This window comes from Paenibacillus pinistramenti (assembly GCF_005869875.1).
Taxonomy (GTDB): Bacteria; Bacillota; Bacilli; order Paenibacillales; family Paenibacillaceae; genus Fontibacillus; species Fontibacillus pinistramenti.
Genome location: NZ_VAWG01000005.1, coordinates 57,672 through 173,014 on the forward strand (window position 1 = coordinate 57,672; position 115,343 = coordinate 173,014).

General features: G+C 55.2%; 95 protein-coding genes and 1 pseudogene (2 of these 96 cut by a window edge). 76 read left to right on the forward strand and 20 right to left on the reverse strand.

Going from position 1 to position 115,343, the window contains the following annotated elements:
- A protein-coding gene (locus FCN15_RS08565; RefSeq protein WP_138494599.1) for an alpha-L-fucosidase crosses the window boundary here: on the reverse strand, window positions 1-1,402 show its 5' portion. It extends 98 nt beyond the left edge of the window; 1,402 of the gene's 1,500 nt are visible here — the first part of the coding sequence; the start codon lies at window positions 1,400-1,402; the stop codon falls past the left edge of the window.
- 42 nt (window positions 1,403-1,444) lie between these two features.
- Window positions 1,445-3,265, reverse strand: coding sequence for a glycoside hydrolase family 35 protein (locus tag FCN15_RS08570; protein WP_138494600.1), 1,821 nt, complete (start codon window positions 3,263-3,265; stop codon window positions 1,445-1,447).
- Window positions 3,266-3,550: 285 nt separating this feature from the next.
- Here FCN15_RS08570 and htpG point away from each other — a divergent pair, with 285 nt between their 5' ends.
- From htpG to FCN15_RS08730, 32 genes are all read left to right on the forward strand, one after another.
- Complete coding sequence (htpG, locus tag FCN15_RS08575) at window positions 3,551-5,431, forward strand: molecular chaperone HtpG (RefSeq protein ID WP_138494601.1); 1,881 nt, start codon at window positions 3,551-3,553, stop codon at window positions 5,429-5,431.
- 155 nt (window positions 5,432-5,586) lie between these two features.
- Window positions 5,587-7,044 (forward strand): MATE family efflux transporter, encoded by a 1,458-nt coding sequence (locus FCN15_RS08580; RefSeq protein ID WP_238996577.1) that lies wholly within the window; start codon window positions 5,587-5,589, stop codon window positions 7,042-7,044.
- Window positions 7,045-7,290: 246 nt separating this feature from the next.
- Window positions 7,291-8,468, forward strand: a protein-coding gene (locus FCN15_RS08585) for an IS3 family transposase (RefSeq protein ID WP_420819558.1) whose coding sequence is annotated in 2 segments (ribosomal slippage) — window positions 7,291-7,567 and window positions 7,567-8,468 — 1,179 coding nt in all. Because the reading frame shifts where the segments join, the coding sequence is not laid out codon by codon here.
- 502 nt (window positions 8,469-8,970) lie between these two features.
- Window positions 8,971-10,440, forward strand: coding sequence for a sensor histidine kinase (locus tag FCN15_RS08590; protein ID WP_238996579.1), 1,470 nt, complete (start codon window positions 8,971-8,973; stop codon window positions 10,438-10,440).
- Window positions 10,441-10,467: 27 nt separating this feature from the next.
- Window positions 10,468-11,103 (forward strand): response regulator, encoded by a 636-nt coding sequence (locus FCN15_RS08595; protein WP_138494604.1) that lies wholly within the window; start codon window positions 10,468-10,470, stop codon window positions 11,101-11,103.
- A 419-nt stretch (window positions 11,104-11,522) separates the two neighbouring features.
- Window positions 11,523-12,263: a YveK family protein gene (locus FCN15_RS08600; protein ID WP_138494605.1), complete on the forward strand. Its 741-nt coding sequence runs from the start codon at window positions 11,523-11,525 to the stop codon at window positions 12,261-12,263.
- Window positions 12,247-12,885 carry a CpsD/CapB family tyrosine-protein kinase gene (locus FCN15_RS08605; protein ID WP_138494606.1) on the forward strand — a complete coding sequence of 213 codons (639 nt, stop codon included), beginning with the start codon at window positions 12,247-12,249 and terminating at the stop codon, window positions 12,883-12,885. The genes FCN15_RS08600 and FCN15_RS08605 overlap by 17 nt, the downstream gene beginning before the upstream one ends.
- Window positions 12,886-12,908: 23 nt before the next feature.
- The gene (gene galU / locus FCN15_RS08610) at window positions 12,909-13,802 is read left to right on the forward strand and encodes a UTP--glucose-1-phosphate uridylyltransferase GalU (protein WP_138494607.1); all 894 of its coding nucleotides are present in this window, start codon (window positions 12,909-12,911) and stop codon (window positions 13,800-13,802) included.
- Between the two features lie 21 nt (window positions 13,803-13,823).
- Entirely contained in the window at window positions 13,824-14,525 is a 702-nt protein-coding gene (locus FCN15_RS08615) for a sugar transferase (protein ID WP_138494722.1), read from the forward strand.
- A gap of 67 nt (window positions 14,526-14,592) precedes the next feature.
- Window positions 14,593-15,525: a glycosyltransferase gene (locus tag FCN15_RS08620; RefSeq protein ID WP_138494608.1), complete on the forward strand. Its 933-nt coding sequence runs from the start codon at window positions 14,593-14,595 to the stop codon at window positions 15,523-15,525.
- Between the two features lie 15 nt (window positions 15,526-15,540).
- On the forward strand, window positions 15,541-16,881 hold the full coding sequence (locus FCN15_RS08625; protein ID WP_238996581.1) for an O-antigen ligase family protein: 1,341 nt from the start codon (window positions 15,541-15,543) through the stop codon (window positions 16,879-16,881).
- Between the two features lie 14 nt (window positions 16,882-16,895).
- Window positions 16,896-17,693 (forward strand): WecB/TagA/CpsF family glycosyltransferase, encoded by a 798-nt coding sequence (locus tag FCN15_RS08630; RefSeq protein WP_138494609.1) that lies wholly within the window; start codon window positions 16,896-16,898, stop codon window positions 17,691-17,693.
- Window positions 17,686-18,207 carry a VanZ family protein gene (locus tag FCN15_RS08635; protein ID WP_138494610.1) on the forward strand — a complete coding sequence of 174 codons (522 nt, stop codon included), beginning with the start codon at window positions 17,686-17,688 and terminating at the stop codon, window positions 18,205-18,207. Before FCN15_RS08630 ends, FCN15_RS08635 begins: the two co-directional genes overlap by 8 nt.
- Complete coding sequence (locus FCN15_RS08640) at window positions 18,207-19,694, forward strand: O-antigen ligase family protein (protein ID WP_138494611.1); 1,488 nt, start codon at window positions 18,207-18,209, stop codon at window positions 19,692-19,694. Before FCN15_RS08635 ends, FCN15_RS08640 begins: the two co-directional genes overlap by 1 nt.
- Window positions 19,660-21,039, forward strand: coding sequence for a lipopolysaccharide biosynthesis protein (locus FCN15_RS08645; RefSeq protein WP_238996582.1), 1,380 nt, complete (start codon window positions 19,660-19,662; stop codon window positions 21,037-21,039). The genes FCN15_RS08640 and FCN15_RS08645 overlap by 35 nt, the downstream gene beginning before the upstream one ends.
- A 19-nt stretch (window positions 21,040-21,058) precedes the next feature.
- Window positions 21,059-21,910 carry a glycosyltransferase family 2 protein gene (locus FCN15_RS08650; RefSeq protein WP_138494612.1) on the forward strand — a complete coding sequence of 284 codons (852 nt, stop codon included), beginning with the start codon at window positions 21,059-21,061 and terminating at the stop codon, window positions 21,908-21,910.
- Entirely contained in the window at window positions 21,897-23,081 is a 1,185-nt protein-coding gene (locus FCN15_RS08655) for a glycosyltransferase family 4 protein (protein WP_138494613.1), read from the forward strand. Before FCN15_RS08650 ends, FCN15_RS08655 begins: the two co-directional genes overlap by 14 nt.
- The gene (locus tag FCN15_RS08660; protein WP_138494614.1) at window positions 23,078-24,220 is read left to right on the forward strand and encodes a glycosyltransferase family 4 protein; all 1,143 of its coding nucleotides are present in this window, start codon (window positions 23,078-23,080) and stop codon (window positions 24,218-24,220) included. The genes FCN15_RS08655 and FCN15_RS08660 overlap by 4 nt, the downstream gene beginning before the upstream one ends.
- A 29-nt stretch (window positions 24,221-24,249) precedes the next feature.
- On the forward strand, window positions 24,250-25,359 hold the full coding sequence (locus FCN15_RS08665) for a glycosyltransferase (protein ID WP_138494615.1): 1,110 nt from the start codon (window positions 24,250-24,252) through the stop codon (window positions 25,357-25,359).
- On the forward strand, window positions 25,356-26,696 hold the full coding sequence (locus FCN15_RS08670; protein WP_138494616.1) for a UDP-glucose dehydrogenase family protein: 1,341 nt from the start codon (window positions 25,356-25,358) through the stop codon (window positions 26,694-26,696). The genes FCN15_RS08665 and FCN15_RS08670 overlap by 4 nt, the downstream gene beginning before the upstream one ends.
- Before the next feature lie 13 nt (window positions 26,697-26,709).
- Window positions 26,710-28,086, forward strand: coding sequence for a sugar phosphate nucleotidyltransferase (locus tag FCN15_RS08675; protein WP_138494617.1), 1,377 nt, complete (start codon window positions 26,710-26,712; stop codon window positions 28,084-28,086).
- Window positions 28,087-28,266: 180 nt separating this feature from the next.
- Window positions 28,267-29,772, forward strand: a complete 1,506-nt coding sequence (locus FCN15_RS08680) for a glycosyl hydrolase (protein ID WP_138494618.1) — start codon at window positions 28,267-28,269, stop codon at window positions 29,770-29,772.
- Window positions 29,773-29,867: 95 nt separating this feature from the next.
- Window positions 29,868-32,498, forward strand: a complete 2,631-nt coding sequence (locus FCN15_RS08685; protein ID WP_138494619.1) for a discoidin domain-containing protein — start codon at window positions 29,868-29,870, stop codon at window positions 32,496-32,498.
- 441 nt (window positions 32,499-32,939) lie between these two features.
- Window positions 32,940-34,121, forward strand: a complete 1,182-nt coding sequence (locus FCN15_RS08690; protein ID WP_138494620.1) for a YecA family protein — start codon at window positions 32,940-32,942, stop codon at window positions 34,119-34,121.
- Between the two features lie 191 nt (window positions 34,122-34,312).
- Window positions 34,313-35,284 (forward strand): aldo/keto reductase, encoded by a 972-nt coding sequence (locus FCN15_RS08695; protein ID WP_138494621.1) that lies wholly within the window; start codon window positions 34,313-34,315, stop codon window positions 35,282-35,284.
- A gap of 154 nt (window positions 35,285-35,438) precedes the next feature.
- Window positions 35,439-36,209 (forward strand): protein-glutamine gamma-glutamyltransferase, encoded by a 771-nt coding sequence (locus FCN15_RS08700; RefSeq protein WP_138494622.1) that lies wholly within the window; start codon window positions 35,439-35,441, stop codon window positions 36,207-36,209.
- Between the two features lie 192 nt (window positions 36,210-36,401).
- The gene (locus FCN15_RS08705) at window positions 36,402-37,616 is read left to right on the forward strand and encodes a threonine synthase (protein ID WP_138494623.1); all 1,215 of its coding nucleotides are present in this window, start codon (window positions 36,402-36,404) and stop codon (window positions 37,614-37,616) included.
- Between the two features lie 60 nt (window positions 37,617-37,676).
- Window positions 37,677-38,153 carry a GNAT family N-acetyltransferase gene (locus FCN15_RS08710; RefSeq protein WP_238996583.1) on the forward strand — a complete coding sequence of 159 codons (477 nt, stop codon included), beginning with the start codon at window positions 37,677-37,679 and terminating at the stop codon, window positions 38,151-38,153.
- 205 nt (window positions 38,154-38,358) lie between these two features.
- Window positions 38,359-38,790: a chemotaxis protein CheW gene (locus FCN15_RS08715; RefSeq protein WP_138494624.1), complete on the forward strand. Its 432-nt coding sequence runs from the start codon at window positions 38,359-38,361 to the stop codon at window positions 38,788-38,790.
- A 6-nt stretch (window positions 38,791-38,796) separates the two neighbouring features.
- Window positions 38,797-40,800: a chemotaxis protein CheA gene (locus tag FCN15_RS08720; protein ID WP_138494625.1), complete on the forward strand. Its 2,004-nt coding sequence runs from the start codon at window positions 38,797-38,799 to the stop codon at window positions 40,798-40,800.
- Window positions 40,801-40,856: 56 nt separating this feature from the next.
- On the forward strand, window positions 40,857-42,449 hold the full coding sequence (locus tag FCN15_RS08725) for a methyl-accepting chemotaxis protein (protein WP_138494626.1): 1,593 nt from the start codon (window positions 40,857-40,859) through the stop codon (window positions 42,447-42,449).
- Window positions 42,450-42,559: 110 nt separating this feature from the next.
- Window positions 42,560-43,258, forward strand: coding sequence for a DsbA family oxidoreductase (locus FCN15_RS08730; RefSeq protein WP_138494627.1), 699 nt, complete (start codon window positions 42,560-42,562; stop codon window positions 43,256-43,258).
- 127 nt (window positions 43,259-43,385) lie between these two features.
- On the opposite strand, the gene FCN15_RS08735 is transcribed toward FCN15_RS08730, so the two are convergent.
- Window positions 43,386-45,002, reverse strand: a complete 1,617-nt coding sequence (locus FCN15_RS08735) for a PucR family transcriptional regulator (RefSeq protein WP_138494628.1) — start codon at window positions 45,000-45,002, stop codon at window positions 43,386-43,388.
- Window positions 45,003-45,269: 267 nt separating this feature from the next.
- Between FCN15_RS08735 and ggt the strand changes: the two genes are divergently transcribed.
- The 9 genes from ggt (at window position 45,270) to FCN15_RS08780 (ending at window position 56,065) form a co-directional block, all read left to right on the forward strand.
- A complete protein-coding gene (ggt, locus tag FCN15_RS08740; protein WP_138494726.1) occupies window positions 45,270-46,829 on the forward strand; it encodes a gamma-glutamyltransferase in 1,560 nt (519 codons plus the stop codon).
- 248 nt (window positions 46,830-47,077) lie between these two features.
- On the forward strand, window positions 47,078-48,346 hold the full coding sequence (locus tag FCN15_RS08745) for an amidase (protein ID WP_138494629.1): 1,269 nt from the start codon (window positions 47,078-47,080) through the stop codon (window positions 48,344-48,346).
- An 11-nt stretch (window positions 48,347-48,357) separates the two neighbouring features.
- A complete protein-coding gene (locus tag FCN15_RS08750; RefSeq protein WP_338044368.1) occupies window positions 48,358-49,215 on the forward strand; it encodes a fumarylacetoacetate hydrolase family protein in 858 nt (285 codons plus the stop codon).
- Between the two features lie 57 nt (window positions 49,216-49,272).
- Complete coding sequence (uraD, locus tag FCN15_RS08755) at window positions 49,273-49,821, forward strand: 2-oxo-4-hydroxy-4-carboxy-5-ureidoimidazoline decarboxylase (protein ID WP_138494630.1); 549 nt, start codon at window positions 49,273-49,275, stop codon at window positions 49,819-49,821.
- Window positions 49,815-50,786, forward strand: coding sequence for a factor-independent urate hydroxylase (gene pucL / locus FCN15_RS08760; RefSeq protein WP_138494631.1), 972 nt, complete (start codon window positions 49,815-49,817; stop codon window positions 50,784-50,786). Before uraD ends, pucL begins: the two co-directional genes overlap by 7 nt.
- A 2-nt stretch (window positions 50,787-50,788) precedes the next feature.
- Complete coding sequence (gene uraH / locus FCN15_RS08765) at window positions 50,789-51,211, forward strand: hydroxyisourate hydrolase (RefSeq protein ID WP_138494632.1); 423 nt, start codon at window positions 50,789-50,791, stop codon at window positions 51,209-51,211.
- Window positions 51,212-51,264: 53 nt separating this feature from the next.
- Window positions 51,265-52,665, forward strand: coding sequence for an allantoinase AllB (gene allB / locus FCN15_RS08770; protein ID WP_138494633.1), 1,401 nt, complete (start codon window positions 51,265-51,267; stop codon window positions 52,663-52,665).
- Entirely contained in the window at window positions 52,662-54,182 is a 1,521-nt protein-coding gene (locus tag FCN15_RS08775; RefSeq protein WP_238996584.1) for a Zn-dependent hydrolase, read from the forward strand. Before allB ends, FCN15_RS08775 begins: the two co-directional genes overlap by 4 nt.
- Before the next feature lie 446 nt (window positions 54,183-54,628).
- Window positions 54,629-56,065 (forward strand): pyridoxal-phosphate-dependent aminotransferase family protein, encoded by a 1,437-nt coding sequence (locus FCN15_RS08780; RefSeq protein ID WP_138494729.1) that lies wholly within the window; start codon window positions 54,629-54,631, stop codon window positions 56,063-56,065.
- A 16-nt stretch (window positions 56,066-56,081) separates the two neighbouring features.
- On the opposite strand, the gene FCN15_RS08785 is transcribed toward FCN15_RS08780, so the two are convergent.
- On the reverse strand, window positions 56,082-56,795 hold the full coding sequence (locus FCN15_RS08785; RefSeq protein ID WP_420819560.1) for a class I SAM-dependent methyltransferase: 714 nt from the start codon (window positions 56,793-56,795) through the stop codon (window positions 56,082-56,084).
- Window positions 56,796-56,931: 136 nt separating this feature from the next.
- Window positions 56,932-57,501 (reverse strand): RrF2 family transcriptional regulator, encoded by a 570-nt coding sequence (locus FCN15_RS08790; protein ID WP_138494635.1) that lies wholly within the window; start codon window positions 57,499-57,501, stop codon window positions 56,932-56,934.
- A gap of 360 nt (window positions 57,502-57,861) precedes the next feature.
- Between FCN15_RS08790 and FCN15_RS08795 the strand changes: the two genes are divergently transcribed.
- The 6 genes from FCN15_RS08795 to FCN15_RS08820 all read left to right on the forward strand — a co-directional run bounded on the left by FCN15_RS08795 (window position 57,862) and on the right by FCN15_RS08820 (window position 66,584).
- The gene (locus FCN15_RS08795; protein WP_138494636.1) at window positions 57,862-60,903 is read left to right on the forward strand and encodes an efflux RND transporter permease subunit; all 3,042 of its coding nucleotides are present in this window, start codon (window positions 57,862-57,864) and stop codon (window positions 60,901-60,903) included.
- Window positions 60,904-61,135: 232 nt separating this feature from the next.
- Window positions 61,136-61,951, forward strand: a complete 816-nt coding sequence (locus tag FCN15_RS08800; RefSeq protein WP_138494637.1) for a methionine ABC transporter ATP-binding protein — start codon at window positions 61,136-61,138, stop codon at window positions 61,949-61,951.
- A gap of 176 nt (window positions 61,952-62,127) precedes the next feature.
- Window positions 62,128-62,790 (forward strand): methionine ABC transporter permease, encoded by a 663-nt coding sequence (locus tag FCN15_RS08805; protein WP_420819561.1) that lies wholly within the window; start codon window positions 62,128-62,130, stop codon window positions 62,788-62,790.
- A gap of 147 nt (window positions 62,791-62,937) precedes the next feature.
- Window positions 62,938-63,789, forward strand: coding sequence for a MetQ/NlpA family ABC transporter substrate-binding protein (locus FCN15_RS08810; protein ID WP_138494638.1), 852 nt, complete (start codon window positions 62,938-62,940; stop codon window positions 63,787-63,789).
- Window positions 63,790-64,003: 214 nt separating this feature from the next.
- A complete protein-coding gene (locus FCN15_RS08815) occupies window positions 64,004-65,788 on the forward strand; it encodes a HAMP domain-containing methyl-accepting chemotaxis protein (protein ID WP_162515325.1) in 1,785 nt (594 codons plus the stop codon).
- Window positions 65,789-65,993: 205 nt separating this feature from the next.
- A complete protein-coding gene (locus FCN15_RS08820) occupies window positions 65,994-66,584 on the forward strand; it encodes an SLOG family protein (protein WP_138494640.1) in 591 nt (196 codons plus the stop codon).
- 126 nt (window positions 66,585-66,710) lie between these two features.
- On the opposite strand, the gene FCN15_RS08825 is transcribed toward FCN15_RS08820, so the two are convergent.
- Complete coding sequence (locus FCN15_RS08825) at window positions 66,711-67,442, reverse strand: SGNH/GDSL hydrolase family protein (protein WP_138494641.1); 732 nt, start codon at window positions 67,440-67,442, stop codon at window positions 66,711-66,713.
- 229 nt (window positions 67,443-67,671) lie between these two features.
- Here FCN15_RS08825 and FCN15_RS08830 point away from each other — a divergent pair, with 229 nt between their 5' ends.
- Together FCN15_RS08830 and FCN15_RS08835 are read left to right on the forward strand one after the other, a co-directional pair.
- Complete coding sequence (locus tag FCN15_RS08830; RefSeq protein ID WP_138494642.1) at window positions 67,672-68,673, forward strand: Gfo/Idh/MocA family protein; 1,002 nt, start codon at window positions 67,672-67,674, stop codon at window positions 68,671-68,673.
- A gap of 16 nt (window positions 68,674-68,689) precedes the next feature.
- Window positions 68,690-69,256 (forward strand): isochorismatase family protein, encoded by a 567-nt coding sequence (locus FCN15_RS08835; protein WP_138494643.1) that lies wholly within the window; start codon window positions 68,690-68,692, stop codon window positions 69,254-69,256.
- A gap of 212 nt (window positions 69,257-69,468) precedes the next feature.
- On the opposite strand, the gene FCN15_RS08840 is transcribed toward FCN15_RS08835, so the two are convergent.
- Both FCN15_RS08840 and FCN15_RS08845 read right to left on the reverse strand, forming a co-directional pair.
- The gene (locus FCN15_RS08840; protein WP_138494644.1) at window positions 69,469-69,990 is read right to left on the reverse strand and encodes a hypothetical protein; all 522 of its coding nucleotides are present in this window, start codon (window positions 69,988-69,990) and stop codon (window positions 69,469-69,471) included.
- A 43-nt stretch (window positions 69,991-70,033) separates the two neighbouring features.
- Complete coding sequence (locus FCN15_RS08845; protein ID WP_138494645.1) at window positions 70,034-70,510, reverse strand: DUF2798 domain-containing protein; 477 nt, start codon at window positions 70,508-70,510, stop codon at window positions 70,034-70,036.
- Between the two features lie 174 nt (window positions 70,511-70,684).
- On the opposite strand from FCN15_RS08845, the gene FCN15_RS08850 reads away from it, so the two are divergent.
- Together FCN15_RS08850 and FCN15_RS08855 are read left to right on the forward strand one after the other, a co-directional pair.
- A complete protein-coding gene (locus tag FCN15_RS08850) occupies window positions 70,685-71,116 on the forward strand; it encodes a MarR family winged helix-turn-helix transcriptional regulator (RefSeq protein WP_138494646.1) in 432 nt (143 codons plus the stop codon).
- Window positions 71,117-71,231: 115 nt separating this feature from the next.
- Window positions 71,232-72,329 (forward strand): YhgE/Pip domain-containing protein, encoded by a 1,098-nt coding sequence (locus FCN15_RS08855; protein WP_138494647.1) that lies wholly within the window; start codon window positions 71,232-71,234, stop codon window positions 72,327-72,329.
- A gap of 128 nt (window positions 72,330-72,457) precedes the next feature.
- Here the strand turns inward: FCN15_RS08855 and FCN15_RS08860 are convergent, their stop codons facing one another.
- Window positions 72,458-73,729 (reverse strand): hypothetical protein, encoded by a 1,272-nt coding sequence (locus FCN15_RS08860; protein ID WP_138494648.1) that lies wholly within the window; start codon window positions 73,727-73,729, stop codon window positions 72,458-72,460.
- A 205-nt stretch (window positions 73,730-73,934) separates the two neighbouring features.
- On the opposite strand from FCN15_RS08860, the gene FCN15_RS08865 reads away from it, so the two are divergent.
- From FCN15_RS08865 to FCN15_RS08890, 6 genes are all read left to right on the forward strand, one after another.
- Window positions 73,935-74,738, forward strand: coding sequence for an HAD family hydrolase (locus tag FCN15_RS08865; RefSeq protein WP_138494649.1), 804 nt, complete (start codon window positions 73,935-73,937; stop codon window positions 74,736-74,738).
- A 17-nt stretch (window positions 74,739-74,755) separates the two neighbouring features.
- Window positions 74,756-76,555, forward strand: coding sequence for an ABC transporter ATP-binding protein (locus FCN15_RS08870; protein ID WP_138494650.1), 1,800 nt, complete (start codon window positions 74,756-74,758; stop codon window positions 76,553-76,555).
- A complete protein-coding gene (locus FCN15_RS08875) occupies window positions 76,536-78,407 on the forward strand; it encodes an ABC transporter ATP-binding protein (protein ID WP_138494651.1) in 1,872 nt (623 codons plus the stop codon). The genes FCN15_RS08870 and FCN15_RS08875 overlap by 20 nt, the downstream gene beginning before the upstream one ends.
- Window positions 78,408-79,047: 640 nt before the next feature.
- The gene (gene hflX / locus FCN15_RS08880; protein ID WP_138494731.1) at window positions 79,048-80,307 is read left to right on the forward strand and encodes a GTPase HflX; all 1,260 of its coding nucleotides are present in this window, start codon (window positions 79,048-79,050) and stop codon (window positions 80,305-80,307) included.
- A gap of 397 nt (window positions 80,308-80,704) precedes the next feature.
- Window positions 80,705-81,160, forward strand: a complete 456-nt coding sequence (locus tag FCN15_RS08885; protein WP_138494652.1) for a cupin domain-containing protein — start codon at window positions 80,705-80,707, stop codon at window positions 81,158-81,160.
- 48 nt (window positions 81,161-81,208) lie between these two features.
- Entirely contained in the window at window positions 81,209-81,508 is a 300-nt protein-coding gene (locus FCN15_RS08890) for a Dabb family protein (RefSeq protein WP_138494653.1), read from the forward strand.
- Window positions 81,509-81,627: 119 nt separating this feature from the next.
- On the opposite strand, the gene FCN15_RS08895 is transcribed toward FCN15_RS08890, so the two are convergent.
- Both FCN15_RS08895 and FCN15_RS08900 read right to left on the reverse strand, forming a co-directional pair.
- Window positions 81,628-82,476: a 1,4-dihydroxy-6-naphtoate synthase gene (locus tag FCN15_RS08895; protein WP_138494732.1), complete on the reverse strand. Its 849-nt coding sequence runs from the start codon at window positions 82,474-82,476 to the stop codon at window positions 81,628-81,630.
- A gap of 46 nt (window positions 82,477-82,522) precedes the next feature.
- Entirely contained in the window at window positions 82,523-83,209 is a 687-nt protein-coding gene (locus FCN15_RS08900; RefSeq protein WP_138494654.1) for a futalosine hydrolase, read from the reverse strand.
- Between the two features lie 257 nt (window positions 83,210-83,466).
- On the opposite strand from FCN15_RS08900, the gene FCN15_RS08905 reads away from it, so the two are divergent.
- The 10 genes from FCN15_RS08905 to FCN15_RS08950 all read left to right on the forward strand — a co-directional run bounded on the left by FCN15_RS08905 (window position 83,467) and on the right by FCN15_RS08950 (window position 97,615).
- Complete coding sequence (locus tag FCN15_RS08905) at window positions 83,467-84,906, forward strand: polysaccharide deacetylase family protein (protein WP_138494655.1); 1,440 nt, start codon at window positions 83,467-83,469, stop codon at window positions 84,904-84,906.
- A gap of 221 nt (window positions 84,907-85,127) precedes the next feature.
- On the forward strand, window positions 85,128-85,595 hold the full coding sequence (locus FCN15_RS08910) for a chromate efflux transcriptional regulator ChrS (protein WP_138494733.1): 468 nt from the start codon (window positions 85,128-85,130) through the stop codon (window positions 85,593-85,595).
- Between the two features lie 55 nt (window positions 85,596-85,650).
- A complete protein-coding gene (locus FCN15_RS08915) occupies window positions 85,651-86,199 on the forward strand; it encodes a mismatch-specific DNA-glycosylase (protein ID WP_138494656.1) in 549 nt (182 codons plus the stop codon).
- 281 nt (window positions 86,200-86,480) lie between these two features.
- Window positions 86,481-86,840, forward strand: coding sequence for a class Ib ribonucleoside-diphosphate reductase assembly flavoprotein NrdI (gene nrdI, locus FCN15_RS08920; RefSeq protein WP_138494657.1), 360 nt, complete (start codon window positions 86,481-86,483; stop codon window positions 86,838-86,840).
- Window positions 86,827-88,911, forward strand: coding sequence for a class 1b ribonucleoside-diphosphate reductase subunit alpha (gene nrdE / locus FCN15_RS08925; protein ID WP_138494658.1), 2,085 nt, complete (start codon window positions 86,827-86,829; stop codon window positions 88,909-88,911). The genes nrdI and nrdE overlap by 14 nt, the downstream gene beginning before the upstream one ends.
- Window positions 88,912-89,006: 95 nt before the next feature.
- Entirely contained in the window at window positions 89,007-89,966 is a 960-nt protein-coding gene (gene nrdF / locus FCN15_RS08930) for a class 1b ribonucleoside-diphosphate reductase subunit beta (RefSeq protein ID WP_138494659.1), read from the forward strand.
- Between the two features lie 322 nt (window positions 89,967-90,288).
- On the forward strand, window positions 90,289-94,707 hold the full coding sequence (locus FCN15_RS08935) for an S-layer homology domain-containing protein (RefSeq protein WP_162515328.1): 4,419 nt from the start codon (window positions 90,289-90,291) through the stop codon (window positions 94,705-94,707).
- 566 nt (window positions 94,708-95,273) lie between these two features.
- Window positions 95,274-96,137, forward strand: coding sequence for a hydroxyethylthiazole kinase (gene thiM / locus FCN15_RS08940; RefSeq protein ID WP_420819559.1), 864 nt, complete (start codon window positions 95,274-95,276; stop codon window positions 96,135-96,137).
- A complete protein-coding gene (thiD, locus tag FCN15_RS08945; protein ID WP_138494661.1) occupies window positions 96,121-96,945 on the forward strand; it encodes a bifunctional hydroxymethylpyrimidine kinase/phosphomethylpyrimidine kinase in 825 nt (274 codons plus the stop codon). Before thiM ends, thiD begins: the two co-directional genes overlap by 17 nt.
- Before the next feature lie 232 nt (window positions 96,946-97,177).
- Window positions 97,178-97,615, forward strand: a complete 438-nt coding sequence (locus tag FCN15_RS08950; protein ID WP_138494662.1) for a putative quinol monooxygenase — start codon at window positions 97,178-97,180, stop codon at window positions 97,613-97,615.
- A 126-nt stretch (window positions 97,616-97,741) separates the two neighbouring features.
- On the opposite strand, the gene FCN15_RS08955 is transcribed toward FCN15_RS08950, so the two are convergent.
- Window positions 97,742-98,860, reverse strand: a complete 1,119-nt coding sequence (locus tag FCN15_RS08955) for an exonuclease domain-containing protein (RefSeq protein ID WP_138494663.1) — start codon at window positions 98,858-98,860, stop codon at window positions 97,742-97,744.
- 221 nt (window positions 98,861-99,081) lie between these two features.
- Here FCN15_RS08955 and FCN15_RS08960 point away from each other — a divergent pair.
- A pseudogene (locus FCN15_RS08960) lies at window positions 99,082-99,782 on the forward strand (pirin family protein).
- Between the two features lie 47 nt (window positions 99,783-99,829).
- Window positions 99,830-100,162 carry a hypothetical protein gene (locus tag FCN15_RS08965; RefSeq protein WP_138494664.1) on the forward strand — a complete coding sequence of 111 codons (333 nt, stop codon included), beginning with the start codon at window positions 99,830-99,832 and terminating at the stop codon, window positions 100,160-100,162.
- 139 nt (window positions 100,163-100,301) lie between these two features.
- Here FCN15_RS08965 and FCN15_RS08970 read toward each other — a convergent pair whose 3' ends face one another.
- Window positions 100,302-101,093 (reverse strand): SDR family oxidoreductase, encoded by a 792-nt coding sequence (locus FCN15_RS08970; protein ID WP_138494665.1) that lies wholly within the window; start codon window positions 101,091-101,093, stop codon window positions 100,302-100,304.
- A 289-nt stretch (window positions 101,094-101,382) separates the two neighbouring features.
- On the opposite strand from FCN15_RS08970, the gene FCN15_RS08975 reads away from it, so the two are divergent.
- Window positions 101,383-102,726: a GH1 family beta-glucosidase gene (locus FCN15_RS08975; protein ID WP_138494666.1), complete on the forward strand. Its 1,344-nt coding sequence runs from the start codon at window positions 101,383-101,385 to the stop codon at window positions 102,724-102,726.
- 104 nt (window positions 102,727-102,830) lie between these two features.
- On the opposite strand, the gene FCN15_RS08980 is transcribed toward FCN15_RS08975, so the two are convergent.
- Entirely contained in the window at window positions 102,831-104,039 is a 1,209-nt protein-coding gene (locus FCN15_RS08980; protein ID WP_138494667.1) for a MalY/PatB family protein, read from the reverse strand.
- 111 nt (window positions 104,040-104,150) lie between these two features.
- A complete protein-coding gene (locus FCN15_RS19615) occupies window positions 104,151-104,282 on the reverse strand; it encodes a hypothetical protein (RefSeq protein WP_275259485.1) in 132 nt (43 codons plus the stop codon).
- Window positions 104,283-104,284: 2 nt separating this feature from the next.
- Between FCN15_RS19615 and FCN15_RS08985 the strand changes: the two genes are divergently transcribed.
- The gene (locus tag FCN15_RS08985) at window positions 104,285-105,907 is read left to right on the forward strand and encodes an S-layer homology domain-containing protein (protein WP_138494668.1); all 1,623 of its coding nucleotides are present in this window, start codon (window positions 104,285-104,287) and stop codon (window positions 105,905-105,907) included.
- Window positions 105,908-106,050: 143 nt separating this feature from the next.
- On the opposite strand, the gene FCN15_RS08990 is transcribed toward FCN15_RS08985, so the two are convergent.
- A complete protein-coding gene (locus FCN15_RS08990; RefSeq protein ID WP_203232109.1) occupies window positions 106,051-106,239 on the reverse strand; it encodes a hypothetical protein in 189 nt (62 codons plus the stop codon).
- A gap of 160 nt (window positions 106,240-106,399) precedes the next feature.
- Entirely contained in the window at window positions 106,400-107,356 is a 957-nt protein-coding gene (locus FCN15_RS08995; protein WP_138494669.1) for a helix-turn-helix transcriptional regulator, read from the reverse strand.
- Between the two features lie 205 nt (window positions 107,357-107,561).
- On the opposite strand from FCN15_RS08995, the gene modA reads away from it, so the two are divergent.
- The gene (gene modA, locus FCN15_RS09000) at window positions 107,562-108,452 is read left to right on the forward strand and encodes a molybdate ABC transporter substrate-binding protein (RefSeq protein WP_138494670.1); all 891 of its coding nucleotides are present in this window, start codon (window positions 107,562-107,564) and stop codon (window positions 108,450-108,452) included.
- Between the two features lie 6 nt (window positions 108,453-108,458).
- Window positions 108,459-109,145, forward strand: coding sequence for a molybdate ABC transporter permease subunit (gene modB, locus FCN15_RS09005; RefSeq protein WP_138494671.1), 687 nt, complete (start codon window positions 108,459-108,461; stop codon window positions 109,143-109,145).
- Between the two features lie 185 nt (window positions 109,146-109,330).
- On the opposite strand, the gene FCN15_RS09010 is transcribed toward modB, so the two are convergent.
- The 3 genes from FCN15_RS09010 to FCN15_RS09020 all read right to left on the reverse strand — a co-directional run bounded on the left by FCN15_RS09010 (window position 109,331) and on the right by FCN15_RS09020 (window position 111,749).
- Entirely contained in the window at window positions 109,331-110,311 is a 981-nt protein-coding gene (locus tag FCN15_RS09010) for a ring-cleaving dioxygenase (protein ID WP_138494672.1), read from the reverse strand.
- A gap of 223 nt (window positions 110,312-110,534) precedes the next feature.
- A complete protein-coding gene (locus FCN15_RS09015) occupies window positions 110,535-110,975 on the reverse strand; it encodes a threonine/serine exporter family protein (RefSeq protein WP_138494673.1) in 441 nt (146 codons plus the stop codon).
- Window positions 110,976-110,990: 15 nt separating this feature from the next.
- Window positions 110,991-111,749, reverse strand: coding sequence for a threonine/serine exporter family protein (locus tag FCN15_RS09020; protein WP_138494674.1), 759 nt, complete (start codon window positions 111,747-111,749; stop codon window positions 110,991-110,993).
- Window positions 111,750-112,123: 374 nt separating this feature from the next.
- Here FCN15_RS09020 and cyoA point away from each other — a divergent pair, with 374 nt between their 5' ends.
- The 3 genes in view from cyoA to cyoC are tightly spaced (at most 22 nt apart) and all read left to right on the forward strand, a layout consistent with a single transcriptional unit that may run on beyond the window.
- Entirely contained in the window at window positions 112,124-113,119 is a 996-nt protein-coding gene (cyoA, locus tag FCN15_RS09025; RefSeq protein WP_138494675.1) for a ubiquinol oxidase subunit II, read from the forward strand.
- 22 nt (window positions 113,120-113,141) lie between these two features.
- Window positions 113,142-115,109 (forward strand): cbb3-type cytochrome c oxidase subunit I, encoded by a 1,968-nt coding sequence (locus tag FCN15_RS09030; RefSeq protein ID WP_138494676.1) that lies wholly within the window; start codon window positions 113,142-113,144, stop codon window positions 115,107-115,109.
- Window positions 115,109-115,343, forward strand: the 5' portion of a protein-coding gene (gene cyoC, locus FCN15_RS09035; RefSeq protein ID WP_138494677.1) for a cytochrome o ubiquinol oxidase subunit III. It continues 383 nt past the right edge of the window; 235 of the gene's 618 nt are visible here — the first part of the coding sequence; its start codon is at window positions 115,109-115,111; its stop codon lies off the right edge, out of view. The genes FCN15_RS09030 and cyoC overlap by 1 nt, the downstream gene beginning before the upstream one ends.

A 115,343-nucleotide genomic window follows, 5' to 3' on the forward strand; every position in this document is an offset into this window, starting at 1 on the left:
CGGTGATGGCAGGGAAACGGCAGATATGCTTGTGGCCGATTACGGTGCCCTCGTAAATGGTCTTCCAATGGGCTGCGGCATCCTCCGGCAATTCGCCTTCCGGCAAGTTGTCCTCCAGCACCTCAATCCGGAAGGCCTCAATCCGCTGCCCCTGCGCGATGGGCTCCTGGAGCACGATGCGGTTGAAGGTCTGCGCGCTGCCGAGGTCAACTTCGAGCTCGGCCTGCTCGGTACCTTCGGGCGCAGACCAGCCGCCGCCGTCCGCGCCCGAACCGTCTGCCGCGAGCCCGCTTACCGCAAGCTGCGGGCCATGCTCCGCATCCAGGCTGGCGGACGCTTTGGCGGCCGCGCCTGCCGCCAGGTTGCGGCTGTACAGCGCGCGGATGCGGGCGCCGAGCCCGGCCAGGCTGCGGACATCCTGCTCGTGAATCCGCCCCCGGCGGTCCGGCGGCAGGTTGAGCAGGAGGGCGGAGTTGCCGCCGACCGTGCGCTCGTACAGCTCCATCAGCTCCTCCGCCGATTTCACCTGATTGTCCTCCGACGCATGGTAGAACCAGCCGGGCCGGATGGAGGTATTCACCTCAGCCGGATACCAGACGAGCACTTCCGCCTGTTCGATGATGCTGCGGCTGCCGAGATCGTCTTCGTCAGAGTTGATGCGGCCAGCGAAGCTCCCGTCGTCTTCAGTCTGTGACTTTGCCTGGATCTTCTCGTTGTCCTGCAGGCTGGTCGGCACAACGCTCCATTCCGAAGCGCGAGTATGTCCGGTCTCGTTGCCGCACCAGCGCACGTCCGGCCCGCAGACCGATATGACGGCGCCGGGCTGCAGCTCCCGGATGACCGCGTAGTAGCGGTCCCAGTCGTACACCTGCCGTTTGCCGTTCGGGCCTTCGCCGCAGGCCCCGTCAAACCAGACGCTGAACAGCTCGCCGTAGCCGGTCAGCAGCTCGGTCAGCTGATGGACGAAGTATTCGTTGTACGCATCCGAATCTCCGTAGCTCGGCTCATGCCGGTCCCAGGGGGAGAGGTAGATGCCGAACTTCAGCCCGGCCTCCCGGCAGGCGTCCGACACCTCACGGACGAGGTCGCCTTGGCCGCCGCGCCACGGGCTGTTTTTGACAGAATGCTCCGTCACGCTGCTGGGCCACAGGCAAAAGCCGTCATGATGCTTGCAGGTCAGGATCAAGCCTTTCATGCCGGCAGCTTTGCAGGCCTCCGCCCACTGGCGGGCATCCAGATCGGAGGGATTGAAGAGGGAGGGAGACTCGTCGCCGAGTCCCCATTCCCGGTCCGTGAAGGTGTTCACCGTAAAATGAATAAACGCATAGAACTCCAGCGACTGCCAGGCCAGCTGGCGCGGAGACGGCTTGATCCGGGCTGCTGCCCGAATAGATAAAGGCATATCCGAAACCTCCTATTATTTTCGAAAAAAAGTAGAGATCAATCAGCCCAAATCCGGCTGGTCCGTCAGCGACACCTCAGGCCGTTCACAGCCGTGTAGCTCAAAGATCACAAGCTCATTGCGGCCCTGCTTCAGCAGCGGGGCGGGAATATAAAGGGTGCGCTGCGGGCCGGCGTTCCAGTACCGCCCGAGATTGAACCCGTTAATATAAGCGACGCCTTTGGTCCAGCCGTCCAGCCGCAGGAAGGTATCGGCCTTCTGCTGAACCTCGAAGGTTCCCCGGTAGAAGGCCGGCTGCTGATCCCGGCTGCCAGCCGGATTACTGCTCGAAGAGGAAGCAGCTCCCTCCTGCGGGGCCGCTGTCCCTTCCTCCTTCTCATTTTCCAATCGGGCGTATTTCAACTGGCTCAAAGACGCGGAATCAAGCGGCAGCGGATGGATCGTCCAGCCGTGCAGAAACTGGTTGCCGTGACGAACCCCTTCGGTAATGCCTTTGGGATCGCGCAGCAGCGGCCCGTAGTTGATGCGGCCCATATTTTCGACTAAAATATCGAGCTTAATGCCCTCAGGCGGAACAGCTAACGGCAGGGAAGAAGGGGCCCAGCGCTCAACGGTGCCCAGGTACCGGCCGTCCGCATACACGAGCGCGCGGTCACTGACCTGCTGCAGCACCAGGTCCATCTCCGAACGCGGCCCTGCTATTGTAGTGGAGTAGAGGATGAAGCCGTAGTTCTGGCCGAGCTTCTCCATCGGCTCCGGCGAAGCGCAGGACACAGGCACAGACAGCCCCTGCAGCGAGCCGAAGAGCGAAGCGGTCTCTGTCAGAGCCACCGTTCCGTAGTCGGCCGCAGGAATCGGTTCCGGGAGCAAAAGAGGCGGCAGCTCCTCGAACTGCGCAATCACTTCCCGCACCGCAAAATATTTGTCCGTCGGCACCCCGCTTTCACTGAGCAGGGCGTTATAATCGTAGCTCCCGACGGTCGGCTCGTAGGCCTTCACATGATTGGCTCCATTATAGAAGCCGAAATGGGTGCCGCCATGAAACATATACAAATTGAACGAAGCGCCGCTCTCCAAAATATCCTTGATCGTCTGCGCCGTATCGTCGGCAGTCCGGACGTGGTGCTCCTCCATCCAGTGGTCGAACCAGCCGTTCCAGAACTCCATGACCATCAGCGGGCCTTCCGGCTGATACTTCCGCAGCTTGGCGAACGCTTCCTTCGGATGGGAGCCGAAGTTCACCGTGGCGAGCACGCCGGGCAGGGTCCCGCCCTGCAGCATGAAATCCTCCGGCCCGTCGGAGGTGAACAGCAGTACGTCAATCCCCCGCGTCTCCATTGCCCGCTTCACGGCCTGCAAATACGCCTGGTCATTGCCGTAGCTGCCGTATTCATTTTCGATCTGCATGGCAATAATAGGGCCGCCATTCGTGCATTGAAGCGGACGCAGCAGCGGGAGCAGGACATCGAAATAGGCTTCTATTTTACTGAGATAAACCGGATCGCTGGTGCGCAGCCTCATATTGGAATCAGCCAGCAGCCAGGCAGGCAGCCCTCCGAATTCCCACTCGGCGCAGATATAGGGGCTTGGCCTGACGATGGCATGAAGACCGATCTCCCCGGCTAAGGTCAGGAAAGAAACAACGTCAGCCATGCCTTCAAAAATAAACCGCCCTTCCTCCGGCTCGTGCAGGTTCCATGGAATATACGTCTCAACCGTATTCAGGCCGCAGGCCTTCAGCTTGAGCAGGCGGTCCCGCCAGTATTCCGGCACAACCCGGAAATAATGAAGCGCCCCGGACCTAATCCGGACAGGTTCTCCGTTCCAAACAAAATCATTGTCCTTTATGCCAAAAGAAGCCACTGTTTTGCCCTCCCGGTGTGTTGGTTTGTACCCATCATAGCAGAGTTGAATATTCTGGCAACACGGATAAAGTCCGGTTTTTGGCTCCATATGCAGCGGATTATTCGGAGAGATCAGCCGAGCCGTGTTTTGCATACCTGCCATAGTTAACAGAAAAGTTGACAGAAAAATCTAATAATGCTATATAAGAAAAAGGATTAGCACTCTTCCTTAAAGAGTGCTAACGACGACCTTGAACCATTACTTTCACCCATTACCTTAACAAGCTTGAAAGGAGAACCACTCATGGCAAAAATGCAGTTCAAAGCCGAGTCCAAGCGGCTGCTGGACATGATGATTCACTCCATTTACACCCAGAAGGAAATCTTTCTCCGCGAACTGATCTCCAACAGCAGCGACGCGATCGACAAAATCTACTATAAGGCGCTGACGGATGAGAACCTGACCTTCAACAAAGAGGATTATTATATTAGGATCTCCGCCGATAAAGACAGCAGAACGCTCAAGCTGTCCGATACCGGCATCGGCATGACCCGCGAGGAGCTGGAGAACAACCTGGGCGTTATCGCCAAAAGCGGCTCCCTGGCGTTCAAGAACGAGAACGAAGCCAAGGACGGCTTCAACATCATCGGCCAGTTCGGGGTCGGCTTCTACTCCGCATTTATGGTAGCCGATAACGTAACCGTCATCTCCAGAGCGCTCGGCAGAGACGAAGCGTTCAAGTGGGAATCCGAAGGCGCGGACGGCTATACGATTGAAACGGCCTCCAAGGAAACCGTCGGCACGGACATCATCCTCAAGATCAAGGAGAATACGGAAGACGAGCAGTACGACGAATTTTTGGAAGAATACCGCTTGAGAGCGATCATCAAGAAATACTCCGATTTCATCCGCTACCCGATCAAGATGGACGTCACCCGGTCAAGAGCGGTGGAAGGTAAAGAGAACGAATATGAGGATTACACCGAAGAGCAGACGGTCAACAGCATGGTGCCGATCTGGCGCCGCAACAAGAATGAGCTGACCGACGAGGATTATCAGAATTTCTATTTTGAAAAAAGATACGGCTTCGACAAGCCCTTGAAGCACGTTCACATCAGTGCGGACGGCGCGGTCGTGTACAACGCGATCCTGTTCATTCCGGAGAATACGCCGTTTGACTACTATACGAAAGAATATGAAAAAGGCCTTGAGCTCTATTCGAACGGCGTGCTTATTATGGAAAAATGCGGCGACCTGCTGCCGGATTACTTCAGCTTTGTCAAAGGGATGGTCGACTCCGAGGACTTGTCGCTCAACATCTCCCGCGAGCTGCTGCAGCATGACCGCCAGCTGAAGCTGATTGCAAAGAATATCAAGAACAAGATCAAGAGCACCCTGCTCAGCCTGCAGAAGGACGAGCGCGACAATTACGAGAAGTTCTACAAATCGTTCGGCCGGCAGCTCAAGTTCGGCGCTTACAGCGACTTTGGCGCGAACAAGGAGGACCTGCAGGATCTGCTGATGTTCTACTCCTCCAAGGAGAAGAAGCTCGTTTCGCTCGCAGAATACGTCTCCCGCATGCCGGAGGATCAGAAATATATCTACTACGCAACCGGAGATTCGGTTGAGCGTATTGAGAAGCTGCCGCAAACCGAGCTGGTCGCCGATAAAGGCTACGAAATGCTCTACTTCACCGACGACATCGACGAGTTTGCCATCAAGACGATCGCTAAATACAAAGACAAGGAATTTAAAAATGTCTCCAGCGGCGATCTCGGCATCGAGTCCGATGAAGCGGCGAAAGTCGCTGAAGCGGAAGAGAACGAAAATAAAGACTTGTTCGAAGCCATGGCCGGCATCCTTGGCGACAAGGTGAAAGCTGTTAAAGCTTCCAAACGCCTGAAGAGCCATCCGGTCTGCCTGTCCTCCGAAGGCGAGCTGACGATCGAGATGGAGAAGGTGCTCCGGTCCATGCCGAACGGCGAAGACGTCAAAGCGGAGAAGGTGCTTGAAATTAACGTGAACCACCCGGTATTCAGCTCCCTGAAGGCTTCACTTGGCAGCGACAAGGAGAAGCTGGGCCTGTACACGAACCTGCTGTACAACCAGGCGCTGCTGATCGAGGGCCTGCCGATCCAGGATCCGGTGGAATTCACCAACGATATCTGCAAAGTGATGGTGTAATCAGGCACCGCGAAAGCGAAATAACTATATCAATTCGCAAGAACGCAGCTTCGCAAGACCGCAGCCGGATTGGCCAAGGCGTATGCCCGGGCCGGTCCGGCTGTCTTTTTTTCTCAAATAATAAGGAGTGCAAATCTGCCGCAGGATGTACTATAGTGGAAGGAACGGGCGGCGGCGCAGGGGCGCAGGCCGCGAGCCGCGGAATTTTTACAGCAAAGAAGGGGTATACATTGAGTTTATGGGTAAGGGAGAAGCCGTTTTACCGGATGTTCTTCTCCTTGACGCTGATTATCGGGCTGCAGAATCTGATCACCTTTGGCGTGAACCTGTCCGATAATTTGATGGTCGGCGGGTACAGCGAAGCTTCGCTGTCCGGAGTTGCACTGGCGAATCAGATCCAGTTTCTGCTGCAGATGCTTGTGATGGGCGTTTGTGAAGGCGTTGTCATTCTATCGGCCCGGGCTTGGGGGGCTAAAAATATCGGGACCGTCAAGCAGGCTGCCGCAATCGGGCTGTGGATTTCGGTGCTGCTGAGCGCGGTGCTGCTGGGTGCTGTGTTCTTCTTCCCGCACGCCTCTTTGGCCATATTCACGGGCGATCAGGCGGTTATTGCCGAAGGGGAGCGCTATTTGCGCATCATTTGCTTCTCGTATTTATTCTTTGCGGTCACCAATATCCTGCTTGCAGCACTGCGGAGCGTGGAGACGGTTAAGGTCGGGTTTATCGTCTCCCTGTCTACGCTGATGATTAACGTATGCCTGAACTATATCCTTATTTATGGAAAATTCGGGTTCCCCGAGCTGGGCATCCGCGGATCGGCCATCGCAACCCTGGCCGCCCGCATCATTGAGACGGTTATCGTCGTGCTCTATCTGAAGCGGTTTGATCTCAAAATCAGCCTGCGCTTTCGGGAGCTGCTGACCATTAACGGGCAGCTGTTCAAGCAGTACTTATCCATAGGCTCCCCGGTGCTCATGTCCAACACGCTCTGGGGTGTGGCGATGGCGGCGCAGACGGTCATTCTGGGTCATATGGGCGCTGAGGCGATTGCGGCGAACAGCATAGCGACCACGATTTTTCAAATTGTAACGGTTATTACTTATGCCTCGGCGAGCGCCACGGCGGTTCTGATCGGCAAGACGATCGGGCAGGGCCGGATAGAGCGGGTGAAGCCCTATGCGAAGACCCTCCAGCTGCTTTATCTTGGTATCGGAATCTGCACGGCGCTGGTCTTGTACGCAGGCAAAGGCTATCTTCTCCAGTTCTACAGCATTTCAGAAGGAAGCCGGGAGCTGGCGCTGCATTTCATGACCGTCTTGTCCGTAACGGTAATCGGCACGGCCTACCAGATGCCTGCATTAACCGGAATTGTGAGAAGCGGCGGGGACACCCGGTTTGTGTTATATAATGATACCTTTTTCATGTGGCTGATTGTTCTGCCGTCGGCGGCGTTATCGGCTTTTGTCTGGAACCTGTCGCCTTATGTCGTATTTATTTGTTTGAAGTCAGATCAGATTTTGAAAAGTTTTGTCGCTTTGGTCAAGGTGAACCGGTTCAGGTGGATACGAAGCTTCGACACTCCGGTTTCGGCACAATCAGCGGACGGAGCGTAATTCGACAGGCTTCTGCCTGTCCCGCGCAAGGCGGGAAAAATGGCGAAAAATGGTGCAGCGGTGCGCTTCTGCCGGATCGGGCGGCACCTGAGCAGCGTGGTTGAACAAACGTGGTTGAACAAATTGGATAAATAAGGTATAACAAAAAAGCCGTCCAGAAATGGTATTATCCCCTTTAAGTAGACACTCAAAAAAACCTTCATGTTATCATGGAGGTTCGAGTGCCACTTGGAGGGGATATTTTTTATGGCTAAAAAAGGTCAAACATTTCAGGCGTATACAGAGGAATTCAAATTAAAGGCGGTCAGAGCGTATGTAGAGGGTTCTTCAAGCTACAAGGTGGTAGCTGAACGAGAAGGGATTCGGAACTGTTCTCAACTGAAGGTGTGGGTGAAGAAATGGCAAAACGGAGAGTCGTTCGATGAGCGTAAAAGTGAGCCAAATCCACTGAAAGGACGTCCACGCACGTCCTTCCATAGCGTCGAGGAAGAACGAGATTATCTGAAAGCGCAGGTGGATTACTTAAAAAAGCGGTATCCAAATCTAGTAAAGGAGAAGCGCCTACCCAACGAATGAATTATGAAATCATGGAGGAGTTACGCCTCCTGCACAGCATTACAGACCTGTTAGCTATTGCGAGGATACCACGGGCCAGCTATTACAAATGGCGAGCCACACAGCCTCAGCGAGCTGCAAGGCAAGAGAAGGATCATGAGATCAAGGAACACATGATGGCCATTCATTTTGCGCACCCCTACTTCGGCTATCCGCGTATGACGACCGCCTTATGGGAGGCAGGCTACAATGTGAATCACAAGAAAGTATGGCGGATCATGAAAGAATTATCGATCCAATCGGTCATACGGAGGAAACGAAAACAGTCCAATTACACACCTTCTGTTGTGTATCCAAATCGCTTAAAACGACAATTCCATGCTACGGCACCGCAGCAAAAAATGGTCACTGATATTACTTATATTTCCGACGGAACGAATTTCCATTACTTGTCCGTTATTCAAGATCTATTCAACAACGAGATTGTCGCTTGGAAGTTGTCTGAACGTAACGATGTCCAACTGGTGCTGGATACGATTACGCAGTGGACAAGAAAAAGAGACGTTTCTGAGGCCGTGCTCCACTCGGACCAGGGCTTCCAATATACGTCTCAGGCGTACAACACACGATTAGAGGCATTCGGCGTTAAAGGCAGCCACTCTCGCAAAGCTACCTGCCTTGATAACGCATGTATCGAATCCTTCTTTTCGCATCTCAAGACAGAGAAGTTGTACCTCAACCAGTTTAATTCAGGGGCGGAAATTCAGCAAGCCGTAGAAGAATATATTTACGAGTACAACTACCACCGCTTTCAAACCAAATTAAAACAACGCGCACCGATTGAGTATCGGTGCGCGTTAGCAGCTTAGCTTTTTTCATCTGTCTACTTGACAGGGGTATGACCAGTATGACCAAAATGGAGCGGCTTTTTTAATAATATGCTGGTTATAGAATGAATGAAGTGGGTAAAGATTACTAGATTGGAGTATGTCATCCTTCGCGCAGCGGTTCTAGGACAAAGGATTTAGAAGTAGGCCTGACTAATGAAAAAAGAATAGGAATTTTGATTCTAAATATCGAATGAAAGCGGTTTCTGAAAACAATCGGGGTTGTTATCGAATTCCTTTTTAGGTATCATGCAAAATAAACCTGATGATCTTCATAAGCCGAACTCCGGTTTCTGAATCAAAAGAATAGGGTGGTGGGATGAAAACCAAATCTGCTTTTGAATCAAAGACATGGAGATTTACGCGCTACGGTTCTTTGTGTCTCATCTCGTTAGTATATTTACTTCATCCGTCAGATGTTCCGTTATGGATCAGGTTAGGGCTGCCTGCGGCGCTCCTGTTAACCGTTCCGGTTGTCGTAATTATGTACCGTCATTATTCCAGCAATCCGGTCGCCCTTCAGCTTGCCGTTATCTGTGAGATGGCGGTTATTGTGTCTCTGCTGTTTCCGACAGGGGGGATGGACAGCCCGTTCAAGTGGTATGCGCTGAATCCCCTGATGGTGGCGTCCGAGCTGCTCAGTGCCTGGTTCGCCTGGAGCCTTCTTGTGAGTTATATCGGCATCATCGGCGCGTTATTTTATATCTTTTTTGATTTAGAGCCTAAAAATTTCCCCTCCTTTGCGTTTAACAACTCCGGATTGCTTGCTGCGCTGGTTGTTGTAGTCGTAGCCATGCAAATGATCGGCCGCCTGCTGCGGGAGCTTGACCGCGCCAACGAGCGGACGAATGAGACACTGGACCATATCAAGTCGATTTATCATATTGTCGAAACCGCCAGCCACCACGAAATTATGAATATTGGGCAGATTATTGCGGATTGCGTCGTCAAGCTGACCAAACTTCCCAGAGCTTTCTTCTGGTTTGCGCCCAGGACCGGTGAAACGGCTCCTGCCAGCCGCCAGACCGGCTGGACCGCAGACGAAGAAACGATGCTGTTCGAGCATATGGAGAGCCACCTCGAGGAATGGAGGAAGAAGGACGAACCGTTCTACCAGGGGATTGAGCCCTTCGGCGATTTTCTGCTGATGCCGGTACGCATGAATACCCGTTTTGTAGGCGTGATTGGCGTAAGGCTTGAATCGTCAGAGAAGACGGAAGTCAACCGCTGGCTTGCGCAGCAGCTGATTTTGCTCCAGGAGCTCAGTTCCATCATCCTGGAACGACATGAGCTGGCCGTTACGGAGAACCGGCTGATGATCATCAACGAACAGAACCGCATTGCCGACGAGATGCATGACAGTGTTTCGCAAAGTCTCTTCGGCATTGTCTATGCCGCCCATTCGCTCAAGCAAACCTGGCGCCAGCTGCCGGAAGAGCAGCTGGAAGAGCAAATCGACCTCATCAAGGACAGCGCCACCATGGTCGCTAAAGAACTCCGCAAAACCATCCATAGTTTGAGCTCCAAGAAAAGCGGGGGTCAGAATTGGCTGGGCACCGTCCGCTCCCATCTCAACACGATCTCCAGACTGAATGACGTAGAAATTGATCTGCGGGTCAGCGGCGACGATTACGGTCTGCCGTATCACTACCAGAAGGCCTTATTCCGCATCATTTCGGAGGCAACGGGCAATGGGATCCGGCACGGCAAAGCCAAGCTGGTCCGTACGGAGCTGTCGCTGCGCCCGGAGCTGATCAAGCTGTCCATAACCGACAACGGCTGCGGCTTTGACACGGAGTGTGAAGCTGCGAAGGATTCCGAAGGGGGCCTGGGCATGCAGAATATGCAGTATTTAACAAAGTCGCTTGGCGGAAATATCAATATTTCCAGCTCTCCTGGTTCGGGTACCCAAGTTGAAGTTACTATCCCTGTCGGCGTTCTTGAATACCAATAAAGTTACCGCTTAGGAGGCTGCTTAACGATGAAAATCGTCATTGTAGATGACCATCCGCTTGTAAGGAAGGGCCTGGCTGCCGTTATATCCATGCAGCCGGATGTTCAGTTCGCAGGCGAAGCGACAAACAAGCGTGAAGCTTTAAGCGTTATTGAGAATACACGCCCGGATCTGGTGCTGCTTGATTTGAAGCTGGCGGAAGAATCCGGTTTAGATGTGGTGGTCGCGGCCCGGGGAATGGGCCTGCGCAGCAAATTTGTCCTGCTGACCTCCTCGGCCAGCCGGGAGGACTTCAAGCGGGCGGAGGAAATTCAGGTAGACGGCTATGTCATGAAAGAGGCGCTGCCTGAGGAGCTGCTCTACGCCATTCATCTGGTTCATAAAGGCCGGAAATATTATGACCCCGGTCTGGTGACCAGCAGGCTGCAGGATAATGAGTTAAGTCCGGCAGACGAGCTGACACCCAAGGAGAAAGAGGTGCTGATCTCGCTCGGTCATGGCTGCAGCAACCGCGAGATTGCCCAGAAGCTGTTCATCAGCGAATATACGGTCAAGAAACACGTCAGTCAGATTTTGGCGAAGCTGCAGGTGGCGGATCGGACTCAGGCGGCCCTGTATGCCAATTCCATCGGATTATGTAAGTACGAAGCGACAAATATATGACAAATCGGGAAACAGTTTTCTGACAAAAAATAGTAGATTCAGACTTGTCTCCCGAGGGGGACAAATGCGGCGCGGATGCTCTTCATCCGCGCCGTTTTTATTTCGGGACGAAGGGCCCGGATATGGGTCTCAAAACAGCTCAAACCCGCGCCGCTCTAAGGGAGCGCTTACATTTACCCCTGTGTTTGGACCCCTGATTTCCATACCACAAAAGTATACTTTTTCCATGTTCACAAGTAGCATTTTCCTTTCTACGAAAGTTAACCCCAAAGTAATCCAAGGAGTCATGTAATTTCACATGCAATTGCTAGAATTAGATACATCAATAACAGGTGGTAAGGAAGAGCAGCTGCAAGGATCCGTTTCGGGCAGACTGATTCGGCAAGAATGAGCGGCTGACAACAGTAAGGGGGATACCGATGGAAAAAACGATTTTGGATTATGTCCAGTTAATCCAAAAAAGGCTGTGGATAATCTTTGTGTTCGTCTTGATCTCCTGTGCAACGACCTATTACGTAAGCCGGACGTTTGTAACCCCGGTTTACACCGCTTCAGGACAGTTGATCGTCAACTACATCCATCCCGCCCAGGGCAATAATCTGAACGATGTCAATACGAGCTTGAATCTGGTCCAAAGCTACAAGGAAATCATTGAATCCCAGAAAATTATGGGCGATGTTGCGGCGAACTATCCTCAGCTGGGAATTACCGAGGACGAGCTGGCGAAGGAGCTGGAAGTGAAGGTTTCGGAGAAGAGCCAGGTCATCAACCTGAAGGTGACTGACGAGAGTTATACGAGAGCTGCGGGAATTGTGAACGCAGTGTCGGCCACTTTCATGAACTCTGTTCCGTCGCTGATGAATCTGGATAACGTCAAGCTGCTGACCGCAGCGGACACCGAGCATAAGCCCGGTCCTTCCAACGGCGGAGTCATGATGAATCTGCTGATCAGCTTCTTTGTTTCTTTAATGGCAGCCATCGGCGTCATCCTGTTCCTCGAGAGCATCAACAGCACGGTGCGTACGGAGAAGGAAGCCGAAGAGTGGTTTGGCGTTCCGGTCATTGCAAGCGTGCCGATGATCACGAGAAAGCAGGCCGCCAAGCCTTCTGCGGCAATCACCGGAAGAGTGGAGGAACCGTCCTATGCTGCGATTAAATGACAGCCTCATTTTGGAACGCAACCCGGCTTCTACAGCCGCTGAATCGGTCAGGGCACTTCGGGTCTTTATCCGCCAGCATTTACGGAGCAGCGGTGAAGGAACGGTGATCATGCTGACCTCGGCGAACGAAGGGGAAGGCAAGACACTGCTTGCGGCCAATCTGGCCGTCTCCTTTGCCCAGGAAGGCAAACGGGTCTGCATCATTGATGCAAATTTAAGAAAGCCGGCGCTTCACAAAGCGTACGGATTGAAGAACGGCAACGGCCTTGCCGATTACCTGATGGGATCGGTTGAAGCGGAAGCGGTCATTCGCCCCGGCTCCACGCCAGGATTGTCGATCATTACAGGCGGTGCGGAGCCGCTGAACCCTTCAGAGCTGCTCAGCAATGAACGGATGGGCCAGCTGCTGTCGAAGCTGAAGCAGCAGTTTGACATCGTGCTGCTGGACTCGGCGGGTGTGCTCAGCTATACCGATGCCCGTGTGCTCGCTTCCTTGACCGACGGGGCCGTGCTGGTCGTCCGCTACGGACGCACCAAGCGCGAAGCTGTCCGCAAGGCGAAACAATATATGGATCAGGCCGGCGTAAATGTACTCGGAATCGCGATGAATCAGGTCAAATAATTGAACCATTTGGGAGGTATACGATGAAAAAGGTTAAGAAGGCAATCATCCCGGCAGCTGGTCTTGGCACCCGTTTTCTTCCGGCAACCAAAGCGATGCCGAAAGAGATGCTCCCGATCATTAACAAGCCGACCATTCAGTACATTGTGGAAGAAGCGATTGAATCCGGAATTGAAGACATTATTATCGTAACGGGCAAAGGGAAGCGCGCCATCGAAGACCATTTCGATAACGCGTTTGAACTGGAATCCCGGCTGCTTGAGGACGGCAAGCTTGAGCTTCTGAAGGAGGTTCAGCGCTCGGCGAAAGTGGATATTCACTATATCCGCCAGAAAGAGCCGAAGGGACTGGGTCATGCTGTATGGTGCGCCCGCCGCTTTATCGGGGATGAGCCGTTTGGCGTGCTGCTCGGAGACGATATCGTTACCGGCCAGAAGCCCTGCCTGCGCCAGCTCATCGAACAGTATGAGGAAACGCAGAATTCGGTGATCGGCGTACAGACTGTGCCGGATGAATTGACGCACCGCTACGGGATCATTGAGCCTGACTTCCAGCAGGATCGTCTGTACCGCGTAAGCAATTTCGTGGAGAAGCCGGCTCCGGGAACGGCGCCTTCCAACCTGGCTATTATGGGCCGTTACGTATTTACACCAAAGATCTTCAAGTATCTTGACCTCCAGGAAAAAGGCGTTGGCGGCGAGATCCAGCTGACCGACGCGATTCAGAAGCTGAACCAGAGCGAACGCGTTTATGCTTATGATTTTGAGGGCACCCGGTTTGATGTCGGCGAACGGCTTGGCTATATTCTGACGACGCTGGAATTTGCGATGCAGAGCGAAGATTTGCGTTACCCGGTACTTGATGCAATGGCGGAATGGATGGAGCGGATGGAACAACGAACAACCATCATCGGTTGAGAGGAGATGCGATAAATGAGCATGCCTAAGCCAAACCTTCCTGAAGAGATGGATTATGCCATGCCTGCGCAGAACGTTTTTTACAAAAGGTACGAAGACGCGGCGGCGGGGCCAAGCCCGGTATATCTGTTTCTCAAAAGGGTTTTGGATATTCTGCTTGCCTGCATCGGTCTGGTGCTGACGGCCCCGGTGTTTCTGATCGCGGCTATCTGCATCAAGGTAGAAGACCCGAAGGGCAGCGTGTTCTTCAAGCAGACGCGGGTTGGCAAAGACGAACGTCCCTTTGAAATGTATAAATTCCGCTCCATGGTATCCAACGCCGAGGAGCTGAAGAAAGATCTGCTGAAGTACAACGAGGTCAGCGGAGCGATGTTTAAAATGAAGAACGACCCCCGCATTACGCGCACCGGAAGATTTCTCCGCAAGACCAGTATTGATGAACTGCCCCAGCTCTGGAATGTTCTGACCGGCAGCATGAGTCTCGTAGGACCACGGCCGCCGCTGCCTGATGAAGTCGCTCAGTATACAGACTACCAGAAGCAGCGCCTTACAGTGACACCGGGCTGCACGGGCTTCTGGCAGGTCAGCGCACGGAACAGCGTAGGCTTTGAAGAGATGGTGCAGATGGATCTGGCTTACATCCGTAAGCGCAGTCTGCTGCTGGATATCAAGATTATTTTTCTGACGGCTTACAGAATGATTCTTTCCAAAGATGCGTATTAAACGTTTTGATCTATGAATGCAGTTTTATGAAAATAACGGAAAATTTTATGAAGGTAGGGTGGATTTCATGCCTCACGGCAACGTGCCTTCGCTGTCGATTGTCATATGCACCTACAACCGGGCTGTGCTGCTCCGCAAAACCTTGGAGTCGCTTAAGCAGCTAAGCGGTCTGGAGCACGCGGAAGTGATCGTCGTGGATAACCGGTCAACGGACAACACGGCTGAGATGGTAGAGGAATTCATCAGCCAAGGCGGGCTGCAGGCGCCCTGCCGCTATGTGTTTGAGCAGACGCAGGGACTCTCGGCCGCGCGGAATGCCGGAATAGCAGCCTCCAAGGGCGAGATCGTCGCGTTCCTGGATGATGATGCTATACCGGCGCCGGACTGGATCGAGGTTATAGGGTCCACATTCTCCAGCAGGCCGGAGGCGGCGGCGATGGGCGGCAAAATCCATCCCCTGTTCGAAAGTGAACGCCCCGGCTGGCTGTCCGGGCCTTTCGAGCTTCCGTACACCATCGTGGATTTAGGGGATTCCATCAAGGAGTACCCGCCGTCCCTGCATCCGTACGGAGCGAATATGGCCATGCGCAAGAGCGTATTTGACCAGGCGATGTTCCCCCTTGAGCTGGGCCGCAGGGGCCAGCTGCTGCTGTCCGGGGAGGAAACCTGGGTCTTTGACCAGATCCGCCGGTCCGGCGGCAAAATTATTTATCATCCCCGTATGGAGGTCGAGCATTTCGTGCCCTCCAGCCGGCTGAATAAAGAATGGATTATGAAGCGGTATTATTTTCAGGGCATCTCAAACGGAATGAAGCGGGAAGGGCTGTGGCCGACCTTTCTTCTGCTGGGCAAGACGGCCGCCAAGGTACTGTATGTCTCGGTCAGCAGGCTGACAGCCAGAGACGAAACGGGAAGACTGCTCAATGAATGCAGAATGGAGAGCATCCGCGGAACCCTGCATACCGTGCTTGGACGCGGACGGGAACCGGGCACAGAGTGAAGGTGGGAAGAGGCAATGATCAACGAATGGTGGACCGGAAGGCGGAATTTATATCTGGTCGGGGCGGGGCTGATGATCCTGCTGTCTGCGCTGCTGCTGGGCGGTGCAGTGATCTATCAGCCGGGGTTATGCGCGATATGCGCACTTCTGGTTCTCCTGCTGGCTTTTACCATCCGGCATCCGCACCGGATCAGTTATATCGTTCTGCTGTCGACGGCGGTGTCCGTCGATTATCTTTACAGCGGCTCGGTATTCGGAATTGAAATCTTATCCCTGTATAAGCTGGGGATTCTGGCGCTGCTGGCACCGTGCATCCTCATCTACGGCATTTCGACGAAATTTGTGTATCCGGTCCTGGCACTGATCGGTCTGCTGGTCATTACCTTCTTCTTCTCGACCTGGCTGCCGCCGCTGACCACTTCGATTGCCGTGAAGTCATTTATCGGACTTTCGCTGCCGTTCTTCTTCCTTCTGATCAAATGGAAAAAGGAAGTAGCCGAGCGGCAGATGAAGATTATCTGCCTGCTGCCGGCCGTAAGCGTTGCTGTCGGCGCCGTACTGCAGGTGCTCCATATGCACAGCCTGCTGGACGTCGAGTTTACCGGCGCTGTCAGACTGCAGGGGGCCAATATTCCGCCGCATCTGGCAATGCTCGCCTTCCTGGGGACAGCGATTCCTTTTGTAGAGCTGAAGCGGAGCGGGGCGAACCCGAAGTTTTTCTATACGGTGATGGTCATTAATTTCGCCATTCTGATCGGGACGGGAACCCGGGGACCGATCCTGGCCATGGTATTTCTGGCTCTTTACTATTTCTACGACCTGGCACGCGAATATTTGAAAGGCAAAGCCCACCTCATCCTTCCGCTGGGCGGGGCAGTGCTGGTCATCGGCGCGGCAGTGCTGCTGCAGTGGAACAACATGAAGAAACGCTCATTTGAGCGGTCGACGGACGATGCGATAGATTTGTCGGGGCGTTCAGAGGCCTGGACCTATTTCCTGAACACGGTGGATGGACATTCACTGGCGGGCAGGGGGCTTGGAGCGGTAACGGTAGCGAATGACGGCAGCCTGTTTGCCGGATTTGTCGTTCCGCATAACGAGTACATCCGGTTCTATGTGGATACCGGGTTTGTCGGCGCCAGCCTGCTGTTCCTGTCGCTGCTGATCGTGTTCTACAAGATCTTCAAGGCGCTGCCGGCCCCTATGAAGCCTTACTACTTCGGGCTGATTCTGGCGTTCCTGATCTATTCTTTCTCTGACAATACCTTGTCGACTGTACAGTCTGTCATCCCGTTCTGCTGGTATTTAAACGGTTTGTACCGGTATACCAGACCTGGGTCAAACGATTCCTCTTAAAGAGAAGTGATACGATGAGCCAAGTAAATTTGTTCGATGTCAATTTCAATAATTATGATTTCTCCGATCTGCTGGAGTATATCGACTATTCCATCCAGAACCGGAAGCATTCCTATATTCTGACCTGCAATGTGGATCACCTCATCAAGCTGCGCAAGGATTCGGAGTTCCGGCATGTTTATTCGAAGGCAGGAGCCATCGTTGCAGACGGCATGCCGATTATCTGGGCTTCCCGGCTGCTCGGCAGCCCGCTGAAGCAGAAGGTGTCGGGCTCGGATCTCTTTCACCGGCTCGGCAGCGACTTCGAGAAACGGAAGTACCGGCTGTTCTTCCTCGGATCGGCCAGCGGGGTGCCGGAGCTGGCAACCCAAAATCTGAAGCAGCAGTATCCTGGCATTAATGTGGTCGGCTGCTATTCACCTTCTTACGGCTTTGAGAAGAACGCCGAGGAGAATGAATACATTGTCCGCATGCTGATTGAAGCCCAGCCGGACATTGTGTTTGTCGGAGTCGGGGCTCCCAAGCAGGAGAAATGGATCTACCGCAATTATTTGGAATACCGGGCTCCGGTCTCCATCGGTGTGGGCGCGACCTTCGACTTTCTGTCGGGCTCGGTCAAGCGCGCTCCTGACTTTATGCAGAAGGCAGGCTTCGAATGGTTCTGGAGGCTGGCCCAGGAGCCGCGCAGGCTTTGGAAGAGGTATCTCATTGACGATTCCCAGTTTGCCGGCATGCTGATGAAGGAGTATTTCAAACACGGGAGACGAAGAAGGGAGGCGGCGGAGATGACGTCCGCGGACGATCATGAATAAACCGGCCCGTATGCTCTGGCTTCCCGCAGCGGTGATGCTGCTGATCTTCATCTTCTCCTCCCAGTCCTACGAGCAGCAGTCCATCAAGCGGCCCTTGACGGAATGGCTCGGGGACGGAAGGATCAGCCGCCGCCTGTCCCAAATGACGATTCATTACGGTTCTTTGACCGTGAACGGGAAGACGGACGGCTCGGCAGCGATCGCGGAATTTCTGCTCCGCAAATGCGCTCATCTGCTGGAGTACAGCATCCTTGGCTTCTGCCTGATCTGGGCGGTTCAGTCTTTCCTGCATGCCGGATTTATGATGGCAGTCCTTGCCACTCTGCTGACAGCAGCAGGCTATGCGTCGATGGATGAGTTCCACCAGATCTTTGTCAAAGACCGGGGACCTCATCCGGAGGATATTTTACTGGATACGGGAGGGGCACTCATCGGTATTTGTCTATATGCCGGCTGGCGGAAGCTGCGGGTTATAAGGCAAAGCCGCCCTGACTCCGGGAAAGGGAGGCCGTAATGAGATCATTTGGACCATTTACCCAATTGTTCCGGGGCAGCGCAGGCTCCCCTTGGATTTCAGCGGCAACTGCATCTGCCTGTGTTCTTCTGGCATTTATCATCGGCTCAGCAAGCGCCAAGCTCAGCCCTTCCATGAGCGAGCAGGGAGCGCTGCTCCTGCTGCTTGTGTTTCCGGCCTTTATGCTCGGGCTTGCCGGTTCCAGACATCTGGTGACCTACAGTTTGTTCGTCTGGGCAATCGGTCCTGAGGTCAGAAGGGTGACCGACTGGATGGGCGGAGAGTATACTTCCGTGTCCGTATTGAGCTTGGCACCGCTCCTGGCCAGTGCGATGACGATCATTCCGGTGCTGCGGGGCATTCACCTGATGGAGAAACCCGGCAGAAGGGTGCTGCTGTATTTCGGGGCAGCGCTTCTGTACGGAAGTGTAATCGGGCTTGCGAGGAACGGAACAAGCTTTGTGTACGATCTGGCCAACTATGCGGTTCCGCTGCTTCTGATTCCGTTCTTTTCAATCAAACGGTTCCGCGCTGAGGATACGGATAAAATATTGTCCGGTTACGCCAATATAGCCGTGTTCGTCGCCATTTACGGGATTGTGCAGTACCTCGTTGTTCCGCCTTGGGACGCCTTCTGGATGACCCATGTAGAGATGAACTCGATCGGTACGCCTGAGCCGCTGGAGGTCAGAGTATTCTCGACGCTGAATTCCCCGGGGCCGGCAGCCGGATTTCTGGCCTGCGCCCTGGTGCCGATGGTGCTGGAGAAACGCTGGAGAGGCAGCTTCAGCTGGATCGGCGTCCTGCTGGTCGCCTTCTGCCTGATGACCACGCTTGTCCGGTCTTCCTGGCTGATGATTATGGTCATGCTTCTGGTCTATATCGCGACATCCCCCTCCAAGCGCAAGTGGAGAACGCTGCTGCAGCTGGCCGTCATCGCGCTGGTCGTGACCTGGGCGCTGCCCAAGGTGCCTGGAGCGGAGGGCTTGACGGCCCGGATGCAGACGCTGGGTTCGATTGAAGAGGATCATTCCTATAATGAACGGCTGGATCTGCTGAATACGATGCTTCCGATGGTGGTACATAACCCGGCGGGGCAGGGGCTGGGCAGCGTCGGAACCGGAACAAAGCTCGGCAATGACGGCGAGCTTGGGGAATACGGGATTATGGACAACGGCTTCCTGGCCCTGCTGCTGACCTTCGGGGCTGCCGGCGGATTGTGCTTCTTCGGAGCCCTTGTATTTTTACTGAAAAATATCATTTCCGCGGTATTGCAGAAAGGCCCGGAACAGCTGTATGCAAGGTTGTCCCTCGCCGTATGGGCGGGGGCGGCAGCGAGCCTGTTCTCGGATAACGGCTTCCCGGGCATGCGCGGCTACCTGATCTGGATGCTGATCGGCATCGGACTGGGAGCCGGAACTGCCGTGCGGCAGCGAAAGGAGGTGAACGGCTTTGGAGCAGTCCAACGTGAAGTCGTTCCCCGGTAGAAGCGTGTTCAGCACGTTCGGCCGGTTTGCGAGAAGCAAAGCCCACAGCTCGGCGGCGCTCAAGACAATGTTCTTCAGCATCTTCATTCTGGTCATCAACATGCTGACCGGAGTGCTGACCGCACGGTTTCTGGGGCCGACCGGACGGGGCGAGCAGACCGCTATGGTCAACTGGTCGCAGTTTCTGGCCTTCTGCATGACCTTCGGTATTCCTTCGGCATTGGTTTATAACGCCAAGAAGAAGGAGGAGCAGGAAGGCGGGCTTTATGCCACAGCTTTGGTCATGGGTATCGGATTCGGGCTGGCGGCTACGGCAATTGGCGTGATCGTGCTCCCTTTCTGGCTGAAGTCGTTCAATCATGACGTCATTTTGTTCGCGCAGTGGTCGATGATTTTATGTCCCATTGTCGTCATCTCGCAGATCAACAACGCAATCCTTCAGGTAAGGGATGACTATAAGCGGTACAACAGGCTCCGTTATATTGTGCCGCTGACCACCATGCTGATCCTGGCTGCGCTCATCCTGACAGGCACCATGAATGCCCATACGTCGGCGGCCGCCTATCTGCTGCCGGCCGTGCCGTTCTACATTGCGATGACGGTGCGCATGCTCCGCATTTACGGCAAACAGCTCAAGGTAAGCCTGGATAACTTCAAGCGGCTGTTCACTTACGGGCTGGGCTCTTACGGCAATGATCTGATGGGCCAGGTGTCGTACTACATTGACCAGATTCTCATCGCGGGGCTGTTGAGTCCGGCGGATCTCGGCCTGTACGCAGTGGCGGTCAGCCTGGCGAAGATGGTCAATGTGTTCTCGAACTCCATCATCGTCGTGCTGTTCCCCAAAGCCAGCGGCCTGGACAAACAGGAAGCGGTCAACATTACGTTCCGCGCCTTCCGGATCAGTACAGCCGTGACGCTTCTGGCGTCGCTGGTCCTGATGCTGATTGCACCTTATGTGCTGACCCTGCTGTACGGGCCTGAATTCAAGGAGGCGCTCACCGTCTTCCGCCTGCTGCTTCTGCAGATCGCGATTGGCGGGGGCACGATGGTTCTGGCGCAGGCCTTTATGGCGCTCGGCAAACCGAAAGTCGTAACGCTGCTGCAGGGTCTCGGGCTGGTACTTGTTGTACCGATGCTGTTCCTGCTGGTTCCCCGTTATGGTCTGGTTGGCGCGGGATATGCGATGCTTGCTTCCGTGCTGATCCGGTTCATATTTATCCTGCTGAATTTCAAGTACTCGCTAAAAATGAAAATTCCGCCGCTGTGGGTGACCCGGGAGGACATCAAGTGGCTGCGGAGCACCATGAATTCCACACTGCGCAAAAAATCAGTGAACGTGTAGAAAGGAGAGAGAACAAGCCATGCATCCTGTGACCGAAGGATCGAAAGACAACCGTATTTCAGTCGTCATCATCGCCCAGAATGACGAGCAGCGAATTCCTGATGCCATAGCTTCATGCCGCGCCTTTGCGGACGAAATCGTGGTTGTTGACGGAGGGAGCACAGACGGCACTATTGCCACCGCAGAAGCGCTTGGGTGCAGGGTTTATGAGAACGCCTGGCCCGGTTATGCCAAACAACGGCAGTTTGGAGAGCATCAGGCCTCTTATGACTGGATCTTTGTCATTGATACGGATGAGGTGGTCGATCCGAAGCTGGCTGCCTCACTGCTTACACTGAAACCCGGGCTGTCTGATCCTTCAGCCGCTTATTCGGTCTACCGGATCGGCGATTTTCTGGGACGCTGGCTTGACAGGGGAGAATATCTGGTCCGGCTCTACAACAGACGCGCCTACAAAATTACGGATTCTCTCGTTCACGAAATGCCCGATGTCAAGGAAGACAAAATCGCGAAGCTGAGCGGTGTGCTGTGGCATTACGGCTTTCGCAGCATTAACGATCATGTGAACCGCTTTAATAAATATACGGATCTGGAGGCCCAGACCGCTTTGAACAAACGCAAGCCGTTCCGGATCTTCAATCTGCTGGTCCGCCCTCCGGCGCGGTTTGTGCAGAAATATTTTGTGCATGGGCTGTACCGCAAAGGGGTTGCCGGTTTTGCAGTCGCCATCTTCTGGATGTTCTATGAATTTCTGTCCTGCTTCAAGCACTATGAACTGACTTCAGCCCGCAAGCGCCTTGATCAGCACCAGCCTGTCAGGGCCGAAGCAGAGGCTGAGAAGAAAGGGGAGACGGGTTATGCCGTACAATAACGACCTGAACGTCATGACAACGGGAATGAGCTGGCCATCGGTTCAGCCCGGCGGTCTGAATACCTACTTCAAATCGGTGTGTGAGCAGCTTGCCCAGCGGAACCGGCTCCAGGCGCTGATCTGCAGCGCAGAGAAGCCAAATGCCCCGGAAGGCATGGATATTCATTTGGCCGCGAACCCCGGAATGACGATCTGGAAGCGGAAGGATGCCTTTCAGAAGCTGGCAGCGGAGAAGATGAACCAGGAGAAGGTGGATGTGCTTTATTCCCACTTTGCTCCTTACGGCGTAGGGCCGGCCATTGAAGCGAAGAAACGGGGCATCCCGGTTGTCATGACCTTTCACGGCCCATGGAATGAAGAAATGAAGATCGAAGGCCGGGGGCTGCAGCACCGGGTCAAGACGACGATCGCCAAAGCGATTGAACGCAAGGCCTATCGTCTGGCCGATCAATTTATCGTCCTCAGCGAAACGTTCCGTGATATTCTGCATGCCCAATACGGCGTGCCGCTGCATAAAATTTCGATCATACCCGGAGCGGCGGACATCAGCCGCTTTACCCCAGCTCCAAACCGGCTGTCCGTCCGCAGACAGCTGAACCTGCCGGAAGGCGCTACAACAGTGCTTACCGTGCGGCGTCTGGTTAACCGGATGGGGCTGCTGCAGCTGCTGGACGCGTGGAAAAAGGTTTCGGCCCAGTTCCCGAACGCGATCCTCCTGATCGGAGGCCGGGGTCCGCTCCGGGCCGAGCTGGAGAGCCGGATCGCCGACTACGGGCTGTCGAATAAAGTCCGCCTGCTCGGCTACGTTCCCGACGAGCAGCTGCCGCTTTATTACCAGGCAGCCGACCTGTTCGTCGTTCCGACCCAGGCGCTGGAGGGCTTCGGCCTCATTACGGTCGAAGCGATGGCAGCAGGGCTGCCGGTGATGGCGACTCCGGTCGGCGGCAACCGCGAAATTCTGAGCGCCTTCCGTCCGGAGCTTCTGTTCAAGAGCACGGACAGCGCAGACATCGCGGACGGCCTGATCCGGATGCTGGATAACCGCCGTCTGCTGCCGGACCGCGAGGCGTGCCGCAGTCATGTGCTGGAGAAATACACCTGGGAGCGCGTTGCTGATCAGGTGCAGGAACTGTTTCTTGAAACGCTGGAGAAGGAGGCGGTGTCCGGATGATCAAAGTCGCTTATATCGACCATACCGCCAAATGGAGCGGCGGCGAAGTTGCCTTGTTCAATCTGTTAACCAATGTTGGAAAAGAGGTTCAGCCCCTTGTCATCCTCGCAGAGGAAGGGGCGCTTGCAGACAAACTGCGGGAGCGCGGCATCGACGTCCGCGTTGTGCCGCTGGATGAACGCGTCAGAACAAGGGGACGGAATGCCTTAAGTCCCGGAATAGCAGGCGCGGCGCTCAAGCTGCTCCGTTATGGAAGGCAGCTTGCACCGCTGCTCAAGGAGGAGAAGGTGGCCTGCGTGCACACCAATTCGCTCAAATCCGCCCTGTACGGCGCGGTAGCCGCCAAAAGCGCGGGCGTGCCGCTCATCTGGCATATCAGAGACCACATCGGCGCGCCTTATCTGAAGCCGGTTGTCGCGAAGGCCATCCGGCTCATGTCTAGGAGCCTGCCAAACGGCGTTATCGCCAACTCGAATTCCACTTTAAACGCCTTGGAGCTGCCAAAGTCCAAGAAGACGCTGGTCGTCTATTCGGCATTCGCCAAAGCGATCAGCGACTGCCCTCCTGCAAGACCTGACGATCAAACCTTTAACGTGCTGCTGGTCGGAAGGCTGGCTCACTGGAAAGGCCAGCATGTGCTGCTGGAAGCCGCCAAGTCGTTCAAGGACGACCCGCGGGTGAAGTTCTGGCTCGCCGGGGATGCGCTGTTTGGAGAAGAAGCCTATAAGGACCAGCTGCTGGACTACATGCAGTTCAACCGGCTGAACAATGTATTTATGCTGGGCCATGTGGAGGACGTTCAGTCGCTGATGGCTTCGGCCGATCTGCTGGTGCATACCTCCATCACCCCGGAGCCTTTCGGGCAGGTCATCGTTGAGGGGATGGCGGCAGGCCTGCCGGTCATCGCATCCAACGAAGGCGGACCTGTAGAAATCGTCGTTCCCGGTCAAACCGGGCTGCTCATTGAGCCGGGCAAACCGGAGGTCCTTGCTGATGCGGTCCGCTGGATGCTTGACCATCCGGAAGAGCGCGAGCTTATGGGCCAGAAGGGCATTCAGCGCGTGAAGGAACGTTTTGTCATCGAGAACACGGTAAAAGACATCGTTGAATATTACCAAGGTCTGCTTTCAACAGTTTAACCGACCTTCGGGCTAAAGGAATGATTGGGATGAAAATCGCTATTGCGCACGATTATCTGATACAGATGGGCGGGGCCGAACGGGTAGTGGAGGTGCTCCACGATATGTACCCCGATGCTCCGATCTTCACAACCGTCTCTCATGGAAACCGGCTGCCGGAATCCTTGAAGAATGCCGACATCCGGACCACCTGGCTGCAGAATTTCCCTGGCGTGAAGACGAATTTTAAGAAGATGCTGCCGCTCTACCCGCTGGCGATCCGGGATTTCGACTTCCGGGGTTATGACATCGTCCTCAGCTCCAGCAGCGCTTTTGTTAAGAGCATCGAGGTTCCCAAAAACACGTTCCATCTCTGCTACTGTCATACTCCGATGCGGTTTGCCTGGGATTATGACACTTATATGGAACGCGAAAGCCAGCCTAGCATGCTGAAGAAGCTGCTCAAGGTTTATATCCGGCAGCTGAAATCATGGGATCAGCGGACCTCTTCCAATGTCAACCAGTTTGTGGCGAATTCCTCGGTCGTGCAGCGGAGAATCCAGAACTATTATCAGCGTGATGCCGAAGTGATTTTTCCGCCGATTAATACTTCCAGGTTCCGCAGCTCGTCCGAGGTCGAAGACTATTACCTTATCGTCTCCCGGCTGGTGTCCTACAAGCGGATTGATCTGGCAGTCGAAGCCTTCAATCAAAGCGGGCTGCCGCTGTACATCGTAGGCGACGGGCCGGACCGCAAACGGCTGGCGGAGATGGCGAAGCCGAACGTCAAGTTTCTTGGCAGGCTGGAGGACGGCCAGGTCAATGAGCTGATGTCGAAGTGCCGGGCGTTTATTTTTCCGGGGGAAGAGGATTTCGGCATTACACCGCTTGAGGCGAATGCGGCCGGACGTCCGGTCATTGCTTATCAGGCTGGCGGAGCTTTGGACACCATCGTTCCTTATGTGAACGGGGTATTCTTCCGGAACCAGAAGGTCGACGATCTGCTGGCCGCGGTAGGAGAGGTGGAGCGGCACGCCTGGAATGTGAGCCAGATTATGGGCCATGCGAAGAAATTCGATGAGGACACGTTCAAACAGCAGTTCAAGCAGTATGTGGAGCAGGCATATGTTAACTTTTTAAAGGGAGGAAGCGGATCATGAAGTTGGCAGTCATTGGAACCGGGTATGTAGGGCTTGTTTCGGGAGTTTGTTTTGCTTCGAAAGGGAACGAGGTCATTTGTGTGGACCAGGATCAGAGCAAAATTGAGAAGCTCAGCCGTTTGCAGTCCCCCATTTACGAGCCGGGCATTGAACAGCTGATGGAACAGAACGTCCGCGAAGGACGCCTCTCCTTCACCTCCGATATCCAGGATGCGGTGCGCCGCTCCGATCTGATTATTCTGGCTGTGGGCACTCCATCGCTGCCGAACGGCGAAGCGAATCTGCAGTATATTGAACAGGCTGCTGCCGATATCGGAATGGCTATGGACGGATACAAAATTATTATGACCAAGAGCACCGTGCCGGTCGGCACCAACGAAAAAATCTTCAAAGTCATCGCTTCCCGCACCCCGTATGCCTTTGACATCGCCTCCGTTCCTGAATTCCTGCGCGAAGGCACGGCGATTCAGGATACGCTGAACCCGGACCGGGTCGTGATCGGGCTCGACAACCGGGAGCTGGAGGAGACGCTGACTGCGCTGCACAAGCCTTTTACCGATCAAATCTTTGTCACCGACATCCGCAGCGCGGAAATGATCAAGTACGCTTCCAACGCGTTTCTGGCGACCAAAATTTCGTTTATCAATGAAATTGCCAATATTTGCGAGAAGGTCGGCGCGGATGTGACGGAAGTAGCCAAGGGGATGGGAAGCGATCAGCGCATCGGTTCCTCGTTTCTGCGGGCCGGCATCGGGTACGGCGGGTCCTGCTTCCCGAAAGACACCAAGGCGCTTATCCAGATCGCGGGAAATGTCGATTATGAGTTCAAGCTGCTCAAATCTGTCGTTGAAGTCAATACGGGCCAGCGATACAATGTGATAGCGAAGCTGAAGGAGTCGCTTGAAACGCTCAAGGGAGCCCAGATCGGGATCTGGGGCTTGTCGTTCAAGCCGGATACAGACGATATCCGGGACGCTCCTGCGCTTGAAATTGTTGAAACGCTCATCCGCGAGGGAGCGCATGTGAAGCTGTATGATCCGATTGCAATGGACAATTTCAGACAGCAGTTTGACCATCCGGGCCTGCACTGGTGCAGCTCGGCGGAAGAGGCGGCAGGAGGCTGCGACGCTGTATGCCTGCTCACGGACTGGAATGAATTCAAGACAATGAACCTCCATAAACTGGCCGGCCTCATGAGGCAGCCGGTACTGATCGACGGCCGGAACGTCTACGGCCGGGAGCAGATTGAAGATACAGGGATTGAATATATATCTGTCGGCAGACCGCAAATGGGCGCTTATTCGGAATATCCCCGCAAAATTGCGGAGGTTCTGTAAAGGGGTGGGAGCAATGAAATTGGTACTTCTCTCGGGAGGTTCAGGCAAAAGATTATGGCCGCTTTCGAATGACTCGCGTTCCAAACAGTTTCTGAAGGTGCTTCAGGATCCTGAAGGACAGCCGGAATCGATGGTACAAAGAGTATGGCGGCAGCTGGGCCAGGCGGAGCTGGAAGATTCAGCTTATCTGGCAACCGGCCGCGCACAGGTGGAAATGATTCAAAGCCAGCTCGGCCAGGAAGTGCCGATCATTGTGGAGCCGGAGCGGCGCGATACCTTCCCGGCAATCGCTTTGACTGCGGCCTATCTCTACTCGGTAGAGGGCGTCTCACCGGACACGGCTGTGGCCATACTGCCGGTGGATCCTTACGTAGAGGATGCTTTCTTCGAAACGGTGGCCGGGCTTGAAGAGACGCTGGAGCGGAGCGGGGCGAATCTGGCGCTGATCGGCGTTGTGCCGAACCATGCTTCCGAGAAATACGGATACATTATTCCGGCAGCCTCAGAGGCGGGGCATGATCAAGGCTTTATGCCGGTCGGACGCTTCCAGGAGAAGCCGTCCGAAGAAGCGGCGGCGGCGCTCATTCAGGAAGGCGCGCTCTGGAACTGCGGGGTATTCGCCTTCCGGCTTGGCTATCTGCTGAATATTTTGCTGGATAAAGGGCTGCCCGTCCAATATGAAGAGCTGCAGAGACAATACAAGCTGATGGCCAAAATCAGCTTTGACTACGAAGTGGTCGAGAAGGAGCAGCAGATTGTCGTCGTTCCTTATGACGGCTACTGGAAAGACCTCGGCACCTGGAACACGCTGACGGAGGAAATGGCGAATCCGCAGCTTGGCAAGGGAATTGTGACTACCGATTCGGAGAGCACCTGCCTTATCAATGAGCTGGATATCCCGGTAGCGGTGGTAGGCGCCCCGGATTTGATCGTCGCGGCCAGCCCGGACGGCATTCTGGTAACCCGGAAGGAATCCTGCGCGCGTGTCAAGGAAGTGCTGAAGTCTTTCGAGCAGCGCCCGATGTACGAGGAGCGGCGCTGGGGGCATTACCGCGTGGTCGATTATATCCAGTACGATGACGGCAGCAAGGTGCTGACCAAACGGATCTTTATCCATTCCGGGCGGAATATCAGCTATCAGCTGCACAACAAACGCTGTGAGGTCTGGACGATCGTCTGCGGTCAGGGAAAGGTCATTCTGAACGAGAAAATGCATGACGTGCGGGCTGGCGATGTTGTACGGATTCCGGAAGGAACGAAGCACAGCATTCTCGCGGTCACGGATATGGAATTTATCGAGGTACAGACGGGAAGCGAGCTGGTGGAGGAAGACAACGTGCGGATTTGCCTGGACTGGGATGATATCGTGCTGCATCAATTTATTTCCTGATCCAGGGTGAATGACTAGCAGAACAGCAGCTTGCAGCCATCCGCTCGTAATTGTCAACAAAAGTTCATTGAAGCCATTTTGGGCGATGTTTTTACTCAAAAATAGACAAATCTATCTAATACAATCCAAAAAAATTGTCGATACATACGGTATTCAGGTTCGAAAGGGGAAACCGCCATCATGAATTACCGTATGTTTCGTATCGTCCGACGTGTGTTAAGCATCGTCTTGCCTCTTTGTTTCGTCCTGGCCTCCGGTTCAGCCGCTCCGGCTTCCGCCGTGTCAGCCGCAAATCCGATTGACCCCGGGGCTACAGCGGAAGCCAAGCAGCTGCTGAATACGTTGTATACAGTCACCGGCAAGAATATCATTTCAGGACAGCATGATTATTTGGAAAGTCCTGATGAAATTAACAATAAGCTTAACCGGATCAGCACCCAATATGCGGCCCTCCACGGTTATGAGCTGGGGCCGATTATGGGGCAGACGGCCGCCCAGATTGCCGAGCAGCGCAAGAATGTCGTGAACAGCGCCATCAACTGGTACCGGGCCGGCGGCATCGTCACCATGACCTTCCACGAGGCGCTGCCCGGAACGGCTCCGGTCTGGAGCAACGTCCAGAAGTCCGTCTCGCAGGCGGATTTTGACAAATATGTAACGCCTGGCACCCCGCAGTATAACAGCCTCATTGCGGATCTGGACAGCGTTGCGGCTTCTCTAGAAACGCTCCGCGACGCCGGCGTGCCGGTCCTTTGGAGACCTTACCATGAAATGAACGGAGACTGGTTCTGGTGGGGGAAGAAGAGCAACTTCTCCGCGCTCTGGAACCTGATGTACGACAGATTCGTCAATGTGCACCACCTGGATAATCTGATCTGGGTATGGTGTCCGAATGCGCCGACGAGCAGCAATTATACGTACGGCGACTATTTTCCAGGACTCTCCAAAGTCGATGTGCTGGCGCTCGATATCTATAATAACGATTTCAGACAATCTTATTATGACAACCTGCTGAAGCTTGCCCAGGGCAAACCGATTGCAATCGGGGAGAACGGGGAGATGCCGAGTCCTTCACTCCTGTCCGCCTCACAGCAGAACTGGGCCTACTTCATGACCTGGGGAAGCATGCTGACGCAGAACAACTCGAATGATACCATTTACTCTTATATGAACAGCAGCTATTACCTGACAAGAGCCGAGTTCTCCCTGATCAGCAAAATCGCTGGCAGTCCGGTCACGGCGCCGCTCGTTAACGGCTTGTATGGGGAGTACTTCCCGAATTTGAATCTTTCCGGCGTACCGCTGACCCGAACTGACGCCAAGCTTGACTTTAACTGGCGCAGCGGTTCGCCGGGTATGTCTGTACCAAACGATAATTTTTCCGTCCGATGGACAGGACAAATCCAGCCGCGTTACAGCGAAACTTATACCTTTAGTACACTGTCCGACGACGGAATACGCGTTTGGGTTAACGGCACCCTCATTATTGACAGCTGGATCAAACAGAGCTGGACAGAACGCCGCGGAAGCATTGCGCTTACGGCCGGCCAGCTCTATGACATCAAGATTGAATATTATGAGGGTCAGGGCGACAGCATGGTCAAATTAATGTGGCAGAGCGCAAGCCAGACCAAAGAAACGGTTCCGGCTGAAGTCTTGTTCCAGCCGGGCGCGCTGCAAAATTAATTGCCTGAAGATGAGTCACTGCTTCGCTGTCGTCCTACATCATCATGCCGGGACCGGTTCAATATCGTCCGGCTGGCACAGCGGGGTGAAAGCAGATGGGACTAAGACGTATCGAGGCAATCAAATACTTGCTGTTTGTCGTTGAAATTATCGGAATCTTCGTCTTGTTGTCTCATGCGGGCCGAACCGGCGGTTCGGAATTAGCCGCGGCAAGCGCTCAGAGCAGCAATCAGACGATCTGGAAGCTTGGAACCGAGGACGGAAAGTCCTCGGAGTTCGTTCCGGCTGCGGTCTCCAAGGCCTCCGCCTCAATTGAAGCAGCGGCAGGGAGCAGTACGGCCATAGCCGCAGCCAAAGTTCCCCAGGGCCTGAACGGGGAGAGCAATCCTGAATTCACATTAAATTACAATCTGAAGCAGATCCCGGAGAACGGGGTCTTGTTTCGGATAAAGGTGCTGGATGCCTACAAATCGGTTCCTCAGATGGCGGTCTTCTCCAATCATCAGCTGTCCGGAATCATTCAGGTTGCAGGCTCCTCCGGCACGGACAGCGAGTATTCCTACAATAAATCCTATGAGGTGTATATCCCGAAGGAGCAGCTTCAAACCGGCAGCAATCAGCTGAAGCTGCAGCTTGTCCGCTGTCTGTACTGCTCAGCCGCAGAGGATCCGTATCTGTGGCTCAAGTGGGATGATCTCAGCCTTGAAGCGCTGGCCGCGCCGGCTGCCGAGCCGATAAACGGCCGGTATGTGCTTACGGGAACCAATGTGAACAACTATGAATTTTACTACGACGAAGGGGCCGTCCGGCATCTTCCTTACGTGCTCAAATGGCTGGGGCTTGCTTACAGCGGCAACGTAATGAGGGTAACTTGCGCGAGCAACGTCGGGGATGCCTGCTCCAATGTGCAGGATTATTACCAGGTGCTCAAAGATTACAATACGCAGGCCTCGGCCCTGTATTTGTATACGGGCGACATCAAGCTGAAGGCAGACGGTTCACTGCCGGATGAAGCAAAGCAGAAGCTTGCAGATTATTTCAACCGCTACGGAGGCTACTTCCAATATTATGAGGTCGATAACGAGCCCGGATTGTTTAACCGTTCCAAAGCGGTGGATCTGGCTGTAGCGGACTGGCTGAACAAGGAAGGGAAAAAGATTTCGCCCGGGCTGAAGACCGTCGCTCCAGGCTGGGCTTACTGGCCGGCCTATTCGGTGAAGTCCTGCCAGAACCAGACGGGAGACAGCCGGACCTGCGGCACCCCGGACGGCTGGGAGCGCGATCCGCAGCAGCGCCTGGAGCTGGAGCGCGTGACGGACTTGACCAACGGCCACGCTTATGGCAGTTCCTACGCCGATCCGGAAGGCGGAAGCCTGGCCGAGAATCTGCAGACTTTTAAAGGCGCCTCGGATTCTTTCAGCAAACCGATGCTGGTTACGGAATTCGGCACCTCGGACAGTCATACCGATTCGCCGGCATACGGGGCTTCGGACCCGCAGTCTGCCGCATTCGACCGGATTATGCGGGCTCACATCGGCTTTGCCGATATGTTTATCCAGCATGCGGCCTTCTTCAAGGATTTCTCGCTGTTCGAGAACGGATTTGATCTGACCCGGCACAACCCGGCGGAGACCAAGCAATCCGAGTTCAAGACTGGCGGAGACTCCCGGGTTGACATCATGCGCCGGCTTACGCTTGCTTACGCCACGCACGGCAAACCGCTTTCTTATGAAGTGGTGAACAAAGAGGAGACGGCGGATAAGCTGGTATATGTAAGGGCCGTTGATACTTCGGCGCTGGACCCGCTTCCCGTCTCGGGAGCGACCTCCAGCAAGCTGCTGATCAACTTTGTCAACTTCGAGAACACCACGCAGACGATTCAGGTGAAAGTTACAATGCCGGAGAATACCGTATACGAAGGAGAGCGTTTTGGTGCAGGGGAAACCTATCAGCAGGCGCGGACCTATATAACGGGATTGAAGGCGGCTCCTGAACTGACATTTACTGAAACGCTGGGTCCGGGGGAGGCTGTGCAGTATATTCTGCAGCCTTCCTCTTCCATAAAGGCGGAACCGCCTGCTTGGGTGAACGCTGCTGAAGACCAGGAGAACGGGATCCGGGTGGATTGGCTGGAGTCGGAGGGCGCAGCCTCTTATGAGGTGCTCCGTGCTGAGGGAACGGCCGGGACATGGACCGTGATCGCAAGTCAGCTTAAAGAGACGGAATACATGGATCTTAAGGTTGTAAAGGGAAAAACCTACCGTTACGCCGTTCGCGTAACCGGGTCCACCGCCCAGTCTGCCGAGGTGAAAGCGGTTTATACCGGAACAGCCGAGCTGGACCGGTCAACCTTTAAGGTCAGCTCTAATATCGATCCGGCCAAAACCAATCCGGGAGCGGCTCTGGACGGCAATCCCCGCACAAGATGGGATACGGCCGCCAACCAGACCCCGGGCTCCTATTATCAGATTGAGCTGGAGCAGGTTCAACTGGTGGGGAGAATTTTGCTGGATTATACCCGTTCGCCGTACGATTATCCGCGGAACTATAAGGTGGAGGTCTCAACGGACGGGCGGCAGTGGCATCAGGTAGCAGAAGGACAGGGGAAGATGGAGAGGACGGAGATTGCCTTTACTCCGTCTGAAGCGAAGCTGATCCGGATTACGCAGACCGGCAAAGGGGGGAACTACTGGTCCATCCATGAGCTGCATGTGTATTCCGGATAGCGGCTGCAGGCTGAACAGGTCCACATGGAAAAAAATCGAGCGGGAAGGGCGATGAGGCCCATTCCCGCTTCTTTTTTTTGACCAAAAATTAAAGGACGTAATGAATGAATGCCCAGATCAGCAGCACCCAGATTGGTATGGAAATGATGAGGCTCCAGAAAAACCCTTTCGAGAAAGACGAATTGTTGTTCTCTTCCATCTCTTACGCTCCAATACTCAAGATTGTTATCCAATATTTACCTGTAAATCTGTATGTATAGCTTGCCATAGATATAACTTACCATAGAGATAGGCTTTTTTGCCATTCCAAATCCGCGAGGCTTGACAAGTTAGACGGCGCGATATAAATTGAGGGTCATATATGATATATTTGAAGATAGTACATCCGGCCAGGGGTACTTTCTGCGATATGGGGAAATTTGAGAAAATGAGGTTTTTTCAATGTTAACTGACATCCAATCTCTTTCTGAACAACTTACCAAAGAGTACGTGATCAAAGGGACAGTCGTAACCGGTCTGACCGGCCTGTTATCCATACTGAATAAAACCCGGCTTTCGGCTTTGGCATCCGCATATGAAGTGGCAGGCCGTTCCAAAATGAAGAAGGAGCAGCTGGTGGAGGCCCTTGCCGCACAGATGACCGATCCTGCTTACGTCCGTTCCGTCCTGCTGCTGGCAGAAGAGCCGGAGTGGAAGCTGTTTGAGCGTCTGCTGAAGAAGCCGGTTCTGGAGGACAAGGGGGTTGGCTTTGGAGAATGCGGTTTTCTGCTTGAGTTTGGCCTTGTATTTGCGATTCAAGAAGATCAGAAGCCGTTCCTGATTCTGCCGGATGAAGTGAAGGCTGCTTATGGAAAATTAAACAAAGCAGATTTCCGCAAGCAGCAGGCCCGGCTGTGGCTGATTCATGACTATGCGGCAGCTTTATCCAACCTTTACGGCGCATATAAAGCGGATACACTAATCAAGGTGTTTAATGCCCAGAATGAAGAAGCCCCGCTTACTGAAGAAGAGCTGTCCACGGCGCTTGATCATCTTCTGCTGCGGGAGCAGATGTTTACCGTACATGGCGAATACATCGTCAATCTGGCGCTCGAGCCGGAGGAGTCGGAAGAGGATCTGAACGGACTGCTGGAGCTTCGGGGCAGCAAGCCTTTTTATGTGCCGGAGCGGTCAGAGCTGTTAAAATATAAAGATGACCTTTATTTCGAAATGACGCCTGAGCTTGTTAAGCTCCGGGATCATGTAATGAAGGAATACCAGCTGGAGAAGGCTGCGGCCGATGCGTTTGTTGATGACGTGCAGCTGGACTGCGCGGTCGAATCGTCATTTGGTGAAATCCTCGAAGGATTGGAGAAATTCGGCATTCAGCCCGGCAGCAAGGAACAGCTTGCGGAATTGACCGGGTTGGTTCAAGACGTCTACAACCATACGAGAATGTGGTCGAACGGCGGCCATACACCGGCCGAGCTCAGCAGACGCCAGAAGCCTGGCGTGATCAAGGCGGCTCATACGACCCACTATTTTCCAAAGAAGAAGCAGCAGGTCACCGTCACGAAGGTCGGACGGAACGACCCATGCCCTTGCGGCAGCGGGCAGAAGTACAAGAAATGCTGCGGTAAATAAGATACAGAGAAATAAGCTACAGAGAAAAAGATTCAGCGAAATAAGATCCAGCGAAAGAACGGCTCCCTGTGCTGCAGCGGGGCCTTTTTTTGCGTCCGGATTCTCAGCAATCTAGTAGTTTGTATCCGCTTTCCTGAGGGGTATATAATAGACGGGGTAAGGAAAAAAAGCTCTGAGGAGGCTGGAGAAACATGCATTACAGAACGCTTGGCAGAACGGGACTGAGTATATCGGAAATCGGCTATGGAGCCTGGGGCATCGGCAAGTCAGGCTGGCTGGGCGCGGAGGATCAGGAATCTCTGAAAGCTCTTCACCGCTCCATTGATCTGGGATTAAACTTTATTGATACCGCGCTTGGGTACGGTGACGGTCATAGTGAACGTCTGGTTGGACAAGTCGTCCGCGAACGTTCGGAGACAATCTATGTGGCTTCCAAAATTCCGCCTAGCAACGGCCAGTGGCCGGCCCGCGCAGGCGTGCCTTCCTCTGAAGCCTTTACGGCGGAGCATGTAATCTCCTGCACGGAGCGGAGCCTGCGCAATCTCGGTCTGGATACGCTGGATGTTCAGCAGTTTCACGTCTGGTCCGACGAGTGGGTCGGGCAGGGAGACTGGCTGGAGGGTGTCCAGAAGCTGAAGGAGCAGGGGAAGATCCGCTATTTCGGCGTGTCCATTAACGACCATCAACCCTCGAACGCCATCAAATTGATTGAGTCGGGTGTCGTGGATACGGTACAGGTCATTTACAATATCTTTGATCAAAGTCCGGAGGATGAGCTTCTGCCGGCGTGCGAGAAGCATAACATCGGCGTCATTGTCCGCGTTGCGCTGGATGAAGGCGGGCTGACAGGGACCTTTACGCCGGAGACAACCTTCCCGGAGGGAGACTTCCGCGGCCGGTATTTTAACGGAGAACGGAAGCAGGAGGTCGTCAGCCGGGTGAAGCAGATTACGGAAGATCTGAACATTACAAACGCTGAAATGGCGGAAACGGCGCTCCGGTATGTGCTCAGCCATCCGGCGGTTTCCACGGTCATTCCGGGGATGCGGTCCGTCCGGAACGTGGAGCGGAATATGGCGGTGGGCGACGGCAAAGGGCTGCCGGAGGAGCAGGTGTCGAAGCTGAAGAAACACCGCTGGGTGCGTAATTTTTACTTGTCATAATGGATTGGAGCGGGCGGGGCGGGGATGCGACATCCTGCTCCGCTTTTTTTTTCTTAGCTACAGGGTCAAACGGTGTTCCCGGCAGGGCTAATACACACCAAATCAGCTCCCCTCACGTACAATAACCTATCTTTTACTGAAGGGGAGGCCCCATATGATTGTACTTCTCTCGGGCAGCGCCAATACGGATCTGACGGGTTTATCGCCTTGGGAACAAAACGTGCTGAATATGAAGCAGGGCAGCGCGGTCACCTACACCTACAGCACACCGGAGGCTTTACGATTTGAACTGCATGCAAGAACGGCTATTGTCGAGGCGGCCAAGGGCTTGTACCGGAGCGGTGCTTCGTTTGCCGAATTTAAGAACAGCAGATGCAGCCCGCTCTACTGGTCAAGAACACGTCTTGGCGGGTTCCAATTGCAGCCCGGCGTGCTGCCGTCGGATGCGGTTGAGGATATTTTCCGGAATGGACGGCTCTATGCCTTTGAATGCGCCGCTGCCATTGTTCTGGTTATGTATAAAGCCATATTAGATGTTGTAGGCAGGCCGGTGTTTAATACGTACTTTCAGGATTTGGTTCTCTTTACCTGGTATCTGGATAACGATCTGAGGTTTAAGAGGGTGCAGCTGCCGGATGTGTATCCCGGGGACTCGCTTTATTTTAACAATCCTGACTTTGTTCCGTTCAGACCGGGCTGGCGCGGGGAAAATACCATTCTGCTGGAGCCTGACCTGTTCTTTGCGCATGGACCGGGCATCCTGTCATCCGGGGCGATTCTGGCTCTGCTAAACTCCAAACGGATCCCGGGGAGCACGACGCCGGCTCATATTTTGAATGATGCGCTCTGCCTTGACTTCGAGCATATCCGCCGGCTCAAAGAAGGAACGGCCCGGATCGGCCGCAGAAAATTTATTTCCGGCTGAAGGTTTTGTCAGGGCTGAAAGCTTGGTTTTTGTCTGAAAGCTATATTTCCGGCCGAAAGCTGTAAAGTTGACAGCCCATACCGCTCATGTTAAATTCATTCCAGAAATAGGCGGAAAATGCGGCAATACCGCATCTTATTAGGACGAAATCAGACAACTTTATATCTATAGCAGAGAGAAGGAAATACAGCGATGCGATTTAGTTATATCAGTCACCTGCACTGCCCGAAATGCGGTGAGGAATACCCGGCGGACCGGATTCAGCAGCTGTGCGGCTGCGGTTCTCCCCTGCTGGTCGATTATGATCTGAAAGAGCTGAAGAAGCAGTGGATGCCGGCCGATCTGGCTGGCCGCTCCAATGATCTATGGAGATATCACGAGCTGCTGCCTGTAACGGATGAGGGGAATGTTGTGACTCTTGGTGAAGGCATGACTCCGCTGCTGAAGCTCGAGCAGGCAGGCAGGGATATGGACATTCCGAATCTGCTGATGAAGGACGAAGGCGTTATTCCTACCGGAAGCTTTAAAGCCCGGGGAGCGGCTGTCGGGGTGTCCAAGGCCAAAGAGCTGGGCGTGAAGGAGCTGGCCATGCCGACGAACGGGAACGCAGGTGCAGCTTGGTCGCTTTATGCGGCCAGAGCAGGCATCAAAGCGTCCATCGTCATGCCGGTGGAAGCGCCGCTGATTACCCGGGGCGAGGTTGCCGTATCGGGGGCGAACCTGAATCTGGTTAACGGTCTGATCAGCGACGCCGGCCAAATCGTCGGACAAGCGGTGAAGGAGCACGGGCTGTACGATGCGTCCACGCTTAAGGAGCCTTACCGCATTGAAGGCAAGAAGACAATGGGAATTGAAATCGCCGAGCAGATGCACTGGAAGGTGCCGGATGTGATCCTGTATCCGGCAGGCGGCGGTGTAGGCCTGATCGGGATTCATAAGGCGCTGAAGGAGCTCGCCGAGCTGGGCTGGATCAAGAACAAACTCCCGCGCCTCGTGGCTGTACAGGCAGCCGGCTGCGCACCGATCGTGAAAGCCTGGGAAGAAGGCAAAGCCGAATCCGAATTCTGGGAGAACTCGGAGACCGCGGCCTTCGGCATCAATGTGCCTAAGGCGTTAGGCGACTTCCTGGTGCTGTCTGCGATTGCCGAGACAAACGGCTGCGCGGTGGCAGTCAGCGACAGCGAGCTGCTGGAGGAGCAGGCGCGGGTTGCCCGCCTGGAAGGGGCGTTTGTCTGCCCGGAAGGCGCAGCGGCCTTTGCAGCTGCACGCAAGCTCAGACAAACCGGCTGGATCAAGGACGGGGAGGCCGTGCTGGTTCTGAATACCGGCAGCGGCATCAAATATCCGGAGACGGTCCAGACGGCGGCTCCTGTGCTGGAGCCGGGAGATTCCCTGCTTCGTCCATAAAGGCAGCGGACAAGCTTTCTTTTATCCATGCCGGATTGACGAAACAGGGAGGCGGACAGAATGAACATGGTGACAGAACCGGAGAATATCCGGCTGGAGGTCATAGCCTGGGGCTCCGCTGATTATGAGGAGGCCGTCAGGCTCCGTGACCGGGTGCTCAGACAGCCGCTGGGCATGAGCATCTATAACGATGACCTGCAGGCTGAGCGGCAGGACATCCATCTGCTGGCCAGAGCCGGAGGCCGCGCGGCCGGCGTGCTGCTGCTGCGCAGAATCGGCAGAGATACGCTGCAGATGAAGCAGGTGGCTGTTGACGAGGCCATGCAGGGCCGGGGCATCGGCAGGAGGCTGGTCGGATTCGCCGAGCAGACTGCCCTGAAAGAGAGTGCGCGGAAGCTGATGCTTCATGCGCGGATGACGGCGGTACCCTTTTACGAGAAGCTGGGCTATGTCAAGACGGGCGAGCCTTACACGGAGGTCGGCATTCCGCACTGGACGATGTTTAAGGAGCTTCCGGGGGAAGCAAATGAACATTAGATAAACGAACGGATAAACGAATATCGGCGTTGAGGAGCTGCTGCCGGCAGCTTCTTTTTTTCTGTCTGATAATTCTTGAGAGATACAGCTCGATACAGCGCGCAAAAAAATTGCGTGACCGCGCAAACTTTTTGCGGATACAGGACCGTCAAACCCCTTTAAGATAGAGATAGAAATCCTAAACGGGTCAGGAAAGGTGAAAGTTATGCAGGCCGACATAAACGAGCAGTATGTGGAATTCGGGGTGGATGACGAGCAGTACGCTATCCGCATTCAGGAGATCCACGAAATTATCAAGATGCAGGAAATTACCCAGCTTCCGAATGTGAAGGCTTATGTGAAGGGCGTAATCAATTTGCGGGGAAAAATCATCCCGGTGCTCAGCCTGCGCAGCTTCTTCGGGCTGGAGGATCAGCCGCATACGAAGTCAAGCCGCATTATCGTTGTTCACCACACCGAGGATACGGTAGGCATAATGGTGGACCGGGTCAGCAAGGTAACTACTTTCTCGGATATTCAGCCCCCTCCGGAACGGGTAGGCGGGGTTGAGGGGAATTTTTTTGTAGGCATTGGGATTTCGCAGGGAGGACTCGTCGGCATTCTTAAATTGGATGAAGTTCTTCTGCGCGAGGAGTGACAACGCATGCTGACAGAATATAAGGACGTCTTTCTGGAGGAGCTGGAGGAGCAGCTTCAGGTGATGGACGATTGCATCCTGGAGCTTGAACGTGAAGGAGGACGGGCGGAAATTGTGCAGAACCTCTTCCGGGCGGCACATACGCTCAAAGGTTCTTCAGCGGCCATGGGCTTCGAAGAAATGAAACGGCTTACTCACCAGATGGAGCATCTGCTGGACCAGGTGAGAAGCGGCGCCAAAGAGGTCACAACGGCCATGGCGGATCTGCTCTTCAAAGCGCTGGACACGCTCAAGCTGATGAAGAGCGATATCGAACAGCAGGACCATTGCACGGTCAGCATCGGAGTCATTTTGCAGGAGCTTGAAGCTTTTGCCGTGGAGAAGCCTGAATTAGAACCTTCCCTGCAAAAGAAGGCCGAAGACGCCCTTGACCAGGGACTATCGGTATACTGGCTCAGCATCAGCCTTGCTCCGGACTGTGTTATTCAAGGGGCTCGTGCCTATGTAATCCGCACGTTCCTGGAGGAATGGGGAGAGGTGATGGAGATGTCTCCGGACCCGGACGAGCTCGGCGATGAGCTTGTGAAGGATCTGCGGCTGTCCATTCTATATGCAGGCAGTCAGGAACAGCAGGAGCTGCAGGCGGCTCTGGAGGGACTGGTCGATGTTGCGGCCGCAGCTGTCAAGCCGTATCAGCCGGAGGAATCCGGGAAGAACCGGGCCAGGGAGGACCTGCCGGAAGAGCCGCACAGCCAGCTGCTGGAGCCCGCGGGGACTGCGGAAGAGCTGAAGCGCGAAGAACCGCCCTCAGCGGACAAAGCCAAGACGGCGACAGTCCGCGTCAGCGTGGAACGGCTGGATCATCTGATGAATCTGGTAGGTGAGCTGGTCATTGACCAGACAAGGATTCACCAGATTGAACGCAGGCAAAGAGCCCTCCTCCGGGATGAATCGGTTGGCGATCTGGGCCATGTGTCCGATCATCTTACCCGGATTATCAGCGAGCTGCAGGACAGCGTCATGAAGGCGAGAATGCTGCCGATCGAGCAGCTGTTCAACCGCTTCCCCCGGATGATCCGCGATTTGTCGAGGCACCTGGGCAAGGAAGTGGACCTGGTCATGGAAGGGAAGGATACGGAGCTTGACCGGACGCTCATTGAGGAGATCGCCGATCCGCTGATTCATCTGCTCCGGAACGCGGTCGATCACGGGCTGGAGGAGCCGGAGCGCAGAGCCCGGGCGGGGAAGCCGGAGCAGGGAACACTGACGATCCGGGCGGCCCATGAGGATAACCAGGTGGTCATCTGCGTAGAAGACGATGGAGCCGGGATCGATCCGGAACAGGTCAAAGCTTCAGCACTGCGGAAAGGCATCATCCAGCCCGAAGAGGCTGCAGCGATGACCGACAAGGAGGCAGTTGAGCTGATCTTCCGGCCGGGCTTCAGCACGGCGCAGGCGGTGAGCGACATCTCCGGGCGCGGAGTCGGAATGGACATTGTCCGCAGCCATATTGAGAAGCTGAACGGGCTTATTGATATCCGGACCCGGCTCGGGGAAGGGACTATTTTTAAGATCAGACTGCCCCTGACACTTGCTATCATAACCGGGCTTATGGTCAAGACCTCCGGACAGACGCTGATTGTTCCCATGAGCAATATCGTCGAGATTGTAAGGGTCACTGGCAAGGATGTAGAGAATGTAAGGGGCCGGCCGGTGCTGGTATTCCGGGAACAGGTGCTGCCGGTTGTAGGGATTACGAATCTTTCGGTCCAGACCCTCCAGCAATCGGGCCGGCCTGTTCCGGTCCTTATAGTCGGCTATGCTGAGAAGCGCTTGGCACTAGCCGTAGATGAGCTGATCGGCAATCAGGAAATTGTGGTGAAATCTCTCGGCTCATACGTAGGCAAGGTAGAGGGAATTGCGGGAGCTACCATTTTGGGAGACGGCAGGGTGGCGCTGATTCTTGAGATTGCGGCCCTGTTTAACCAGGCGGGCGGCTTCCGGTATTAACGCTTTCGGGGAATGTCAGAGCAGGATTACAACAAGGAAAGCAGGAGTGAGTGAACATGAAATGGTTCTTGAATTTGAAAACATCGGTGAAGCTGATAACCGCCTTTGTGTGCATGGCGATGATTTCAACCGCAATTGGATTAATAGGGCTTAACAATCTGCGGACCATGAACACTAATATGAGCAATCTGTACGACAACAACCTGATGCCGATCGCCCAGCTCTCCGCGGCGCAGTCCATCTATCAGGAGATCCAGGTGAACGTCCGGGATATGAGCATCATCGCTTCGACCATGCAGGAGAATTCCGACTATGAAAATAGAATCAAGGAGCTGGAAACGCAGCTGCTTGATAATGTGAACAGCTATGAGCAGACCCAATTAACGCCGCCTGAAGTCGAGCTGCTGAAAGGCTTCCAGCCGGCATGGGACACGTATAACGAGTCCTTGGGCAAAGCGCTGCAATTAAATAAAGCCAACAATATTGACGATTTTATTGTTCTCCTGAAAGGGGAATTGAAGGGCCGCGGGGATGCTTTGAACAAAGTGCTTGATGATCTGGTGACCCTGAATACCGATATCGCGCAGAAGACGATTGAACAAGGGGATCAGGCTTATGCTTCATCAAGAAACCTCACCATCGGCATCGTGACAGGGGCCTTCCTGATCAGCATCCTGTTTGGTTACATGATCGCCCAGGTCATTGCCCGGCCGCTGAACCGTACAGTCCGCCTTGTCGGCCAAGTGGCGGAAGGGGATTTGCGAGAAACGCTTGATATTGAAACGAAGGATGAAATCGGTAAGCTGGCCGGTTCCATTAACCATATGATTCAGCGGCTCGGCGGAACGGTCACAAGCATTCAAGGCTCGGCCGAAAGCGTGGCAGCCGCATCGCAGCAAATTTCGGCGAGCACGGAGGAAATCGCCAGCGGAAGCACCAGCCAGGCCGAATCGGCCCAAACGATGGCCGAGCTGTTCCGGGAGCTGACCGACGCGATCAACTCGGTAGCGATCAGTGCCGAACAGGCAGCCGAATTATCCTCGAGCACGATGAACATCGCCCAGGAAGGCGGGAAGGTTGTGCAGACCTCGATCAACAGCATGCAGCTGGTCAGCGATCAAATGTCGCGCCTTGAGAATGACTCCAATCAGATCGGAGAAATTATCGAGGTAATTGACGATATTGCCGAGCAGACCAACCTTCTTGCCCTGAATGCAGCAATCGAGGCGGCACGCGCCGGTGATCAGGGCAGAGGCTTTGCCGTAGTTGCTGATGAAGTCCGCAAGCTGGCCGAGCGGAGCGGCGAGGCCACCAAGCAGATTACGTCGATTATCAAAGGCATGCAGGAAAATACGAGACACAGCGTCAAAGCCGTAGCGGAAGGGGTCTCCTTCTCGCAGAAGACCGGGGAAGCCTTCGGCAGCATTCTTCAGATGGTGGATCAGACAGCCAGCAAGGTGACTGAAATCGCCGCAGCCAGCGAAGAGCAGGCGGCACAATCGTCCGAAGTGCTTTCGTCGATCGAAGTGATCTCCTCAACGACCGAGGAGGCCGCCGCAAGCAGCGAAGAAACCGCGGCAACAGCGCAGTCCCTGGCCAAGCTGGCGGTTGAGCTGAAGCAGGCGGTGTCTATTTTTCAAACCCGGTAGCTTTCAAACCCGATAGCAGCGGCGGCAGGCCCAGGCAGCGCATTCGGCTGTCAACACCGTTTAATTCTATGGTAGGATGGAAGTCATAGGATAAAAGGGGGCTTCTCAGAATGAAGATTGAGATTTGGTCGGATTATATGTGTCCGTTCTGTTATATCGGCAAACGCAGGCTTGAAGCGGCGATTCAGCGCTTTGGACATGCGGGGCAGATTGAGCTTCAGTTCCGCAGCTTTGAATTAAATCCGCAGGCGGCGCTAAACAGCGGGAAGACGATCGCGGAGGAACTAGCGGCGAAATTCGGCGTCAGCGTCCAGCAGGCAAAGGGCATGAATGACCAGATGACCGCTAACGCACGTACCGCAGGTTTGGAATACAAGATGGATACGATGGTGCCGACGAACTCCTTCGACGCGCTGCGTCTGACGCATTGGGCTGCTTCCAAGGGGAAAATGCTTGAGATGAGCGAGCGCCTCTTCCGCGCCGTGTTCTCCGAATCGGGACATATCGGCGACCGCACGGTGCTGGCGGGTCTTGCTGCCGAGATCGGTCTGCCGCGTGAAGAAGCAGCGGCTGTGCTCGAAAGCAGCGCATATGGCGCTGAGGTCCGGGCGGATGAGGAAGAGGCCGGCCGATTGGGCATTACGGGCGTGCCGTTCTTCGTCTTTGACCGCAAATTCGCGGTGTCCGGCGCGCAGCCTGAAGAAGTGTTTATCCAGGCACTGCAGAAGGCCTGGGAGGAGAGCCAGCCGTTCACGGTGCTGGGCGGCAGCTCCGGCGGCGCGTGCACGGACGACGGGTGCAGCCTTTAACAGCCTGTAACAAGATTTGAAAAAGCTTAACCGAAAGGCCGGTTCCGGGCAGTTGTCCGAAACCGGCCTTTTCTCTTTTTCCCGCAGGAGGACCTGTGTGCCGGGTGTCCTAAGGAGCGCCGCCGGTCTAAATCCGGCCTTCTCGGCTCAGGAACTCCTGAAACAGGAACGCGAGCTTCAGCTTCAGCAAATGCTCGTAATTGCGCAGATCCATCTGCAGCAGCTCGCTGATCTTGTCGAGGCGGTAAGCGACGGTGTTGCGGTGGACAAACAGGTCCTTAGCCGCTTCGGCCGTCTGCCCGTTATGCTGGAGATAGAGGCGGAGCGTGCTCAGCATTTCACCTGCGGTGTCCGGCGGCTTCTCCAGAATGGGCGCAAGCAGGCGGGTGCAGAACTGAGTCATTTTGGCGGAGGAGACGCTGCTGAACAAATCGGCGAATTCGAGCGTCCGGTAATCGACCACGAGCTGGTTTATGTCCAGGCTGCGGGCGGTTTCTGCAGCGCTCAGGCATTCCTCATAGGCTTCGGCCAGCTGATCGGGCGTTTGTTTCAGGCTGCTGACGAAGAAGCGGAGAGGCCTGCCTGCGCCGGGTTCCTGGTCACTGCCGGCAAATAACTGGTAAAGCAGCTTCACCAGGCGCTCCTCATCGGCTGCTGAGCCGCACGAAATAATGGAGAGCAGGGCCGGCCCCATCTCGATATGCAGGAGAGCCATCTGCTTCAGCTGCGGGTGGTACAGGAACTCCTGGCGCACCGCCCGGAGCGCGAGCGGATCTCCCGCCGGCCTCTGCTCCGTCCCGGAGGCTGTAGTCCACAGGCAGCGGAAAGGCTTCTGGATAAACGGATTCTCCAGCGTACAGGCACATTCCAGAACCGCGTCAATCGAAATGGTCCGGTTCAGATAAGACTGCACCACCAGCGGCAATTCGCTCTGCTCCCGCTCCTGCCGGTGCTGCTCCAGCTCCTCCAGATGGCAGGCAATCATCTCTGCAGCCTGGACATAGAGCCCCTCCTCTTCCTTAAGGGGATGAAGCTCCGGCGACTTAGGCTGGATCACGGCGAAGCCGCCCTGGGCCAGGGACTGGCTCTGCTGCCGGACGGGCAGCGGATAATAAGACAGCATGCTTTCCCTGCGGCGTTTGTTAGAGGAAGAAGAGCTCCAGGGCCCTGCTTCCAGCAGCTGCTCGTCACTTATGGACAGGCTGGAGAACAGCACACGTTTGCCAGTCAGTACGACGGCCATGGAGCAGTTCAGAATGGAGGCCAGCTCCCCGAAAAAATCCTCCCGTCTCCTGCCAAGGGCAAAGCGGATCAACGCCTGCTGCTTCTCCATCACTTGCTTGAGCCGCAGGGTCGTTCTGGACATTTCCGCGCGGAACAAGCCGTTCATTTGGTCGGAGAAGGTGAAGGGATAGGGAAGCTCTATAATGGGAAAACCGATCCGGTCGGCCTCTTTGAGGATCGAGGGAGGGACCTCTGTCCAAAATCTGCCGAGCTTGATGCCGAGGGCGGCGGCGCCTTTGCGGGCTAATTTTCCAATCAGCATCTCCGCTTCCCCAGGGTTGTCTTTCAGCAGATAGGCGGTGGTAAACAGCACCTCCCCTTCGTGCACCCAATCGGCGATATCGGGGGCGTCCATGACATTAACGGATTTTACGATTCGCCGGAGGCCGGCTTTGCCTGCGATTAACGTTCCCTCCGACAGCGGGTATACGGAGAGTGCATCTTCAACGGTCATGTACATGGGGAGTCCACCTTTCCATCAAGAAGGTCAACGAGCGTGGTAAATTAATTGTTTATTATACCGCTGCAGAGGGGTAACGGCCAGCCCAATGGCAGGTATTCTCACATAAAGTTCCGAAATATTTCGAAAACCGTTGTGGATTCATCTTCCCCGTGTTATTTTATTTAGCAAAAAATTGGATGAAGCACCTTTCAGCCGGCTGTTTCAGCCCGTCCAATTAGCGAGGGAGTGAGGGATTTGCTGCAATCTGCTTCAGGCAGCGAAGTGATGGTGGTCAGTCCGCATGCGCTTGCCACATCGGCCGGAGCCCGGATTCTGGCCAGGGGCGGGAATGCGTATGATGCGGCTGTAGCCATCAGCGCCTGCCTGGCTGTCGTGTATCCGCATATGACCGGAATCGGGGGCGATTCCTTCTGGCTGCTGTACAACCGGTCCGAGCAGTCGCTCCGCGGCTACAATGGAAGCGGCCGTTCGGGCTGCGGCGCGAGCAGGGAGCGGTTCGCCGCCATGGGAATGACCGCAGTTCCAACCCGCGGCCCGCTAAGTGCCGTAACCGTTCCGGGCATGGTGGACAGCTGGGCCGAAATTCTCGGCACCTACGGGACAATGGCGCTGCCGGAGGTGCTGGAGCCGGCGATCGGCTATGCGGTAAGCGGCTTTCCGCTGTCCCGGGACCAGCAGCTGCAGACCGCCGCGAGGCTGGAGCTGCTGCGCAGCATGCCGGGAACAGTCGGCATTTATGCGCCCGGCGGGCTGAAGGCTCCCGCGGCCGGCAGCCGGTTTGTGCAGCGCGAGCTGGGGCGGAGCCTGCAGAAGCTGGCGGCCGGCGGGCGCGATGCTTTTTATAAGGGGGAAATAGGCGCAGCCATTGTCCAAGCGCTGGCAGCGGAAGGCGGCATCCTGACGGCTGACGACTTCGCCGATCATCACGGCGACTGGGTCTTGCCGGTCACCGGCTCCTACCGGGGCACGAAGCTTGCCCAGATGCCGCCGAACTCGCAGGGCTTTGCCGGGATTATGGCTGCGCATATCGTGGAGAATTTCGACCTGGAGCGCATTGGCCACGGCACTTACGAATATTACCACCTGCTGGTTGAGGCGCTGAAGCTGTCCTTCCGCGACCGGAACCGGGTTCTGACCGATCCGGCTTTCTCGCCTGTTGATGTTGGGACTCTGACGGATAAAGCCTACTGCGCGAAGCTGGCCGGGGAGATTGACATGAGCCGGGCAGCCGGAATGGACAGCGCGCCGCTCGGGAGCGACACGGCATACGCGGCAGTTACCGACGGCGAAGGCAATGCGGTATCGTTCATTCAGAGCCTGTATTTTGAATTTGGATCAGGGTTTACGGCTGGGGATACAGGGATTCTGCTGCAGAACCGGGGCTCGTTCTTCTCGCTGGACCCTGCCCATGTGAACCGGCTTGAGCCGCGCAAGCGGACCTTCCATACGCTGATGCCTGCGATGGCGCTGCGCGAGGACCGGCCGTTTCTGCTGTACGGCACGCAGGGCGGCGAAGGTCAGCCCCAGACACAGACCGCGCTGCTGACGCGGATCATGGATTTCGGAATGGACCCGCAGGAGGCCATCAGCGCGCCGCGCTGGCTGTGGGGCAGAACCTGGGGCGAAGAGACCCGGGAGCTGAAGCTGGAGAGCCGGATTCCGGCCGGGGTAGCGGATCAGCTTGCCGCCGCAGGACATGTCGTGAAGCGTGTGAGTGCTTACGACGGCGCAGCCGGCCATGCCGGAGCCATCCTGATCCGTGAAGACGGCACACGCTTCGGCGGGAGCGACCCGCGCAGCGACGGTGCGGCGATCGGCTGGTAAAAAAGGGTTTCCCCAAAAGGGTACGGACCAGGCTTCACAGCTGCCCGTCCCTTTTGGGGATTTTTTTGATTCCATCATGTTAAGTTGATTCACATTCGCTTCAGGTGGATTTGTTAAAAATACAAATTTTAGTTGCTGTTTTGTACATAAAACCAAAAAGTTCTCGATATATTGTTGTGATTCCCTTGAATATGTTATAAAAAGTCACACATAATTTTGTTTTTCCGCTTCAGTTAGGGGGAACTCAAATGAAGGAAGACCGCTGGAACGCATATATAAACGAAGAGGCAGGCCTGGAGCCTGTAAGGCCGGGGATGCTGGACGGACTCACGTTTGCGGTCAAGGATGTGTTCGCCCTGAAAGGCCGCCGCAGCGCAGCAGGCAATCCTGACTGGCTGAGAACGCATGAGCCCGCCCAGTCTACGGCCCCTGTGATTCATTCGCTGCTATCCGCAGGCGCAAGGATGAAAGGAATCACCCATACGGATGAACTGATGTACAGCCTCAGCGGGGAAAATCATCACTACGGCACTCCTGTCAATCCGAAGGCGCCGGGCCGCATTCCGGGCGGCTCCTCGAGCGGCTCGGCAGCGGCAGTCGCTGCGGGGCTGAACGATTTTGCCGTTGGAACCGACACGGGCGGCTCCGTGCGGGTGCCTTCCTCCTACTGCGGCATCTACGGCTTCCGGCCCACGCACGGAACCCTATCCGCTGAAGGAGTGATTCCGCTCGCTGCCAGCTTTGATACGGCGGGCTGGATGGCCCGGGAGCCCGGAGTGCTGCGTCAAGTCGGCTCAGCGATCGGGGCGCCGCAGGATAATTTGGAGCAGCCATTCCGCCGGCTGCTTCTCGCCTCGGACGCCTGGGAGCTGCTTGACGACCCGGACCGGGAAGCCCTGCTCGGCTTAATCCCGGCGGTTGAGCAGTCAGCGGGCGCCGGCAGTTGGATTCGGCTGGCCGGTGGGGGCGGCGGTTTCGCCAGAGAGGGCAGCGGGTTAGCCGATGGCGTCGGCGGACTGGCCGGGTGGGCGCAGATATTCCGCACGGTGCAGGGCTTTGAAATCTGGGAGGAGCATGGGGCATGGATCACCGCACATAAGCCGGCTTTTGGACCGGGGATTGCGGAGCGTTTTGCCTGGACAGCAACTCTCAGCGCAGGGCAGGCCAAGGAGGCACGGGAAGCAAGAGAATGGATAAAAGCCGGGGTGGAGCAGCTTCTCGGAAGGGACGGAATATTGCTCATTCCGACGGTGCCGGGCGGAGCACCGCTCAAGGGCAGCACCGGTGCAGAGGCGGAGGCGGTACGCGCAAAGGTGATGCAGCTGTCCTGCATTGCCGGGCTGGCCGGATGTCCGCAGGTGACGATTCCGGCGGCTGCCGGACCACAGGGACTCCCGCTGGGATTATCGGTCATCGCAGGCCCGCATCAGGACGGCCGGCTGCTGAAATGGCTGGAGAAGCAGCTGGCGCCGCTGCTGCCCCTGCCGGATGAGGACACACAAACGGGCAAGGGGTGAGGATGATGAGAATGGCTTCTATTATGCACAGGGGAGCGGAAGAGGCTGCGATTATTGAAGGCAGCCGGATTGTGCCGGTGTCCGTCATCAATGAAGCCGAAGGAACCGCCTGGCCGGCCGATCTGTCCGGCATTATAACAGGCGGGCACCTTGAGGCAATTCGCAGCTGGTATGAGGCGAAGCGGGGCAGCGGGTCCGCTTCCTCCCTCTGGATGGGGCCGGCCTCGCCGCTCCGCTTTGCTCCGCCCTACCGCCAGCCGCGCAAAATTTGGGGCGTCGGAGCCAACTATGCGGAGAAGGCGGATGAGATGGCTCTTGCTGCCAATGAAGAGCCGGTCTGCTTCATGAAGCCCGATACGAGCCTGATCGGACCGGGCGAGCCGATTGTGCTTCCGCGGGGCGCCGGCCGGGTCACGGCAGAAGCGGAGCTCGCAATCATCATCGGTGCAGCGTGCAAAAATGTCGAACCCGCTGACGCGATGTCTTACGTAGGGGCATTCACCGGCAGCCTGGATATGACGGCGAAAGACATTCATGCCAGAAATCCGCGTTATCTGAGCCGGGCGAAGAGCTTCGATACCTTTTTCAGCTTTGGCCCTGAGCTGGTTACTCCGGATGAAATCGACTGCCTGCAGGAGCTGACGGTGGAGACGGTGCTGAACGGGCGTACCGTTTATGGCAGCCATGTCGCCAACATGATTTTTTCACCGGCTTATATTGTCTCTTTCTTCTCCAGGATCATGACCCTGCTGCCCGGCGACATTCTGATGACAGGGACTCCGGGATCGGTGGAGATCACCGGGGGGGACAGGGTCGAATGCCGGATCTGCGGCTTTGCGCCGCTTAGCAACCCGGTCCGGAGCGAATGATGGAACCGGGGGAAAATAATTTGGCCATCCGGCCAGGCAGGGGAGGGAGGACATCCTTTGACGCATGCTGAGACCATTTCGCTGAAGGAGTTGAACGGGCTGAGCCGGTCAGCGTTTGTGAGCGTACTTGGGGGGATTTTTGAACATTCGCCCTGGGTGGCTGAAGCCGTCTTCGAGCAGGGCCCTTTCCGTTCGGTTCAGGAGCTGCATGGAAAAATGCTTGCCATCGTGGAGCAGTCCGGCGGGGAGCGGATTCTGGAGCTGATCCGGGCTCATCCCGACCTGGCGGGCCGGATGAAGGTGGAAGGCTACAGCGCCAAGGAGCAGCAGGGCGCAGGGCTGGATGCGCTGACGGCAGAGGAATATGAACGCTTCACGCAGCTGAATGAAAGCTACAAGCGCAAGTTCGGTTTTCCGTTTATTTTGGCCGTCACAGGCAAAACGAAGGACGACATCGCCGCCGCCATGAAGGAGCGGGTGCAGCATGAGCCGGAAGCGGAACGCCAAACCGCTCTGCGGGAGATCGGCCGGATTGCCGAAATCCGGTTAAACCAATTCATTGCCGGATCAGCCGGTGCACCGGAAAGGATGGATGAATCATGCTGAAGCATTCCAGCGGACGTACGTTTTATTACGGAAAAGGGGACGTGCTCGTGTACCGGACTTATGCCGCACCGCTGGAGGTGGCAGCCGTGCCGGAATCGCCTTTTACGGGGAACAGCAACGTTATTTTCGCCCATAATCTCAAATTTGCGGTCAGCGGGGATGCGCTGCTCTCTTCTTTTACTGAAGGAGATAACACGCTGGTGGTCGCCACAGACTCCATGAAAAATTTCCTGCTTCGCAACGCCGCCGAGTTTGAGGGAAGCACAACGGAGGGCCTGCTGTTCTTTCTCGCCAGCCGCTTCATGGAGCGCTATCCGCATATCACGGGAATCGAAATCAGCGGTGACCGGCTGCCGTTTCAGTCGCTGGATGTTCCGGGGCCGGACGGGTTCGTCCCAAGCGGGCTTGTCTTCCGCCATTCGCATAATGACCACGCGGGCGCGGGGCTGGAGCTTGTCCGCAGCAGCAGCGGCGGAGCCGGGCTGGTGTCCGGCTGGTCCGGGCTGACGGATCTTCAGCTGATCAAGGTCAGCGGCAGCTCCTTTTTCGGATTTGTGCGCGACGAATATACGACCCTGCCGGACAGCTATGACCGCCCGCTGTTTATTTATCTTAATATTTTCTGGAAATACGCAAATCCCGACCACGCCATGGACGCTTCGCTGGGGGCTTATGTGGCGGCTGAGCAGGTGAGCGATATTGCGCATACGGTGTTTTACGAGGAAAAATCCCCGTCCATCCAGTACCTGATCTGGCTGATCGGACGGCGGCTTCTGACCCGGTTCCCGCAGCTTGCCGAAGTCAGCTTCGAGTCCAACAACCGGACGTGGGAGACGATCGTAGATCCGGCGGACAGCGGTTCGCCCGGCGTATTTACAGAGCCCCGCCCGCCGTACGGCTTTCAGGGCTTTACGGTTACGAGAGAGGACCTGGAGACCGAAGCGCCGGCGGCCGGAGGGGAATAGCTGTGGCAGGGACAGGAGCAGGGGCAGGGGCAGGGGCAGGGGCAGGCAGATTGACGACCCATGTGCTGGATCTGGCGCGCGGCGGACCGGCGGCAGGCGTTGAGGTGAAGCTGTACAGCCTTTCGGGAGCAGAGCGGATGCTGCTGCGTGAAGCAGTCACCAGCGCGGACGGCCGGACGGGCGGGCCGCTGCTGGAAGGGACAGACATGAAGCCGGGGCTTTATGAGCTGGAGTTTGATGTCGGCGCTTATTTCAGGCAGGCGGATGAGGCTGAGGATGAGGCTGCAGATGAGACTGAGGCAGATGGTCAGGCAGGCTTTTTCGGGCTTGTGCCGATCCGGTTTCGGATTGTCCGCGCAGAGGAGCATTACCATGTGCCGCTGCTTGCAGCGCCGGGCGGGTACAGCACTTACCGGGGGAGCTGACGGCTGCACATAGAGAGCACATACTGGCTGAACATGGCAGAGGAGGCCGGAGCATGAGCGAACATTTCGAACATTTTGATTGGATCCTCGCAGGAGGAGAGGTTGTACTGCCTGGTGAAACCCGGCGGCTCGACATCGGCATCCGCAGCGGATTAATAGCGGCATTAGGCGAGAACCTGAACGCTGCCGAGGCAAGGGAAGTGAAGGATGCATCCGGCATGCTGGTGCTGCCGGGGGTGATTGACACCCACGTCCATTTTAACGAGCCGAATATGGGACACTGGGAAGGCTTTGAAACCGGCTCGGCTGCGCTCGCCGCCGGCGGCTGCACGCTTTATGCGGATATGCCGCTGAACGGCAATCCGCCGACCGTCACGCTGGAGGCGCTCGAGATGAAGCGGCGGCTGGCCGCCGGAAGCTCGGCAGTCGATTACAGCTTCTGGGGCGGGCTGATGCCCGGATTCCTCGGCCATATCGAGGAGCTTGCCGAAGCCGGGGTCATCGGCTTTAAAGCGTTTATGTCGAATCCGGGCGGAGAAGGCGAGGGCCGCTTCCGGGAGGCGGACCGGGAGACGCTGCGGGAGGGCATGCGCAGAATTGCGGCCGCCGGCGGCATTCTGGCGCTCCATGCCGAAAGTGACGCCTTGACCTCCAGACTGGCTGAGGAAGCCTTGGCGGCCGGGCGGACAGACGCCCGGGCTTTTGCCGCCTCCCGGCCTGTGGAAGCGGAAACGGCTGCGGTGACCGAAGCGCTGGAGCTTGCGGAGCAAACGGGCTGCCGGCTGCATTTTGTGCATATCAGCTCGCCTGAAGCAGTGGACATCATTGATGCGGCCAAACGGCGGGGCGCAGATGTCACGCTGGAGACCTGTCCGCATTATTTGGTGCTGACGGCTTCCGATATGGAGCGGCTGGGACCTGTGGCGAAATGCGCGCCTCCGCTGCGGGATGCAGCACGGCTTGAGGAGCTCTGGAAGCGGGTGGCCGAGGGCAAGATCGACTTTATCGCTTCCGATCACTCTCCGTGCCCGGAGGTCATGAAGCAGCCGGTCAGCGGCAGCTTCTTTGAAGCCTGGGGCGGCATCGCCGGCGCGCAGAGCACCCTGGAGCTGATGTATCACGAAGGCTGCGTCAAGCGGGGCCTGCCGCTGCATCAGCTGGCCGCTCTTTTGTCCTCCCATCCGGCTGAACGCTACGGTTACTCCAGCAAGGGCAGAATTGCACCGGGCTATGACGCCGACCTGGTTCTGCTGGACCCGGGGCGGAGCTATACACTGACGCCGGGTGACCTTTGGCACCGCCACAAGCACAGCCCTTATGTGGGGCGGACTTTTTCAGGCAGAGTCACTGCGGTTTATTGCCGGGGAAATGTTGTATACAGCGAGGCGGAACGCAGCGTGAGGCCGGGAGGCGGCACGTTCGTCACGCCGGGGAAGGCAGGTGCCCGGGGATGAACGGACAGGCGGGGAATGAGCAGGCGGTGAACGGCCAGGCGATGAACGGCCAGTCAGAGAACCACCGGTCAATGAAGGTTCGGACGGAGAACAACCAGCCGGTGAACGATCGATTGGTGAACGCCCAGTTGGTGAATGATCAGCCGCTGAACGGTCAGGAAGGAAGTGATTGGCGATCTTCTGAGCACGCGGAGCTTGTTAACGCTCAGACATCTGCGGGAGCTGTTGATTATGAAGCAGCCCCTAATCCTTTTGCAAATAAGCTTACCTGTAAAATGTTCGAGCTGCTGGAGGCCTTGTCCCGCTTTGGCGGCGGCCCGCCCGGCGGGGGAATCACCCGGCTGCTGTACACGCCGGCCTGGCTGGAGGCCCAGCTGTTTTTGGCGGAGCAGATGAATCTTGCGGGGCTGGAGGTGCGCTTCGACAGGGTCGGCAATCTTTACGGCAGGCTGGAGGGGACGGAACCCGGACGGGCGGTTATTTTGACCGGATCGCATATCGATACAGTGAGGCATGGCGGAAAATATGACGGTGCGCTGGGCGTTGCGGCTTCGCTTGCGGCTGTTGTCTCGCTGAAGGAGCGGTACGGCGTGCCGAAGCAAACGCTCGAGGTGGTTTCTTTTTGTGAAGAGGAAGGGAGCCGGTTTCCATTCGCTTACTGGGGCTCGGGCAGCGTCACCGGGGAACTGGTGCTTGAGCGCTGCGGCCTCATCCGGGACGGGGATGGAGTAACGCTTCAGGAGGCGATGCTGGCGGCCGGATTTGGCCGGCCGGAGCAGGCGGAGCCGCGCCGGAGTGATCTCGGCGCCTATGTAGAGGTTCACATCGAACAGGGCATTGTACTGGAGCGGACGGGCACCGAAATAGGGATTGTGGAGACGATTGCCGGCCAGCGCCGGTATACGGTGGACATCCACGGTGAAGCCAATCATGCGGGGACAACTCCCATGGGGATGCGCCGTGACGCGCTTGCGGGTGCAGCGGAGATGATGGTCCTGCTGGAGAAAATGGCTCTTGCGGAAGGTCCGCCCCTTGTCGCCACAGTGGGCAGGCTGGACTTGAGCCCGAATACCTCCAATGTTATTCCGGGCGGGGCAAGCTTCACTTTAGATATCCGGCACGAGTCTGCCGATGCGCTGGAGGCATTCTGCGGCCGGGTAAGCGAGGCCTTTGCCGGTATCGCGGCCGCAAGAGGGCTGAAGCTTGCGCAGCAGCTTCAGCTTGAGGCTCCGCCGGCGCCGATGGACGCCGGACTTGGCGGCAGGCTCGAGCGGCTGTGCAGCAGCCGCGGCCTGTCCTGCCGCCGGATGGTCAGCGGCGCGGGTCACGACGCGCAGCTGCTCGCCGCCGTCTGCCCGGCGGCGATGCTGTTTGTGCCGAGCCGCGGCGGCATCAGCCACGCGCCGGAGGAGTACACCGCGCCGGAGCAGCTGGCGCGGGGGACGGAGCTGCTGGCGGCACTGCTGCACCAGCTGGCCTACGAAGAGGAAGCCGCACAGGAGGGGGAAGAAAAATGACACCAGACCCAGCACAGAGGGCAGACTCGGAATTGAACTTAAAATCGCAGCCGGAAGAGCAATCGGGAGAGCAATCGGCAGCGCCATCGGGAGAGCAGTCGGGAGAGGAATCCGGATCGAAATCCGGATCGAAATCTGGATCGAAATCTGGATCGATATCTGGAGCGAAACCGGGAGCAGACTCAGGAGCAGACTCAGGAGCAGGCTCAGCTGGGGATTCAGAATTCGGATCAGGAACGCAGCCAGGGGAGACAGCATGGACGATGAGTTCAGGCACGCAGCCCGTACAATCCGCAGCGGAATCCGCGCAACCCGCAGCGCAGTCCGGAGCGGATTCAAGAGCGGATTCAAGAGCGGATTCAAGTACGGGCTTTGACCCGGCCCTTACGCCGCCGGTGCCGGATCGCCAGCCTTATCCGGACTTTGCTCCTTCGCCCCGCATCATCATGACGCCGGGTCCCGTCGAGGTCGATCCCCGGGTGCTCCGCGCCCTGTCCGCCCCGATTCTCGGTCAGTTCGACCCTGAATTTACAGGGCTTATGAACCGGGTGATGGTCATGCTGCGCGAGCTGTTTCAGACCCGGAACCAGTGGGCTTATCCGGTGGACGGCACCTCGCGCTCCGGGATCGAAGCGGTGCTGGCCAGCCTAATCGAGCCGGGCGACAAGGTGCTGATCCCGATTTACGGACGGTTCGGCTATCTGCTGTATGAGATAGCCGAGCGCTGCGGTGCGGAGATCATCGTGATGGAGCGCGAATGGGGCTCGGTATTCGAGCCGGATGAGATCATTGCCGCCATCCGGCAGCACCGCCCGGCCGTGGTCGCAATGGTCCACGGCGAAACCTCCACCGGCCGCATGCAGCCGGTGGAAGGCATCGGCGCAGCCTGCCGCGAGGCGGGCGCGCTGCTGGTGATGGACGCCGTCGCCACGATAGGCGGCGTCCCGGTGCGGACCGATGACTGGCAGGTCGATGCCGTCATCGGGGGCACGCAGAAATGCCTGTCCGTACCGTCAGGCATGGCGCCCGTCACGTACAGCGGCCGTGCCGAGCGGAAGCTGCAGGCGCGCAAGAGCGTCGAGCGCGGCCTTTGGGCGGAGCCGAGGAAGCGGGACGCTGCACTGTCCGGACTATCCGGACTGTCAGACCCGGCGGAGCTGCTTGACCCGTCCGGTATTCAGAGCGCGGACACCGGCATTCATAGCATTCATTCAGCGGGCTCAGTCCGGGAATCCGTCCAAAGCTTAGTGCAACAATTTTCCCAAGTTTCATTTCAAGGTTCAATCCAAGGTTCATCATCCCAAGCTCCATCATTCCAAGCTCCATCCAAAAGCTCATCCCAAGGTCCTTCCTCCAAATACCGGCCGTTCCGCATTCAAAGCAACTATCTGGACCTCAGCCAGCTGCAGGATTACTGGAGTCCGGCCAGGCTGAACCACCATACGGAAATGACGTCCATGCTCTACGGACTTTACGAGGGACTCCGGCTCGTCCTGAACGAAGGGCTGGAGAACCGTTTTGCCAGGCACCGGCTGCATGAAGCAGCCCTGATAGCCGGACTTCAAGGCATGGGGCTCAGCCTGTACGGGGACCCTGGCTGCAAGCTTCCCGTCGTGACCTGCGTCACCATTCCGGAGGGAGTGGACGGGGAGCAGGTCAGAGCCCGGCTGCTGGCCGACTTCGGCATCGAAATCGCCAGCTCTTTTGGCCCGCTGAAGGGAAAAATATGGCGCATTGGAACGATGGGCTACAGCTGCCGCAAGACCAATGTGCTGCATCTGCTTGGCGCACTTGAAGCCGTCCTGCTGCGCAGCGGCTGCAAGCTTCCGGCCGGGGCAGCCGTGCAGGCGGCTTTGGAGGTGTATGAGGCCCGGGAGAGCTAGGGCCAGCCTCTTACTTCTACTTGATGGCAACTGCGGCGGCCGCGACGCGGATCCGGCATGTATCGGCCATCCACTGGCCGTCCCGGTACAGCCGCGGCTTCACTTTTTCTTCAATAGCCGTATACATGGCAAGCCGGAGATCTTCAGGAACGTCTGGGAAAAAATAACCGGAGAAGCTGTCCAGCCATTTCCGCACTCCGGCTTTAAGCGGCGCCAGCTGGCTGAAATGCTGTGCCGAGATCACCCGGAAGCTTCTGCGCTCCAGCAGCGCCGCATATTCCTCTGCTGTGGGCAAATACCACGGATTCCGGCCTTCCCACGCATACCCTTCACTCTCCAGCGTTTCTTTAATAGCGTCTGTCAGTGTCGAGACATTCCCGCTGCCTGCGAACTCGGCCACAAACCGGCCGCCCTCCCGAAGAGCAGACCTGATCGAGCTGACTACGCCGGGCGCATCCGGAATCCAGTGCAGGACTGCATGGGAGAACACAGCGTCAAAAGGGGTTTCGGTTCGGTAGCAGCGGATGTCTGCCGCCTGAAAGTTCAGCTCCGGATAGGCGCTGGCGGCACGCTTTACCGCTTCCGCGGACAGGTCAATACCTGTCGGAATTGCGCCAGCGGCGGCGATTTGGGCCGTTAAATCCCCATTTCCGCAGCCAATGTCGAGGATATGCTCCCCCGGTGCAGGCTGCAGCAGGGAGAGAACTCCGCTCCCAAGCTGGCCTTTCATCTCTTTAATGCAGCTGCGGGTTGCCGCAGCGCTGGTGCTTTTGTCCATTTTGCTGTCCTCCTTCACAATAATTCCTCCTCTATTCTCAGATTATGGAGTTTGTTTATCCATAATTGATGCGCTGAAAGCGGACGTATCACATCTTGTGCACTCCGCAGGCTGGGGGGGCGGCGTCCAATACCGACTGGATCGTATGCTCCTCCAGGTATTGAAACAGCTGCCGTTCGGCCCCGTCCATGATCTGTTTGACCAGGCATTCGCTTGCGCCGGGCTTTATTTCAGGCTCCGCCTGCCTATCCTTTTGCTGCATTTCCTTTTGCTGCATTTCCTTCTGCTGCCTATCCCTTTGTTTCTTATCCTCTTGTTGTTTATCTGTATGATCAGCCGGCTCCTCAGCCAGCAGCCGGTGCTGCTGCGAATTTACGTTCGAACATTCAAAGAGATGCTGTCTGCCCTCAATCACCTGAATGACCTTCAGGAAGGTAATCTGACCGGCCGGATGTGCAAGCTCATAGCCGCCCTTCACGCCGGGCACTGCGCGGACGATGCCATCCTGCCTGAGTTTAGACATGATCTTGGATAAATAACTTTCGGATACGCCAAGCGAAGCGGATAACTCCTTAATCCCGGTGCTGCGGTTATGTTCGGAGCGTGCGAGGTACACCAGGGCATGCAGCGCATAATCGGTGCTTTTTGAGAATTGAATGGCGCTCTCCTCCTTGAAATCAAATGATCTGAAATTGTGGACATCTGTTATCCGTGATAGTACTAATCGGGTAAAAAGGCAACGTCAAACGAGAAAGCCCCGCATTCCGTTTCCCCAGTGCCCATCCTCAGTTCCATCCCCAGTTCCGTCTCTATTTCCATCTTCACTTTCCATCTTCAGTTTCTATCTCCGCATTCCATCTCCAGACCAGCCGCCCCTCCGACCAAAGTCGGGGACAATGAACCGGCGCAGGTCTGTTCCGCCTATCCAGCTTCTTCCATTAGACTAAGTGAGCAAACCACTCACAGACACAGAGACATGACAAAGAAGCTGAACAAAGGGAAGGGGATTTGAGGGACAATGGAGAGGTTAACCAAATGGGCATTCAGGAACAAAGCGGCGGTCGGACTGCTGATCGCAATGGCTTTGGTCATCGGGATGTTCAGCTACACATCGCTGCCGATGGAATTAATGCCGGAGGCGGACAACCCGCAGGTTACTGTAACGGCGCTTGGACAGGGGCAAAATGCCCACACCATGGAAACCCAGGTCACAAAGCCGCTTGAACAGGCGGTGGCCGCGGTCAAAGGCAAGACGGAAATGTTCTCCACCTCGGGAGACGGATATGCGCAGGTGGAATTGTATTTTGACTCCAAGACGGATATGAAGCAGGCCGCGCAGGATGTGCAGAAAGCCGTGGACAGCGTGCAGCTGCCGGAAGGGGTTATGAAGCCGTTTGTTGTGCAGCTCAATACCTCGATGATCCCGGTGTCGGAGCTGACCCTTTCCTTTAAAGACGGTTTAACGGAGGCAAACGTCAAGAAAGCCGAGGAGACGATCCTTCCGGAGCTGCAAAAGCTGGACGGCGTTGCCAGCGTAACGCTGGGAGGCAAGCCGGAGCCCGTGGTGAGCGTCAAGGCGGATGCGGCAAAAATGGCTGAGAAACACGTCACCTACCCCCAACTGGTGACTGTTCTGCAGGGCCGCAATCTTTCGGTCTCTCTCGGTGAGCAGACCATTGACGGGCAGGCCGGCAATCTTAGCGTGACCTCCACAGTAGACAGTCTGGATACCCTGAGCAAGCTGCCGGTCATACCGGGCGTCAAGCTGGAGGATGTGGCGTCAGTCCAGTTCAAGCAGGAGCAGGAAAGCGTCAGCCGCTCTAACGGCAAAGATGTCCTGTTTGCCATTGTAACGAAGGAAGCGAACGCCAATGCGGTGGCGGTCAGCAAGGAGGTGCAGAAGGAGGCGGAGAAGCTCAGCGATTCTGCCGGCGCCCAAGTTGAGGTAATCTTCAGCACGGCGGATATGGTCGTCGATTCCGTTAACAGTATGATGCGTGAAGTGCTGATGGGCGCTCTGTTCGCGACGATTGTCATTCTGCTGTTCCTGCGCAATCTGCGGGCTACGCTGGTTACGGCCATTTCGATTCCGCTGTCGCTGGCCGTTACGCTGTATCTGCTTAAAGCTTCGGGCATCACGCTGAATATTATTACACTTGGCGCAGTGGCGGTAGCCGTCGGCCGGCTGGTGGACGACAGCATCGTTGTCATCGAAAATATTTACAGAAGAATGCAGAAGGAAGCTTTTTCACGGGAAATGATCTTCAGTGCCGTCAAAGAAGTGGCGGGCGCAATTACATCATCGACGATTGCCACCGTGGCGGTCTTTCTGCCGATGGGGCTGCTGCGCGGCTCGCTGCAGGACTTCCTGCTGCCGTTTGCGCTGACCGTTACGTATTCGCTGCTCACCAGTCTGGTGGTGGCGCTGACGGTTGTGCCGCTGCTGAGCTCCTGGATGCTGAAGAACGCCCGTTTGAGAGAGCCGGAGCCGTCCCGCCGCTTTGCTTCTTTCCTGCGCTGGAACCTCCGTTATAAATGGGTGACGCTGTCTCTGACGGTTCTCGTCTTTGCCGGCTCCATTGCCGCTTACGCGATGATGCCGAAGGCTGCGCTTGATTCCTCGGACGCAAGCTATGTTGCAGTCGGGCTCAGCTACCCGAGCCATACACCGGTGGAGGATGCGCTTGCCAAAGGCAGACAGCTGGAGCAGGATTTAATGGCCCAGGATGAGGTCAAGACGGTCATTCTCCAGTCCGGCAACAGCTCGGACAGCGCCCAGTTTGGCGATGTCAGCTCTTTGACAGAGGTCACCTACACGATTGCCCTTAAAGAGAAGGCGGACGCCCAGCAGCTGATCGACCATGTGAACGGATTGAAAAAGGATTACGAAGGCGCGGTGCTCACCGCCGCTGCAACGGGACTGTTTAGCGGGGGAAGCTCCGCTGTGGAAAATATCGATGTCATTGGCGACAATTTCGCCGACATCAGCAAGGTTGCCGAAGAAGTGCAGGCTTCTATTAAAGACATTGACGGCGTCAGCAAAGTCAGCAGCAATATGAAGGATACGAAGCCGGTGTACAGCTTTGAAGTGAACCCTGCTTTGGCTGACGGGCAGGACATTGCCCAGCAGCTTGGCGCCATGCTCCGCCCGGTTCCGCTCGGAACCATCGACTGGAAGGAGAACCAGGTGAATGTGCTCCTGGAGCCTATGCTGAAGCCTGAAACCGCGCAGGATCTGCAGGCTGTAACCGTTGAAACGGCAAATGGTCCTGTGGCGATTACCAAGCTGGCTAAGCTTGAGGTCCAAAATCTTCCTTCTATGGTTTATCACAAGGATGGCAAGACCTATCTGCGCATCAGCGCCGAAATGGATCCGGAGAAGGTTTCGGTTGTTGGCGGCAAAATTAAGGAAGCAGCGGATAAGATCAAGCTGCCGGACGGCGTTGCCTTGGCGGTTGGCGGAGCTTCTGCCGATCAGGCCGGAGACTTTAAGGATTTAGGCATGACGGCTTTGATCTCCATCGGTTTGGTGTACCTGATCATGGTTCTGACCTTCAAGACCTTGAGAGCGCCGCTGGCGATTATGTTCTCTGTACCGCTGGCCGCGATCGGCGCTGTTGCAGCGCTGATGATATCCGGTGTGTCGCCTGACTTCACGGCGATGTTCGGCGCCCTTATGCTGATAGGTATTGTGGTGACCAACGCGATCGTGCTGATTGACCGGATCAAGCATAATGAACAGCACATGAGCATCCGCGAATCCATTATCGAGGCCGCAGGCGTGCGCATGCGCCCGATTCTCATGACGGCGATTGCAACCATCTGCGCCATGCTGCCGCTGTTGTTCCGTCCGGCCGAGCAGGGCAGCATCGTCTCGCAGAGCCTGGCCATTGTAGTCGTAGGCGGCCTCGCTGCCGCAACGCTGCTTACGCTGTTTGTGGTGCCGGCGATGTATGAGCTGCTGCATTTCCGGAAATCGGCCCGTCAGCGGAGGGCTGCCGAGCACGCGGTTAAACCTGCAGCTGAGCATGTTGAATCTGCCCCGGTCGCGGAGGCTTGAATAGTGTTTTTAAACTTTTAACTACCTGGCTTGACCGCCAAAGGCGCAGTATGGCTGCGTTTTTGGCGGTTTTTTTCTGCCTGGGTCAAAATTTTGGCGGGAATCAATCGTCATAAAGCAGTGACACAGCGATGAATATGAACTATAATTGCTGAGGATTATAAACTATAACAGCTAATGAATATTAGTAATACAATAAATATCACACCCTGTGGGGAAAGTGGGGGAGAACATGATCTCACTGAAGCAGGTGGGAAAAAGTTACGGCGCCCCGGGCAAGCCGGCCTTTTCAGCGGTTGATGATGTCACGCTGGACATCCGTCCGGGCACGATTCACGGCATTATCGGCCAAAGCGGCGCCGGAAAGTCCACGCTGCTGCGCATGATGAATATGCTGGAGCGGCCGGATACCGGTCAGGTGTGGTTCGATGGCCGGGATTTAACGGACATGCCGGAGCACGAGCTTCGCGAAATCCGCCGCCAGTCCGGCATGATCTTTCAGCAGTTCCATCTGCTGCATAACCGGACGGCTGCGCGCAATGTGGAGATGCCGCTGGAGCTGGCCGGCGTGCCGAAGAAGCAGCGGAAGCAGAGGGCGCAGGAATGCCTGGCGATCACGGGCCTTCTTGACAAGGCCGGCCAGTACCCTGCCGCGCTGAGCGGCGGGCAGAAGCAGCGGGTGGCCATCGCCCGGGCGCTTGCCCATCATCCGAAGGTGCTGCTGTGCGACGAGCCGACTTCGGCTCTTGATCCGAAGACGACCGCCGAGATTCTGAGCGTCCTTTGGACGATCAACCGCAGACTGGGCGTAACAATTGTGATCGTTACTCATGAAATGGAGGTTGTCCGCAGAATCTGTGACGAGGTTTCGGTCATGGAGGACGGACGTCTCACTGATCAATTCCGGATGCCGCAGCGCAGAGCCGCCGGAAGCGGGAGTACGGACGGCGAATATGCGGGGGAAACTACGGCTGAAGAGCTCCTCTTTCCGCCTCCGGCCAGCTACCGGGAGCAGCTGCTCGGCAAGAAGGAGGGGAGTGAAGGATGATAGAAGCGGCAATTCCGGCATTACCGGCTATATCGGCTATATCGGCAATACCTGATATGATTGCTTATTCGAAGCAGCCGGGCTTCCTTCTTTCGAACGCACAGGCCCTGCTTCATTCCATGTCCGCTTTACTTCCTGTGCCGTTTGGTTCAGGCCTGGCTTCAGCGGACTTGTCGCTGTACGACAAGCTCGTCCAGTACCAGTCTGAAATCTGGAAGTCCATCGGCCAGACCTTCCTGATGGTCGGGATCTCGCTGGCTGCCGCCATCGTTCTCGGACTTCCGGCGGGCACGCTGCTGTATCTGTCCCGGAGAGGGCAGATGTACGAGAACCGCACGGTTTCGATGGTGCTTAACACTCTGGTCAACATTATCCGCTCGTTCCCGTTTCTGCTGCTGGTCGTGTTCCTCATTCCGTTTACCCGGTTTCTGGTCGGCACCTCCATCGGGACGATTGCGGCTTCCGTACCGCTCGCCATTGTCGCCATTGCGCATTATGCGCGGCTGGCTGAGCAGTCCCTGCTTGAAATACCGCGCGGGGTCATTGAAGCGGCCCGGTCGATGGGCTCCTCCAGGCTGCAGATTATCCTGAAGTTTCTTTATCCGGAAGCCCGCTCGGGTCTGGTGCTCGGCCTGACGTCTTCTGCGATCAGCTTTATCTCCTATTCCACTGTCGTAGGGATTGTGGGCGGCGGCGGGGTCGGCGATTTTGCGATCCGCTACGGCTACCAGCGCTTTGAAATGGACATTACTGGTTTTATCATCGTCTTGATGATCGTGCTCGTGCAGGCCGTCCAGTTTGCGGGCAGCCGCCTGGCCGCCTGGCTGGATAAACGCTGAGCAGGCGCTGGGCAGGGCCGAGGGAACGGCCGGTTTCAGCTGCAGCCCGCAGGTTAAGCTGCGGTTCATATAAATGCCGGGATATCCGGCAGCATTATTTGGGTAATCTTTTTACTTAATAATAGAGAAAATGGGGGTTTATCTATCATGTTTAAAAAGCTTAGCTTACTTTCGCTCACGCTTGCGCTCGCAATTACTGCGGCAGGCTGCGGGAAGAACGACAATAATGCTGGTAACGCAGCAGCATCCGCTTCCGCATCTGCAGATTCCGGCAAGGAAGTGACGCTGAAGGTCGCAACGCTTATTCCGCCGATGACGGACATTCTGGATATCGTGACTCCGATTCTGAAGGAGGAAGGCATTAACCTCGAGAAGGTGGTGCTCTCCGACAATGTTCAGCCGAACGATGCGCTGGCCAACAAAGAAGTCGATGCGAACTTCTTCCAGCACGTTCCTTACATGGAACAGTACAATGAGAGCAAGAATACCAATCTGGTCGCTGTACAGCCGGTTTACAACGCGATTTACGGCGCTTATTCCAAACGCTACAAGAACATTGAGGACCTTCCGGACGGCGCAACGATCGTCATTGCGAATGACCCGTCCAATATCGGCCGGTCCCTGAACATGCTGGATCAAGCCGGTCTGATCACCTTAAAAGAGGGTACCGGCATTCAATCCACGCAGGCTGATATTGTGGAGAACCCGCATAAATTCAAGTTTCAGGAAGTGGATCTGCTCATGCTGGCCCGCATGCTCGATGACGCAGACCTCGTTCTCATGACGCCGGCCTATGCCAAACCGGTAGGATTGACGCCGACCAAAGACGCGCTGATTAAAGAAGGGAAAGACGATTCGGACTTTGCCATTACGCTGGTTGCCCGTGAGGATAACAAGGACTCGGATGCCATTCAGAAGCTGGCGAAGGCCATCTCCGGCCCTGAAGTCAAGAAATTCCTGGAAGAGAACTACGCGGACATTGCAGTTCCGGCATTTTGAAAAATAAGCTGCCAAACCAGCCCCGGTTCGGCTCCTAGCGGAGCAGCCGGGGCTGATTTTTTGCAGTAATCCTTTTTTCTGGAAGTGAAGTGATTTATAAGCAGTAAATTTTCAGATGGTTTTCAGCTTGTACTCATACCTGTTTCAGCTAACTCGCTTATTCTGTATACAACAACAAAGAGAGCATCGAAGTTCTGGAGGGGGCGGCATGAAGATGAAGGAAATTAAGTGGTTTAGGAATATGAAGATTGGGACCAAGATTGGTCTGCTGCTGGTCTGGTTTTTAGTCAGCTTGATTGTTATTGGAGCAGTTGCGCTAAACCGGGTTTCGGACGTAAACGCTAAAGTAGTAGAGCTTAATGATACTAGACTGGTACCTATAGTAAGCCTTGAAGAAATCAAATCAGATATTGAATACATACGCTCGGAAGCCAACTCCCTGATGAGTGCAGGGAACGACGATTCAACCAAACAGCCGATTCAGGATGAGCTTGAGGAATATGTAGCAGCAACGACGAAGAAAGTAGATGCACTGCGGAATAACACGGAGTATACAGAAGCTGTTGCTGCTTATGATGCTTACATTACAGAAGAAGAAACCTTTGTCAAAGATCATGGTGTAGGAACCACTTCAACAATGGGGCCTGAGGCAGGGACAGAAGCGGCGGCAGCCGGCGATTCTGCATCCGGGGAAGCGGAAGCACCGGCCGTAGGCGGGCCGGAGGATATGGATGCTTTCGATACAGCGAGAACAACGGTTATTAATGCCTTCGAGCAGCTTGTCGAACAGCAGGTAGCAAATGCCAAAGCAACTTATGACAATAGTAAAGTTGTTTACAACGATACCATTACGTTCATTATTATTTCCATCTTGGTCAGCGCGCTGATCGTGGCAGCTTTCGGTTTCTTCATTACCCGCTCCATCACCGTTCCGGTCAAGAAGGTGACGTCCAAGCTGAAGGAAATTGCCAGCAGCGGCGGCGATCTGACCCAGCGGATTGACTACAGCAGCAAGGATGAAATCGGAGAGCTGAGCACCAGCTTTAACGAGTTTGCGGACAAGCTGCAGTTGATTATCAAAGAGGTGTCCGAAGTAGCCGAGAAAGTGGCCGTATCCAGCGAGCAGCTGAATGTGCAGGCAGGGGCAACTTCGCAGTCCCTCAATGCGGTATCCGGCATGATTGGGGAAGTAGCGGCCAGCTCCTCAGACGGTGCGGCAATTGCGGAGGAGACAACGGCCAGCCTGACGGAAGCGGCAGCTTTCTCGGAATCCACCTCCCAGGCAAGCAGCGGAACAACGGCAAGCAGCCGCAAGGCCAGAGCGGCTGCCGAGGATGGCGCAGAGCGCATTGCTGAGGTCGTAGCTTCGATTACGGATATTGCGGAATCCTCCAAACATGTATCCGGGGTGATGATCGAGCTGGATCAGTCCTCGAAGCGCATCGGCGAAATGCTCAAGGTGATCAGCGATATTTCGGAGCAGACAAACCTGCTCGCGCTGAATGCGGCAATTGAGGCAGCCCGGGCGGGCGAAGCCGGCCGCGGATTCAGCGTGGTGGCAGAGCAGATCCGTAAGCTGGCGGACGAAAGCTCGGCTGCAGCCAAGCAGATTGGCGGTCTCGTTAAAGAGAATGCCTTGAAATCGAGCTCTGCTGTTCATTCCGTTAAGAGCGTTGAGAATAAAGTATCGCTTGGTGTTGAGAAAGCGGATCAGGTCAGCGGCAACATCGAAGAGATTCTGTCCAGCATCACCAATATCGTAGAGCAGATTGAGGCAATTGAAGACGCCAACGTCAAGCAGGCTCACAGCGCTGCCGAGATGACCCGGGCGATGGATCAGCTGTCCACCGCTTCCTCGGAGATCGCCGAAGGCACGGACGGCATGAAATTTGAAATTGAGCAGCAGCTGCATTTGATGGGCAAGGTTGAGCAGACGACAACCGAATTAACCGTAACAGCGAAGCAGCTCCGCACCTTAACCTCCGGCTTTACGGTTTAAGGCTTCCGGTTTAACGCTTCTGGTTCAAGGCTTCCGGTTTAATGCTTCCCGGGGATGTACTATAATGGAGAAATTCAATCCCTGAGAACGAAAATACCGTACGGAGGCACGAAGCAAACATGCATAAACGAACACGAACAATACCGGATGCGGAGAAGACAGGCTTCAGAGAGCCTGCTCCTGCTGGCCGGACGGGTGCAGAAGGATGAAAAATCTGCTCGTTACCGGCTACCGCGCGCATGAGCTGAATATTTTTAACCAGAAGCATGAAGGCATTGCCTACATCAAACAGGCGGTCACGAACAAGCTGATTCCGCTGATTGAAGAAGGGCTGGAGTGGGTCATTACGCCCGGGCAGTACGGGGTGGATCTCTGGGCCTGCGAAGCCGCCATTGACCTGCGCAGACGGTATCCGCAGCTGAAATGCTCCATTCTCGCCGCCTATGCCAATCCGGAGGAGAACTGGAAGGAAGATAAGCAGGACTACTTCCGGCAGATGACGGAGCAGGTCGATTACTACGGAGCGGTAAGCAAGCAGCCTTACAGCGGCGTTTGGCAGCTGACTGCCCGGGATGACATGCTGCTGCGCAAGAGCGACGGACTGCTGCTCGTATATGATGAGGATGCGGGGGAAGCCAGCCCGAAATTCATCAAGCAGAAAGCATTGAAGAAGCAGGAGAAGGAAGATTATCCGGTCCTCATCATCACTGCCGAAGACATTGAGAGTCTGGTGAATGAGAGACAGGCGGAGGGCTTTGAAGCCGGCGCTCCGGCAGACGATCCGTATGAGTGGTGATGACTGGCCGTGACCGGTCCTGGCCGGACATTGCCAGAGAACAAGAAAGAACTAAAACATTCAGCGCTGCTGGTGTTTTAGTTCTTTCTTCTTTGTCTATCGTCCTAATAAAAAGACTGGCGGAACTCAAGACGGCTGGGCCTGTTTTCCGCCGAGCAGCAGGTACTCGTAGTGGTTCTTCAGAAACTCCAGCACCTTGTCGCAGATGATCCGGTGACCGTCCTTGTTGGGGTGGATGCCGTCCACACAAAGGTACTGGGTGAAATCGGGATGGGCGAGGAAGGCGCTGCGCACGTCGATCATCTTGGTCTTGGTCAGCTCGGCGACCTTCATAATGGTGGAGTTGTACCGTTCCTGCCACCAGTAGATTTTGGTCACGCTGCCCAGCCACTTCAGAACGTTGCTCTCCGCGTCCGGATTGCTGCCGGTCACCCATTTGAAGTAATTATCCGCATTGAGCGGAGGAAGATTCATGAGAATCGGGGTGATCTGCTGGCTGCGCAGGTATTCGATCGTTTCGGTCAGCATCTTCTCAAACAGGTTAAAATCCGTCTTCGGGCTGTGCTCGGCATCCGGATTCTCGGCAATGGCCTGCCAGTTGAAGTCGCAGTCGTTGCCCCCGTACTCAATCAGCACAATGCTTGGTTTATCCTTTAAAATATCCTTCTTGAGGCTGGTGATGCCTTTCATCAGCGTATTGCCGAATCTGGCCGTATTCCGGACAGCCCCCCTTAATTTTTCCTGCAGCAGTGAGACATAATTCTCCTCAAGCACCACGTATTTGCTCCGGTCTTCATCGTAAACGACCCCTCTGGAAATGGAATCGCCGCTGATGATGTATTTTGGATCCTCCTGCATCGCTTTCACCCCTTTACTTTCGAATAATGATGTTATAATTCCGAAAAATGCCTTTGCCCTTATTGTAATCCTTGCGCAATTCCAAGAGCAAGCAGACGAAGCCGGGCGGAAGGGCTGAAAAGGATTTCATTTTGCAAATTTAAAACGGCCTCATAAAATGATAGAATAGTAGCGGTTACATGAAATCGATTTAGCGGAAGGCCTAATCCTATAATCAGGAGGTATTCGGATGGAACAAAGAAAGGTGAGATGGGGCATCCTCAGCACAGGCTGGATTGCCGAGCAGTTTGTTAAGGATTTGGCGCATGTTTCAAACGGTGAATGTGTGGCGGTCGGCTCCCGTACGAAGGAGAGCGCATCAGCATTCGCTCAGAAGCACGGCATCCCGCGCGCCTACGGCAGCTATGAGGAGCTGGCGCAGGACCCTGATGTGGACGTCATTTACATAGGTACACCGCATCCTTATCATAAGGAAAATACGTTAACCTGCCTGCGTGCAGGCAAAGCGGTGCTGTGCGAGAAGCCGTTTACGATCAACAGCGGCGAGCTGCAGGAAATGGCCGATCTGGCCAGGGAGAAGGGCCTGTTCCTGATGGAGGCCATGTGGACACGCTTCCTGCCGCCGATCCGGAAGGTCAGAGAATGGATTGCTGAAGGGCGGATCGGCGACGTCAAGCTCGTCCGGGCCGAGTTCGGCTTCAAGACCGACTGGAATCCGCAGCACCGTCTGCTCGATCTGAAGCTTGGCGGCGGGGCGCTGCTGGATGCGGGCATCTATCCGGTGTCTTTTGCCTCGATGGTGCTGGGGCCTTCGCCTGAACAGGTGCACAGCACCGCCCATATCGGCGAAACCGGAGTGGATGAGCACTTCTCGATCCTGCTTGATTACGGCGGCGGCAAGTCCGCGCTGCTCAGTGGCGCTGTTCGTGTCGATATGCCGAATGAAGCCATCATTTACGGGTCGGAAGGGTATATCCGCATTCCTTCTTTCCTGAACAGCAAAGAGGCGGTCCTCTACGTGAACGGTGAAGAAGCGGAGAAGTTTGAGGATAACCGCGAAAGCCTGGGCTACAATTTCGAGGCCGAGGCGGTCGGCGAATATTTGCTGGCAGGCAAGCAGGACAGCAGCGTTATTTCCCTGGATGAGTCGCTGAAGCTGATGCAGCTGCTGGACCAGATCCGCGGCCAGTGGGGCATTAAATACCCTGGGGAATCATTTTTGACCAGTTAGGACAGGAGGAAGGCTAATGAATGAGCTTCAGCTGGATTTTAACAAAACGGCGCTCGTGGTCATTGACCTGCAGAAGGGCATTATCCGGATGGCCGACGGGCAGGAGGCTGTCAATAATGCGGAGAAGCTGGTGAAGCTGTTCCGTAATAATAACGGCTTTATCGCATTCGTCCACGTGGCCTTTCACGACGGCAAAGACATGCTCCAGCCTTTAACGGATCAGCCTCCGGCACCCGCAGGCGAAATCCCGGCAGACTGGGCTGAATTCGCCGATGAGCTTGAGGTTGGAGCCGGCGATTATGTGGCAACCAAGCGCCAGTGGGGCGCATTCTACGGAACGGACCTGGACATTCAGCTCCGCCGCCGCGGAATTGACACGATCGTGCTGTGCGGCCTCGTTACCAACATTGGCGTAGAGGGCACGGCAAGGGAAGCTTTCCAGCACGGCTACAACCAGATCTTTGTGACCGATGCCATGAAGACTTACAGCCAGGAGCAGCACGATGCCTCTGTCAAATACATTTTCCCGCGCATCGGAAAAGTCAGAACGACTGCGGAATTTCTGGCACAGGTGCAGAAGTAAGGAGCGGCTGCATGAGCTGGAGCTAGAGCCAGCTCCGCAGCCTTCAGAAAACAAAGAGGCCGGTCCATCCGCCATGACGGCGAGCTGGAGCTCCGGCCTCTTTACTATGGGCAGTACGATCATCCTCTGTGCACTGTGCTCTGTGGTCTGTGGTCTGTGGTCTGTACTGTGTGCTGTGTGCTGTGTGCTGTTTGCTGTAAGCTCAGCCCGCGCTAAGCTCTGCGGGGAGCAAACCCTTCCTCTGCCAGGTACTCCCCGGCTTCTTCGCGGGTTTCAAAGGCCATGTCCAGATTGTCCCCGGAATAGACATACCAGAGGTCGTCTTCGTATTTCAGCGTGAGGGTCTGCCCCTCGGCATTGGTCCAAACCCCGCCTGAGGTCTGAGGGCTGGCGGCCTTGGATACCTGCGCGGGCGCTTCACTGGATAAAGCGGCTTCCCCGGTGCTCAGGTCTCCGTTGCCGGACAGGGAACGGATGGACCGCTCCACCAGATCACGAAGAGCTTCCGCAGAGTAGTCGCGGATATTGACGAAGCCCTTCTCATCGGTTTCACAGCCCTCCAGCAGCCCGGCGTACACAAAGGCGTTGCCGTTCGGATGCAGGTGATAGACGACCGTCTTCTTGTCGTAAATGCTTTGCTCGTAGTGAAAGTTAACCCGCTTGAGAGAGACGTCCCGGCGCTCCAGCTGCGGGAAGGATTCCAGAATTTCAAGCTTCTGTTCAAATGTTAGCATGGTATAGTCCAGCCTTTCAGGGTCTAAACGGATTTATTTGTGATTATAACACAGCTGTCCCTTTCCCGGAGAATTCAGCAGGAGGAGCGGTGATCATCCTGCTCACCAGTCTGCCTACCAGCTGCGGCAGGAAGAAGTTCAGGATCAGCACGATGACGAAGGCTACCCTCCAGGCTCCGACCCAGTGGCTGGCGAAATCCGGAATGAATCCGCGGGTATTGAACAGAGTCAGCGAGAAAGAAAGGACCAGCGTCATGACCAGCGCCATCAGGACAGCCTGGGCATACAGCTGGAATTTGCCGAATTTTTGAGCGACCCCCCGCACTCTCGCCGGCAGAAAGAAGTTGAGGACAAACGCAATAAGAAACGCGATCCCCCAGTCCTTCATCCAGGCCGCCATAAAGGCAGGAATAAACCCGCCTGCAAGCACATACGTCATAATGCCGGACATCATAAAGGTCATAATCACCGACATGACGAACACAAAGGCCAGCTGCCTGTATTTAGGCTGAATTTTCATTGTTGTACAGCACTCCTATCCACTTTTATTTCTATTTTTAAATACTTTATGCAAAGAGTATACGGGGATTCCCTATTAAAACCAAGCCGCATTCGGATTTGACACCCGATCAAATTAAAGTTATTCTTAGTTTCGGAGATAATAGGCTATGCTAGTATTTTGAGGAGGGGCGTTATGCCGCTTGATCAGGAGAACGGTGCAATCGGATACCTGCTGTCCAGAACTTACTTTGTCCATAAGAAGAGAACCACCGATATGCTGAGCGAATACGGGATTACGCCGGAGCAGTTCGGGATTCTGGATCAGCTGTACAAACATGAAGGAATTACCCAGAAGACGCTGGCCGAGCTGCACGGCAAGGATCAGACGAGTGTTGGCAAAACGCTTGAACGGCTGGAGAACAAGAATCTTGTCCACCGCAAGACCGACCCGGCCGACCGCCGAGCGATCCTGCTGACTCTTTCCGAGGAGGGAAGAGAGCTCTACAAGCAGGTGCTTCCCCTCATGGACGATCTTCATCAATATTTAAGCCGTTTGATTACGCCGGAGGGAGTGAATGAGCTCGCCAGGCTGCTGAATATCATTTATAAGGATCTATCCAGCTGAGGCATCAGCTGCCTTTTTTTGCTCGAATACCTGCATAGCCGATTATCTGCCAGCCAATTATCTTCTAGGCAATTATTAAATTTAGAGAGATTTCAGGGGAGAGAGGAAGAAAGAAATGAATGTTTTTACTGTTGTAAAAGATTTTTTCAAGATTATGCAGACCAAGATTGGCCTGGTATTCGCTTTTATTGTTCCATTGTTGTTCACGATTATCTGGATGACAGGGTATGACGGCGCTACAGGCCGCCTGGATCAGCTGCGCATCGGGATCGTAAATGCGGACGGCAGCCAGGGCCAGGCTATTGCGGAGGGTATCGGACAGTCCGTGCCTTACAAGAGTGTGAACTATGCCTCGCTGGAGGAAGCCCGCCAGGAAATGAACGACGGCCAGGTGTCGATGGTCATTTCCATTCCGGAGAATTTTACGGCAGATGCGAAGAGCGGAGAAGGGAAGCTGACGTATTACATCAACCAGGCGGCTTCGGAAATCGCGACCTCCATTATGGAGAAGTCGGCGGAGCAGATCTCGGCTAGTGTGGGCACAAACGTGTTCAAGGACGTTCACCAGGACGCGGTAACTGCCGACGTGGTCAAGACCAACGGAATCTCCAACTTTGCGGTCAGCATGCTGCCGATGATCTTAGGATTTATCACCTACATCGGTGTCATGACGATGAATATTCAGCTGAATCTGGTCTCCATGATGCTGAAGCGCAAATACGGCAAATGGCAGATCTTCTGGGCAAGACAGGTTATCCTGCTGGGCGTAGCCCTTGCTGCACCTCTGGTGGTGACTGGCGTAGCGATGCTCTTTGCTGATCCTGCGTCCTCCTTCTGGGCGATGTGGGGCTACCATATCCTGGTGTACCTGGCCTGCATCTGCCTGACCCAGATGACCTTTGCTTTGTTCGGGGGACTCGGTGCGCTGGTCAATGTCGCGCTGATTCCATTCCAGCTCATGACGGCCGGCAACATTCTGCCAGCAGCGATGCTGACGCCGTTCTACCGGCATATCGGCGATTTCCTGCCAGCCTCAAACGGGGTGAGAGGTTATCTCCGCCTGATCTACAGCGGTGCTGACGTATCAGTCTATGTTCTGCATCTGCTCCTGATCGCCGTGGTAACCTGGGGAATCACCTTCCTGCGGACAGCGCTGGATAAGCAGCAGGCACAGCCTGTCGCTTCACAGGGCAAACCGGCATCCGCCCACTAAGCCCATCCACTAAGCGAATCAGAATCCGGTTATAGCAAAAATAAAACCAGCCCTCCGCATGCGCGGGGGGCTGGTTCAATTTTTACTGACTTCATAATTTACGCCGGGCTTATATTCCGCCTTAGTTCTCAGAACATGCTCATAAAGCCGCCGAACAAGGCGCGGACAGCGCTGAGCAGCGTCGAATAAAGCGTCGTGTAAATGAGATAGAACGTGACGGCGTTTACGACGAACAGGCTGTACAGGCCATCCAGTCTGCCGATGGACAGTCTGGATAACGGATGGGCAAGCAGCACGACATTAACGGCCAGAATGATGAAGAGGATAGCAAGCAGCAGCAGGATATAGGACAATCCGAACAGCGTGAGCAGCACGCTTAAATCGGCCAGCAGCAGGGCGGCTGCAGCAGGCGCCAGAAGCGCTCCAAACTGCGAGACGGACAGCCTCCAGCTGCTCTGCACCCGGGTCAGCTTCAGCAGACCGGCGGTAAGAAAGCCGGCGGCTGCCAGGGTGAGCGCCATCAGGAACAGCGGCTTGATAAATAACGTGCCAAAAGAAATATGCAGCGGGGCCAGCCGGATAACAAAGAACAATGCCGATAAGACCGCGATGGCGATCATGTTGATTACCCCGTGCAGCAGGTGGGCTTCGCTGACATTCAAAGCGTTCTGATGCGGTTTGGCCAGAATACCCAGGAAGTCATTCAGATATTGTCTGCTTGCGTCTGCAGCCTGCTGCACGCGCTCATTGCCTGCCCGGCTGCTGCCGGTTCCGGCCGGCAGACCGTCATGCGAATAACCCGCGGGCTGGATATAGCCTGCCGGCTCTGCAGGTGGACTTAAGTGCGGCCCGGGCTGCTGTCCGGATACGCTTGGAAAAACATAATGATCCCGGTTCTGCATGGACCGGACCGGTTCGGAAGGAATCAGCTCAGCATGGATGGGCTCCGAAGGAGCCTGCTCCGGTCGGCTTAAATCCGAACGGCTTTGCTCCGAACGGGCCTGCCCCGTATGGAACTCTTCCGTATGGAACTCCTCCGTATGGAACTCCTCCGTATGGAACTCTTCCGTATGGAACTCCTCTGTATGGAACTCCTCAGATGGAGTCAGCTCCCCGGCAGCCGGGTTCTCTCTTAACTGCTTATGTATGTTTTGCAGAGGATGAAACTCCTGGGCAGCGGAATCTGCCGGACTGCTGTGACCGTCTGAACGGCTTGGCTCCCTAAGTTCGGCTGGACTGCTCTGCCCGGCAGGACTGCCGCTGCTGATACTGGTGTTGGTGCTGGTGTTGTTATCTTGAAGTCTGTCTGCTGCTGGTGCTTTACGTGTGTCTTCCTTCCACTCTTGCTCATTACCGCCGCTTGCGGTGCCTGGCCTAAAACGCTCGTCTGAATTTTCCAATTCATCTCCTCCTAATTAGTCTGCAATAATACTGCGTCTATCCTACATACTAAAGAGTTTGGCTCTTTTTGTACACCGGCAGGGTGAAAATTATACGGAAAACCAGCTGGAAATTCCGCTGCACTATAACCCGTGTTATACTTGGGTTTAATGGATTTCGGTTAGATAGACACAGCAAAATAATCAGAAAGGACAGACCATTTCAATGACCCAAGAACACAAATTGGCGGCTTCGTCCGGCCAGCAGGCGGAGCAGGAACGCCCGAAAGAGCTTCCGGAAGAGCTTCTGGAGAAACGCCCGGCCAGAGCGGTTTTTCTGGATCTCGACGATACCTTATATGATCATTTGACGCCCTTGCGTGATGCTTTAAGGGAGGTGCTGAGCCTGCCGTCTGATTTTCCGTATGACCGGGCTTATGCTTTATTCCGGTATTACAGCGACCTGATCTCGGAGCAGGAGAATCTTTCCGCGGTTCCGGATAAGGAGAAGGTGGCCTGGATGCAGAAGCAGCGCTTCATACGCATGCTGGCGGACTTTGGAATTAACGTGAGTGAAGAGCGGGCCGGGCAGCTGCAGGACGCATACCTGGGCAGGCAGTTTGCGATTCAGCCTTTTCAGGGTGCGGTGGAGCTGATTGCAGAATTGAACCGGCAGGGGGATCTCGTCGGACTGATTACAAATGGAGCCGGGCCGCACCAAATAGCCAAAATTGATGCCCTGAAGATCAAGACGGCTATTCCGGCCGGGCGGATCTTTGTATCCGGCGTCGTCGGCATCGCCAAACCGGATCCGGGGCTGTTCGGTCATGTGAACCGGATGACAGGCACACGGCCGGAAGAGAGCATTTATATCGGCGATTCCTGGCGGAATGATGTCGCGGGCAGCCTCGCTGCAGGCTGGACCTGCATCTGGTTCAACCACCGCGGCGCGGAGCCGGAATCGGAGCTGCAGCCGCACCATGTGGCAGCGGACTACGACGAGATTAGAAGGATTTTACTAGGATCATAGGGAACGGGGGTGCCCGGGTGGCGTTTATTTTGTCTTTCCTTAACAAATACCGGACCGCGGCCGTTTCCGCGCTTGTCATTATGCTGTTTGAACTTACGGCCGAGCTGATTCAGCCTTATCTGATCTCCAAAATTATTGATGAAGGCATTCGTCCGCAGCAGCTGTCCGTAGTCTGGCTGTGGGGCGGCGTGCTGGCGGCCAGCGCCCTGCTGTCTTTTATCGCAGGCGTTCTAAGCTCCTTCTTCGCTTCGCATGCCAGCCAGGGATTTGCTTATGATCTGCGCGACCGGATGTACAGCAAAGTGCAGTCTTTCTCTTATTCGGTGTTTGACCGGTTCGCGGAATCCACACTCATTACCCGGTTGACCGGCGATATTACGGTGCTGCAGGACATGGTCTTCATGAGTCTGCGCTTTGCAACGCGCGTGCCGCTGGTTGTAACCGGAAGCGTCATTATGGCGCTGGTTGTCAATGTGAAGCTGGGCTTGTTTCTGGTAGTGACGGTGCCTCTGGTGCTGGTGTTCGCGTTCTTTATGATTAGGGCGACGACAAGGCAGTTCCGCAGGGCGCAGCGGAGACTGGATGAAGTAAACGGCGTCATTCAGGAAAATCTGACTGGAATCCGGCTGATCCGCGTATTCGTGCGGATGGGACACGAGGTGGAGCGTTTCGCCAAAGTGGCCTCGCGGCTGATGGCTGATACGGTGGCGGCGCTGCGGCTGACGGAGACGACAACGCCGTTCATTCTGCTGACGATCAACGCGGCGGTTCTCGCTGTGCTGTGGTATGGACGGCTTGACATTTCCAGCGGTGCCGCCACGGTCGGGGAGACGGTGGCTGTCATCAACTATTCGCTGCGGGTCACCGGCGCTTTATCGGCCTTATCTTCCATAATGGCCGCCTACTCCAGATCCAGCGCATCCGCCCAGCGGGTCGGTGAGGTATTGGATACGGCAAGCGATGAGCTTGTATCCGGAGCGGAAGAGGCTTTAGGGAAAAGGGCTCCCGCAGGTCCTTCGGCCATTCAGGGGAGGCTCGAGTTCCGCGATGTCAGCTTCCGCTATGCCGGAAGTGAAGTTAAGGTGCTTGAACATATTTCGTTTACAGCCGAGCCCGGCCAGACGATTGCTATTCTGGGGGCGACAGGCTCCGGCAAATCTTCGCTGGTCCAGCTGATTCCGGGTCTGCATAGGCCTTCGGAGGGCAGCGTTCTTGTAGACGGGCAGGAGGTGTCCAGCCTGGATCCCTCTTCTCTGCGCCGAGCCATCGGCTACGTCCCGCAGGAGGTGATCCTGTTCAGCGGTTCGATCCGCGGGAATATCGCCTGGGGCCGTGAGGATGCTTCTCTGGAGCAGATCCGTCAAGCGGCCGCGCGGGCGCAGATCCATGAGACGATCGAGAAGCTTCCGCAGGGCTATGATACGCTGCTCGGCCAGAGGGGCATCAACCTGTCCGGCGGGCAGAAGCAGCGTTTGTCGATCGCCAGGGCGCTCGTCCGGGAGCCGGCGATTCTGATTCTCGACGACAGCACCAGCGCGCTCGATATGCGGACGGAGGCGGCGCTTCTCAAGGCGCTCGAGGAGATCGCATGCACGACTCTTCTTATCACACAGAAGATCAGCTCCACCCGCAGCGCGGACCGGATTCTGCTGCTGGATGAAGGACGGCTGATTGCCAGCGGCAGCCATGAGGAGCTGCTCGCGTCTTCTCCGCTGTACCGGCGGATCTGCGAATCCCAGAATCAATTGGCTTCAGATATGCCGGCATCATCATCCGCTGACGGGGAGGAGGCTTCACATGTTCAGAACCTTTATTGAGCCGTTCAGGCATCCTTATCCCAAGTTTGACCAGACCGTTCAGGCCGGAGGGACAGAGGGCGCAGGAGCTGCCGGCACAGGACGCAGACGGAAGGCCAAGCCGAAGAACTGGTCCGCTGCGCTCGGACGGATCTGGCTGTATTTGGCCAAACGCAGGCTCAAGCTGATGCTGGTGCTGCTGATGGTTGTATTCAGCTCTGCACTTTCCCTGCTGGGACCCTATCTGATCGGGAGAGCCATTGACCGCTATCTTGAAGGCGGAAACGATGGCCAGTGGGTTCAATTTCTGCTCGGCCTCGGCCTCGTCTACCTGCTGTATTCGCTGACCTCCTGGCTGCAAAATATCTGGATGATCGAGATCGCCCAAGAGACCGTGTTCCGGATGCGCTATGACCTGTTCTCGCATCTGCACCGTCTGCCGATTCCGTTCTTCGGCAAAAGGCAGCAGGGGGAGATTATGAGCCGCCTGACGAACGATGTGGATAATGTCAGCTCCACGCTCAACAGCTCGGCGATTCAGCTGTTCTCCAGCGTGCTGATCCTGGCCGGCACCTTGTCCGTGATGCTGTTTCTCAGCCCGCTGCTTACGCTGCTCACGTTTATCGTCGTGCCGCTGATGCTGCTCGGCATGCGCTGGATTACGCGGCGGACAGGGCCGTTGTACAAGGAGCGGCAGCGCAACCTGGGCGAGCTGAACGGTTATATTGAAGAAACGCTGTCCGGACAGCGGATCGTGAAGGCTTTTTCCCAGGAGGAGAAGGTGATCCGGGGATTCCGGGAACGAAATGAAGCAATCCGCGATTCGGGCTTCTGGGCGCAGACGATTTCCGGCTTTATTCCAAAGCTGATGAACGGGCTGAACAACCTGAGCTTCGCTATAGTGGCCGGTATAGGCGGGATTTTGGCCATTCGGGGGTCTATAACGGTAGGGGTCATTATTGTGTTTGTTGAGTATGCCCGCCAGTTTACCCGGCCGCTGAACGACCTGGCGAACCAGTGGAACACGCTGCTGTCAGCCATCGCAGGCGCAGAGCGCGTATTTGAAGTCATTGACGAGGAAGCCGAATCAAAGGACGAATCGGCTGCCCAGCCGGTGGCGGAAGTGAAAGGCGCTGTTTCTTTTGCCAATGTCGATTTCGCTTACGAGGAAGACGGGGATACGCTGTCCGATATTACGTTTGACGTCAAACCGGGTGAAATGATTGCGCTTGTTGGCCCGACAGGCGCGGGGAAAACAACGCTGATCCAGCTCCTCTCCCGTTTCTATGACCCAACCTCCGGTGTGATAACCCTGGACGGGCGGGACATCCGGTCAATTAAACGCGAAAGCCTGCGTTCCCATATGGCATTTGTGCTGCAGGACTCTTTCCTGTTCCAGGGCACCATCCGGGAAAATATCCGGTTCGGCCGGCTGGACGCCACCGATGAGGAAGTGGAGGAGGCGGCCAGGCTCGCCAATGCCCATGGCTTCATCACCCGCCTTCCGGGAGGCTACGATAAAATGCTGGACGTAGGGGGCGGCGGCATCAGCCAGGGACAGAAGCAGCTGCTCGCTATTGCCCGGGCAATTTTGTCGAATCCGGCGCTGCTTGTCCTGGATGAAGCAACCAGCAGCATAGATACGGTGACGGAGCTTAAAATCCAGGAGGGACTGCAGCGCCTGATGCAGGGCCGGACCAGCTTTGTCATCGCCCACCGGCTGAACACGATCCGGCAGGCCGACAGCATTCTGGTGCTGAAGGAAGGGCGGCTCATTGAGCAGGGTTCCCACGAGGTGCTGCTCGCCAAAGGCGGCTTCTACAGCAGCTTGTATTATGGCCGCACAGATGCTGAGGAGCAGGACCAGCAGTAGAGGTCAAAGTGCTGTCCTGGTAATAAACCATTTAGGTTGTTTGCTCGTTTGTGGCGGCTGGAGTTTTGTGGTAAGGTAGAAGCAATTCTAAGGATCGGAGGGTTTGCGGAGCGATGTGGAACTTTTACCGTTTGCGTAATGACGCTTTGTGCATCTAATTGAATAGGGCTCAAGGTTCCTGCTGCTTGTTACGGCGGGACGAACGGGATTGGTCTGCATATGTACGTAAACCTGATAAATTGCGCCGCCGGGCAGCAGCATGAATGATAGCTGCCGTGCGCTGCTTTTCGAGAAGGGGGCGGACAACAGCGCCCTCTTTTTTTTGTGCGCGCTTATAGCTGTATCCGGCGCCGCGCGGTGTCTGTGATTCGGACATACACTTCAGCGGCCGACAGGCAGCAGCGGCACGGGATCAGCAGTACAGGATCAGCGGTATCAAGGTCTGCAGACCGGGTACAATAAAATTGGCTTATTCCGTTCGTTTCCATGACAGGCAAGGGCTGAAATGGAGCAGGGGGAACTCTGCCGACAAACGAAACGAATTTATGCAGCGGAAGCTGCCTGAGCCGGCAGCCCGCATCCGGCAGCCTGTCCGGATGCGGCGGCCTGGTTTGGATAAACGGAGGTAGATTTTTGTATGATGGACATTCAGGAGCAAAGAGCAATTCTGGTCGGCGTCAATTTGAATAACCAGCCGGACTTTGAATATTCCATGGAAGAATTGGCGAATCTCGCGGCAGCCTGTGACGTGGAAGTGGCCGCCCAGCTGACGCAGAACATGGAGAAGATCAATAAATCGCACTACATCGGCACCGGCAAGGTGGAAGAGGTGCGCGAGCTGTACAACAAGCTTGAAGCCAATCTGGTCATCTTCAACGATGAGCTGTCCCCGTCGCAGATCCGGAATCTGGAGACCGACCTGGACTGCAAGGTGATCGACCGGACGATTCTGATTCTGGATATTTTCGAGCAGCGGGCCAAAACCCGTGAAGCTCAGCTTCAGGTGGAAGTGGCACAGCTGCAGTACATGCTGCCGCGTCTGATCGGTCTGCGCGAATCGCTGGGCCGCCAAAGCGGCGGCGTCGGTACGAAGAACAAAGGCGCAGGGGAGACCCGGCTGGAGCTGGACCGCCGCCGGATCGAGGAGAAGATCAGCGCGCTCTCCAAGGAGCTTGAAATGGTAGTCGCCCAGCGGCAGATTCAGCGCAAGCAGCGGAAGAAGAATGAAATTCCGGTTGTGGCGCTGGTCGGCTACACCAATGCGGGCAAATCAACGGTAATGAATGCGCTGCTGGAGGTTTTTGGCGGGGGAGAAGGCAAGCAGGTATTTGAGAAAAATATGCTGTTCGCCACGCTCGAAACCTCCGTCCGCAGCATCGAGCTGCCGGACAACAAGTCGTTTCTGCTCACGGATACGGTCGGCTTTGTCAGCAAGCTGCCGCACCATCTGATCAAGGCATTCCGCTCCACGCTGGAGGAGGTGGCGGAGGCCGACCTGCTCGTTCACGTCGTGGACTACGCGAATCCGAAATACGAGCAGCTCATTCAAATTACGGAGCATACGCTTAAAGAGATCGGCGTCAAGGACATTCCGACGATTATGGCTTACAACAAAGGCGACTTAGCAGGAGCCGAAATTCCGAGAGTGGAAGGCACCTCCATTTATATGGCGGCCAAACCGAGAACCGGTGTTCCGGAGCTGGTTGACCTAATCAAGAAACAAGTTTTCAAGGACTATGTAACCTGCGAGATGCTGATCCCTTACGACCAGGGAGCTGTCGTTTCCTATTTCAATGAACACGCAAATGTGCTGGGAACGGAATATGAGAATGAGGGAACCCGGCTGAAGCTGGAGTGCAAAACGAAGGATTTGGAGAAATACCGTCAGTTCGTGCTGTAAGTTAGGATATATGGAAAACCATAAAAACACGGCCTCATAAAAGGGCCGTGTTTTTGATTACGATTTATGATGAAGAGGCGAGGAGATCTCCAGCTATCTTTACAAGATCCGCTTTAGTAAGCGGGCTGCCTGAGTTGTCATAGATCTCGTAGAATAAATGTTTGTTGTCGTCCTTCCAGCCCAGCCAGTTGTGGCGGGAATTTGCCTCTGAATCTGAAGAACTGCCGCCATCTGATTCAGTTTGAATGAAGAAGGCTTAGGTTCCCTGTATGGACAGTTGTTCAGCGGAAACCGTTGCCCTCGGATACAAGCAGGCTTGTCCGCTCCGCTTGCCCGAATTTTCGCCATTGTTTATAGTAGAAGGAAGTTTAGCAAATAGAACAGGAGAGAGACAGACATGAGTGAAAAAGCGTTATCCCCGCTTGTCAAAGCCTTTGATATGGAGCAGCACGTCGAAGGCGGCTGGTTCAAGGAGCTGTGGAAATCTTCGTTTGAAATTCCGCACGAAATTCTGAAGCCGAAATACTCCGGCGCCCGCGCGGCGGCGAGCTCGATCTATTTCCTGCTGCACCCCGGCGAAACCTCGGCCTGGCATGTCGTGCTGTCGGACGAGCTGTGGCTGTATCATTCCGGCGGCCCGCTGGAGCTGACGCTTGGCGGCAGCGGCGATAAACCGGAGGAAGGCGAGAAGATTATTCTGGGCATGGATATTGAAAATGGGCAGACGCCTCAAGCGCTGGTGCCAGCCGGTGTCTGGCAGTCGGCCAGACCAATCGGCGACGAGCCTGTATTTGTCACCTGCGTGGTTGCGCCGGCTTTTCATTACGATGATTTTAGCTTGGAGAAGAAGTAAGTCCAAGAAGAGGTTCATAACTTATAACTTATTTGGGAGGGAAGCATCATGTTTGAACATGTTGTTTTGATAAAAGTGAAAGAGGAATTTACGCCGGACAGACAGGAGGAAGCTGTGAAGAAGTCTTTGGCGTTCAAAGAGCAGATTCCGGGGATTGTCAGTCTAAGCGCCGGTATCAACGTATTGAAGGGAACCGAGCATGGACAAGGCTTTGCGCTGGCCATCCGTGTTACCTTTGAAGACGAGCAGGCTTGCCGGGACTACAACGTGCATCCGGCTCATCTGTCCTTCTTGCAGGAATTGAAACCTTTTATAGAAGATATCCTCGTTGCGGACTACCCGTTTTAACCCCTGATTTATTCCTATGGAAAAATAAAGACCTGGCACATTTCGTGCCAGGTCTTTATTTTACTGGGCTGCTCTTCTCTGTTCCGTTCTGTTCCGTTCTGCGCTGCTCTTCTCCAGTCCTAGGCCTCAAACTTCAGCAGGCCCAGATCAAACTCCGGAATCAAGCCTTCCGCGCCGGCGCGGCCGAGCAGGGAGGAGATGGCTTTGTAGCCGTCTGGACCCAGGTCGCGGGTAAATTCGTTCACATACAATTGAATATGCTGCCGGGCCACGTCTGGGTCCATCTCCTGCGCGTGCGCAAGGATGTAGTCCCGGGAGGCCTCCGGGTGCGCCCAGCCGTAATCAATGGACGCGCGGATCCAGCCGGGCAGCGGTGCAAGATCAAGTGAGCGGCGCGCGATAATCGCGCCGAGCGGGATCGGCGTGCCGGTGTCTTCCTCCCACCAGCTGCCGAGGTCCTGCAGCAGGGCCAGCCCGTAAGACGGGTAAGTGAACCGGGCCTCGTGGATGACCAGGCCTGCATCGATTTTGCCGTCGCGGACGGCCGGCATGATCTCGTCAAACGGCATCACGACGATCTCGCCGACACCGCCGGGCACCTTCTGAGCCGCCCAGAGGCGGAAGAGGAGGTAGGCGGTTGAGCGGTCGCTCGGCACAGCCACCCGTTTGCCGGACAGCAGCGCCGGATCGGCTTCGGCAGACAGGCCGGCGCGGGTCAGCACCAGCGGCCCGCAGCCGCGGCCGAGCGCGCCGCCGCAGGGCAGCAGCGCATAGTCTTTCAGCACCCACGGCAGGGCGGCGTAGGAGATTTTCAGCACCTCAGGGCCTTCGCCCCGGGCTGCAAGATGGTTCGTGATGTCAATATCGGCATACGTCACGTTCAGCTTGGGAGCACCCGGCACGAGGCCGTGCGCCCAGGCGTGAAACACAAACGTGTCGTTCGGACACGGTGAGTAAGCGATATTCAGGCTATTATTTGAGCCGTTATTCAAGCTGTTCAGATCCTTCATGCGTTTATTCCCTCCATGATTCCACAATCGCCGCAAATGCGGCTTCCAAAGCCTTCAGAGCGTCCCCAATCCGCCATAAGGACTTGTCGCGCGGGCCGACGACATTCGAAATGGCCCGCAGCTCCAGGGCAGGCAGCCCGAACTCTGCGGCTGCCGCGGCTGCGCCGAAGCCCTCCATGCCTTCGGAGGCCGCGCCGGGGAACCGCGCGGCGAGCATGGAGGCAGTGGCGGCCGTACCGGTGACGGTCGCCAGGGTCAGCGCCGGTCCCAGCGTGACCGGCAGGCCGGCCGCGGTCAGCGCCGCAGCCGTGCGCTCGGCCAGGGCGCGGCCTACCGGCACGGCCGCGGTGCCGAAGCCGAGCTCGGCAAGGCCGCTGAAGCCAGCCGGCGTCTCGGCGCCGAGGTCGGCCGCGATAATCTCGCTGGACACGACCAGCGAGCCGATCTCCGCCCGGCCGGGATAACCGCCGCCGATGCCCGCGCTCACGACAAGGCTGTAGCGGCCGCTGCCAGCGGCCAGCAGCTTTGTCGTGCTGACCGCGGCCTGCACCGGCCCGACGCCGGCCAGCGCGGCCTCAAAGCGCCCGTCTCCGCCCAAGCCGCGAAGCACCGCTTCGCGCTCCGCCTCGACGGCGGTCATGACGAGAATTTTTCGGCCTGCCTGCTGCAGATTATGCGAATTTCCTTCCATTTGTCAGATGCCCCTATTCTTATTCCGGATTCAGACTCATAGACTCTATTATAGTCCCCGCGATTCGGTGCGAACAAGTGCCGAGCAGGGCTGCCAGGTTCTGCAAATGCCCCGTTTCATGGAGAAAAGCCCTTCAAATCCGGCAAATTTATTTGCCAGATTTTTGTGAAGCCGGTGCCATTTTGAGATACAATTTTGATAGAACAGAAGTTTGATAGACCAGAAGAATCAATACTAGATTAGGAGGACTTGCATCTATGAGAATGACAGCCAGGAGAATGACAGCCAGGAGAATGACAACCAGAAGAATGACAGCCGGGCTTGGAAAACGTTCAATCGGGTGGATGCTGGTCTCCTGCCTGCTGCTTGCGTCATTCCCGCTGCTTGGGGAATTGCCTGTATCCGCCGCTGCATCCGCCGCTGCATCCGCCGCAGCCGGTACAGCAGGCGCAGCAGGCACGGCGGCAGCGGCCTCACCCGCTTCAGCTGCCGGAGCTGCTTCAACCGGTTCAGCCGCATCATCTACTGCTTCATCCACTGCCTCATCCACTGCCTCATCTACTGCTTCATCTGCTGCAACCGCTTCAGCTGCAACCGCTTCAGCTGCAACCGTCGCTGCATCCGCCCTGCTGGGCCTTAACGACGAGTTGACAGAGCTTCTTCCCGTTCTTCATCAGGGAGTTTATGATGTGCCGGTACGCCGGATGGCGGAGCTGCTGGGACTCACTCTCTCGGGTACTGCGAAGGAAATTGTGCTGTCTTCCGGGACAGGTGCTTCCTTGTATCTTTATTCTGCCGAAGGCATTGCCGTTCAGCCGGACGGCTCCAAGGTGAAGACTGATATGTATGCGGCGGACGGTTCGCTGATGGTTCCTGTCGGCGTTATCGCACGTTCCTTCGGTTACTCCATCACCTATCAGGCTGAGGACAAGCTGCTTCGGATTGTGACGGTTCAGGGAACAATGGATATGAAGGCTTTTGCCGCCAAGTACCAGTCGCAGATCGAAGCCCATCTGAAAGCCGTCAAGGAAGCGGAGCAGCAGGCTGCCTCTTCAGCATCTCCAGCCCGCAGCAGCAATTCCGCCAAGACGATCTATTTGACTTTTGACGATGGCCCGAGCGCCCATACCGGGAAGCTGCTGGACATTCTGGACCAATATGACGTGAAAGCCACCTTTTTTATGCTGGGCAATCATATTACTTCCTATTCGGATTCGGTGAAACGGATGATTAAAGAAGGGGACGCCGTGGGACTGCATGGGATGACGCATCAGAAAGAACAGTTTTATAAAGACCCTGCAGCCTCCCTGCAGGAAATGAATGACGATAACGCAAGGCTGGATAAAGCCGCCGGTGTCAGAACGACGCTGATCCGCACCCCGTACGGAAGCAAGCCGTATTTTACACAGGCCTACCGGGACAAGGTGCTTGCCGCCGGCTATCATTTGTGGGACTGGAATGTGGATTCGCAGGACTGGAAGTTTAAAGAGGACACGGCTTCTACCTACACGAATGTCATGAAGCAGGTCAAGCAGGTTTCCGCCAAAGGCACCTCACCGGTTGTCCTGATGCACGATCTTCCTACAACCATTGAAATTCTGCCAAAAATTCTGGCCTCTCTGCAGAAGCAGGGCTATACGTTCGAAGTCATCACTCCGGACATGAAGCCGGTCAATTTCTGGCACGACGAACGCTGATCGTTTCGCAGTCATCAGAAAGAAGCAAACTGCTGTGCATGCAAGCCGGTTCCCGCGGAGCGCTCTGCGGGGGCCTGTTTTTTTGCTGTGCTGATTGATGACATAAATTTCCGGGTCTTTGCGTACAAGCGAAAAATTGATAAAGTCTTGGTATACCCCGAACAGGGGAAAAAGCTTCAAGAAAACTTTAGGCTTGAAAGCAGGTGGACCGGTTGTCGAGAATGGATGAGCAAGGCCGCGTAATGCTTGACGAAATTGACCGCAGAATCATTAAGGCGCTCAATATGAACGGGCGGATCTCCTATACGGACTTAGGCAAGGAGATTGGCTTGTCGCGTGTCGCCGTACAGACCCGTATCAATGCTTTAATGGATGAAGGCGTCATAGAACGCTTTACAGCTGTCATAAATCCTGAGAAAATAGGGATTTCAGTATCGGCTTTCTTTAACGTGGAGGTCGAGCCCAAATATTTGCAGCAGGTGGCTGAGGTCTTGTCGGACGAGCCTGTCGTGACCAGTCTTTATCATATGACCGGACCTTCCAAGCTTCATATGCACGCTTTGTTTACGGACAATAAGGAGATGGAAGCGTTCATGAAGGAGAAGCTTTACGTGCTTCCCGGAATTACGAGCGTCGATTCGCAGGTGCTGATCACCCGCTACAAGAGCCGGATGGGCATGAGGCTGTAAGCGATAAGCTGCAAACGGTACGCTGACTATCCATACTTCAACTGGAGGAAGAACCATGAACCAGAATGCAGAGGGGCACGAAGGAGCCGGCGGAGTGCCGGACCATCTGGACACCGGCCTGCAGATTGTGTTTGTCGGCTTTAACCCGAGCCTGAGGTCAGGCGAAACCGGACATCACTATGCCAACCCGCGCAACAACTTCTGGCGGATTCTGCATCAGTCGGGACTGACCCCGCGTTTGTATGACCCGTCAGAGGACGGGGAGCTGCTGAAGCTGGGCTACGGGTTTACCAATATTGTAGCGAGACCGACCAAAGGCATTGACGAGTTGACCAGGGAGGATTACCGCTTGGGCCGGGAAGAGCTGATCGCCAAGCTGCTCCATTACAGGCCTAGAATCGTCTGCTTTGTGGGCAAAGGAGTCTACACGGAGTACAGCCGGCGTTCCAAGGCGAATTGGGGCTTTCAGCCTGAGCCGTTCCTTGACGGGCTGCACGAGTTTGCAGCGCCTTCCTCCAGCGGACTGGTCCGGATGCCGATGCAGGAAATTGTGGGCATTTACGCAAGACTGGCAGATGCGATTTCGGAAAAAAATCAAATCTGATTTTCATATAAAATCGGGAAACGTTTCCGGACTGAGCCGGGACGCTTTCTCTATTTTTTTTTCGTGCTCGAAAAATGGCCGGAAACCTAGCAAAGTAGCGGATTTCGGCCGGGCAACCCCTCCCAAACGGGCTTTTGCAAGGATTGACATCACTATATCTAGAGGTTAAATTTAAATACATCATCAAGATATTGGGTTTTAAACCTCGGGATTACGTTTAATGACACAACAAGACAAATCTTGCAAATGAGCGGCCAGCTAGGGTGAAAGGATGAGTAAAAGTGCTTATCGCCTATGATTCAAAGACGGGCAACGTTAAGAGATTTATTAATAAACTGAAGATGCAGGCGGTACAAATTGATGCAGCCATGACCATTGAGGAGCCCTTTGTACTGATTACATATACGACCGGCTTCGGACAGGTACCGGAGAAGGTTGCTTCGTTTCTGCAGCGCAACCATGACCAGATGGTCGGGGTGGCGGCAAGCGGCAACCGCAACTGGGGGGCAAGGTTCGCACTGAGCGCGGACATTATTTCGGAACGGTACGACGTTCCCATTATCAGTAAATTTGAGTTGTCCGGAACCTTTGGTGATGCAGAGCGATTTAAACAGGAGGTGAGCCGAATTGCGGCATATTGAGCTGAATAACATGTTGATGAAGACGGGCGAGGACGGATTTTTCCAATTGGAGATGGACCGCGAGGCGGTTCGTGAATTCCTGGCGGATGTCGAGTCGAAGAGCCTGAAGTTTGAGAGCACGGCGGCCAAGGTCGCTTACATGATCCAGAATGATTATTACGAAGATTTCTATCAGAAATATACGCCCAATGAAGTGGAAAAGGTTTACGAAATTACGCACAGCTATAACTTCGAATTCCAGTCTTACATGGCAGCTTCAAAATTTTATACCGACTATGCCGTCAAGACGAATGACCGTTCCCAATACTTAGAACATTATCCGGACCGGGTGGCAGCTGTAGCGCTGCATCTGGGCCGCGGAAACGCCGAAACAGCCTGCACGCTTGCGCATTCCATGATGGAGCAGCGCCTGCAGCCTGCAACGCCGACGTTCCTGAACGCGGGCAAGAGCCGCCGGGGCGAGCTCGTCTCCTGCTTCCTGCTGGAGATGGACGACTCCCTGAACTCGATCAACTATGTGCTGAACACCTGCATGCAGCTGTCCAAAATCGGCGGCGGCGTTGCGGTGAACCTGTCCAAGCTGCGCGGACGCGGCGAAGCGATCAAAGGGGTGGAAGGCGCGGCCAAAGGCATCATGCCGGTGCTGAAGCTGATGGAGGACGCGTTCTCCTACGCGGACCAAATGGGACAGCGCAAGGGTTCGGGCGCGGGTTATTACAATATTTTTGGCTGGGATGTAATTGAGTTCCTGGACAGCAAGAAGATCAACGCGGACGAAAGAACCCGCCTCAAGACGCTGTCGATCGGCCTGATTGTGCCAAACCGTTTCTATGAGCTTGCAAGGGACAACCAGCCGCTGCACGTCTTCGGACCTTACAGTGTGTTTAAAGCTTACGGCGTTCATCTCGACGATATGGATATGGACGAAATGTACGACAAGCTGCTGGCGGACGGCCGGGTGAAGAAGAAAGCGGTTATGAACGCGCGCGACATGCTGACCAAAATCGCTATGGTGCAGCTGGAATCCGGCTATCCATACATCATGAACAAAACCAATGCCAACAAGGACCACGCTTTGAAGGGCATCGGCCAGATCAAAATGTCCAACCTGTGCACCGAGATCTTCCAATTGCAGGAGACCTCCGAGATTAACGACTACGGCATGGAGGACCACATTCGCCGCGATATCAGCTGCAACCTGGCTTCCCTGAACATTGTGAACGTGATGGAATCGAAGAAGATCCGCGAATCCGTTCATGAAGGCATGACCGCCCTGACTTCCGTCAGCGACATGACGAACGTAGCGAATGCGCCGGGCGTAGCGAAGGCGAACCGCGAGATGCATTCCGTCGGGCTTGGCGTGATGAACCTGCACGGCTATTTTGCGAAGAACAAAATTGCTTATGAAAGCGAAGAGGCGAAGGAATTCGCCCGTGCGTTCTTTATGGCGATGAACTACTACTCCATCGAGAAGAGTATGCTGATCGCTGGGGAGACCGGACAAACCTTCGCCGATTTTGACAAATCTGAATATGCAAACGGCAAATACTTTGACCGCTACCTGGAGACGGACTACCGTCCATCCAGCGACCGTGTGAAGGCTTTGTTTGAAGGATTGGAACTGCCATCTCCGCAGGACTGGGCCGGGCTGAAAGCAGCCGTTATGAAAAATGGCCTGTACCACGCCTACCGGATGGCGATTGCACCGACAGCCAGCATTTCCTACATCCAGAACTCCACTTCCAGCGTTATGCCGATCGTGGAGCAGATCGAAACACGGACCTATGCGAACTCAACGACTTATTATCCAATGCCTTATCTGCAGCGCGATAATATCTTTTTCTATAAATCTTCTTACAACATGGATCAGTTCAAGGTGCTCGATCTTATTGCCGAGATTCAGCCGCACGTGGACCAGGGCATTTCGACGATTCTGCACGTCAACAGCAACGTAACGACCCGCCAATTGGCCCGTTATTACCTGTATGCGGCTCACAAAGGATTGAAATCCCTGTATTACACGCGGACCAAGAAGCTGTCCGTTGAAGAATGTCTGACCTGCTCTGTCTAATTGCACAGAGAGCTGATAGAGGTTAAGAGTGAATGAAGACGCAAGAACCGGCGCAGCCCCAGGCTGCGCCTTTCATGAGGAAGGGGAACGAGGGAATGAACGCAATCAAAGCGGTGAACTGGAACCGGCCGGATGATGATTTTACGCTGATGTTCTGGAACCAGAATATTATGCAGTTCTGGACGGATGATGAAATTCCGCTCTCTGACGATAAAATGTCCTGGCTGACGCTGAACGACGACCAGAAGGACACCTATATGAAGGTGCTCGGCGGTCTGACGCTGCTCGATACGATCCAGGGCGGCGTCGGCATGCCGCAGATCATGGAGCATGTGGACGGCCTGCAGCGCAAAGCGGTGCTCGGCTTTATGGGCATGATGGAGCAGATTCACGCAAAATCATACAGCAGCATTTTTACGACGCTGGCTTCTACTGAGGAGATCGACTCCGTCTTCCGCTGGGTGGAGCAGAATACGTATCTGCAGACGAAAGCGGAAACGATCCGTCAATATTACACGAATATCAACACGCCGAAAGAGCTGTTCCTGGCCATGGCGGCTTCCGTGCTGCTGGAAAGCTATCTGTTCTACAGCGGCTTCTTCTATCCGCTTTATCTGGCGGGGCAGGGCAAAATGACCTGCAGCGGCGAGATTATCGACCTGATTCTGCGCGATGAGAGCATTCACGGCGTGTATGTCGGCGTTCTGGCGCAGGAGATTTTTGCCGAGCTGGAGGAAGAAGAGCAGCACGATGCCCACGAAACGCTGGTAGGCCTGCTGCGCTATCTGCATACGAATGAAGAGCGTTATACCGAGCAGATCTACTCGCCGATCGGGCTGGTTGAGGATGTGAAGGTGTTCCTCCGCTACAACGCCAATAAAGCGATGATGAACCTCGGGTTTGATCCGCTGTTTGAGGAAGAGGAAGTGAATCCGATCGTCTTTAACGGGATCAGCACGCATACGAAGCAGCACGATTTCTTCTCCAAAAAAGGCAACGGTTATGTGAAGGCGCTGAATGTCGAGCCTTTGACCGATGAGGATTTTCAATTTTAAGAGTTACCTATTCATTTTTCTATAGCCATTTTTCTATAGCAAACGTCTTTGTTTCGAATACAGAAACAAAGACGTTTTTTTGTTTTGAGTTTTTTGGATTCTTTAAATCAATTATGTCGGCAGAGTTAGGGGGATTTGTTATAGGAAAAAAGGGGGGGACGGATTGTTAATTTTAGTACTAGACAGCAATGCAGCGGCATGTCATAATTAGCCAGTCAAAAGTCGACTTAGAGCGACAAATTGCGACATTATTCAGTCATCAGGGAGGGTATTTATGAGTAAGGAAAAGTCGAGTCGAATTAGGTTTGTTACTCGCACCGGTATGGCAGCAATATTAGGCGTGTATATGGTGATGTCGCCATTGCAGGCAGTATTCGCCGACCCGGGTGTGGCGGTAGAGAACCTCTTCATCGACGAGCCGGAAGGCGTTTATACATTTGAAAGTGCTTCTGCTGCACCCCATCAGATGTATGCGGAGGTAGTGCCGGACAATGCGGAGAACACAGTGGTTCATTGGACTACCAGTGATCCTTACATTGTAACGGTAGATGAGAATGGGCTGGTTACCCCGCACCATGCCGGTTCAACATGGATTTATGCTTATTCGGATGAAGACAGCCAATACGGGGCTTGGGAGCAAGTCGACGTGAGCGGGATCGGACTGCCGGATCATCTGGTTGTCGGCTTGGATCAAACCGATAAAAAGGTAGAGCCGGAGTATATCAACTACATCGAGAGTGAACCGGAGTATAGCATTGCAGATGAGAGCATTGCTGCTGTCGCAGCTGACGGTACGCTGGAGCCCAAGGAGCTTGGCCATACAACGGTAACGGTGACAGATGGAGAAGACAGCGTAACGACGGATCTGTATGTCGTAGACCGCCTGGGCGATACGCAGAGCCCGGCAGAAGGCTCTTTGCTTATTTATCCGGATCCAAGTGGGCGGATGTCCATTGACCGTTATGACGGCGAGGGCTGGGTGATGCAGGTATATAACACTGCTGGCGAGGATGCGATCTATGATGACGATAACTCATATTTCGGTACATCTCTTCGTTATGAGGCAAGTGACAAAGGCTCCCTGCTGAAAGTCGGGGATACGTATTATTCGCTCGGTTATTTTGACGGTCCTTTCGACGAAGAGTCATGGGGTCTTCAAAGCTTGTATGAGAAAGCGGTCCTGGAGTCCTACACAAAGGATGCGGAAGCGAACACCATGACGCTGGTGTGGAATTGCGGCGACCAGGTGGAAGTGACACAAACCATCAGCTACGAGCAGGGCAAGCAATATTATGACAGCTCCTGGACCTTCCACAATCTTAACGATTACGATCTGTCTGACGTCAAGTTCTTCCACGGCAATGACACGTACCTGGCCGGCGGAGACGAAGGCGAAGGATTCTGGGACGAGGACAATCAGGCGGTAGGTGTGAAGAAGACACTGGACGACGGCGGGATGCAGGTAATGACCTTGACCAGCACGGGCCAGGCTCCTGCAGCCTACGCCAGCGGTGACTATCAGGAGGATGTCTTTAATCCAATCGTGAATGACGGCGCTTTGACGGATGCTGTTAACCCGGATCCGGAAACGGACAACGGTTATGCATTGGAGTGGGATACCGCTTCACTCTTGTATGATGAAGATTGGACTTTATCTGCACGTGAGAGCTTCGTTATTGATACTGAGTCGGATTCAGGTGAGGTTTCGAATCCAGAGGAGAACTCGAATTCGTATATCATCATGACTCCGGAGGATCTGGACAATATGCGTCTGCATCCGGATGCAGACTTCAAGCTCGGAGCAGATATTGATATGGACAGCTACCTGGCGGAGACCGAGTCTGGCTGGGAGCCGGTTGGTTCCTATGATGCGTCCAACGGCGATTTGAGCAATGCCTTCACCGGTACGCTGGATGGCAACGGCCATACCATCAGCGGATTATGGACGTCCGATTATTTTGGGAATAACATCGGCCTGTTCGGTGCAACCAAAGGTGCGACGATCAAGAATTTGAACCTGAGCAATGTTTATATGGAAGGCAGCAAGAATGTGGGTTCCCTGGTCGGTTTGGCCGTAGGAACGACAGTAGATCATGTAACGGCCGCAGGCACTGTGTATGGTAATGGAGGCTTCGATGATAACAGCGACTACGTGACGACGAACAATGTGGGCGGCCTGATCGGCTATGCAAAAACGATGGATGCACAGCCTCCGGTTCAAACGGTTATTACGAACAGCGGCTCCTCCGTTGATGTGCAGACGAACGCCCAGTCGCATGATGCGAGTGATGATTTGACTCAATATCTGGAATACCAAGGCAATCATGCAACAGGCGGTTTGATCGGCTACGCAGATAACGTTGTAGTAGCAAAGAGCTATGCCAAGGGCAGTGTTACCTCCAATATGGGCATTGAGACTGGCGGATTTATCGGCTATGCGAAGGATGTCGACGTCAGCGAGTCTTATTCCAGCGGCCCTGTCGTGGGTATCATCGCAACTGGCGGTTTCTTTGGAAGTTTGGATATCAGCATGCCGCATCAGATTGTCAATAACTATTCGATCAGCGATGTACAGGGCTACACGCACTATGCGGATGATCTGGGCGGCCTTGTAGGCTTTATTACAGGTAATGTGCCATCCGAAGCAGGTGCGCCGGAAGTCATCTCTCATAATCATTTCGGCGGCAAGCTGATCTATAATGACTACTACGCCAGCACTTCTATCCATATGGGTTTGGCATATGGAGATGCAAATCTCTATAGCGACTACGAAGGAGCCTTTGAGTTCGACCATAACTATGTGAATTCTGAGAATGTAGAGGTTATTGATGGCATCACCTTGTCTCCTACGGAAGGCTTTGCTTACGAGAAGACCACAGATGAGATGAGACAGCAGTCTACCTTCGACTCGGGCAGCGAACTGCCGAGCGACTGGGATTTTGCAACGATTTGGGAAATGAGCACAGGCGACAACTATAATCAGGGCTTCCCGGTCTTCCAGTGGCAGAATCCTGCACTTGTGTCGGGCATTACGACTTCGGCCGGGGAACTGGATTTTGACGCCAGCAACTTGTCTTATACTCTGAATGTAGACAACAGCGTCAGCAATGCAACCTTTACAATCAATACAGCACAGAGCGGCGGAGCGATGACCATCAATGACCAGGAATTCGCGGCCGGCGAACCGTCTTCGGCATTCGATCTCCAAGAGGGCGATAATGTCTTCACGATCTATGTGCAGCAGGATGGCCGCAATGTAACCTATACCGTTACAATTCACCGCGGGGCGGCGTCTTCATCTTCGGACAATAACTCGTCTGACGATGATGAGACGGACGTACCGTCAAGTTCCTCTTCAGGCAGCAGCAGCTCGTCTAGCGGAGGTACGGTCGCCACACCGACAGATTCGACTGAGAAGATCGAAGTATCTGTGGATATGGGCAACGGGCAGTCCGAAGTATCCAAAGCCGTCATCGAGCGTACAACTGATGCGAACGGTGTGAAGAAGGATAAGGTAACCCTCACCCAAGATCAGGCGAAGGAAGCAGTAACAAAGGCGAAGGATGCGAACCAGCCGGTGGTGCGGATCGTCATTCCGGATGCCAATGATGAAGTCAGTGAGACACAAGTCAATGTACCGAAGGCAGCACTCAGCGAAGTGCAGGCAGCTGGCAAGGATCTGGAGATCTACACAGAGAACGGCAGTGTCATTGTGCCAAGCAGCTCCATGGCTGACTTTAACGATGATCTGTACTTCCGGCTTGTTCCAGTGAAGGCTCAGACAGAACAAGACAAGATCCTGAACCGTGCGGTGAAGGAAGACGTAGTTACAACTATTTCGAAGGACCTGGCTCCGTACGTGGTTTCCCGTCCAATGACGATCGAAACCAACATGGAGAGCCGTCCGGTTACCCTGGTACTGCCGCTGCGTGACGTAACGATGCCGACGAATGCGCAGGAGAAACAGACATTCCTGAACTCGCTGGCTATCTATATCGAACACGAGGATGGCACCAAGGAAGTTAAACGCGGCACGGTTGTTGAGTATGGCAACGGGCAGCTTGGCCTGCAGTTTGACACCGACAAGTTTAGTACGTTCACCATCTTGAGCTGGGACGGTCAGGACTTGACAGCTCACCATGCTTACATCAAGGGTTACACCGACGGTACGTTCAAGCCTGAGAAGGCTACTACACGTGCGGAAATGGCCATGATGCTGGCGCGCAACCTGGGATATACGCAGGAAGCGAACTCGAGCAAGGTTTATCCGGACGTTGCAGCGACTCATTGGGCGAACGGAGCCATTGCTTTCGTGAAAGAGAAAGGACTTATGGTCGGCGACGACAATGGCAACTTCCGTCCTGAAGCGGCCGTTACCCGCGCCGAGATGGCTGTCATTGCGGCCAATTACAAGCAGATGGATCCGCTCGCCGGAGATGCTTCGAAAGGTGCTTTCAGTGATACCGATGGACACTGGGCAGCAGGCTACATTGCTGCAATTAAGAATGCCGGAATCGTGAATGGCTATGAGAATGGCACCTATGCGCCAAACAAACAGCTGACACGCGCCGAAACGGTTACCGTTCTGAACAAATTGTTTGAGCGCGGACCATTGTACGGCGTACAGGCTGGCTTCTGGAGCGACGTAGCAGACAGCAATTGGGCGTATGCAAACATTATGGAAGCTTCCTTCAGCCACGACTTTGATGTGCGTGCAGAAGGCGGCGAGCAAGTTAAGTAAGAGAACTTGCTGCTCAGTTTGATTGTGAAAGACAGCCCTTGGGTCTATGGACTCAGGGGCTGTTTTTTTTTACTGGCAGACTGCTTGACACAAAGAAAAAAAGAAGAAACGGATTCCCGGCTGGGAAAGCTCCGTTTCTTAAAAGGGAGATAAGGTCTACAAAGATTACATACCCGCCTGCACAGCGATTAATCATTCAGGCCTAATCTTTGCTGAGCAGACGGCGGCTTAAGGCTTATTTTTCGAAAAAAGAAGCTCAGATAATACCCCGGTTGTGATAAACTGGAAGCATCTTTATTAAATTCATATGCATGGGAGCCTGCGGAAGCAAGCTGAGAGTACGACTGATCCGTCGTAGACCGTTCGAACCTGTTGGGTAATGCCAGCGTAGGGAGTTAGTGATCCGGGAATTGGGGCACTCTGCTTAGGCAGAGTGTCTTTTCTTATGCCAGGGAGAGGCCGCTTAGGACTTCATTGGGCTCTTGTCTGCCGGCGCGGAAGGACGGTTTGAGGGCGGATGCAGGAGGTTCAGGCGCCTTCCGGGCTCCCCGAAAGGTTGGGATCTCATGTCAGCAAGCGTAATAACGGATGAATTTCTGATGAAGGCGGCAGCGCTCACCAAGCGTGTCCGTCAGGTTAACCCGCTGATTCACAATATGACGAACGAGGTCGTCACCAATTTTACGGCGAACGGCCTGCTTGCGCTCGGCGCTTCACCTGTTATGGCAGCAGCCGTGGAGGAAGCTGCGGAAATGGCCGGCAAGTCCGGCGCCCTGGTGCTGAATATGGGCACATTGACGGGGAGTACGGCAGAGGCTATGCTGCTGGCCGCCAAGGAAGCCAATAAAGCGGGCGTACCCGTGCTGTTTGACCCGGTTGCGGCGGGAGCAACAAGGTTTCGGAGTGAAATAGCGCAGCGAATATTAAGCTCGGTAAAAATCGGCCTGATCCGCGGCAATGCCGCTGAAATCGCGAATGTGGCCGGGGAGGACTGGGCGATCAAAGGGGTGGATGCCGGCGAGACTCCGGAAGGCGGAGAACCAGCCGAGCTGGCAAGGCGGGCAGCGGCGCGCTGGCAGACGGTCGCAGTCGTTACCGGTGCTAAAGACTACATATCGGACGGGCAGACCGTCATCGAAATAGAAAGCGGGCACCCGATTCTGACGAAGGTTACGGGAACAGGCTGCCTGCTGACCTCAATTATCGGGGCTTATTGCGCGGTAGAGGATGATTATCTGCTCGCCGGCACAGCTGCGCTTGCCGGATACGGCGCTGCGGCAGCCCGGGCGGCCCGGCGGACGGCGGAGACCGGGCCGGGAGCTTTCCAAATGGAGCTGCTGAACGAGCTGTACCAGTTATCTCCGGAGGCCGTACTGGAAGAGGCGGTTATCCGCGTGCAGGGAGGGACTGCCGATGAACCGCGTGCATAAAGCGTTAACGGTTGCGGGATCGGACAGCGGCGGCGGAGCCGGAATTCAGGCCGACCTCAAAACCTTTCAGGAGCTCGGTGTGTATGGAATGTCGGCGGTTACGGCGGTAACTGTCCAGAACACCCTTGGGGTTCAGGGCGTGCATCCGGTCCCGCCGGAGACGGTGGCCGCACAGATTGCTTCTGTCGGTGAAGATCTGCAGCCCGACGCGCTGAAGACCGGGATGCTGTTCAGTGCGGCCATTATCGAGGCGGTGGCGGGACAGATCAGCCGCTTTGGGTGGACGAAGCTGGTCGTTGACCCCGTCATGATCGCCAAAGGCGGGGCCGAGCTGCTGCTGGAGGAGGCCGTTCACGCGCTCCGCACCCGGCTGCTGCCGCTGGCGCTGGTCGTTACGCCGAACCTGCCGGAGGCGGAGAAGCTGACCGGCATGACCATTGCCGGCAGCGCGGACAAGCGCGAGGCGGCCAAGAGGCTGCACGCTATGGGGACCGCCTATGTGGTCATTAAAGGCGGTCATGAAGCGGCTGATCCAGGCCGGTCGGTGGACCTGCTGTACGACGGCAGCGGGTTTACGGAATTTGCCGGCCCCCGGGTGCAGACACGGCATACGCACGGCACGGGCTGCACTTTCTCCGCGGCGGTAACAGCGGGGCTTGCGGCCGGGCTGGAGGCCGCCGAAGCCGTCAGCTGGGCACGGGCTTTTATCCAGGCAGCCCTGGAGGACGGCTTAGGGCTTGGGAACGGGCACGGGCCCACCAATCATTGGGCCTATGGAAGAAGACAGGAGCAGGCAGCGCGGACATGAAGGCAGGTCGGCAAGCTGACAGCTAGGCGCACGGTTTTGCACATGAGAGGACAGTGAACGTGTACGGAACTGGAAATGAACAGGCCTGGCCGGCTGGTTTAGGCTCTATGCGCTTAGGGCCTGTTTAAGGATGCACCCCGGCAGGGTTATATACCTTAAGATCTAGACTTAAGAAGCTGAGGGCGTAGCAGGCCCCAGGCTGACTGACACCATTGCGGGGAGGCTGATTCTGATGATTATGATTCAAGCGCATATGTATGTTCATCCGTCCGAACGCGAGGATTTTCTGGAGCAGATCGGCATTCTGCAGCGTAAGACGCGTGAAGAAGCCGGCAATCTCTGCTGCCTTCTGTACGAAGCGGTTGAAGAGAAGAACACTTTTGTCAGCATTGAAAAATGGAGGAACCAGGCTGCCCTGAACCGGCATAACAATACAGATCACTTTGTCGGCTTCTTCCAAATCGCCGACGGGTATTGGGTGAAGCCGTTCAAGGCAGAAGTGCATGAAGTGCCTGATGCGTATGAGGAAGCCGGAACGGCTGATAAAGCGGAAGCGGAGACAGAAATGGAAGCGGAAGCGGAAGAGGGAGCAGAGGCAGGCGAAGAAGCTGCTGCCGAAGCGGAGCCGCGTCAAGAAGCCCATCAGAGCAGCTCGGCTGATGCGGTTTGAGAAGGGAGCCCGGCCGGTTCTGGCCGGGAACAAGAGAAGGCAGACAACGCCATCCGAACGGCGCATCCTTTGTTAGACTTGTCTAACAATTGGAGAGGCCGCTCAGTCAGGCTTGTCTGCCTTTGTTTATTGGCCGCCAGCCGCCTCAGCCGCAGGGCGGCTGGCGGCCGTTTCTCCGAGCAGCGCAAGAAACTGCTGCTCGGAGATCAGGCGGACCGGCAGGCCTGCGCCGGCCAGCCGGTCCGCCTTCTGGATCTTGCTGCTGCGGGCTCCGCCGCTCTGCAGCTTGATAAAATCGTTCTGACCCACGACCAGGTAGTGGGTCTGCAGCTCCACGGTCTCTCCGCAGCGGCCGCCGCATTCGGCGGCCCGCTGCATCGCTTCCTTCCGCGTCAGAGAGCCGAGCCTGCCGGTGAAGACGATATTTTTCCCATATAAGGCATGGTTAATATCGGCGTCAGCGGCAGGGGCAGGCGTCAGGGCCTGGCGGCCCCTCGTGCCCCCGGAATTGCCTCCAAAGTCGGCTCCGGAATTGCCTCCGGAATTGCCTGCGGAATTGCCCCCGGAATTGACTCCGGCTGCTCCAGCCGCGGCGCCAGCCTTCGCTGCTCCCCCGGCTGCTCCTTTCCGCTTGCTTCCTTTGGAAGCCGCTTTGGCGGAGGTGAAGGTCGCATACGTCCCGCCGGGGAACAATGCGCCGAGCCGGTACCCGCAGGCCTCAGCCAAGCCGGGACAATCTGCCGCTCCGGCAGACTGTTCAAAGCATTTCAGCAGCAGCTGTGCAGCGATCCGGGCATCTTCCAGGGCATCATGGTGCCGGAAGCCGGACAGCCCGTGATAAGCCGCCATCTGGTTCAGCTTGTAGCCGGGCAGGCCGGGCCAGATTTTTCGGGACAGCAAATAAGAGCAGACGTAGGTGCAGTCCGGATAGTCAAAGCCAAAGGCGTCCATGCAGCCGCGGAGCACGCTCATATCAAACGAAGCGTTGTGGGCGACAAGCGTCCGGCCCTCAATCAGACTGCGAATGTCCTCCCACACCTCGGGAAACGACGGAGCATCCTCCACCATCCCGGGTGTAATGCCGTGAACGGCAACACAGAAGGGATCAAAGCGGTCATGGGGATTGACAAGCGTATATTTTTCCTGAACAATGACGCCGTCCTTCACCTCGACCAGACCGACCGAGCAGACGCTGGCGCGGCTGCGCATATTGGCAACCTCAAAGTCGATTGCTGTATAGTTCAAACCGAATCACCCCGGAATCTATTAGTCTATTAATCTGTATAGTTTACTATAGTTCTTTCCGGGCAGCATACAAGCAAACAGATTTATTACAATCAATCTTAATAAAAGTAAGTAACAACCATTTGTATAGCCGGGTGAGTTCTGTTACAATGCGGATACAGACTATTTTGAATTAAAGATTATTAAATTCATAGGAATAAGAATGAAGGAGGCAGGAAGGCATGATTACTCTTTATCCCGCTTCCGGGCGGAACGAGGCAGATCTGGACTGGCTGCAGACCGGCAGAAGCTTTTCTTTTGGCGATTATCAGGACGAGAACAATATGGGCTTTGGCGTTCTGCGTGTCTTTAACGACGACTTTATCGCTCCGGGCCGCGGCTTTGGCGCCCATCCCCACAGCGACATGGAGATCGTCTCAATCGTGCTGTCGGGCCGGCTGCGTCATGAAGACAGCCTCGGCAACGAAGCGGTTACGACGTTCGGCGGTGTGCAGCGGATGTCGGCAGGCTCCGGGGTAATTCATACCGAGCATAACCCCTTGAAGGAGGAGACGGTTAATCTGCTGCAAATCTGGTTTATGCCCGAGCAGCGGGGCAAGAATCCGTCTTATACGACAAGCCAGTTTGATCCGGAGCAGCTGAACGGCCGGCTCTTGCCCGTGGTCGCACGTGAAGGCGGCGAGGCAGTCGCAGACATCGGCCAGGACCTGACGATCTATATGAGCAGGCTGCAGGCCGGAGAGCAGCTGTCCTTCCGCCAGGCGGCGGGGGCCGTATTTTTCTGTTTGTAATGGAAGGGAATATGGCGGTTCAGCAGGAGCATGAGCTCGGCAAACGCGATTCGGCCCGGATTGAAGGTCATACGGAGCTGGAACTGACAGCCAGGGACGATGTGTTCTTTATGCTGATTGATTTGCCGTAAATCCACATACAGCGGAATACTAAACGACAGGCGGGGAGGGCTAAATAATGGCTGAACGTGTACTGGTCAAACACGCGGTTGCCGGGCGTCTGCTGCTGGATACCTCAAAGATGGAAGGCGTCCAGTATGAAATCGGCAATGACGGCGACAGAATCGTCTTCGAACTCCGGGGCGTGCCGGCCGAAACCGGCAGAGACGTGGTGCGGCTGAAGGAGGAGCTGAATGTGTTCCGGTTTGAGGAACCCGAGCAGGGGGACACCATCAAACACTGGTACTATGTAAATTCAGGCGATAGCACGCAGTACGACGAAGTGAGCGGTGTGCTCCGCATCTCGGCAGCAGGAGAGATCGTTTACCGGCCCAAGGATTACTGGGAATGAGCCGGAACGAGTAAGGGTGAGCGGGAACGAACGGGAACGGGCAGCAGCCTATCTTATTTGAAAAATAAACACAAAAAAAGCCGGACGCTTCAATTTGAAACGAGGTCCGGCTTTTTGCCGTGTCAATCGCTGCCGCCCGTCAGCCGCGGAGCAGCGACTCCGCACCGTCTACATAAATTTCCGTCCCGGTTACATGGGAGGACTCGCCGGAGGCAAGGAACAGCACAACCTGGGCAACCTGCTCAGGGGAGCCCGGACCGTTCTCCAGCGGCTGGCTTCCTTCCGGATACTCCACCGGAATGACGATTTCCTTGAGGTCATCGGACGGGTATGTCCGCTCGTTGATATGGGTCTTGATTGCGCCCGGACAGATGGCATTGACGCGGATCTTATATTGGGCCAGCTCTAGCGCAGCCATTTTCATAAAAGCAACCTGACCCGCCTTGGAAGAGGAATAAGCGGAGAAGCCGAAGCCGGAAAATACCCGGTTGCCGTTAATGGAGCTCGTAATAATGATGCTGCCGCCCTGCTTTTTCATATGCGGAATCGCATATTTGACCGTGGCAAACGTCCCCCGGAGATCCGTGTTAATGGTCCGGTCCCATTCGTCAATTTCCATCGTCTCAATCGGTGCCATTGTCCCGTTAATGCCTGCATTGGCAAAGACGACGTCCACCCGGTCTTCCTGCTCAGCAATCTGGCGGAAGGCCTGCTCAAGCGTTTCGGGCTTGGAAATGTCGCTTTCGATGACGGCAGCGGTGCCGCCCTTTTGCTCGATTTGGTTCTTCGTTTCATTGGCATGCTCCGCGGAGAAGTCGAGCAGATAAACCTTGGCCCCATGCTCGGCAAAAGCCAGCGCGGATGCCTTGCCGATTCCTGAACCTCCGCCTGTAACCACTGCAATTTGCCCCTCAAGTCTTTGTTCCGGCATGTGCAAACAGCCTCCTTGATTTGTTATTGGAATAATGGGCAGGATGCCTTCCCCTTACATTAACCCCCCGGTTCAGCGATGGAATCAACAGAGCCTGAAAAGTGCTTGAAATGTGCTTGAAATGCGCTGAAAGCGGCTAAGCAACAATTTGTTCAAATTTCGGCAAAAGTATGTATGACGCGGTCTATTTTTCAAGTTCAGGAGAAGGTTTGCTTCAAAATAAAATCATTGCCCGTGGAATCGATTTCATCTACAATAGGCTTGTATATTAAAGGAGGGAGACAGGTTCATGACCAGCTTTAAATTTCCTGAAGACTTTATCTTTGGTTCAGCTACTTCTTCGTACCAAATTGAAGGCGCATACAATGAGGGCGGCCGCGGCATGTCCATCTGGGACACTTTTGCACGCACGCCTGGCAAGGTAGAGAACGGCGACACGGGTGACCTGGCCTGCGACAGCTACCACCTCTATAAGGAAGATGTTCAGCTTTTGAAAAATATGGGGGCCAAAGCTTACCGCTTCTCTGTAGCCTGGCCGCGCATTATTCCGGACGGCGACGGGGCGGTTAACCAGGAAGGCCTGGACTACTACCACCGTCTGGTTGACGAGCTGCTGGCAAACGGCATTGAGCCGATGTGCACGCTGTATCACTGGGATCTGCCGCAGGCGCTGCAGGACAAGGGCGGCTGGGAATCCCGCGAGACAATTGCGGCATTTGTCCGCTATGCGGAGACCATGTTCAAATCTTTTGAAGGCAAAATCAAGAACTGGCTCACCTTCAACGAGCCTTGGTGCGTTTCTTTCCTGTCCAACGAACTGGGCGCGCATGCGCCGGGCAAGACCGATTTCCAGGCCGCACTTGACGTAGCTCACCACCTGCTGGTTGCACACGGCGAAACCGTTAAACGGTTCCGGGAGCTTGGCACAGAAGGCTCGATCGGCATCGCGCCGAACACGGAATGGTTTGAGCCGTTCACGAACAGTCAGGAGGATATCGACGCCTGCGCGCGCCGCAACGCTTATTTTAACGGCTGGTTCTTCGATCCTGTGTTTAAAGGACAATACCCGCAGCTCGCTCTGGACTGGTACAAATCCAAAGGCTATGAGCCTCCGGTTCAGCCTGGCGATATGGAGACCATCTGCCAGCCGATCGACTTCCTGGGCATCAACTACTACACAGGCGGGATCGGCCGGAACAATCCGGACGAAGGCATCCTGGAGTTTGAAGTGGTGGATGCAGCGTTTGATAAGACCGATTTTGACTGGAACATCTATCCGCAGGGCTTCTACTCCGTTCTGACCTGGGTAAAAGCCAATTACGGCGATATTCCAATCTATATCACAGAGAACGGTGCTTATTATGAGTCCGAAGAGGACAATGGCCAGTACCGCGATCCGAAGCGGATCGAATATCTGCGCAAGCACCTGATTCAGCTGAACCGCGCGATTGCCTCCGGCGTGAATGTCAAAGGCTACTTCCTATGGTCTTTGATGGACAACTTTGAGTGGGCATTCGGCTACAGCAAGCCGTTTGGCCTGGTGCATGTCGATTTCAAAACGTTCAAACGCACGCCTAAAGACAGCTACTACTGGTACAAACAGGTTATTGCGAACAGCGCGCTTGAATCCTAAACCGGGTGAATCGCATTAATAATAGAAAGACCTCCTGCAGGCTGCGGGAGGTCTTTCGCAATTTTTCGCATATTCTTTCACATAATCTTTCACATGCTCATGACTCAGCTGCCGCTTGTGAACCGCTCCATGGCGACATTCAGGCGCTGAAGGGCTTCATCGACGATGCTGCGCGGACAGGCCAGATTCATCCGCATAAAGCCTTCGCCTTCCCGGCCAAAGGAGGCGCCGCTGTTGAGTCCAAGGCGTGCCTCCTTGATCATGAAGGCGCTCAGCTCATCGGCAGTCAGGCCGAGTGGGCGGAAGTCGAGCCAGAGCAGGTAGGTCGCTTCCGGCAGGTGAGCCGTGACGAGCGGGCTGCCGTCCTTATTTTTGTAACGGGTGATATGCTGCAGTACCCCTTCCATATTAGAACGGATATAGTCCAGGCATTCGTCCAGCCACTCATCCCCGTGGGTATAAGCCGCTTCGGCTGCAGTCAGTCCAAAAATTCCCGCCTGGCCCGCTTCATATGTGCTGAGCTGGTCTTTGAATTTGCTGCGCAGTTCCGGATTGTGAATGATGATATTGGACGTGTTCAGCGCGGCCAAATTAAAGGTTTTGCTTGGGGCCGTACAGATGATGGAGTGCTCCTTCGCCTGTTCGGACAACGCTGCGAAAGGCACATGGACATTCGGACTGAAGGTCAGGTCAGCGTGAATTTCATCCGACACGACCAGCACGTTATAGCGTTCGGCCAGCTCGTGCAGAGCCGACAGCTCATCACGCGTCCAGACGCGGCCGACCGGATTGTGCGGACTGCACAGAATCAGCATTTTGGCCCTGCCGGCTTCGCCGTTCATCAGGCTTTCCAGCTGTTTGAAATCCATCTCGTACCGGCCTTCCTGATTCCGCAGGAGCGGGTTCAGGAGCAGCTTCCTGCCGAGGTTGTTCACGACTCTTGCAAAGGGAGGGTACACCGGAGGCTGAATGATGACTTCCTCTCCGGGTGAAGTGAAGGCGCCGACAAGATGAAACAGGGCGGGAACCACCCCGGGTGCATGCACGACAGCCTCGGGATCGACCTGCCATTGATGTCTTCTTAGCATCCATCCCGCAACCGCTTCTCTGTAGCTGTCGCCCAGAAAGCTGTATCCAAATACGCCATGCTCCGCCCTCTCATGAAGGGCCTTGATGACGGCTTCAGGAGCTCTGAAATCCATATCGGCCACCCACATCGGCAGCACATCCCCGCTTCCAAAAATATGGTCCAAATCATCCCATTTCTCTGCAGAAGTGTTTCTACGGTTGACCGGTGTATCGAACATTGACATGAAGCATGTCCTCCTTTGTGATTTGAACCAGATGATAAGTTCAGTCTAAGCGAATTGTTTATTTTTATCAAAAAGAGAGGCGGTCCGCTGGCTCTGCTAAACTACCATTATTTACTCCATGCCGCTCTGGAAGACATTTGGTAACATAGACTTATCCCGGTAGAGCTGCAGGTCGGTAGATTTACCGATTGGCAGATCATTGCCGGCAGACTTACCGATAAAGAAGAGCGAGGGATCTATCATCTATGAATCGTTGGCTGAAAGCCGCTGCTGCTTTATGTCTGGGGGCAGGGATCTGCTCCGTAACTCTATCTATTCAAGCTCCGGCTGTCAGCTGGGCGGCGACTGCTGCGTCATCCTTTCAGGATATTGACGGCAGTTTCGCGAAATCGGCTATTTTAGACTTATATCAGCGTAAAATTATAGAAGGAACGGCCGCAGGCACCTTTTCCCCGAAAAAGGTCATGACCCGGGCTGAAGGAACCAAGGCGATGATGGAGCTGCTGAAGCTGGAGCCTGCGGACGGCGGCATACCGGCCTTTCAGGACGTTTCACGCAGTGCCTGGTATTATGGATACGTGCAGGCGGGCGTATATTTAGGATTGGCGCAGGGTAAAGGCAGTGGAAAATATATGCCGGACGCCGGGGTTACCCGCCAGGAGCTGGCGGTCTGGCTGATCCGTTTCTTGAAGGAAACGGCTTCTTCCGGGAGTCTTTCTGCCCTTTATTCCGATGCGGATGAAGTGGCGGACTGGGCCGCGGCATCGGTTTATACCGTTCAGAAGCTGGGGCTGATGGAGGGGGCGGACGGCCGCTTCCGCCCGAATGATGCTGTCACGCGGGAGGAAATGGCGGCGGTGATGGACCGCATTATTACCGATGAAACCTACGGGAGCCAGATTTCGGCTGAGGTGTCTGAACCGATTCAGCTGGGCTGGCAGTTCGGGCAGACGGATGAGGAGTTTAAGGCAAGCATTTCCGCATCCAGTATAAATGTGATTGTGCCAAGATGGTATTTTCTGAACAGTGACGGCACTTTGGAGAATGGAACGAAGACGGCGCTGGCCAGCTGGGCCAAATCGACCGGACGGAAGGTCTGGCCGCTTGTAGGGAACCGCTCCGATGCGGAGTCGACCCATGCCATGCTCGCAAGCTCTGCGAAAGCGGAGCAGACAGCGGCGGCGCTCGCGGGTTACGCGGCAGCCTATAAGCTGGACGGGCTGAACCTTGACTTTGAGAACGTGCTGCCTGCCGACCGCAGTGCGCTGACTTCCTTTGTCGCCAATCTGGCAGGGAAGCTTCATCAAGCCGGCAAAACCTTGTCCGTATGCGTATCGCCCGATTTGGCGTCGGACTGGACCGCAGCCTTTGATTATGCGGCTCTGGCCAAAAGTGCGGATTATATGGTGCTGATGGGCTATGATGAGCACTGGAGCAGTGATCCGGAGCCCGGCTCTGTCGCTTCGTTCGGCTGGGTGCAGTCCGGACTGGACAAGCTCATTAAACAGGCTGGAGCCGCAAAGGTCATCTTCGGGATGCCGCTCTATACCCGGGACTGGTCCCTGAAGTGGAACGGAAGCGCCAGCGCCTCGGAAGATCTGACATTAAACGAGCAGAATGCGAGAATGACGCGCTATGGCATTTCCTGGTCCTGGAAGGCGGATATCGGACAGTATACTGCTTCCTATCAGACTAATGGTGTTCAGCATAAGATCTGGCTGGAAGACAGCCGCTCCCTGACGCTGAAATACCGGATGGGCAGCAGCAGAAAGATTGCCGGCTTCGCTTACTGGGCGATCGGCGGCGAACAGCCCGGCTTATGGCAGGCTCTGGACAATGCAGAGCGGTTTGACGGCTATACGTTCTAGGCAAATTCCCGGATAAATGAACAAAGGGCATCCAGACAGCAGACCCGGCAGGGTCGCGTTGCGTTGGATGCCCTTGCTTTTTTGGGGGCTGCGGATTATTTATTTCGGCAAGGTTGCCATCATCGGATAAAATTCCGTTGTCATCACTCCAGCGATAACAGCAGGGTCCTCAGCGATGAGCTGCGGAACTTGGTCTGCGTTTTCAACTTGACCAGAGCAATGCCCTGATTCTGCTTCTCCGTCCAATACGAAATGTGCTGAAGCATAATCTTCCGTTCTTCTTCGGTCAAATTCTGAGGGAAATTTGTTTTGAGCGGCGTGGACCATAACATGAAGTGCAATTTTGCAATTTTTCTGGATTGCTGTTTGGCTGGTTATCAGACACGATGAAAAATCTCCATTAACCCAAATTTGGATGTCTTGGTCATGATAAAGAGCGGACGATACTAGGAAGTCTGGTTCCGCCGCATAATCCGAGGCTCCCTCTCTGTATCAAGTTTCATATAAAATTTGGCCTGTCAGCGACAAGTCATAGCCGGAAATGGAGCGCAGCTCGTTCTGAAAGGCTTCAGACCGTATAATGCGCACTACCGCATCCGTCCATTCCTGCGTTTCTTTCTTCTTCAGCAGGACGAGATCATAACGCTCCAGAGTCAGCGGGACAAAGTCGACAGTCCCTACAGTCATGGCCGCTTTCTCAATTCCGACGCCGACATCGGCTTCGCCGGAAGCCACTTTCCCCGCAACGCCAAGGTGATTGGATTCCTCAGAGTCATACCCTTCAATTTGGCTGGCAGGAATGCCGTGAAGGCGGAGCTGCTCGTCCAGCAGCACACGGGCGCCTGAGCCTTTTTCCCTGTTGACCAGCCGGAGACCGGGCCGCTTCAAATCCTTCCACCCGCTGAGCCCGTCCGGATTTCCCTTGGGAACATAGAAGCCGGCCTTGCGGCCCAGCAGGTTGATCACCATGCAGGAGAAGCCGCCGAGAAGCTTGCGGATATAGGGGAGATTATATTCACCGGTATCTCCGTCAAAGAGATGCGTGCTGACAATGTCCGCTTCCCCGCGGTACATCGAAATAAGACTGTCCAGACTCCCTGCGAAAGAGCGGAGCGGCCTGATGCCGGGGATGCCTTTTTCCATATGCTTGGCTAAAATATCAAGGCTGACATCCTGGCCGGTGATCACCAGGGAACGGGGACCGCTTTGGCGGGGCGGGGACACCGGTGAAGCAGGGAAGTCGCGCTCCGCCAGGGGCGGGGAATCGATCCGGGCTGCGGCTTTCGAACGATTCTTGTAAGCTTCCAGATCCGCCGCGTCCACACGCATTTGCTTGCCGACCCGGTAAGCGGGGAGGTCGCCTTTTTTAATCAGATCATAGACGGTCAATTTGGATATTTTGAGAAGCTTGGCAATTTCTTCAGTGGTGTAGGATATATCGCTGGACATGGCGGGGCCTCCTTTGTTAGTGCTGGCTCAAGCGTTAAGCCTTATCCGTTGTTCTTGTTAAGCCGTATCCGTTCTGGCATGTTCATTTATTTTACCATAACCCTGGAATAAATCCGTGAAAAGGATTTACAAGCTTCATTTCATGCAGGTATAATCATGTCAATTATAACTGTTTATAACTAAATATAACTACATAGGAGGCGCTATGCTTAAGATTAATAAGTTTAGCATGGGTTTGTTGGCTGTGTTTCTGTCCGTGGGTATTCTATCAGGCTGCGGTACCAGCAAGGAGGAGACCAGCAATGCTTCACCAGGAGCCAGCAATGCAGTCTCGGCAGCGCCAAGTTCAGACAGCGGGAGCCCTTCAGCTGAAGCGGCGGCATCTAATGAGCCGAAGGAGACGGTTGAGTTAACGGTTTCGGCGGCGGCCAGCCTTACCGATGCTTTGAAGGATATTGAAGCGGATTTTGAGCAGCAGAACCCAAACATTAAGCTGAGCTTTAACTTTGGCGGATCAGGTACGCTGCAGCAGCAGATCGAGCAGGGGGCGCCGGCGGATTTGTTCCTGTCTGCCTCCGCTAAGAATATGCAGGCCCTGGTCGACAAAGGGCTTGTTGATACCACGCATGAAGTGAATCTGCTGAATAACACCCTCGTGGTGGTCACTCCGCCGGAGCAGGCAGCTGTCCAGACGCTGGATGATCTGGCCAAGGCGGAGGTCAAGACGGTTGGCATCGGCATTCCGGAAAGTGTCCCGGCCGGAAATTATGCCAAAGAAGCTCTTACTTCCGCCAAGCTTTGGGACAGCCTGCAGTCCAAAACTGTTCAGGGCAAGGACGTCAAACAAGTGCTGCAGTACGTAGAAACCGGTAATGCCGATGCCGGCTTTGTGTATCAAACCGATGCGCTGACCACGGATAAAGTGAAGGTGGCTTTTACAGTGGATTCCTCGCTGTATTCTCCGATTCAATATCCGATCGGGGTGGTCAAAGCGACCAAGCACAGCAGTGAAGCAGAAGCGTTCTACAGCTATCTGCAGTCCGAGGCTGCGCTGAATGTTTTCAAGACCTACGGATTTACTATTCCCGGGAAATAACGCGCAATGGCTATAAACTGGCAAGAGTACTGGCCGCCGGTGCGGCTGTCGCTGCAGGTGGCGCTGCTGTCCAGCGTCGCCTCGCTGCTGCTTGGGGTTCTGGCTGCGCGCTGGATGACCCAGGCGAAATTCAGGGGAAAGGTTCTGCTTGAAACGTTATTTATGCTCCCGCTAGTCCTGCCGCCGACGGTTGTCGGCTTTCTGCTCCTGATGCTGCTGGGCCGCAGGAGCATGGTCGGACGGTTCGTGGAATGGCTGTTTGCTTCCCCGATTATTTTCACCTGGTGGGCCGCGGTTGTGGCTGCTGTGGTGGTGGCTTTCCCGCTGATCTACCAGACGATGAAGACCGGCTTCTCCTCGATTGACCGCAGCCTGGAGGACGCCGCCAGATCGAACGGGGCCGGAGAATGGCAGGTCTTCCGGTATGTTTCGCTGCCGCTTGCCCTGCAGTCGCTTCTCAGCGCCTTTATTCTCGGCTTTGCCCGGGCATTGGGCGAGTTTGGGGCAACGCTTATGATTGCCGGCAACATTCCGGGCAGGACCCAGACGGTTCCAACGGCCATTTATGTCGCGGTCGACTCCGGCAATATGGAGATGGCCTGGATCTGGACAGGGTCGATCCTGGTCATTTCCTTTCTGATGCTGCTCTTTACAGGGCGGAGAAGAGTCCGGGAGAGTATGGGAATGAACTGAAATCTATCGTGCTGGACTGAACGGAATGAATTGAACTGAATCGAACTGGATTGAATGAAACTGGATTGCATGAAACTGGACTGAATGAAATCGAACGGAAAAATCCCCTGCCGCAGCGTATCGTACCTATTGCGGCAGGGGATTTTATATTTTTACACGCTGTAAAAATGCAGCAAACTTACCTGTCAGCGGCCGTCAGCCGTATTCAGCGGCTTGAGCAGCGCTTCGATTTGAGTGCGTTTCGGCTCGAGGAAGGGAGGCAGGGCCAGTGACTCGCCCAAATGCGCGAAATCCTCATCCGTATCAAAGCCCGGGCCATCGGTTGCAAGCTCGAACAGAATTCCGTTAGGTTCCCGGAAGTACAGCGAGTGGAAATAAAACCGGTCAACGTACCCGGAATTCGGGAAGCGGGCGCTGTGAATGGCTTCAATCCAGCGTTTTAGCTCTTCATCATTGTCAACCCGGAAAGCGACGTGATGAACACCGCCGCGGCCAAGCCTTTCAGGCGGCAGATCATGGCGCTCCTCCAGATGAATTTCCGATCCGCTGCCGCCTTCCCCGGTTTCAAATACAACGACGTCCGGCTGATCCGGAGCGTCTGGATTCGGGAAGCTGCCGGTGCGCCGGAAATTCAGCAATTCGGTCAGCACGGCCGAGGTCGGGCCGCTGCTCTGCACCGTCAGCTTGACGGGGCCAAGTCCGGTGATGCCGTACTCGGCAGGCACAGGGCTGTGTTCCCACGGCATGCCGGCGGCCGTTCCTTTGTTGTGCTCATCCGAAACCAGGATAAGCCGCTGGCCTTCAAAGTCGCGGAACGCCAGCGACAGCCGGCCTGCCCGCGGAATGATAGCCTCATGCTCAATCTGGGACTGATCCAGCCGGTCAGCCCAGTAGGTAAGGGCAGCATCGCTTGGAACCCGAAGGGACAAAGCGGAGATGCTGTCATTGCCGTCCCGGTTGCGTCCGGCCATCGGCATTTCGAAGAATGTCAGCTCCGTTCCGGGATTGCCCCGCTCATCTCCATAAAATAAATGGTACATGCTCACATCGTCCTGATTGACGGTCTTCTTGATCAGCCGAAGCCCCAGCACTTTTGTATAGAAATCATAGTTGGCCGGCGCTTTGGCGGTCAGGGCCGAAACGTGGTGTATGCCTTTTAATTCCATTCCTAATCCCTCCGATTCTTCCGATGCTGCGAAGTGTACACAACCCCCCGGGTCTGCGTGCACGGCTAAGTCTTCGGTGTCTATAACCAGCGTATATGATCTACTATAAAAAATCAAGTAACTTAACTTATGACACCTTATTGGCCTATGTTAACCTGTCCGCTGCACTGCTCGCCGCAATAGCTCTTTTGCCGCAATAGCTCCTATTACTATTACAAGGAACTCATTTGCTGCGGGAGCTGCGTCCCATCAGAAGCAGCTGGTTCAGCACCTCGGATACGACCAGCCCGATGGCGATGGAGCCGGAGATCAGGAAGGCCTGCGCAGCCAGCTGTATTGCGGGGTTATAGTCATTTTCCACAAACCTGCGCATTGCATCATAGGCCAGGCCGCCGGGTACGAGCGGAATGATACCGGCCACGCTGAAGATGATGACAGGCATCCGGTAGATCCGCGCCGAGACCTGGCTGACCACCCCGACGATAAAGGTGGCGGCAACCGTCGAGATCACAGTTCCGTAATGCGGGTCAAGCACAAGGTAAATAATCCAGCCCATCATACCGCCCAGGCCGCATTGAAATAGAGTCCGCTTAGGAGCATTAAAGATAATGCCGAAGCCGGCAGACGCGATAAAGCTGGTAATTAACTGCGTAATGTAGTACATAAAATCCCTCATTAATTATAAAAATGTAAACACTGCTGCGACCCCCGCACCGATTGCAAAAGCGGTCAGCATCGCCTCTGCGCCCCGTGACAGGCCTGAAACCAGATGTCCCGCCATCAAATCCCGGACGGCATTCGTGATCAGCAGCCCCGGCACCAGAGGCATCACAGAGCCGATAATAATCTTGTCGAGCTCAAGACCGATGTGGAGGTAGATAAATAGATAGGAGACAAGGCCGATAAGCAGGGAAGTCGTAAATTCCGCGAAGAATTTTACCTTGATCAGCCGGTGGAAAAAGAGGACCGCGGTGTAGCCAAGCCCCCCGCTGACCAGAGCCGGGATGAAATCCCGGGCCTGTCCGCCGAACATAATGGCGAAGCAGCCGCTGGCGATCGAAGCGGCCGCAATCTGCAGGCCGACCGGGTAAGCGTGGGAAGAGCTGTCGATCTGCCGGAGCAGATCGGACGCTTCTTCCGCCCCGATCTCCCCGGAGACCAGCTTCCGTGAAATGCTGTTCACCGATGCGACCTTCTCCAGGTCTGTCGTCCGCTCGGCAATCCGGATCAGCTTGGCCGCTTCCGGACCGCCCGCCTGGAAGATAATGCCCGTAGGCGTCACATAGCTGTGCGAGCTGGACAGACCCACCGCCTGGGCGATCCGAATCATTGTATCCTCAACCCGGTAAGTTTCGGCACCGCTCTGGAGCATAATTTTTCCAGCCAGCATGCAGATATCTATCGGACTTAAAGGAGGAAGAGTCTCCTTCGATAACATGTGTCAAACACTCCTTATTTCGAAACCGGATTAAATACGGAAGTATTATATCACGCGGATCCGGTGGTTAATAAGCGCTGCAGAGCCGGTAAACGGCTTGGCGGCGGCATTTTTTTTAAGCTGAAATCCGGGTTATAAAGTATAGTTTGTTACAGTTAAAGCAAGAATATAAGATGAGATGACGCAAAAACATTGAGAAATAAATCACAAAAACGAAATAAAATATCGACAATTTTGTTAAAAAAGCAGTGCAAATGACTGTTTTCTGCTATCTTATTAGGGTAAGGTAATGGATGATGCATTGTGTATCTTGATAGATCCACAATATCCGGCGTTACAAAGTTACTAAGGCATAATTAAGGAGAGAGGAAAAGATGGATAAAAAACCAAGATCGCTTCGAACGCTGATCACAGTGGTTGTTACCCTGGTCACCTTGGGAGTGCTGATCTGGGGAATGTTCTTCACAGCGGACTACCTTGTCCTCAACCCTAAGGGTCCTGTGGGTCAATCGGAGAAGGAACTGATTATTATCACGACGCTGCTCTGCTGTGTTGTCATCGTTCCTGTTCTGATCCTGACTGCGGTCATCGTTTGGCGCTACCGCGACAAACCGAACCGCAAGGCGGCTTATTCCCCAAACTGGCATGACAGTAAAGTGCTGGAGACCGTATGGTGGGGCGTTCCGATTATCATCATCATCGCTTTGGCGGTGGTAACGGCACGCTATACGTACGCGCTTGAGCCGTCGAAGCCTATTGATGCTGAGCAGAAGCCGGTGACGGTTCAGGTTGTTTCCCTTGACTGGAAATGGCTGTTCCTTTATCCGGATGAGAACATTGCTACGGTCAATACACTGACGATTCCTGAAGGAGTACCGGTCCGCTTTGAAATTACGGCTGACGCTCCGATGAACTCGTTCTGGATTCCGCAGCTCGGCGGACAGATCTACGCGATGTCCGGCATGTCAATGACGCTTTATTTGAAGGCGGATGAAGTCGGTACTTACTTTGGCACCGGAGCGAACTTCTCCGGCGAACATTTTGCCCAGATGCGATTTGACGTCAACGCTGTATCGCAGGCTGATTATGACAGCTGGGTGCAGAAGGTCAAAGGCAATACCGGCAGCACGATTACCGAAGCAAGCTATGCGGATCTGGCCAAGCCTGGCGTAATGGGTGAAACGGAATATTCTTCGTTCCCTGAAGGCTTGTACAGCAAGATTGCCTACAAATACGTAGTAGACGGAGAGAACGCAGACTCCGAGGATTCTACGGACGGCACGAAACAAGAAGGAATGGGTTCAAGCCTGCCGGGATTCAGCTCCGGACAGGTTACAAGCGGGTTGAGTGCATCTCAACCGGTACAATGAATGAAAGGGAAGGAGACCCTACATGCTAGATTCGATTAAAGACTTCGCATCGTGGTTCTTCGTTACAGGGGATCCGCTCATCTATGGCGCGGACGTATCCATCGTACTTGCGACGATCGCGATTTTTGCAGTGCTGACCTACTTCAAGAAGTGGGGTTGGCTGTGGAGAAACTGGCTGACTACGGTTGACCACAAAAAAATCGGCATCATGTACATTCTTGCCGCCCTGCTGATGCTGTTCCGCGGCGGTGTGGACGCGATCATGATGCGGACGCAAATTGCGCTCCCGGGCATTAAGTTCCTGGAGCCTGAACATTACAACCAGGTATTTACAACTCACGGCACGATCATGATCCTCTTTATGGCGATGCCGCTTATGTTCGGTTTGTTTAATATCATTATCCCGCTTCAGATCGGAGCGCGCGACGTTGCGTATCCGTTCCTGAACTCGGTCAGCTTCTGGCTGTTCTTCGTCGGAGCGATGCTGTTTAACTTGTCCTTCGTTATCGGCGGTTCGCCGGACGCAGGCTGGACCAGCTATCCGCCGCTGTCAGAGCTTATGCATAATCCAGGCGTAGGCGAGAACTTCTATATCTGGGGTATCCAGATTTCAGGTATCGGCTCCCTGGCAACAGGTATCAACTTTATTGTTACATTGATTAAAATGCGTGCACCAGGCATGACTCTGATGAAGATGCCTATGTTCTCCTGGTCCGTATTTGCAACTTGTATCATCATTATTCTGGCGTTCCCGATTCTGACTGTAACGCTGGCGCTGCTGTTCCTCGACCGTTTTGCGGGAGGCCATTTCTTCACGCTGGACATGGGCGGCAACCCGATGATGTATATCAACTTGTTCTGGATGTGGGGTCACCCTGAAGTATATATCGTTGTGCTTCCGGCCTTCGGGATCTACTCCGAAGTCGTGGCGACCTTCTCACGCAAGTCCATTTTCGGTTACAAATCCATGGTATTCGCCATGCTCGTCATCAGTATTGTATCCTTCTTCACTTGGCTGCATCACTTCTTCACGATGGGCTCCGGCGCAGATATCAATGCGTTCTTTGCAATAACCACGATGATAATCGCGATCCCTACCGGGGTTAAGATCTTTAACTGGCTGTTCACGATGTACCGCGGCCGAATCCGGTTTGAGCTGCCGATGATGTGGACCATTGCCTTTATTCCATGTTTTGTGGTCGGGGGCATGACAGGGGTTATGCTCGCAGTTGCGCCTGCTGACTTCCAGTTCCACAACAGTTACTTCCTGATCGCGCACTTCCACCAGGTTCTCATCGGCGGCGTAGTGTTCGGTTATTTCGCAGGCCTATACTACTGGTGGCCAAAAATGTTCGGCTTCAAGCTGAATCACAAACTGGGCGTCTGGGCGTTCTGGTTCTGGAACATCGGCTTCTACGTATGCTTTATGCCTCAGTACTCGCTCGGTTTGATGGGTATGACCCGCCGGATCAGCGAATACACCTGGGATACCGGCTGGGCACCGCTCAACTTTATCTCTACAATCGGCGCCCTCATGATGGGTATCGGTTTCTTGTTCCAAGTAGCCCAAATCCTGTACAGCACATTCAAGCACAAGAAAGTCGGCAACGATCCTTGGGATGGCCGTACGCTTGAGTGGACTACAGCTTCTCCGGCTCCGGAGTACAACTTTGCGATTACTCCGCACGTTCATGCGGTTGATGACTGGTGGGCAACGAAAGAACGCCGCGCCAAAGGAATCGCGGATGATCCGCTTCCACCGATTGAACCGATTCATATGCCTAAGAACTCTATCATCCCGCCTATCATGGGATTGGCTTGGTTCGTAGCTGGCTTCGGCTTTGTATTCGACTGGTGGTGGTTCTACATCCCAGGCATGCTCGGTGTAGCGATCTGTATGATTGCACGTTCCTTCTCCTACGACACGGATTACTATATCCCTGTTGATGAGGTTAAACGCACCGAAGAGGCAATAAGGGGGTCTGTATAATGGCACAAACTGTGGCACACAAAGGAAATCATGCTGCAGACCATGACCACGGTCATCACGATCCCAACGACCTTAAAGTAGTTGGCTTCTGGTTCTTCCTGATTTCCGACGTCATCCTGTTCTCTGTATTGTTCTCGACGTTTATCGTACTGCGCAACAATACGGCGGGCGGACCTGACGGCAAAGAATTGTTTGAACTGCCGGGAGTCATTTGGGAAACCTTTATCCTCCTGA

Bases quoted from the DNA above. Each gene is read 5' to 3' on its own strand.
- htpG (WP_138494601.1), top strand. From the start codon at position 3,551: ATGGCAAAAATGCAGTTCAAAGCCGAGTCCAAGCGGCTGCTGGACATG.
- FCN15_RS08590 (WP_238996579.1), top strand. From the start codon at position 8,971: ATGTACCGTCATTATTCCAGCAATCCGGTCGCCCTTCAGCTTGCCGTT.
- FCN15_RS08595 (WP_138494604.1), top strand. From the start codon at position 10,468: ATGAAAATCGTCATTGTAGATGACCATCCGCTTGTAAGGAAGGGCCTG.
- FCN15_RS08600 (WP_138494605.1), top strand. From the start codon at position 11,523: ATGGAAAAAACGATTTTGGATTATGTCCAGTTAATCCAAAAAAGGCTG.
- FCN15_RS08605 (WP_138494606.1), top strand. From the start codon at position 12,247: ATGCTGCGATTAAATGACAGCCTCATTTTGGAACGCAACCCGGCTTCT.
- galU (WP_138494607.1), top strand. From the start codon at position 12,909: ATGAAAAAGGTTAAGAAGGCAATCATCCCGGCAGCTGGTCTTGGCACC.
- FCN15_RS08615 (WP_138494722.1), top strand. From the start codon at position 13,824: ATGCCTAAGCCAAACCTTCCTGAAGAGATGGATTATGCCATGCCTGCG.
- FCN15_RS08620 (WP_138494608.1), top strand. From the start codon at position 14,593: ATGCCTCACGGCAACGTGCCTTCGCTGTCGATTGTCATATGCACCTAC.
- FCN15_RS08625 (WP_238996581.1), top strand. From the start codon at position 15,541: ATGATCAACGAATGGTGGACCGGAAGGCGGAATTTATATCTGGTCGGG.
- FCN15_RS08630 (WP_138494609.1), top strand. From the start codon at position 16,896: ATGAGCCAAGTAAATTTGTTCGATGTCAATTTCAATAATTATGATTTC.
- FCN15_RS08635 (WP_138494610.1), top strand. From the start codon at position 17,686: ATGAATAAACCGGCCCGTATGCTCTGGCTTCCCGCAGCGGTGATGCTG.
- FCN15_RS08640 (WP_138494611.1), top strand. From the start codon at position 18,207: ATGAGATCATTTGGACCATTTACCCAATTGTTCCGGGGCAGCGCAGGC.
- FCN15_RS08650 (WP_138494612.1), top strand. From the start codon at position 21,059: ATGCATCCTGTGACCGAAGGATCGAAAGACAACCGTATTTCAGTCGTC.
- FCN15_RS08655 (WP_138494613.1), top strand. From the start codon at position 21,897: ATGCCGTACAATAACGACCTGAACGTCATGACAACGGGAATGAGCTGG.
- FCN15_RS08660 (WP_138494614.1), top strand. From the start codon at position 23,078: ATGATCAAAGTCGCTTATATCGACCATACCGCCAAATGGAGCGGCGGC.
- FCN15_RS08665 (WP_138494615.1), top strand. From the start codon at position 24,250: ATGAAAATCGCTATTGCGCACGATTATCTGATACAGATGGGCGGGGCC.
- FCN15_RS08670 (WP_138494616.1), top strand. From the start codon at position 25,356: ATGAAGTTGGCAGTCATTGGAACCGGGTATGTAGGGCTTGTTTCGGGA.
- FCN15_RS08675 (WP_138494617.1), top strand. From the start codon at position 26,710: ATGAAATTGGTACTTCTCTCGGGAGGTTCAGGCAAAAGATTATGGCCG.
- FCN15_RS08680 (WP_138494618.1), top strand. From the start codon at position 28,267: ATGAATTACCGTATGTTTCGTATCGTCCGACGTGTGTTAAGCATCGTC.
- FCN15_RS08685 (WP_138494619.1), top strand. From the start codon at position 29,868: ATGGGACTAAGACGTATCGAGGCAATCAAATACTTGCTGTTTGTCGTT.
- FCN15_RS08690 (WP_138494620.1), top strand. From the start codon at position 32,940: ATGTTAACTGACATCCAATCTCTTTCTGAACAACTTACCAAAGAGTAC.
- FCN15_RS08695 (WP_138494621.1), top strand. From the start codon at position 34,313: ATGCATTACAGAACGCTTGGCAGAACGGGACTGAGTATATCGGAAATC.
- FCN15_RS08700 (WP_138494622.1), top strand. From the start codon at position 35,439: ATGATTGTACTTCTCTCGGGCAGCGCCAATACGGATCTGACGGGTTTA.
- FCN15_RS08705 (WP_138494623.1), top strand. From the start codon at position 36,402: ATGCGATTTAGTTATATCAGTCACCTGCACTGCCCGAAATGCGGTGAG.
- FCN15_RS08710 (WP_238996583.1), top strand. From the start codon at position 37,677: ATGAACATGGTGACAGAACCGGAGAATATCCGGCTGGAGGTCATAGCC.
- FCN15_RS08715 (WP_138494624.1), top strand. From the start codon at position 38,359: ATGCAGGCCGACATAAACGAGCAGTATGTGGAATTCGGGGTGGATGAC.
- FCN15_RS08720 (WP_138494625.1), top strand. From the start codon at position 38,797: ATGCTGACAGAATATAAGGACGTCTTTCTGGAGGAGCTGGAGGAGCAG.
- FCN15_RS08725 (WP_138494626.1), top strand. From the start codon at position 40,857: ATGAAATGGTTCTTGAATTTGAAAACATCGGTGAAGCTGATAACCGCC.
- FCN15_RS08730 (WP_138494627.1), top strand. From the start codon at position 42,560: ATGAAGATTGAGATTTGGTCGGATTATATGTGTCCGTTCTGTTATATC.
- FCN15_RS08735 (WP_138494628.1), bottom strand. From the start codon at position 45,002: ATGTACATGACCGTTGAAGATGCACTCTCCGTATACCCGCTGTCGGAG.
- ggt (WP_138494726.1), top strand. From the start codon at position 45,270: ATGGTGGTCAGTCCGCATGCGCTTGCCACATCGGCCGGAGCCCGGATT.
- FCN15_RS08745 (WP_138494629.1), top strand. From the start codon at position 47,078: ATGAAGGAAGACCGCTGGAACGCATATATAAACGAAGAGGCAGGCCTG.
- FCN15_RS08750 (WP_338044368.1), top strand. From the start codon at position 48,358: ATGGCTTCTATTATGCACAGGGGAGCGGAAGAGGCTGCGATTATTGAA.
- pucL (WP_138494631.1), top strand. From the start codon at position 49,815: ATGCTGAAGCATTCCAGCGGACGTACGTTTTATTACGGAAAAGGGGAC.
- allB (WP_138494633.1), top strand. From the start codon at position 51,265: ATGAGCGAACATTTCGAACATTTTGATTGGATCCTCGCAGGAGGAGAG.
- FCN15_RS08775 (WP_238996584.1), top strand. From the start codon at position 52,662: ATGAACGGACAGGCGGGGAATGAGCAGGCGGTGAACGGCCAGGCGATG.
- FCN15_RS08780 (WP_138494729.1), top strand. From the start codon at position 54,629: ATGACGCCGGGTCCCGTCGAGGTCGATCCCCGGGTGCTCCGCGCCCTG.
- FCN15_RS08785 (WP_420819560.1), bottom strand. From the start codon at position 56,795: ATGAAAGGCCAGCTTGGGAGCGGAGTTCTCTCCCTGCTGCAGCCTGCA.
- FCN15_RS08795 (WP_138494636.1), top strand. From the start codon at position 57,862: ATGGAGAGGTTAACCAAATGGGCATTCAGGAACAAAGCGGCGGTCGGA.
- FCN15_RS08800 (WP_138494637.1), top strand. From the start codon at position 61,136: ATGATCTCACTGAAGCAGGTGGGAAAAAGTTACGGCGCCCCGGGCAAG.
- FCN15_RS08810 (WP_138494638.1), top strand. From the start codon at position 62,938: ATGTTTAAAAAGCTTAGCTTACTTTCGCTCACGCTTGCGCTCGCAATT.
- FCN15_RS08815 (WP_162515325.1), top strand. From the start codon at position 64,004: ATGAAGGAAATTAAGTGGTTTAGGAATATGAAGATTGGGACCAAGATT.
- FCN15_RS08820 (WP_138494640.1), top strand. From the start codon at position 65,994: ATGAAAAATCTGCTCGTTACCGGCTACCGCGCGCATGAGCTGAATATT.
- FCN15_RS08825 (WP_138494641.1), bottom strand. From the start codon at position 67,442: ATGCAGGAGGATCCAAAATACATCATCAGCGGCGATTCCATTTCCAGA.
- FCN15_RS08830 (WP_138494642.1), top strand. From the start codon at position 67,672: ATGGAACAAAGAAAGGTGAGATGGGGCATCCTCAGCACAGGCTGGATT.
- FCN15_RS08835 (WP_138494643.1), top strand. From the start codon at position 68,690: ATGAATGAGCTTCAGCTGGATTTTAACAAAACGGCGCTCGTGGTCATT.
- FCN15_RS08840 (WP_138494644.1), bottom strand. From the start codon at position 69,990: ATGCTAACATTTGAACAGAAGCTTGAAATTCTGGAATCCTTCCCGCAG.
- FCN15_RS08845 (WP_138494645.1), bottom strand. From the start codon at position 70,510: ATGAAAATTCAGCCTAAATACAGGCAGCTGGCCTTTGTGTTCGTCATG.
- FCN15_RS08850 (WP_138494646.1), top strand. From the start codon at position 70,685: ATGCCGCTTGATCAGGAGAACGGTGCAATCGGATACCTGCTGTCCAGA.
- FCN15_RS08855 (WP_138494647.1), top strand. From the start codon at position 71,232: ATGAATGTTTTTACTGTTGTAAAAGATTTTTTCAAGATTATGCAGACC.
- FCN15_RS08865 (WP_138494649.1), top strand. From the start codon at position 73,935: ATGACCCAAGAACACAAATTGGCGGCTTCGTCCGGCCAGCAGGCGGAG.
- FCN15_RS08875 (WP_138494651.1), top strand. From the start codon at position 76,536: ATGTTCAGAACCTTTATTGAGCCGTTCAGGCATCCTTATCCCAAGTTT.
- hflX (WP_138494731.1), top strand. From the start codon at position 79,048: ATGGACATTCAGGAGCAAAGAGCAATTCTGGTCGGCGTCAATTTGAAT.
- FCN15_RS08885 (WP_138494652.1), top strand. From the start codon at position 80,705: ATGAGTGAAAAAGCGTTATCCCCGCTTGTCAAAGCCTTTGATATGGAG.
- FCN15_RS08890 (WP_138494653.1), top strand. From the start codon at position 81,209: ATGTTTGAACATGTTGTTTTGATAAAAGTGAAAGAGGAATTTACGCCG.
- FCN15_RS08900 (WP_138494654.1), bottom strand. From the start codon at position 83,209: ATGGAAGGAAATTCGCATAATCTGCAGCAGGCAGGCCGAAAAATTCTC.
- FCN15_RS08905 (WP_138494655.1), top strand. From the start codon at position 83,467: ATGAGAATGACAGCCAGGAGAATGACAGCCAGGAGAATGACAACCAGA.
- FCN15_RS08910 (WP_138494733.1), top strand. From the start codon at position 85,128: ATGGATGAGCAAGGCCGCGTAATGCTTGACGAAATTGACCGCAGAATC.
- FCN15_RS08915 (WP_138494656.1), top strand. From the start codon at position 85,651: ATGAACCAGAATGCAGAGGGGCACGAAGGAGCCGGCGGAGTGCCGGAC.
- nrdF (WP_138494659.1), top strand. From the start codon at position 89,007: ATGAACGCAATCAAAGCGGTGAACTGGAACCGGCCGGATGATGATTTT.
- FCN15_RS08935 (WP_162515328.1), top strand. From the start codon at position 90,289: ATGGCAGCAATATTAGGCGTGTATATGGTGATGTCGCCATTGCAGGCA.
- thiM (WP_420819559.1), top strand. From the start codon at position 95,274: ATGTCAGCAAGCGTAATAACGGATGAATTTCTGATGAAGGCGGCAGCG.
- thiD (WP_138494661.1), top strand. From the start codon at position 96,121: ATGAACCGCGTGCATAAAGCGTTAACGGTTGCGGGATCGGACAGCGGC.
- FCN15_RS08950 (WP_138494662.1), top strand. From the start codon at position 97,178: ATGATTATGATTCAAGCGCATATGTATGTTCATCCGTCCGAACGCGAG.
- FCN15_RS08965 (WP_138494664.1), top strand. From the start codon at position 99,830: ATGGCTGAACGTGTACTGGTCAAACACGCGGTTGCCGGGCGTCTGCTG.
- FCN15_RS08970 (WP_138494665.1), bottom strand. From the start codon at position 101,093: ATGCCGGAACAAAGACTTGAGGGGCAAATTGCAGTGGTTACAGGCGGA.
- FCN15_RS08975 (WP_138494666.1), top strand. From the start codon at position 101,383: ATGACCAGCTTTAAATTTCCTGAAGACTTTATCTTTGGTTCAGCTACT.
- FCN15_RS08980 (WP_138494667.1), bottom strand. From the start codon at position 104,039: ATGTCAATGTTCGATACACCGGTCAACCGTAGAAACACTTCTGCAGAG.
- FCN15_RS19615 (WP_275259485.1), bottom strand. From the start codon at position 104,282: ATGATAGATCCCTCGCTCTTCTTTATCGGTAAGTCTGCCGGCAATGAT.
- FCN15_RS08985 (WP_138494668.1), top strand. From the start codon at position 104,285: ATGAATCGTTGGCTGAAAGCCGCTGCTGCTTTATGTCTGGGGGCAGGG.
- FCN15_RS08990 (WP_203232109.1), bottom strand. From the start codon at position 106,239: ATGTTATGGTCCACGCCGCTCAAAACAAATTTCCCTCAGAATTTGACC.
- FCN15_RS08995 (WP_138494669.1), bottom strand. From the start codon at position 107,356: ATGTCCAGCGATATATCCTACACCACTGAAGAAATTGCCAAGCTTCTC.
- modA (WP_138494670.1), top strand. From the start codon at position 107,562: ATGCTTAAGATTAATAAGTTTAGCATGGGTTTGTTGGCTGTGTTTCTG.
- modB (WP_138494671.1), top strand. From the start codon at position 108,459: ATGGCTATAAACTGGCAAGAGTACTGGCCGCCGGTGCGGCTGTCGCTG.
- FCN15_RS09010 (WP_138494672.1), bottom strand. From the start codon at position 110,311: ATGGAATTAAAAGGCATACACCACGTTTCGGCCCTGACCGCCAAAGCG.
- FCN15_RS09015 (WP_138494673.1), bottom strand. From the start codon at position 110,975: ATGTACTACATTACGCAGTTAATTACCAGCTTTATCGCGTCTGCCGGC.
- FCN15_RS09020 (WP_138494674.1), bottom strand. From the start codon at position 111,749: ATGTTATCGAAGGAGACTCTTCCTCCTTTAAGTCCGATAGATATCTGC.
- cyoA (WP_138494675.1), top strand. From the start codon at position 112,124: ATGGATAAAAAACCAAGATCGCTTCGAACGCTGATCACAGTGGTTGTT.
- FCN15_RS09030 (WP_138494676.1), top strand. From the start codon at position 113,142: ATGCTAGATTCGATTAAAGACTTCGCATCGTGGTTCTTCGTTACAGGG.